This window comes from Ruegeria sp. HKCCA6837, from assembly GCF_013034475.1.
In the GTDB taxonomy this organism is placed as follows: domain Bacteria; phylum Pseudomonadota; class Alphaproteobacteria; order Rhodobacterales; family Rhodobacteraceae; genus Ruegeria.
In genome coordinates this window covers 1-112806 of the sequence record NZ_WQGD01000001.1, presented here as the reverse complement: position 1 = coordinate 112806, position 112806 = coordinate 1, and the positions used below count along the sequence as shown (strand labels likewise).

Sequence of the window (112806 nt, the reverse complement as noted above, 5' to 3'; positions counted from 1 at the left end):
CAGTTGAGCGTCAAAACGCCGGAGATTACCCCGGCGTTTCGCGTAAGTTTCAGGCTGCAGAGATCTCGCCACTTTCGATCTGCTCGCGTTCGATGGATTCGAACAGAGCCTGGAAATTGCCTTCACCAAAACCGTCATCCCCTTTGCGCTGGATGAACTCAAAGAAGATCGGGCCGATCACGGTCTTTGAGAAGATCTGAAGCAGAATGCGGGTCTCACCGCCGTCCACAACCCCTTCACCGTCGATCAGGATGCCGTGCTTCATCATGCGATCAAGCGGTTCGTCATGATCCGTCACACGATCTTTCGACATCTCGTAATAGCCCCGGTTGGGTCCGGGCATGAATTTCAAACCATTCTCGGCAATCGCGTCGGTTGAGGCATAGATGTCCTCGCTGCCCACAGCGATGTGTTGAATCCCTTCGCCCTTGTACTTCTTGAGGTACGACACGATCTGCCCGGTCTCACCCCGGTCTTCGTTGATCGGAATTCGGATGCGACCGCAGGGTGATGTCAATGCGCGGCTGAACAGCCCCGTGAACTTGCCCTGAATGTCGAAGAAACGAATTTCACGGAAGTTGAACAAGTCACCATAGAACTTGAACCACTTGTCCATGTTACCCTTGTAGACATTGTGGGTCAGGTGATCGAGATAATAGAACCCTTCGCCACGCGGCTTGGATTCCTTGATCCACTCGAATTCCTGATTGTAGGGCGAAGTGTCGTAATACTGGTCGATGAAATAGATCAGCGATCCACCAATGCCCTTGATAGCAGGAACATCCATCGTTTTGTCATCTGCGTCATAGGGCTCGGCCCCTTTTGAAACAGCGTGTTCATATGCTTTTTGCGCGTCGACCACGCGCCACCCCATCGCCGGGGCGCAAGGGCCGTGTTCGGCCACGAACTTGTCCGCAAAACTCTCTGGATCAGCATTCAGGATATAGGTGACATCCCCCTGCTGCCAGAGTTCGACCAGCGGCTTGTCCTTGTGCCGGGCCACCAGATCGAACCCCATCTTGGCGAACAGATCGCGCAGTTCTTGCGGTTCGGGATGGGCAAATTCAACGAATTCAAACCCGTCGGTTCCGGCGGGGTTTTCTTCACTGATCACTGATTTCGGGGCGTTGTGCGGGAAAGGACCCATGGCGCGTCTCCTTTGAAGACAGGAAGTTTTTTTGCTGATTCAAAAATATGACTTTCCAGACGCTGTTTCTGCGCATTGTTTTCGTGTAAACTCAAAGTAGACGCGTAAAACGCGCATGAATCGCAAAAAATTCGGGATTCCTCCGCACGTGCTGGATGCTACTGACAAACGTCTTCTATCTGCCTTGCAAAAGGACGCACATCTGACCGCGCACCAACTGGGTGAAATGCTGAATCTCTCACCCAGCCAGGCAGGTCGACGCCGACAACGGCTTGAGGCCGAGGGCTATATAACAGGTTATGCCGCCCGGCTCGATCCGCTGAAACTTGGCTTGCAGGTTCAAGGCTTTGTTCAGGTTCATCTGGGTACACATGGCCCCGAACAATCCCAGAGCTTTGCCCGCATGGTCGATACCCGCCCCGAAATTACCAGCGCCTGGACGATGACAGGAGAGGCAGATTACCTGCTGCACGTCTATTGCGACGATCTTTCCGCCCTCAACAGCTTGCTCCATCAGGTCATCCTGCCGCATCCTGCTGTTGCCCGTGTCCAAAGCCAGATAGTGATGGACCAACTAAAACGCGACGCCCCCCTGCCCACCTGAACGGGCTCACGAGGAGACTCATGGACGATTTTCTATACCAGGCTTCGATCTATCTGGCTGCGGCTGTGATTGCGGTGCCTCTGTCCGCAAGGCTGGGGCTTGGGTCGGTGCTGGGCTATTTGGCCGCCGGGATTATCATTGGACCGATGCTGGGGCTGGTCGGGGCCGAAACGGAAAACCTTCAACATGTCGCCGAGTTTGGTGTTGTGATGATGCTGTTCCTCATCGGGCTGGAGCTTGAACCTCGTGCCCTTTGGGACATGCGCGACCGATTGTTGGGTCTTGGGGGGCTACAGGTCTTTCTTTCAACCGCGGTGATTGCTGCGGTGGCGATGTATGCAAACCACCCGTGGTCCGTTGCGTTGGCCGTTGGGTTGACCCTGTCGCTGTCGTCGACCGCTATCGTCCTTCAGACCTTGTCTGAAAAAGGTCTGATGCAGACAAATGGTGGTCGCGCGACGTTTTCGGTGCTTTTGACGCAAGACATCGCAGTCATTCCAATATTGGCCATGCTTCCGTTGCTCGCCCTACCTGCGATGCCTCACATCGAAGCAGACGGTTCGATTGATCGGGGGGCGGGTGATCTGCATGACGCGGGTCATCACAGTCTGTCCTTGGTTGAAGGATTGCCGGGCTGGGCTGTCACACTGGTCACGATTGGCGCAATTGCTTTTGTCATTTTGGCAGGCGTCTATCTTACCCGACCTCTCTTTCGATTTATACACGCGACGCGCCTGCGCGAAATGTACACCGCTCTGGCGCTTATGATTGTGGTCGGTATTTCTTTCCTGATGACGCTTGTTGGGCTGTCGCCCGCTTTAGGCGCGTTTCTGGCGGGTGTCGTGCTGGCCAGCTCAGAGTTTCGCCATGAAATGGAAAGCGACCTTGAACCGTTCAAAGGGCTGTTTCTTGGGCTGTTCTTTATCACGGTTGGGGCCGGGATCGACGTTGCCTATTTCTTCGATGACCCGCTTGACCTGATCGGCTTGGCACTGCTTGTGATCCTTGCAAAAGGCATCATCCTGTTTCTGGTCGGTAGAGCCTTTAAGCTGCGAGGCCGAGATCATTGGCTGTTCACATTGGGGTTGGCACAAGCCGGTGAATTTGGTTTCGTTCTGCTGGCCTTTTCGACGCAGCAGAACGTTATCCCGCCTGACCTGTCACAGAAACTGCTGATGATCATTGCCCTGACGATGCTGATCACCCCGCTTCTGTTCATCATCTATGACCTTCTGTCCCGAAAAATAAGCGATACGTCCAAAGAGCCTGAACCCGATGAGATCGACGAAAAAGGCCCAGTGATCATTGCTGGCATTGGCCGGTTTGGTCAGATCGTGAACCGGCTGGTGCGGGCCAGCGGCTTTAAAACGGTGGTTCTGGACCATGATATCGAAACCGTCCAGCTGATGCGCCGGTTTGGTGTAAAAGGCTTTTTGGGCGATCCGACGCGTCCTGAACTGTTGCGCGCTGCGGGGTTGGAAAAAGCCTCGGTCCTCGTGGCGGCGATGGATGACCACAAGCAAGTCACGCGACTAGTCAGTTATGCCAGACGACAGCGCCCTGACCTGCACATCATCGCCCGCGCCCGCGACCGGACCCACGTGTACGAGCTGTACCAAGCTGGTGCCAACGACATCGTGCGCGAACTGTTCGACAGCTCGTTGCGCGCAGGCCGTTATGTACTGGAGAATATAGGGCTGAGTGAGTATGAGGCCGCGCAAGCTGAACAGACCTTTTACCACCACGACAGGACGTCTGTTCGTGATTTGGCTGAATTGTGGGTTCCTGGCCTGCCAACAGCCGAAAACAAGAAATACATCGAGCGCGCTCAGAAACTGGAAAAGGATCTGGAAACTGCGCTGCTCGAACTGGCGGAAGAACACGCCAAGAAATCTGCCTGACCCAAAACCCCGATTGGGTCAGGCAAGTCATTACCCGTCGGATACCCCAGCCTCGGCAAAGGTGGCCATACCTGAATGGCAGGCCACGGCGCTTTTGAGGATGTTGATCGCCAATGCCCCGCCAGATCCTTCGCCCAGCCGAAGACCAAGGCTTAACAGCGGGTCTTTGCCCAGCCGAGACAATACGGCACCATGTGCCGCTTCCGCGCTTTGGTGCCCCGCGACAGCGTGATCCAGCGCGCTAGGCGACAGCTTCCAAAGGCACGCCGCAGCAGCAGAGCAGATGAACCCATCCAGAATGACCGGAATGCGCAACACGCGCGCGGCGGCAATCGCCCCGGCCATCGCGGCAATCTCACGCCCTCCAAGGCAGCGCAGAATCTCCAGGCCATCTTCTGACGCATGTTTCGCGACGCCCTCTGCTACGACACGGGTTTTATTGGCCAGCCCTGCATCGTCGACACCGGTGCCACGCCCGGTCCAATCCTCGGCATCCCCACCAAACAGTGCGCAGGCGATAGCCGCTGCTGGAGTGGTGTTGCCAATACCCATCTCGCCCACAACCAGCAGATCGGCCTTCGGATCAACGGCCTGCCAACCGGTACGCAAGGCACTCAGCAGATCTTCTTCGCTCATGGCCGGGGCCTGGGTGAAGTCCACAGTGGGTCTGTCCAGCTCAAGTGCATGCACATTCATTGTCGCGCCTGCTGCCTTGGCCAGCTGATTGATCGCCGCGCCGCCATGTTCAAAGTTCATAACCATCTGGACGGTCACTTCCGGCGGAAAGGCCGATACGCCCTGTGCCGTAACACCATGATTTCCGGCAAAGACGATGACCTGTGGTGCGGTAATTTGCGGGCGGGCATCCCCACGCCAACCCGCATACCAGATCGCCAAATCCTCAAGCCGACCCAACGCGCCGGGCGGTTTAGTCAGTTGTCCGTTACGCTCACCCGCGCCATGCACCGCAGCGGCATCCGGACCCGGAGCTGCAGCTAGTGCAGCACGGAACGCATTCAAATCATTCAGTTCAGGCAACATGAAAGCCTCATTGCATCAGAGTGGTGCAGTGTGTTTAACCGAAGCACCGAAACCGACAAGACCCCGAAAGGCACGGGCGTGCATAAAAACGACACGAAACCCTTTTCTCTGCGGGATATTCGGCTGGCGCTGGTCCTTCTCACCCGCCTGCCCCTGCCGCGTTTGCCGGATCCAGTGTTTTCTCGGCAAGCTCAGGCAACCTGGGCCTTTCCGATTGTCGGTCTGCTGGTTGCAGGACTCGCATGCCTTGTGGGCTGGGGCGCGCTGGCGCTGGGTTTACCTGTTCTGGCGGCGGCCGGCCTTTTACTGGCCACGCTGATCGCAACAACCGGGGCGATGCACGAGGATGGCTTTGCGGACACGTTCGACGGCCTGTGGGGCGGGTTCACCCGCGACCGCCGGTTGGAGATCATGAAGGACAGTCATATTGGGACTTTCGGCGTGCTTGCCCTGATCGTGTCTCAACTGGTGCGAATATCGGCTATCGCTGCTTTGCTGACGGCTGGTGCGGTGGGCGCAGTTTTAGCAGCCAGCATTATCTCGCGGGCGTTGATGCCTGCAGTGATGGCTGGATTACCTCATGCCCGCACATCGGGACTAAGCCATTCTGTCGGAAGACCGCAGACGATTTCCGTCATCGCTGCACTTGTTCTGGCCGTGATACTCGCCCTGCTTCTTATGGGTGTGGATGCAATACCTGCCATGGGTTTTGCGGCAGCCAGCGCAGCAGTTTTGGCCGTCATTGCCAAGAAAAAAATCGGCGGCCAGACCGGCGATATTCTTGGGGCCACGCAATTGGTGTCCGAGATAACCTTTCTGCTGGTCTGCGCCGCGCTGGTTTAAGACGCACCCCCGGTTTCGATGCGCAAGGTGCCGCCGCAGTGTTTGCAATGCACAGCGTCCGGGTCATGTCGGAATAAGCCGCAGCTTGGGCATTTGTGGCGAACCTTTTGAGGCATGAAAATCGCCTGCGCCAACCGGACAAAAAGCGCCACCCCCACCACCATGATAAAGACCGAGAACAGCTTACCCCCTGGCGTAGGCAAGGTGATATCGCCGAACCCGGTGGTCGTTAGGGTAGCCATGGTGAAATAGAGCGCGTCAATATAGGGCGTTTGCGAATCTGCGGGAATAAAGAACACCAGAACGGCGGTCGAAGTTGCGAAGACAAAAACCATCAGGTTGATGGCGGCGATCACCGCGTCTTCGTGAGTGCGAAAGAAATTGCTGTCGCGTCGTAAGTCCCGCAGCAGGTGGTAGGAATGGATCAAACGCAAGGCACGCAAGATCCGCAAAAACGCAAGGTTGCCCGTCAGGAACGGATCAAGCACCAGAGAGACGATAACAACGACATCGGCCAGCGTGTAAATCTGGCGCATCAACTTCCAACGGTCTTTAGCGATCCAAAGCCGCGCTGAGAAATCCAAAAAAATCACAAAGCCAATCAACAGGCTTGCGACAGTGACGCCGGACCCATGTGGCAAATGGGCTGTTGCGACAAAGAAGATGATCGACACAATGTCAAAAAGGATCAGACCATAACGAAACCAGACCGAAATCGGGTCGTGCCCGATATAAAGGTATTTCACCGTCTGCTTCATATCCACCCTGTATCATGCTGCATACAAAGTGAAATTAACGGCAGTTGCGCAAATCACCAAGCCACGAAAAAGGCCGCCCTAATTAGAGCGGCCTTAATCAGGATTCTCTTGTAATCAGGCGGCGCGTGAGGTCAGGACTTCGTCTACCTGCTTGGCGGCGGAAACCTCGCCAGCACCGGAAACAGCTGCAACCTCACGTGTCAGGCGTTCCAGAGCAGCTTCGTAAAGCTGACGCTCGGAATAGCTCTGTTCGCGTTGATCGTCGGTGCGATGCAAATCGCGGACAACTTCGGCAATCGAGATCAGATCGCCCGAGTTGATTTTCTGTTCATATTCCTGGGCGCGGCGGGACCACATGGCACGTTTTACCTTGGCTTTGCCCTTCAATGTCTTCATCGCCTGGCTGATGACATCCGGCGAGCTGAGCGACCGCAAACCGGATTCGGTTGCTTTGTTGGTCGGCACCCGCAGTGTCATTTTATCTTTCTCAAATGAGATGACGAACAGCTCGAGCGAGAAACCCGCAACTTCCTGTTCCTCAATCGAGATGATCTGACCCACGCCATGGGCGGGATAGACAACATAGTCGTTGGGGCGGAACTCAAGCTTTTTCGACTTTGTCATTCACTTTCTTCCTTGCTTGCAGACCGGGACACAGACAACAAAAGCACCACTTGCGGGGACTGTCTCAGCCCCGTCAGGCGGCGTTTCTGTCAAAAATTCAGTACTCCAAAGCGAGCATACTTACGGAGCGCATCCCAATCTCGGTCATCATATGAGATCGGAGTATATCACAAAAATACGACACCCGAAAGTTTACCCAACGGAAAATATTCGAATTACCTGCGCGCTCAACGCTTTATTTCAAGATCTTCACGTTGTGCCGTGCACTGTTTTAGCGAATCGCTTAGCCGCCTTCGCCGGGTGCTTCAGAGAAATACTTCTCCATTTTACCCTCTTCACCGTCGCGCTCTTCAGCGTCGGGAAGCGGGTCTTTCTTTGTAACAATCACCGGCCACTGTTCCGAGAACTTGCGATTGAACTCAACCCATTGTTCCATCCCCGGCTCGGTATCCGGGCGAATTGCGTCAGCCGGACATTCCGGTTCACATACGCCGCAGTCGATGCATTCGTCAGGGTGAATGACCAAAGTGTTTTCACCTTCATAAAAACAGTCCACCGGACAGACTTCGACGCAGTCTGTGTATTTGCAGGCGATACAGTTTTCGGTGACAACATAGGTCATGAGCGGATTCCCGTTTGCGGTTCGTTCGATTAGCTAATTCAGTCTGGCCCGCTCTTCAAGATGGGATCAGCGATCTTCTGTGCGAGAAAGATCAAGAGCGCGCCGATCCTTCTTGGTTGGACGACCTTTTCCTTCGAACCCCGGATTTTTAGGAGGCACGTCCTGTTTTTCCGTCATATCGAAGTACAGCGTTTGCGCCTCGGGGGCCGGACCGCGGCGTTCGCCCAGTTTTTCCACACGCACAACCCGCACGATACGGCCCTGGGGAAAGGTCAGAACGTCTCCGGGTGCCACGGCTTGCGCCGGTTTGAGCACCCGGTTTCCGTTCAATCGGACATGGCCGCCACTGACCTGCTTGGCTGCCAGGCTACGGGTCTTGAAAAACCTCGCCTGCCACAACCATTTGTCGATCCGCAGCTTGGCCTCGGCCATCTTGTGTCAGTTGCCGTCCTTCAAACCCATAAGCGCCGCAGCGAATGGGTTGTCGGGATCAATGGCCTTTTCCTTTTTCGGAGGCCGTGACGAGAAGGTCTTGGCACCCTGAGGTTTACCGCCCTTCTTGCCGTGCGGCTTGCCGCGACCGTCCTGAGGTTTGCCACGGGGCTTGCCTTTGCCCTGCCCCTGCTCGCGGCGCGGGCCACGGTTTTGCTGGCGTTGACGGCCCCAGGTGAAGGTATAGAAAACCTCAACCTCGGGCTCATCCGGTGCGGCGTCAGGCGCTGGTGCCTCGGCTGCCGCCTCGGTGCTTGTCGTGGCCTCGTCTGATGCCTCGGCGGGTGCTGCAACCTCGTCGGTTGCAACTTCTGCAGTTGGCGTTTCTTCCGCGCTGGCTTGATCAGAAGACTCAGTCGCAGATGTTTCCACCGGCGCCTGTTTGAGTTTTTCGCGCTCGCCACGCTCGGCCTTGTAGCCCAGGCCCTGCATCAGGTCTGCGAATTGTTCCAACGTCATGCCGGTGATCGACAGCATGTCCGGCTTGGCTTCGAACCCTCCCCGGCTGTCTTCGGCACGCAGCATGTCAGCCAGACGTTCCAACATGTCGATCCGGATCGAACGTTCGCCCGCATCGCGGTAGCCGCACATAGTGTCATAGCCCTGCGGCGCGTCCTTGGCGACGGGCACAGTGACCAGACCCGGAGGCGGCGCTTCAGGGAATTCCTGCAAACCGCTGGACAAGCCCCACAGCACCAGACGCAGGCGCGTAGGCGCGGGTTTCAGCAGCAGCGGCATGAAGATCGTGAATTGGCCAAACCGGATGCCATGCTTGCGCAGCGCGCCACGGGCATCCTGATCCAGATCCTTGACCTCTTGCGCGACTTGCGCGCGCGGCAGCACGCCCAGCGCTTCGACCATGCGGAACGCAAAGCCTTTCGCCAGTCCCGTCAGTTCTTCGTCACGAGACAGGTTCAAAAGCGGCTCGAACAGCGCAGCGACCTTGCGGTCGATGAAATGCTGCAACCGGCGCTGCACTTTCTGTTCGACATCCGGCCCTGCGGCCTCATCCACAAAAACTTCGACCATCGGCTTGAGAGGCTCTGCCCCGGCAACCAGCTTGCCGACGGCGTATTCGCCCCACATCAGGCCACCCTGATCCGTGAAATCAATTTCGGTATCGGGCGCATTGTAGAAGCGATCGGCGCGCAGATGGAATTGCGGCGCGAGTGCTTGCAAAGAAGCCGATTTCAAAGCTTTTGCCTCGGTCCCTTGCGCGCTTTTGTCCGGTGTAAACCGGAACCCTTCCAGACGACCGACGAATTCGCCTTCGACGGTCACTTCACCCTTGTCATTTACTTCGGCCAAAAGGGCCTCCTTCTGTTTGAGCCGGCGCAGCAAAACAGATGTACGCCGGTCCACAAATCTTTGAGTCAAACGATCATGCAACGCGTCTGACAGTCTGTCTTCTACAGTGCGTGTTTCGTCACGCCAATGCGATTCGTCACGGACCCAGCCGTTTCGTTGCGCAACATATGTCCAAGTGCGAATATATGCCAACCTTTTGGACAACGTATCAATGTCACCCTGGGTCTGGTCGATACGGCGAATCTGCCGCGCCATAAAATCATCCGGGATCGATCCGCGCTCGTGCAGGTGACCATAGATCACTTCAAGCAAGCTGGCGTGTTCTGCGTGGCTGATGCCGCGAAAATCGGGGATTCGGCACACGTCCCACAACAAACGGATGGATTGCGGAACGCTGGCGCGGGCTACGACCTCGGTCACTTGCGACAGAGATTTGAGCGCGTTCAGATCATCCGCAGGGCGCGCTTTGATCAGATGCTCGTCATTTGGGCTGACCTCAAGCGAAGTGATCAATGCGTCGATGGAGCCGAACCGCAAGGCGGCATTCCGCCAGTTCAGCTTTTTCATCGGCGTAAAGCGGCTGTCCATGATGGCCTGCGCCACACCTTCGTCCAGCGGCGGGGCCTCGCCCGTCACACCAAAGGTGCCATCAGACATCCCGCGACCGGCCCGGCCCGCAATCTGCGCCAGTTCATTCGGGGCCAGTGGGCGCATCCGGCGGCCATCAAATTTGGTCAGAGACGAAAACGCGACATGATTCACATCCAGGTTCAGCCCCATCCCAATGGCGTCGGTGGCAACCAGATAATCGACTTCGCCGTTTTGATAGAGGTCAACCTGAGCATTCCGCGTTCGTGGGCTGAGCGCCCCCATTACAACGGCCGCCCCCCCTTTCTGACGGCGCAGCAATTCCGCGATGGCATAAACATTGTCGACCGAAAATCCGACGATGGCGCTGCGTGCAGGCATCCGGCTGATCTTCTTGGACCCAGAATAGACCAGTTGAGACATCCGTTCGCGCCTTACGAATTGCACTTCGGGAACAAGCGCCGCGATGGGGCCGCGCATGGTGTCAGAGCCTAGGAAAAGCGTCTCGTTCGTGCCACGGGACCGCAGCAGACGATCTGTAAAGACGTGGCCGCGTTCGGGATCGGCACAAAGTTGGATTTCGTCGATCGCAACGAAATCTGCCCCCATGCCTTCCGGCATGGCCTCGACCGTGCAGACCCAATACTGGGTGCGCGGCGGCACGATGCGCTCTTCACCCGTTACCAAGGCCACAACCGACGGGCCACGAATGGCAACGATCTTATCATAGACTTCGCGCGCCAGCAGACGCAGCGGCAAACCAATCACGCCGGTGCGGTATCCCAGCATCCGTTCGATTGCGTAGTGGGTTTTGCCTGTATTTGTAGGGCCCAATACGGCCACTATTCGGGATGACCCGCTCACCATTGCCCCCTGCCCCGGACCTTACAGCGCTGCGCCTTCAACCTGAGGCTTTAGTCGATTCACCGCATTGGTTACTTCTTCGTGATGGGGATGTATAGCCAAGGCCCGCGAATACGCGTCATAGGCTTTCTGAGGCTCTCCGATAACCTCAAAGATCAAACCCAGCCCGTATATTGCCTCATAATGGTTGGGGTTGAGGGTCAATGCGTGCTCCAAATCAGCAGCCGCCATTCCGAACCGTTCAATTCCGAAAAAAGCCGAGGCACGTACATGCCAGCCTTCCGCAAATTCGGGTGCATGATCTGTCAACGCAGTCAGATGATCCAATGCGGCGTCTACATCTCCGTTTTCAAGCGCTTCGCGCCCTCGTTCCAACAATAGATCCGCCGAAGCTGAACCGGACTGTGCCCAAAGCGCCTGCAACTGCCGATCCAGAGCCATAGCCTGTTCGGGCGTGGATTGGGCCAGTTGCTGCAGCAGCGCGTCTTCATCCCGCAAATCCGCCTGTTGCGCGAAGCAACTGGTGGAAAACGTGACTAGGACAACAAATGCCGCAACGGTACCTTTGAGATTGTGGATTGCAATGCTCATAACAATCGTCAGTGTAGCGTTGCGACCGGGGATGTCCATTCACGGCGCACTAACAAAATGAGGAAAAGCATGAGCGAGATTCTTGAAAAGGCGGCAGCCGCGCTGAATGAAAAACTGGAAGGCGGCGCATTCGACGCCTCGGCCAAGTTTGCTATCGCCGATCTGGGCGCAATCGTGTTGGACGCAGACGGCGCGCGCGTCAGTGACGATGATGCGGACGTTACAATGAGCGCTGACGCCGAAACGTTCGAGCAAATCCTCAGCGGTGAGCTGAACCCTACGGGTGCGTTCATGTCGGGCAAGCTGACCATTGATGGCGACATGGGCGTTGCTATGAAACTCGCATCGGTGTTGGCCTGATGGAATTGACGCCGGCCCCTTTTTTTGAAGACATGGCCGGCGGTCCCGCCGGTGGGAGCGCCCACTGGCTGATGACTTCTGACCAGATTCGAATCCGTGTGGGTCATTGGCGACCCGAAGGCGATGCGCATGGCACGGTGCTGATGTTTCCCGGTCGAACCGAATATATCGAGAAATACGGAAGCACCGCAGCCGAGTTCATCCAACGCGGCTTTGCCATGCTGGCGGTTGATTGGCGCGGTCAGGGCCTGGCGGACCGTTTGCTGGACAACCCTCGTATTGGCCATGTCGATCAGTTTACAGACTACCAGCATGACGTTCAGGCGACGCTAGATCTTGCCCGTGCGCTGGATCTGCCGAAACCCTGGCATGTGATCGGACACTCAATGGGCGGTGCTATTGGGTTACGCGCCGTGATAGAGCAGAAGTGCTTTGCCGCCTGTGCATTCACCGGACCGATGTGGGGTATTTTCTTCACCCCGGTTATGAAACCCCTCAGTCGTGTGACAGCCTATTGGGGTACGGCGCTTGGTCTTGGTGAAAAGACACCTCCGACCACAACCCTGGAAAGCTATGTCCTGTCGCAACCGTTTGAAGGCAACATGCTGACCCGCGATGCGGCGATGTTTAAGATGATGCAGGATCAACTAAAGGCCCATCCCGAACTGGCGCTTGGTGCGCCTTCAAACCTTTGGCTGCGCGAGTCGCTGGACGAATGCACCTGGCTGATGGAACACCCCGCCCCAGACACGCCTTGCCTGACCTTTCTGGGCAGCCACGAACAGATAGTCGACCGCAACGCGATACGCACACGTATGGAAAACTGGCCAAACGGCACGCTTGTCGAAATCCCGGATGGCGAGCATGAAGTGTTGATGGAGGCACCGGATGTGCGCGGTCCGGTTCTGGATCAGCTGGCCGCGCATTTTCAGTCCAACCCAACCGGCTAGGCCGTGGGCTGAAAAGATCGGCCCCTTTGCCCACTCAAAGGACTGTCCGCTTGTGATCCGGTCGCGCCGGCCCTAGATGTTTGCAAAAGATATCTACAAAAGGTGATCCATGCGCGACCTTCCCTTTCCCGTCCGTGACGCAAACGCAATGGGCGGTGCCGACAACCTTGGTAACCTACCGGAATGGGATCTGAGCGATCTCTACACCTCGGAAGAAGCGCCCGAGCTTGAGCGTGACCTGGGCTGGCTGGAAGGCGAATGCGCCGCCTTTGCCGCGGATTACGAAGGCAAACTGGCCGAGCTGGACGCAGCCGGCTTGCTGAATTGTGTACAGCGCAATGAAAAGATCAATTCCATTGCCGGACGCATCATGTCCTTTGCTGGTCTGCGCTATTATCAACTGACCACGGATGCCGAGCGCGCCAAGTTCCTGTCAGACATGCAGGAAAAAATCACGATTTTCACCACGCCGCTGGTTTTTTTCACTCTGGAACTCAACCGTATCGACGACGATGTGCTAAAGGCTCATTTCGACGCCAATGCCGATTTGGCACGCTACGAGCCCGTTTTCCGCCGCATCAGAGCGATGAAGCCTTACCAGCTGTCCGATGAGCTGGAAAAATTCCTGCACGATCTGGGCGTTGTAGGTGATGCGTGGGAACGTCTGTTTGATGAAACCATAGCTGGACTGACCTTTGACGTTGACGGCGAAGAGCTGAATATCGAAGGCACCCTGAACCTGTTGACCGAGCAGGATCGCTCTAAGCGCGAAGCGGCTGCGCGGGAACTGGCATCGGTGTTTCAGGACAACGTCAAAACCTTTGCCCGTGTTCACAACACACAGGCCAAGGAAAAGGAAATTGTCGACCGCTGGCGCAACATGCCCACCGCGCAGACCGGGCGTCACCTTTCGAACGATGTAGAGCCCGAAGTGGTCGAAGCGCTGCGCGAGGCGGTTGTGGCCGCCTACCCCAAGCTGAGCCACCGTTATTATGAGCTGAAGCGCAAATGGCTGGGTCTGGATGTGATGCAGGTCTGGGACCGCAACGCGCCCTTGCCCATGGAAGACACGCGCGTCGTCAATTGGGACGAAGCCGAAAAGACCGTCATGGACGCTTACAATGCCTTCGACCCACGCATGGGCGAGATCGCATCGCCGTTCTTCTCAAAGGGCTGGATCGACGCGGCGGTGAAGCCTGGCAAAGCGCCAGGTGCTTTTGCGCACCCGACAGTCACTGATGTCCACCCCTATGTGATGCTCAACTATCTGGGCAAACCACGTGATGTGATGACCCTGGCGCATGAGCTGGGCCATGGCGTGCATCAGGTGCTGGCCGCCGATCAGGGTGAGATGCTGTCCTCTACCCCGCTGACGCTGGCTGAAACAGCCTCGGTCTTTGGCGAAATGCTGACCTTCCGCAAGATGCTGGATCAAGCCGAAACCCCGGAACAGCGCAAGGTTCTGCTGGCCGGTAAAGTTGAGGACATGATCAACACCGTGGTCCGCCAGATTGCATTCTACGATTTTGAATGCAAGCTACATGCGGCCCGTCGCGAAGGCGAACTCACCCCGGATGACATCAACGCATTGTGGATGAGCGTTCAGGCCGAAAGCCTTGGCCCGGCATTTGAATTCATGGACGGGTACGAGACCTTCTGGGCCTACATCCCGCATTTTGTCCACTCACCCTTCTATGTCTACGCCTACGCCTTCGGTGATGGCCTCGTGAACGCGCTTTATTCGGTTTACGAAAGCGGAGCGGACGGGTTCGAAGACAAGTATTTCGAAATGTTGCGCGCGGGCGGATCGAAACATCACAAGGAACTGCTGGCCCCATTCGGATTGGACGCGAGCGACCCGAAGTTCTGGGACAAGGGCCTGTCGATGATTTCTGGCTTTATTGACGAGCTGGAGGCGATGGAAGGCTGATCATTTTTGGTTCTTGGTTGTAAGGAATATGGCCAGGATAATCAAAACAGCCCCAAGGGCCGCAATTGGAGTGATTGTGGCCCCCAAAAACAAGGCTGAGTTGATGAAAGTAAATACGACGGACGCCGCGAACATCAACGTGGCTGTCAAGGTTGAAACCCGAGCGGCCGCCTCATACCAAAGGTAACAGGCCAATGCGGTAGGCAGGACGCCTAACAAGGTCAAAAACAAGACGTCGTTGGCTGTTGGCAGCTTAAACAAAAAAGCTGCCAACGGCAGCAACAGCACGCCCGCGCACAGGAAAATACCGAAAAGGAAGTTCAACCGCTCTTCTGTTGATTTTGAGCTGCGCATTGCACGGCTGCTGGAAACTAGAAACACTGCCCAGCTTAGCCCGGCTCCGATTTCCAGAAGATCGCCATAAAAAGGGTCTCCGCCGCCCTGAAAATCCCGGTAAACTGTTAGGAAAACACCCAGAATTGCCAGCGCCGTGGCAAAGACATCTGCACGTGTCACCTGCGTGTCGGAAAAGAAATACAAGAAAATCAGAACAAAGAACGGAGCAGTATTCTCCAATACCATGGCACTTGCCGCGCCTGTGTATTCAAGGCCAACATGGAATAGGATGTAGTTGATCACCGTCGACAAGACTGCGAGCCGAAAGTTCCAATCGCCCAACTTAATCGATACTGAAACCCGCATTACACGTAACATGCAATAGATCGCCAGAGCGGCGACAAACAGACGTGTTACAGCGATTTGCAGCCCGCCCAGATCGCTGGTGAGATAACGTACAATAACGCTGTGCGTGCCCCAAAGGAGCGCTGCCAGGAATCCCAGAACCAGACCATTTTGCGTCAGTTTGGTGCTGAGCATCGCTTTGTTCCGATTACTTCAACTGACTGTCTTTCGAACCTCGACGATTCACTCCACCCCTCAATTTGAACGCGCCATCGCGTTCTTGCTGGCAATCGAGGCAAAGTTTGACGCCCGGCAGTGCGATGCGTCGCTTTTCGGGAATGGGTTCTTCGCATTCCGCACAATGTGTCAGGCTTTCCCCCAAAGGCCGCTTTTGTGCCTGCATCCGCGCCAGCTCATCCGAAATCGACGCTTCGATCTGTTCGCTTACCGCGCCGTCACGCGCCCAACCTCCGGCCATGGCTCACCTCCTGAAACACAGGAGGATACGATAGCCGGTGCTTGAGCCGCTTAGCAAGTTACAGCGGCTCTGCGCCGACAAATACGCGGTCGATCATCTCTTGCGTGCTGCGCGAAAACTCCAGTGGACAGGGATAGTCCACCCCTTCGCGGACCGAACGGCAGAACGCCTCGACCTGTAGTTTGTAGTGGTCCGCACCGGGGAAACGGGTGATCTGAACCTCTAGCCCTGGACGATGCAGTTCGACTCGTGCCTCGCCGAACACTCGGGCATTGAAAGGGGTTGTCAGGCGGATCAGGCCCTGCTCGCCATGGAACACCATTTCCTGATGAGGGTGCGCGCGAATGGATACGTAGGCGGAATAGGTGAACCCCGGGAACTGGGCCCGGATTTCCGTAAAGACATCGATGTCATCCTGCCAACGGATTGCAGATTGTACGGACACGGGCTCTTCCCTGGTGGCAAAGCGTGCACCGCCGATCACATAGACGCCGATATCCCGCAAACCGCCGCCGCCGGTTTCAGCGCGGTTACGGATGTTCCCGGTATCCGCCCGATTGTCAAAACTGAACGCACCGGTCACATGCACCAAATTCCCGATGGCCCCATCCGCGATCAGATCACGGGCCAATTGCCATTGGGGGTGATGCACGATCATGTAAGCTTCGGCCACAAGCAGGCCGGTTTGATCGCGTTTGGCGATCAACGCGTCGAACTCATCTGCGCGCATAGTCATCGGCTTTTCGCATAGCACGTGCTTACCAGCGTCAAGGGCCTTCAGGCTCCATTCGACGTGCAAATGATTGGGCAGAGGGATGTAGATTGCGTCTATCCCTGGGTCCGCCAACAACGCGTCGTAACTGTTGTGAACTTGGAGGTCAGGGCAAAAAGACAGAAAAGGATCCGCCTTTGCCGCGTCAGAGGTCGCCAGGGCCGCCAACTGCGCGCCGTAGGCGGAATGGATCGCTGGCGCCATATATTCCCGCGCGAATTTCGCGGCCCCCAAAACGCCAAACTGAACAGGTTTTTGCATCGCGCCCTCCATCCGTTTCTGTATGACCTCTCTGCCGCTTTTGACGTTCACGAGTCAATTCACGGGTCGATCCGGTCACAACGATCAACGGTACACAACGATTTTTCAAAGGGGTAAAACGAAACCAGCCCGCAGAGATTGCGGGCTGGTGTGTAGGTCAGCTGACGCCCAGCATGCCTTTTTCACGGGCAAGGTCTCGCATTTTCTTTTGCAGTTTCTCAAACGCGCGCACCTCGATCTGACGGATACGTTCGCGGCTGACGTTATACTGCGTGCTCAACTCTTCCAGTGTCACCGGCTGATCCATCAACCGGCGCTGAGTCAGGATGTCCTTTTCCCGATCGTTCAGCACATCCAGAGCAGCGGTCAGCAACTCGCGGCGTGCTTCCAGTTCATCGCGCGCCTCATAGTCACCCGCCTGATCGGCATCTTCATCTTCCAGCCAATCCTGCCATTGCATCGTGCCCTCGCCTTCGGACCCAACGGTCGCGTTCAGCGACGCATCCCCACCGGACATACGGCGGTTCATGCTGATGACTTCCTCTTCGGTCACACCCAGATCATTGGCGATCTGCTTGACGTTTTCAGGACGCAGGTCGCCTTCCTCCAAAGCGCCGATACGGGCCTTGGCCTTGCGCAGGTTGAAGAACAGCTTTTTCTGAGCCGAGGTTGTACCCAGCTTCACCAATGACCACGACCGCAGGATATATTCCTGAATCGAGGCGCGAATCCACCACATGGCATAGGTCGCCAGCCGGAAGCCTTTTTCAGGATCAAACCGTTTGACCGCTTGCATCAGGCCCACATTTGCCTCGGAAATCACTTCGGCCTGCGGCAGGCCATAGCCGCGATAGCCCATGGCGATCTTGGCTGCCAGACGCAGGTGAGATGTCACCATCTTATGCGCGGATTCGGTGTCCTGCTCTTCGACCCAGCGCTTGGCCAGCATGTATTCTTCTTCCGGCTCCAGCAGGGGAAACTTGCGGATTTCCTGCATATAGCGATTCAGGCCGCCCTCGGGCGTCGGTGCGGGGAGATTTGCGTAGTTTGCCATTATGATGTCCCTCCGACAAATGTTTAAGTCTTTAACATAGGATATGGGTAAGGAACCCTGCCTATTCAAGAGGTGCTGTTATCAGTCTGAAATTAAACTTCTGTTAAGGGAAGATAAGAAACTGTTTCTCACGGGACTTTGCTTATTGTGACACTGGTTTGCGCAGCCCTGCAATCAGGGATTTCATATCTTGCGGCAGGTCAGCCTCGAACCGCAGGTTTTCGCCGGTCACCGGGTGTTCGAAGCCCAAAACCGCTGCATGAAGGGCCTGACGCGGGAAATCGCGGACAGATTCAGCAGCCGAAAGCGAAAACGCCTTGGCAGACAGCTTGCGCTTGCCGCCGTAAACTGGGTCTCCGACCAGCCCATGCCCTGCATGAGCCATATGCACACGGATCTGATGGGTGCGTCCGGTTTCCAGCCAGCATTCGATCAAGGCCAGCCCTGCGGGTGTACCAAAACTCTCAACAACCCGTGCACGCGTTACTGCGTGGCGCCCCCCGTGAAACAGAACCGCCTGCCTCTGACGGTCTGTCTTGTGCCGCGCAAGCTGCGTGGTCACGCGCATGATGTTGCCGGGTTCGAAACTGACGCCTTTGACACCGCGCAAACGTGGATCGTTTGCGTCCGGCACTCCGTAGCACACGGCGCGGTAATACCGTTCGACACTATGGGCTGCGAATTGCTCGGCCAGGCCGTGGTGTGCAGCGTCCGATTTTGCCACCACCAAAAGGCCACTGGTTTCCTTGTCGATCCGATGCACGATGCCCGGACGTTTTACCCCACCAACACCTGACAGATCATCCCCGCAATGGTGCAGCAACGCGTTCACCAGAGTGCCGCTTGGCGAACCCGGCGCGGGATGCACGACCATGCCTGCGGGCTTGTTCACAACGATTACGTCCGCATCTTCAAAGACAACCTCAAGCGGGATGTCTTCGGGGCCGATATGGCTGTCTTCGGCCTCGGCCACGACGATGGTAATATGTGCTCCTTCCGAGACTTTTGCCTTAGGGTCACGTGCTTCGCGCCCGTCGATCTGAACCGCACCCTCTTCGATCAGACGCGCCAACCTGGTGCGCGACAGGTTTTCACCGTCTGGCACATCCCTCGAAAGCGCCTTATCAAGGCGTGACGGCGGATCAGCCGCGATCTGAAACTCAATCTGGCGGGTGCCCATGACTGTCCCTTCCGAACCCCAAGAACCGCAGGAAACACCGCATCTGCGATTGCTGCGGCGGATGGTCATGTTGTTGACCGCGGTGATGATTGGCGGGGTTCTAGTGACATTCGCCCTGATTGTCATCCGCCTATCGGACCGCACCCCCACCCTTCCGGATCAGATCGAGTTGCCGGACGGCGCGAAGGCCCAGGCGCTGACCATCGGCTCTAACTGGTATGCAGTTGTCACGGATGACAACCGTGTTCTGATCTTTGACAAAACGACCGGAAAGCTGCGCCAAGAGATTGCTGTTGAATGAGCCTGAGCAACATTTGATCCGCCTACTGGATCTTTAACGCAGGCTAACTGGCGTTTGGAAACAAAGATGTTCCGACCCATGCAGCGCCCAATTGCTGATCCAGCGCATCTGAGCGTATCTTCTGCTTTCCCGCAGTTGGAGACAAAGCAACTTCGCGCAAGCAGATCTTTTCCCCGACCAAGCACAAGTTTATTCTGGCGAATTCGACATCTTTTGCCAGGGTTTCAGCGATCTGAATCATGTCATTGAATTGCGCAGGCTGCGGCTCTGTATCCGAACTGCTAGGGAAAAAAAGCTCATGGGCCAGATAATTGTATTCGCGGTCGTGTAACATCTGAATGCGTCCGCGCGCGCTGTCTCGATCTACCTGCACCAAAGTCACGCGCCCGGCAATTACCCAGAACTGCCATTCAGTGACAGACTGTTCACCAACAGTCTGATCTTGTTCGATCCAATAGGATGGCTTGCTGGTAACGCGCCACCAATCACCGGTCCAAAAACCTTCTGGCGTTTTGGTCTTGTGCCACGCCGCCATCTGAGCGTTCGCCTCATTACGCTTAGCATCGTCCATTGGAAGCGACAGAGAAATCTGGTGCGATGCGCTGGCTGAGCCTTTCAGGCTATACTGCCCAGGCTCGCATTCAAGCTTGTCCGGCAAGCCCGGAACATGTGCATGCCACACTCGCTTAGGCACGGTCAGGCGATCCGGCAGCCTTTCAAAAGCCATGTCGTTGTCGGCGATGAACGCTTGTGGGACAGCCCCCAAAAGCTTCATGACCAACAGCTTTTCCATAAATGTGCTTGGGTCACAGAGATCGGGTAGATGGCGATGGCTTTCGGCGAAATTGAACATAGCCAACGCGAGCGCATTCAGCCGCGCTGCATCGCTGCGGTAGTGATCCCAGCCTCGCAAAAACCCCTGAGGCGGTGGGTCGTTTACACCAAAGAGATTGCCAGCAGTGATCTTGTCCAACTCGGCCTGTGCTGCCTTCAGATAGTCTTCCCGGTCGGACAGCAAGGCCGTTGACATTGCCCCACCCGTAGCCTTTCGAATATCTTCGGTTGTTGCGCGAAGCCCAGGCAAATTTGCCGGAAACTCGATCGGCTTGGGTCCTTTTCTGCCATGGCGCGGCAAAGGCGCATCGCTGGCGCGGATGCCTAAGTTCCGCAGGCGCCTGTCGAGGAAGGAATGCCGTTTGATCCCATTGGCGATCCACCACCGCATTCGGCGGCCCCACAAATGCACGGCAAGAGTATTTTCCTTGATATAGGTCTCTCTGAATTCTCGAACGTGAATGTCGTTGGCTTGCCCTGCCTGACGGAACGGTAGCGGATAAAACACGGGGATTGGGCTGGCATGCTTCAACTCATCGTGTTGACGCAGATACCAGGTCATAACGCCCGGACCGTAAACACTGTGTTCCTGATCTGAAGCGTGCGGCAACTCTCCAGCACTCTTCATGCGCTCCAGCTCTTCCCGTTCTTCTCCTTCAACCCAAGGGCGGATGGGGTACGGGTCCTTGCTGTAGTCGATATACGCGTCTAGCGCCGGACTGTCGGCTGGCAGCCGCATCACAGCATTGCAAATCGTGTCTCGGTTGTAATAGCCAAAGATATGATCTATTTTTGGGATCGAAGCCAGCGCCACAACATCCGTGTCACACCACAGGAAGTCCGTCTTTTTCATCAACTGAAGTCTGAAAATGTCAGATTGCGGTACAGGTGTTTTGAATTGATTGTTCATAATGAACTGTTTCGGCTCATGCACCTCGTTGGCAGATACCAATTCGACACCAGAAGGCACGTTTTCCACCTGCCCGTAGTGAAACAGAACCACTCTGTGCCCTTGTTCGACAAAGGACAACATGCACATCTGTTCCAGAAAACTCAGACGCCCTTCCATCCAGAGCATCCCAATCGTCGGCAGAGAGCGATCCGCAGCCATTTCAATATTCTCCGAGGGGGGTCTGTTAGGATTCTGATCGATGTTCATCGGGCACAGGAATGGGCTCTGCTGAAAGTCGTTCCCGCACAGTACGGTCCTTCTTGACGAATTCCACAGCCGGTTTGGCGAGCAGTTTCTGGTACAGTTCATGATAGTCAGGTTGCTTCAGAAGATCGTTAATCAGTGCCTTATGCCAACGGAACGATTTTCTGTGTAACCGTTTGAGTCGGTCATCTGCGCGGAACTCTTCCAACACGGCGTCTACCTCATCCTTGTATCGCAAGATCGTTGCGTCCTGCGCACCACCTCGGTTCCAGCGATCCCAATAGTCCGTTCCAAGGGTCTGAGACGAGTGGTTCGCCCTGCCCCGGCTGCGCTTGGCCAGATAAGCCTGGGTGGACCGAACCGCATAATGGTTGATTTGCGCGACTTCGAAACCAAACGGAGGTGCGACGTGATTGCCGAAGGGTGCCGGTTCCTTTGCGTGGCCACCTGGGACCGACCTGAAGACGGCCGCCTGAAACTCGGCTCTGGGATGAGGGTTGTGCAATCCATAGCGTAGATACACATCGCCCTGTCGAAACATGGATTTTACAAATCGGCGCCCGGCCCCGCCCTGTTCATAGTCCAACTCACCATCAAAGAACTGCTGCGTGATGGGCATATCGCGCAACACATGTCGACCGTTGTTGGAAAAAATCTTCCACGGGATCGAGATGACGTCGACACCGGGCGTTGCTTCGATCAGATCATCAACTTTGTGATTACCAACGTGGATATTCAGAAATTCATCCGCATCGCCCACGTGAATCCATTTGGCGTTTTTCACCACTGGCAAACGGCGCGCCTGCCTAAGGGCGGAACGATGAATACCGCCTGTTCCAACGCGATTTTTGTGAAACTCGACATGGCCCAAGTCTTGTAAACGGCGCAGTATTTGGTTTGTGCCGTCCGTACAGTCATTTGTGTAGACGATTATTCTGTCGAACCCCAACACCTTGTGATGGGCGACCCATTCCAAAATATAGGGCCCTTCGTTCTTCATCGCAGTGATGAGAATTTTTTCAGGCTTGACCATCGTTGTCACTCGATCCTACCGCTTAGTCAGTTTGCCCTTTACTGTCATCCTGCGGCACAATCTTTTCGATGGCGATCTGAGCGCCGGCAATAGCCCGGATACGCAGGGCACGTGGATGTTTGCCCAGAAACTCATTCACCGCACGGATCACGCCGTCACCCCACCATCCGCGACGGTGGTAATCGTCAAAGGCCATGATCCCGCCGGGCTTGATCTTGGGAAACAGCGCCACGAGGTCGGCAGTCACGCCTTCATAGGAGTGGTCGCCATCGACATAGGCAAACGAAATGCTTTCGTCATCGAACAATTCGAGCGCAGGGACAGAAAAGTCTCGGATAATGCCAACCTTGCCTTCTTCGATCTCTTTTTCAAAAGATTTGACCACCTTCTGGAAGATGGCCTCCATCTTTTCATCTTCGGTTCGGCCGACAAACGCAGTGGTGTGCGACTCTTCCCCGATGTGTTTCCACGGATCGATAAGAAACAGCTGACTGGGCTCAAGCAGTTTCAGAATGGTCGGAGAGAACTCACCCCGCCAAACACCGATCTCAACCGCTACGCCCCCTTTGGGAAGGCGCGACAAGAACGTGCGGCGGATCGCTTCCTTGGTATTCTTGCGCTTGGTAACCTTGTCGGCTTTAGGCTTTTCCTTATGCCCCGGCACGGCACCGATGATTTGGGGTTCGTTTGCCATCTCAACCTCGTTCTGCTTATGCGGCGGGCACTACCGAACAGCGTCCATCCAGCCTTATTCTTTTTTTGATCGCTACCATGTCAGCCGCGCAAGAGCCAGAAGCTTGGCTTATTCTTTATTGAGCGGAGGTAATTTGTCGATCCCAAGCCACGGTGGTTCCAGGCTGGTGATCCTATAGCTGGCAGCGTTGCCCGCAAGAAACCTGTTAATTGCTGCGGACATGCCCGAGTACGAACCTTTGCCACGTCTATAAGACGTAAAAGCAATGCTTCCACCTGGTGCCAAAACCCTGTCTATTCGCCTCAGTAGCTGCAGCATCACACGCTCTGCCCGGACGCCGCGAATGATCACGACGCCAACGCTTTGATCCTCGAACAGTTTCAGCATCAAGGCTGGCATCGCCCGGTATACACGCAGCTTTCCCGACAGAATGGGTTCGCGGAAATACTCGAGAAATGCATAAAATGCACGGTCAAGCGCCTGCAAATCAGCGTCTTGCGTTGTGTCCACACAAGCAAACCCGTTCCATGACAAGCCCCAAGGCGCAATAATTGTCAGTTGCGCCACAGTTCCCAAATCCAGGATTTCCTGCACGATTTCTGTTTCGACCTGACCAATCAGCACCCAAGACTTCTTGCCGCTGATCGAATTGAGGAATTTCTGACGTTGCTTCGCCGTTCGCTCGACTTCTTTGGCGGGCGACGGCAACAAATCAGTATCTTTGGGATCAAACGGTAGATCGACCTGCTTTGGATCTGTGATCTTGGAATGTTCTGCTGCCGCTTGTTCAAAATCCAAAGGCGTTTCCAGGGAATCCAGGCGAACAAACCACGGATAATTCATCGACTTGGCGTTTCCGGCAATTGCCATTTGACCAATCCGGTTCCACTTGGCGACCTGAGCAAAACTAACCGCTGGGTCTTTGTAAATCTCAATGTCAAATGAAGCATTTGCTTCTTCCAGAACACCAAGATCCAGAGCTTTTAGATACTGCCCGCTGCGAAAGTTCCGATACCTCTGAACAAAGCCCTTGGCAGCTTCTGTTTCACGGATCGTGGCAATCTTGGACTTGTGAAACTTCACTGCGTTTTCATGAAGGTCTCTCAATACGTTGTCTTCATACAAAAGTGTGTGAAACTCACGTAGGCGGCTCAGCTTTGTCAGGATCGACCGCTCTTCGACCACATTGAAGCAATGCATGTGCCAGTAGGCTCGCCCAGTCGCTTCCATTTTTGGATGAAAAGCCGTTGTGTTCACATCCCCTCGAAGCCGTTTCATCAAATAGCTTTCGATAGATCTGACGGCATAGTGGTTCATTCGGAACAACGTGGTCCCAAAGGCTGCTCCTGTTGTCGTGTACGCCCAGCCTCGCCGACGCATGGCAGGCGGCAGAGGATCTCCGTCACCATCCACCCATGCAAAATTTTCGGCCTTGCCCCGAACAGGACCGCGCGGGCGGTGTGTATTGATCGCGTGATAGGACCCGTTGTTGCGGGTCAAAGACTTAAATGCGCGCACATTCTGCGGCATGACCATCCCCAGCTCGCCCGCACGCGTGAACTGCTCAACAACGAACCGGTCCTCGAATTCAACAATCCCGTTGTGCCCGAACATCTGCCACAGTGCCGCAAACCCATCAGCATGTGGCAAAGCGCGAAACAAGTCGTCCAGCGTACCGTCCCCGATACGGACATCCAGAAACTCGTCTACGTCACACACGAGAATCCACTCGGCCTCGGACGACCAGGGATGTTGCATTGCGTTGGCATAGGCCGATGCCTGAGGTCCGAATTTCCACGGAGCCGGATTATCAATATGCGCCAGGAACCCAAGCTCTTCGCACCTTTTCAGGATGGCATCCGTCCCATCCGAACAATCATTCGAGTTAACTATAAAATGCGTAAAACCGATCGAGAGATAGTAAGCGATCCACTCAAGAATAAACGGCCCTTCGTCTTTCATCGTGGATACGACAAGTCTCATTTTCATTATCCCGTGACTGTTGACCGCAAAACCTCGGTACGATTTAGCTTGCTGCGACCGAGCGCAGATCCAACTAAGCGCTTGGTTTTGTTACGTCCCCCAACAGCCCTTTTCAAGAGCGCCAGAGCAACCGCTCAAGCGTCGATCTACTTGGCCTCCACCATTCAGATCGCACGAAAAGAACTGCCCGCCCCGGCGCAGTGAAGTTTTTACACAGCTTCACACTGATTGGGTACGAAGCATTAAGCACGCTGACGGTTCAGCCGATGGTGACCGGATGAGCAAATGTGCGCGCGATGGTACGGTATTCAACGCCTTCAATCGGAACAGGGCTTTGGGCGTCACGCAACAGCAAGTTTGTGACACCGCCTGGCAAGGCATCGTCAAATGTCGAAGCGCTATAACCTTTTAGATTGCTCGCCAGCGTAGCAAACAGCGCTTCATCATTTGCAAACGGCCGCATCGGTTTTTGCCGCATTGCGTCTGCATATTTCTTGCGGAATTCGTGAGCACTTTCCACAAGTCGGCGGCTTGCCCGCAATATCCCGAAACGACAGGACATCTTTTGAGAAAACTGATCAAACATCTCATGCTGCATCGACGCCATTCGACGCGGCCCTGCTCCGACCAGTACAGATGTCAGCAAGTCCCGGTCACAGGCCTCAAGCTCGGCAAAAAAGTCCCTCAGGTCCGGCCAGTTCGGAAGCAGATCGTTGTCAGAAATCAGAAAGTAATCAATGTCAGGCGCGGCCTGCATCGCTCGATACAGCGCGTAGTCACCAAACCGCCAACCAACCTTGTTTATGTCGAGCAGCTGATTTTCTTCAATCCAGGTCTGGTCGACGCTTAAAACCTGTTCATCGGGTAAATCAGGCGGCGCAGAATTTGTGGCATCATATACAATACAGACAGGTCCCGGAGCCGCTTTCTTCCAGATAGAATAAAGCCGGGCTTCGTTCTCGGTCCACTTATGAGTGCGAAACACGAACATCGTCCGTTTTTTGTGTTCTGGCTGGATCTGTTTGCTCAAAGCTTGCGTGGCAGCACTATCTGCCCATGCACCTTCACCGTACAGAACACGTTCTTGCGGGCGCGCCAAAAGGTTAAGGTTGACACCATACCGTCGTATCGAATGCAAAACGCGGTACCCGTGCGAATGCAGAAATTCAAGCGCGTCCTCGTAAGTATCTTGAAGAACTTCAACCAGAATATCCGGGCGGCTTGTCGAGAGAGTTTCCCGCAACCCCCTGAGAACGTTTAACTCCATTCCCTCCACATCGATTTTAATAAAATCGACCTTCTCTGGCATCATGTCGTCGCCAGGACGAAGACGGATACCTGCATCGTCGCTTTGAGAAGTCACCCGGCCAGCGCCCAGGTTGTTGTCCGGGTAGTCAATTGCGTTGCCAACCGTGTCTTCATCAGACACGCCGAACTCTACACAGGACAAGTCCGACACTGACTCGAGTTCATTTAATGCGATGTTTTTTTTGAGGATGTCGCACGCAACCGGGTTCGGTTCGAATGGCACAATTTTGGAAGGATTCAGAAATTTCCCAACGAAAACGGAATGGTTTCCGACGTTTGATCCGATATCACAAAAAACGCCCCCGGCCGGGAAATACTTCTCGATGAGAAGCAGTTCTTCCAACTCGTACAGATGGCCAGAAAGATGTCGACGCTGGATATGATCACGGGGATTAGAGATGTGAAATCTTAGCGCCGTATCCCGAAATTTGACCTCGCCAACTTGATCAGTTTCCATCCAGATCACCCTTTCATCCTGTCATACTTGCATTGAACCAACAAGGACTCTTTGCGGCCCGCAATGCGCGCAGCAAGCGCCTTAGACAAAGCAGACGGCCAAGGAAAGTTCTACGCCCAATTAACACCACGCCTAATATCTGATGTTCGGATCATCACGCGAAACATCCCAAGGAAACCATCCAACAAGGATAGTTTAGCCGACGGATTAATTATCGGACTGACGTGTTTCGTGAGTTTGGTGCGGTCGAGAAGACTCGAACTTCCACGGGTGTTACCCCACAGCGACCTCAACGCTGCGCGTCTACCAATTCCGCCACGACCGCACTGCCTGTGACTTGGTAGAGCGGCGTATAGACGTTGGCGCGCACGATGTGAAGAGGCAAAAACGCTCTGGTTTAAATTACTCGGAAGCAGACCTATCTAGCTGAATGATCACCACACATCCGATCTGACAGGAACCGCAAATGACCTCAACCGAGAACCGCCCTATTGTACAGATCGACATCGTTTCAGACGTGGTTTGCCCGTGGTGCATTGTTGGCTTTAAACAATTGGACACAGCATTGCAGCAAATGGGTGTTTTGGCCCGGCTGCGCTGGCATCCGTTCGAACTGAACCCGAATATGCCACCCGAAGGTCAAAACCTGCGCGAGCATATCATGGAGAAATACGGAACCACCGCCGAACAAAGCCAGCAAGCGCGGGACAGACTCACTTCGATTGGCGCAGAGTTGGGGTTTACGTTTAACTTCGGCGACGAAAGCCGGATGGTAAATACGTTTGCCGCACATCAGTTGCTGGATTGGGCAGAAGGGCAAGGTCGGCAACACCCGCTGAAGCTTGCTCTGTTTGATGCGTATTTTACCCAGCAGAAGGACGTCTCGGACTCCGAGGTTTTGCTGGATGCCGTTCGATCAGTCGGGCTTGATGCGGAAGCTGCTCGGCAAGCGCTTGAGAGTGGCCAACACACGGGCCCCGTGCGCGAGAAACAGCAATTCTGGACCAGCCGGGGTATTTCCGGCGTGCCGTCCATGGTGTTTGGCGGAAAATACCTGCTGACTGGGGCACAAGGGAGCGAAACCTATGCCCAAGTCTTACAACGATGTCTGTCTGAGGCCGCCTGACCCCTTTCCCTGACCCCTTTGGACGGATATGAGGCCGGCATGGAATGGAAAATCACCGATGGTCTGACCAGCTATGACGACGCCGTGGCCTTCATGGAGGCCCGCGTTGCCGAAATCGCACGCGGCAACGCTGAAGAATGCGTTTGGATGCTGGAGCATCCGCCCCTGTATACTGCCGGCACCTCAGCCAAGATCGAAGACCTAACCGATCCTGATCGGTTTCCGGTCTATGAAAGCAAACGTGGCGGTGAATACACCTATCACGGACCGGGTCAGCGTGTGGCTTATGTCATGCTGGATCTCAACAAACGCGGACGGGATGTGCGCCAGTTTGTAAAGCAATTGGAAACCTGGGTGATCTCGGCCCTGGCTGAATTCAATGTACACGGCGAGATCCGCGACGGACGCGTTGGAGTTTGGGTTCGGCGGGACGACAAGCCGCTCACGGTGACGGGCAAGCCAGCGGAAGACAAGATCGCAGCCATTGGTCTGCGCCTGCGCAAATGGGTCAGCTTTCACGGCATCTCGGTCAACGTCGAACCCGATTTGGAGCATTTCTCGGGAATCGTCCCCTGCGGGATCAGCGAATACGGCGTGACCTCTCTGGTCGATCTGGGGCTTCCTGTGACCATGGCTGATCTTGATGCCGCATTAGAGAAGACATTTGTGGATGTCTTTGGTTCGAATGACGGGTGAGTCACCCAGTATCTCAGCAAAGCGAATCGGTGATATCATGCGAGCTTCAAAACAATACGCTCAAGCGGTTAGCTCTGTTTCCGACGCCTAAAGCAATTAACCGTGTTTAAGCCGGGTTTATCGTTTTTTTTAGACATTATTTAACTCAATTAGATACAAAGGGGCCGTTAACGAGTAGTATGAAACTGCCAATCAAGAGTGAGTGGTATGTTAACCGGTGATCCAGGGCTCGCCCTCGAAATCCGAGAAGTGTTTGGTTACGAGTCTGCCGTTCCGACCCCAAATCGGAACGGCAATTCTCTTTACCCTGATTGATATACGTGTAAACGCCGCGCCCTTTGATGGGGTGTAGGTCCGAAATTCGTTACGGCGGATAACTAAAACTCAGCTTTACAATGCGGCTTTGATCTTTTCGGCGTGCTGCGCGATCTGGTCGAAATCACCCATCTTTCCGGGCGGGCGCATCGACACGTCTTCATGACGCGGCAGGACATGGAAGTGCAGGTGGAAAACTTCCTGCCCGCCTGCGGCTTCGTTGAACTGTTGGATCGTCACTCCGTCTGCATCAAATGCCGCCTTCGCTGCTTGTGCCATTTTCTGCACCGTCTTCATCACGGCAACCAGTTGCTCGGGCGTGGCGTCCAGCACATTGCGGCACGGCGATTTGGGTATCACCAGCAAATGACCGTCCGAACGCGGCATGATATCCATGAAGGCCAACGTCTCATCATCCTCGAACACGCGGGTCGAGGGGATCTCATTGCGCAGGATTTTGGCAAAGATGTTGTCGGGATCGTAGTCAGCCATATCAGGTCTCCGGATTGCAGGTGTTGGCGTAGTTCTGAGACGCCTGCCCATGACGGTCAAGGCGGAACTCTGCCAAACGCCCTTGCGGGCCACCATCTGCGGCTTGAAAACCGGGCAGACATACCCAGATAGGCGCTGTTCGAGATACAAAAATGGCGCGGCAGACCCCTGCCCGCGACAATTAATCTTGATCCAGATCAAACTCGGCCATTGAAGGTGCTCTCTTCGCAATCTAAAACCAGCAGGAATCCCGCGCGTTGGAGAGGTCCGACTGCGCGGTGCAGTTGCAACAGGAGGCACCTATAATGGCAGACGCAGCCATTCATGGTCACGACCATGAAGACGAGCGCAGCTTTTTCCAGCGCTGGTTCATGTCGACCAACCACAAGGACATCGGGATTCTGTACCTGATCGTTTCGGCCCTGGCCGGTCTGATCTCGGTAGCGATGACCGTATACATGCGGCTTGAACTGATGCACCCCGGTGTTCAGTACATGTGCCTGGAAGGCTTCATGGCCGACCCATGTACCCCCAACGGCCATCTGTGGAACGTTATGATCACCTACCACGGTGTTCTGATGATGTTCTTCGTGGTCATCCCGGCGCTTTTCGGCGGATTTGGCAACTATTTCATGCCGTTGCAGATCGGCGCGCCGGATATGGCGTTCCCGCGGATGAACAACCTGTCCTTCTGGCTTTACGTCGCCGGTACTTCGCTGGGTGTGGCCTCGCTGCTCAGCCCCGGTGGTAACGACCAGCTTGGTTCAGGCGTAGGCTGGGTTCTGTACCCGCCGCTGTCCACGACCGAGGGCGGCATGTCCATGGACCTTGCGATCTTCGCCGTGCACGTATCGGGCGCCTCCTCGATCCTCGGTGCGATCAACATGATCACAACCTTCCTGAACATGCGTGCCCCGGGCATGACCCTGTTCAAGGTGCCGCTGTTCAGCTGGTCGATCTTCGTCACCTCGTGGCTGATTCTGCTTTCGCTGCCGGTTCTGGCAGGCGCGATCACCATGTTGCTGATGGACCGCAATTTTGGCTTCACCTTCTTTGATCCGGCTGGTGGCGGCGACCCGATCCTGTATCAGCACATCCTTTGGTTCTTCGGCCACCCGGAAGTGTACATCGTGATCCTGCCCGGTTTCGGCATCATTAGCCACGTGATCGCAACCTTCGCGCGCAAGCCAATCTTTGGCTACCTGCCGATGGTTTGGGCGATCATCGCGATCGGTGTTCTGGGCTTCGTCGTGTGGGCGCACCACATGTACACCGTTGGCATGTCGCTGCGTCAGCAGGCCTATTTCATGCTGGCAACGATGGTTATTGCTGTTCCGACTGGCGTTAAGGTCTTCTCGTGGATTGCGACCATGTGGGGCGGCTCTATCGAGTTCAAAACTCCGATGCTGTTTGCCTTCGGCTTCCTGTTCCTGTTCACCGTTGGTGGTGTGACCGGTGTGGTTCTGTCGCAGGCCGGTGTCGACCGTGCTTATCATGACACCTACTACGTGGTGGCACACTTCCACTATGTGATGAGCTTGGGTGCCGTCTTCGCAATCTTCGCTGGCGTGTACTTCTACTTCTCGAAGATGACAGGCCGTCAATATTCGGAGTTCTGGGGCAAGGTTCACTTCTGGATGTTCTTCATTGGCGCTAACCTGACCTTCTTCCCGCAGCACTTCCTGGGCCGTCAAGGCATGCCGCGCCGCTATATTGACTACCCCGAAGCGTTCGCTCAGTGGAACTTCGTATCGTCAATTGGCGCGTTCATCTCGTTCGCTTCGTTCCTGCTGTTCTTCGGCATCGTGTTCTACGCTTTGTTCCGTGGCGCAAAAGAGACCCGTCCGAACCCATGGAACGAATACGCCGACACACTGGAGTGGACCCTGCCATCGCCACCGCCCGAACACACGTTCGAGCAACTGCCAAAGCAGGAAGACTGGGACAAAGGCCACGCGCACTGATCCCATTCCGATCCAAAGAAACCCCGCCCAAGTGGCGGGGTTTTTCTTTGCGCGGACCCGACGTTCGCCAATCAGGACAAAATCGGGTATTATATCAGTGCAAGACAGCCGGAGGGTCGTCTATGCCTGAAATCGACTTTTGGTACTCGATCGGCAGTACTTATAGCTACCTAACCGTGATGCGTCTGGACGAGTGGTGCGCCGAACATGACGCCACAGTGAACTGGCGGCCGTTTAACGTACGTACCGTGATGTCGACCCAACAGAACGTTCCGTTTGCCGGAAAGCCGGTCAAATCGGCCTATATGTGGCGCGATATCGAACGCCGCTGCGCCAAGTACCACATTCACGCCAACCTGCCTGCGCCCTACCCTGTCTCAGACCTAGCTCTGGCCAATCAGGTCGCCGTGCTGGGAATGATTGAAGGTTGGGGTAAATCCTTTACCCAGGCGCTGTACCGTATCTGGTTCGAAGAAGGGATTGAAGCCGGAAGCGAGAACGCCTTGTCCGAAGCTCTTTTACGATGCCAGCAAGACCCCAGGTTGGCGCTGGGACGGGCGCGCAGTGATGACGTCACCGCAGCGCTTGAAGCCGAAACAGAAACAGCTATGAAGCTGGGCGTATTCGGCGCCCCAAGTTTTGTCGTCCGCCAAGAAGTGTTCTGGGGAGATGACCGTTTGGACGATGCCCTGTCCTGGGCGCGTGTCGGTCACGTCATCTAGTCAAAACCCGTCGACACAAGACAGTCCTGCGCTATGTTCGCGATATGCCGTATACATGGAATCAGACATCCGAAACGGAACAAGAGCTGCGCCTTTGGCCGCATAACTCTCTGCCTCCGCGCGGAGCTATGATCACCATACTTTCGGTGTTCCTGTTTGGCCTGATACCGTTGCTGGCCATGCTGGGGTCTGTGGTTCTGTGGGGGCTGTTACCCTTTCTTCTGATCACGGTGTTTGGCCTTTGGCTGGCCATTCAGACCAACTATCGCGCACGCAGCGTTTTCGAGGTTCTGACGCTGTCTGATACGCAAGCGCATCTGGTGCATTACACACCCGGCAAAGACCAACAGGAATGGTCCTGCAACCGCTTTTGGGCGAGGACAGAAATGCACGAGAAAGGTGGACCCGTCCCTCACTATGTCACGCTTGTCGGTGATGGGCGGGAGGTCGAGATCGGTTCGTTTTTATCGGAAGATGAGCGGATAACGCTTTATGACGAACTAAGCACAAGACTGCGCGAACGGGTCGCGCAGTAGGTCATCGTTCATTTTGTTATTTCAGCAGTTGCCGTTTGACGCTGCGCAAAGGTGATCTTTGACCATCGGGCCAACTTTGCCAAAATCCATCTGTCCGGTGTAACGAGTTTTCAACTCGCCCATGACTTTGCCCATGTCTCGGATGGATCCGGCTCCGGTTGCGGTGATCGCAGTCTGAATCGCCTTTGACACCTCGTCATCATCCAGCTGCTTGGGCAGAAATTCCTCGATGACCGCAACTTCCTGCATCTCGCGTTCGGCCAAATCCAAACGGCCGCCTTCTTCATAGGCACGGGCGCTTTCTTTGCGTTGCTTTGTCATTTTACCAAGGATTTCAAGTACCTCAGCATCGCCGCAGCCCTTGGCCTCTTCATTGTCCAAGGCGCGGGCGGCGATGTCACGGTCCTTGATGGCCGCGTTGATCAACCGCAACGTCGACAGACGCTCGGCCGCTTTGTCTTTCATTGCTTGCTTCAGGGCTGTGTTCACCCGTGATCGCATGTCCATTTGGTTTGTCCATCCCCATGACAACGGAACCCCGACCATATCTAAACAAAAAGCCTGATACAACAGGAAGCATTACATCTAAGCCTTTGAAAAACAACAATAGCCAAAAATTTGAACAGGCTTGACCCACGCGCCTAACCCCCTTAGGTATGCGCCGGTTTACCTTGAAGGAGAGTCGCGCCATGGCCCAGAACGCCCCGTCCAAGCCCACCGCATGTCTGGCATTGGCCGATGGTACATTGTTTTATGGCAATGGCTTTGGCGCCACCGGGCAGACTGTGGCCGAGCTGTGCTTTAACACAGCCATGACAGGCTATCAGGAAATCATGACAGATCCGTCATACGCCGGTCAGATCGTGACGTTCACCTTCCCGCATATCGGCAATGTCGGCGTGAACCCCGAAGATGATGAAACCGGCGACCCGGTTGCTGCAGGCATGGTTGTAAAATGGGATCCGACCGAGCCCTCGAACTGGCGTTCGGCCGAGGAGCTAAAAGGCTGGTTGGCCCGTCGCGGACGGATCGCGATCGGCGGCGTCGACACCCGCCGTTTAACACGTGCTATCCGTCAACAAGGCGCACCTCATGTTGCTTTGGCCCATGACCCCGAAGGCAATTTCGACATCGAGGCACTGGTTGCAGCCGCCCGTGGGTTTGCCGGTCTGGAGGGCATGGATCTGGCCAAGGATGTGACCTGTGCTCAAAGCTATCGCTGGGACGAAATGCGTTGGGCCTGGCCTGACGGGTATCAGCGTCAGGAAGCCCCGGTGCACAAGGTCGTGGCCGTCGATTATGGTGCAAAGCGCAACATCCTGCGTTGTCTTGCGTCAGCTGGATGTGATGTAACGGTACTGCCCGCAACAGCCACTGCCGCCGAGGTGCTTGCCCATCAGCCTGATGGAGTGTTCCTGTCGAATGGCCCCGGCGATCCCGCGGCGACCGGAGAATACGCTGTGCCCATGATCAAAGAGGTTCTGGAGACCACCGATCTGCCTGTTTTCGGCATCTGCCTCGGCCACCAAATGCTGGCACTGGCCTTGGGCGGTCAGACAGTCAAGATGAACCACGGCCACCACGGCGCCAACCATCCGGTCAAGGATCTGGATACCGGCAAGGTTGAGATTACTTCGATGAACCACGGCTTTGCGGTTGATGCTCAGTCTCTGCCCGATGGCGTTGTGGAAACCCACCAATCTTTGTTTGACGGGTCGAACTGCGGGATTCGCATGACAGATCGGCCCGTTTATTCGGTGCAGTATCACCCGGAAGCATCCCCCGGGCCTCAGGACAGTTTCTATCTGTTCGAGCGTTTCGCTGACGCCATGGAAAAGAAAAAACAGAGCGCATAACTCTCAAGCTTTGCAGTTTTAACGGCACGTTAACCTTGATCGAACAATCCTGAGCACGGGTAACTGTGCCAAGGTTCTTTTTATGGTTGAGCTTAATCTCCAAAATTTCACAGCCGCTTCTCCGATCCCCGCTCCCGGATTTCGAAAACCGCTGGGCACCTGTCTGGTAGAAGCCGAAACTCTGACGCAGTCGGAACTCGACCACGCCTTGCATTTGCAATCCCAGCAAAACGCGCCTTTGGGCGAAATTTTGGTGGGTGAAGGATTTGCCACCCGGCAAGACATCTTGCATGCCCTGTCTGTCCAGTCCGGCTGGCATATTGCGAACTTGGAACAGATCCCGCCCATGCCGGGGCTGTGCGACCTGAAACCAGTTGGCTTTTGGTTGAAACACAACGTCATTCCGTGGATGCGCGTGGGCCCGCTTCTGTTGGTTGCGACAGCGCGTCCGGATCGGTTTCCAGCTGTCACAAACAACATGCGGGATTGCGACTACACGATCATTCCAGTTCTTGCGGCTTCTGATCAGATCGACCGCGCTATTGCCCGACAGTTTTCGCGCCCTTTGGCCGAGGCTGCAGAAACACGGGTTGATGCGGATCAGAGTTGCCGAAACTGGACGATTGGGTCGCGTATCATACCGTCTGTTTCAGCGCTTGGAATTATTGCGTTGTTTTTTGCTTTCCCTTGGTTTGGGTTGGCGACCCTGCTTGCCGCGGCTGTGGGAACTTTAATTCTCTTTGCTGTTCTTCGCCTTGCCGGTACTTTTGCCTATTTGCGCCACAGCTTTCGTCAGAAGCCAGAAGCGTCTGATGCAGCTGTCACCCTGCGACAACCCTGCGTTTCGATCATGGTTCCCCTTTACAAAGAGCGCGAGATTGCGAATGCGCTTGTCCAACGGCTCAAACGCCTGACCTACCCCAAGGCGCTCTTGGACGTTATCTTGGTGCTGGAAGAAAAAGATGAGGTCACGCGCGCAACTTTGGCGAAGATTGACCTGCCCAGCTGGATGCGGATTGTCGAGGTGCCAGAATTGGACGGGCTGACCACCAAGCCGCGCGCCATGAACTATGCCTTGGACTTTTGCCGCGGCGACTATGTGGGTGTCTGGGACGCCGAAGACGCACCGCAGCCGGATCAGATCGAACGGGTCGTCGCGCATTTTTCCCAGGCTCCGCCCGAGGTCGTGTGTCTTCAAGGCAGTCTGGATTACTACAACCCACGCACCAACTGGCGTTCCCGCTGCTTTACCATCGAATACAACAGCTGGTTCCGTATCATCCTTCCGGGCATTGCGCGCTTGGGGCTTGTCGTCCCGTTGGGTGGGACAACGTTTTTCTTCCGTCGAGACAAGCTGTTGGAATTGGGCGGCTGGGATGCCCACAACGTGACCGAAGATGCTGATCTTGGTGTTAGGCTGTGCCGGGCCGGATACCGGACCGAACTGGTGGACACCACGACTTATGAAGAGGCAAATTTTCGCGCCTGGCCTTGGGTGAAACAGCGCTCACGCTGGCTCAAGGGCTTTATGGTGACGTATCTTGTGCACATGCGCTCATCAAAAAGACTATTGCGCGATCTGGGCGCCGCGCAGTTTTTGGGGCTTCAGGCGTTTTTCCTAGGCACGCTGGGTCAGTTTTTGCTGGCCCCTGTTCTGTGGGTATTCTGGCTCTCAACGTTGGGGCTTTCTAATCCGCTGGCACCCGTTTTGCCACAGAATCTGACTACGGCGCTGGTGCTGTTGTTTTTGACGACTGAGGCGTTGAATATCTGCGTTGGCTGTCTTGCCGTTTCGGCACGAGAGCGGCGTTTTTTGTTGCCCTGGGTTCCCACCATGGCTTTGTACTACCCCTTGGGCGTGGTCGCAGCCTACAAAGCTCTGTGGGAGCTGGCAACGAATCCATTCTTCTGGGACAAAACCCAACATGGGCAAGCCAGCGAAGATCAGCCGCTGGCCTGATACTTATTTGTCGCGCAGGCTTGCGTCCTGTTTCAGGCGCGTCATGAACGCGATCGATATATGATCCTTCAGCGCTCGAGCCGCTGCCTCTTCATCCCTTGCGGCAATGGCTTCGACAATGCCCTTATGCTCACTTTGGGCGATTTCACCACGCCCCTGCACCGCCAGAGAGGTGGTAGCCATCAACGCCATTGTGCGATGCACAAGATCAAGTTGCTGCACCAGATAGCGATTATGAGACGCCAGATGGATCTGTTCGTGGAAGCGCCGGTTTGCACGCGACAATGCCGATGGGTCATCAATCAGCTTGTCATCTTCGACGACCATCTCCTGCAGAACTTTGATCTCTTCTTCGGTCGCATGTTTGGCCGCAAGGCTTGCAGCCAACCCCTCCAGTTCCCGACGTACGATGTAAAGCTCGGCCATCTGGTTGTGATCCAGCGACGCCACGATCAGCGACCGACCGTCCCGTTCCAACAGTGACTGTGTCTCGAGCCGCTGCAATGCTTCGCGGATCGGCGTGCGTGACACTCCGAACCGTTCGGCCAGCTCGCTTTCCACCAGACGATCACCGGGTTTGTAGACACCCACGTCGATAGCTTCGAGTATCAGGCTATAGGCATCCTTGGTTGGGGATCGGGTCTGGCTCATGGGGTTCATTATCTCCTCGTTCGGACATGTCTATCCGTCCAAAGGGGGAACGATCAAGTAGAGCATTGAAAACACTGCGCCCGCGCCCTACACCCTGCTTATGGTCAAACCGGCTTTTTCTCATGTCACACAGTGGGTGTTCGATCTGGACAACACCCTGTACCCGCCACACATGCGTCTGTTCGATCAGATCGAGGTGCTAATGACGGATTATGTCATGCGGGCCATAGGTGTGGATCAAGCCGAGGCGGACCGTTTGCGGGCGCATTACTGGCGCGAATACGGCACCACGCTGGCCGGTTTGATGGCCGAACATGATCTGGACCCCGACCCGTATCTGCACGCAGTCCATCAGGTGGACATGAGCCATATGGACCCAGATGAAGACCTGGCCGATCACATACGCGCCCTGCCTGGGCGGCGCATTGTCTACACCAATGGCAGCGCCCCTTACGCTGAACGCGTGCTGAACGCGCGCGGCCTTTCCGGGTTGTTCGATGCAATCTATGGCGTTGAGCATGCAGGCTATCGGCCCAAGCCCGAAAAAGCAGCCTTTGAGGCCATCTTTGCCCAGGATGGTATCCAAGCTGAAAAAGCCGCCATGTTCGAGGATGATCCACGCAATCTGGCGGCTCCGCACGAGATGGGAATGCGCACAGTGCACGTGGCGCCTGACCCGCATGACGCAGATCACATCCACCATCACACGGACGATTTGACCGCTTTTCTGGCTCGCCTGCGATAGGCTGTCACACTGCGACGATCCGCACATTCTGCACCTGCATCCTCGTCCCTATATGCACGTCAGCGACGAACAGATGGAGACCTCAATGACCGCGATCGAGATGACCGGCCGCCTGCCGATTTGGCAGCGCCTTTTCTTTGCAATCCCTGTATTCGGATGGCTGGCCCGCGATGCGGTCAATGGCAAGGCAGAAGATCTGTATTACACCGCCGGTGCGATTTTCAGCATGTGGGGCTGTTCCATCATGTTGTTCGGCCTGCCCGGTCTCTTCATTCCTGCCCTGATGATGGTGCCGGTGATGTTTTTGATTCTCGTCCTGATTTCTCGGGGCTGAGGCACGGGACAGGATGTCACTTGGCGCTTGGGGTCGAACCGAACTAGGTTCTGCCCAAACCGATGAGAGGCGCCATGACTGACAGCTGTGACATCCTGATTTCCGGCGGCGGCATCGCCGGCCTGACCGCAGCAGCGGTTTTCGGAACAGCAGGCTTTAAAGTGATCTGCGTGGACCCGACCCCTCCGATCACTGAGCGGGATGTGGACGGATCGGACCTGCGCACCACTGCCTTTCTTCAGCCTGCGCACGGTTTGCTCGAACAGTGCGGGCTTTGGGCGCGTCTGGACGCCCACGCAGCGCCTTTGCAAATCATGCGCATCGTGGATGCAGGCGGCGACGTGCCCGAACCGCGCGTTGTGCGTGATTTCAATGCCGCCGACATTTCCGATCAACCCTTTGGCTGGAACTTGCCCAACTGGCTGCTGCGCCGGGAAATGGTGGCGCGACTGGCAGACCTTCCCAATGTCAATTTCCGCCCCGGCACAGCTACAACCAGCCTGTTCACACGGACCGCCGAAGCCCGCGTTGGGCTGAGCGACGGCAGCCGCGTCCGGTGTAGACTGGTTCTTGCAGCTGATGGCCGCAATTCACCGATGCGAGAGGCCGCGGGAATATCGGTTCACACAACACGGTACGGGCAAAAAGCGCTGGCTTTTGCGGTGACCCACCCCATTCCACACGACAACGTCTCGACTGAAATTCACAGATCCGGTGGGCCGTTCACGCTGGTCCCCTTACCCGATTGGCAGGGACAGCCGTCCTCAGCCATTGTCTGGATGGAGCGTGGTCCGAAGGCCATCGACCTTCTGAACCTCGAGCCTGAAGCATTTGAGGCCGCTATGACCGAACGGTCCTGCGGGTTGTTTGGCCCATTGAATCTGGCGTCGCGCCGGACGATCTGGCCCATCATCAGCCAGTCTGCCGAGCGGTTGTCAGGCGAACGCATTGCCTTGATGGCCGAGGCCGCGCATGTGGTGCCGCCGATTGGCGCTCAGGGGTTGAACATGTCTTTGGGTGATCTGCGCTGTCTGCTGGATTTGGCACAGGCCCGCCCCGAAGGGCTGGGCGACGCTCAAATGCTGGACGCTTATCACAAGGCCCGCCATACCGAGGTCGAAATGCGGGTTAAGGGCATCGACCTATTAAACCGCGCCTCGATGATCGAGGCGCGTCCGTTACGCGGTGCACGGGCCATGGGGTTGAGCGCGCTCTATTCCCTGCCGCCCGTACGCAAGACGTTGATGCAGATGGGCCTTGGCGTTCGCTAAGGCCCGGTCAGTTTACAGAACCTGATCCAGCACCCGTTTCAAACGCGCGATGGTCCCATCCACATCGTAGAGCTTGTCCAGCCCGAACAGACCCAGTCGGAAGGTGCTGAACCCTTCGGGCTCATCACATTGCAGAGGCACGCCAGCAGCAATCTGCATCCCCAGCGCTGCAAATTTCTTGCCGCTCTGAATGTCGGGGTCCGAAGTGTAGCTGACCACAACGCCGGGCGCGCCAAAACCGTCAGCAGCTACTGAAACGATGCCCTTGTCCTTCAGCATTGCCCGCACACCATCTCCCAACGCCCATTGCGCCGCGCGCAACTTTTCGAACCCATAGTCTTTGGTCTCAGCCATGGTATCGCGGAAAGCCAACAATGCGTCCGTGGGCATGGTTGCATGATAGGCATGACCACCGTTTTCATACGCCTGCATAATCTGACGCCACTTTTTCAGATCAACCGCAAAGCTGTCGGAGTTGGTCTCTTGCAACCGGGCTTCGCCACGCTCGGACAACATGACAAGGCCAGCACAAGGCGATGCGCTCCACCCTTTTTGCGGGGCAGAAATCAGAACATCGACACCTGTCGCCTTCATGTCCACCCAGGCGCAACCGGATGCGATGCAATCCAGTACCATCAATGCTCCGACCTCATGCGCCGCATTCGCCAGCGCGGCCACGTAATCATCCGGCAAAATGACTCCTGCCGATGTTTCGACATGCGGGGCAAAGACAACACCCGGCTTTTGTGACCGAATGGCTTCGACAACTTCGTCAATGGGTGCGGGCGCAAACGGCGACGGGCTGGAATTGCCTGTCTGACGCGCCTTCATAACCGTGGCACTCTGGGTCAGGGCCGCGCTTTCAATGATTTGACTCCATCGGTACGAGAACCACCCGTTCCGAACCACCAAAACATCCGTCCCCCGCGCAAACTGACGGGCGACGGCTTCCATGGCATAAGTACCACCACCGGGAATGACCGCAACGCCGTCTGCGTTGTATACCCCCTTCAACATGTCCGAGATGTCCCGCATGACCTGCTGGAACTTCTGGGACATATGGTTCAGCGAACGATCGGTGAATACCACCGAAAACTCTTCAAGTCCGTTCGGGTCAACGGTGTCCAACAACGCAGGCATTCTTGATCCTTTCCAAAACTCTTCCGAGAACCTGATCGTTTTGCCTTTGCCCGTAAAGTACTTTCGCAACAAAAAGTGACGTCACGGCATGTCACACAGATTTGTAAAAATCTGCGCCAAATCTCGCCAACACCACCACATTTGACGCCAACTAGTGTCACCTTCCCCTTTACACTTCTAATTGCTTCTGAACAGATGCACACACTTTATACTTGAAGGGATAATTCTACCCGTGACTATACAAAAGCGGATCAGCTTCCAGTCCGTTCGAGACGAAGTTAAACGACGTATTGAAAGCCGTGTCTGGCCACAAGGGTCTCTTTTGCCAACGGAAACACAGTTGGCAGACGAATTTAATTGCGCGCGTGCCACAGTGAACCGCGCCCTGAGGGAATTGGCCGATCAGGGGTTCGTCGAGCGCAAGCGTAAAAGCGGAACGCGGGTCAAGAAAGAACCCAGCAAACACGCCAAGCTTGAATTCTCACTCGCACGACAGACGATCGAAAGCCAGAACGCAACCTATCGGTATGCTCTGGTCGAGCGGAACGTGGTAGAAAGCCCTCGCTGGCTGTCTTCACAATTAGATATTTCTCCTGACAAGCGCGTGTTGCATGTCACCTGTATGCACTACGCGGACAACCGACCGTTTCAATTGGAAGAACGCTGGATCAATATCGATGCAGTTCCAGAAGTGGAAGATGCCGACCTGTGCGCACAGGGCCCACATGAATGGTTACTGAATGCCGCGCCGTTCACCGAAGCTGAAGTTGCATTCTGCGCCATTTCTGCCGATGCAAAGCTGGCAGAGTTCATGGGAACGACGACCGGCACATCGATGATCCAGATGGAGCGCACCACATGGAAAGAGGACAAGCCGCTGACCTTTGCCCGGATGACACATCATCCCGGCTACTGTATCCGCACCAAATACTGAGGCGTTTCAGCCAAGGGGCCCAGGCAAGCGTTCTTCGCTGAGCAAAACGTTTGCTTCAACATCCCCTGCACCGGGCAACGTCATGATTCGACGTCGTAATACGCGCTCAAAGTCAGACAGGTCCCGCGCAACAACGCGCAGGCGATAGTCATATGGGCCCAACACGTGCTCGACTGTTTGGACCTCGGGGATGGCACTCACCGCGCGCTCAAAGTCCTCAAGATTGATCTGCCCTTTGCGGCCAAGTTTGATACCCAGAAACACCGTCACCCCGAAACCCAACGCGTCGGCGTTCAGACGCAAGCGCCGCCCCTTGATAACTCCTGCTTCCTCCAGTCGCCGGATTCGGCGCCAGGTGGCCGGTTGCGACAATCCAAACCTGCGACCCAAGGCACCGGCACTCTGTGTCGCGTCCTGTTGCAGAACACGCAGCAAGCGTCGATCAATCTCATCCAACTCGATCATACAGGTAACACCTCATCGCTTTTGACCCGCGCGATGTGCATCAGCGCCTCGATATCGGCGATATGGGGCAAGGTCAGGATACGGTCGCGATACAGTAGTTGGTAATGGTTCATATCCTTCGCAATGACCGACAATCGCACGTCCACCCGACCCAGAAAGGTCTGGATCTCGACCACCTCCGGCACATTTCTCGCCGCTTCGGTGAAATCGTCAAAGGCACGCGCCTGTGTCTTGTCCAGAGTAACGCGAAGCGAAACTTCGACCGCATAGCCCATGGCAACCCAGTCAATCATGGCCTCTTGTCCTTGTATGATCCCGGCCGCCTGCATCTTTTCAATCCGCCGCCAACAGACCCCAGCGCTGATCCGGCACAGATCGGCCAGCTCCGCAGTGGTCAGGCTTGGGGTAGCCTGAAAATGACGCAAGATGCGACGATCAATGTCATCAAGCATGATTTTTTCACATTTTGTAGTTTTGAAGAATTATTCTTCACCTTTTTCACAAAAACTCAAGCTCAACACTATCGCCAATACGCGATCAGGCATGTAAAACCGCCGCAATCTAACCAGAAAGGACCGGCGAAATGCGCGTCTATTACGATCGCGATTGCGATATCAACCTGATCAAAGACAAAAAAGTGGCCATCCTGGGCTATGGCTCGCAGGGTCACGCCCACGCGCTGAACCTGCGTGACTCGGGTGCCAAGAATCTGGTCATCGCCCTGCGCGAAGGTTCGCCTTCGGCCAAGAAAGCCGAAGCGGAAGGTCTGGAAGTCATGGGCATCGCCGAAGCGGCGGCCTGGTGCGACGTCATCATGTTCACCATGCCCGACGAGTTGCAGGCTGAAACCTACAAGAAATACGTCCACGACAACATCAAGCCGGGTGCTGCGATCGCGTTCGCTCACGGCCTGAACGTCCACTTCGGCCTGATCGAGCCGAAAGAAGGCGTCGACGTCATCATGATGGCCCCCAAAGGCCCCGGCCACACCGTACGTGGCGAATACACCAAAGGCGGCGGCGTGCCCTGCCTGGTCGCCGTTGACAATGACGCGACAGGCAAAGCGCTGGAAATCGGCCTGTCCTACTGCTCGGCCATTGGTGGCGGTCGCTCGGGCATCATCGAAACCAACTTCCGCGAAGAATGCGAAACCGACCTGTTCGGTGAACAAGCCGTTCTGTGCGGCGGTCTGGTCGAACTGATCCGCTGCGGCTTTGAAACGCTGGTCGAGGCCGGTTACGCGCCAGAAATGGCCTATTTCGAGTGTCTGCACGAAGTGAAGCTGATCGTTGACCTGATCTACGAAGGCGGCATCGCCAACATGGATTATTCGATCTCGAACACAGCCGAATACGGTCAGTATGTGACCGGCCCGCGCATCCTGAAATACGACGAAACCAAAGCGCGTATGAAAGAGGTTCTGAACGACATCCAGCAGGGTAAATTCGTTCGCGACTTCATGCTGGAAAACGCCGTGGGCCAGCCGACCATCAAAGCGTCGCGCCGCGCGAATGACGAGCATCAAATCGAAGAAACCGGTGCCAAGCTGCGCGGCATGATGCCGTGGATTTCGGCCGGCAAAATGGTCGACAAAGAAAAGAACTAAGCCTGACCTCTGTCAGCACAAGGGCGGCCCCGGTGGTCGCCCTTTTTCGTTTGCACAAAAAAGCGGCGCAGCACATAAACACCCGGTAAGATTAACCTTTTTTCAGTTTCACGCAGCCCCGACAGGAAAACCGATGGTGCAACAGCCAACAAAACAGGATTGGAGCGGTGTCTTCACGCTGGGCCTGATCTGGGGCGCGACCTTCATGGTCGTGGCCATGGCGCTTGAAGGCTACGGCCCGATCACGGTCGCGACCTCTCGGACAACTCTGGGCGCTGTGACCCTGCTGCTTTTGATGTGGGTGACCGGTCGCAAACTGCCGGTTCTGACACCCGCTCTTAGCACTTCGATTGTGCTTATCGGTGTCCTGTCCACGGCCGTGCCTTTCATGCTGCTGAGTTGGGGGCAGCAGTTTGTACCATCCGCCTTTGCAGGGCTGTCTATGGCAGCTGTTCCGCTGATGGTGCTGCCGCTGGCCCACTTCTTCTCGGATGAACCCCTGAATCTGCGCCGTTTTCTGGGGGTGTGCCTTGGGTTTTCAGGCGCATTGGTGCTGATCGGCCCCGGCCTTGCACAATTGGGCCAAGGGGCAGAGCCCCTCGCGCAGCTGGCCTGCATCACGGCAGCCCTGTGTTACGCAAGCTCATCTGTGCTGACCCGACGCTGTCCACCTGTCGACCCTTTGGTTTTGGCTGCCCTGACGCTGGTTGTAGGAGCTATGCTTCTTCTGCCCATAATGCTGGTCACCGAAGGTCTGCCAACGTGGCAAGGGCCACGCCCGACGATCGCTTTGATTGTGTTGGGATTGGTCCCAACCGCTTTTGCCACCCTCTTGCGCGTGTCGATCACCCGCAGCGCCGGATCGGTCTTCCTAACATTGGTGAACTATCAAGTGCCGATCTGGTCGATGGTGTTCGGCGCATGGATCCTGTCCGAGGCCCTGCCCCTGCGCTTTTACATTGCCTTGGGTCTGATCCTGACCGGCATGGCGATCAGCCAATGGTTCAGCCTGCGCAAGGTTTTGCTCGGACGTTAACCCGTAGCAGCTTCGACCTCGGCCACGATGCTATCGACAACTTGTGTCAGCAGCCTGTCGTCTTCGCACTCGGCCATGACCCGGATCAGAGGCTCGGTCCCGGATTTGCGGATCAGCAACCGGCCCTGCCCGTTCAAACGCGCTTCGGCATCGGCAATAGCAGCCTGGACGCTCTGAACCTCCAGCGGGGTTTGACCGCTTGCATAGCGCACGTTTTTCAGCAACTGCGGCACCGTTTCGAACTGTTTCGACAGATCCGACGCCTTACGCCCCGATAGAACCATTTCCGCCAGAAAATGCAGACCGGCCATAAGTCCGTCACCGGTGGTGGCATAATCGCTCATCACGATATGGCCGGATTGTTCACCGCCAAGGTTGAACCCGCCTTCCCGCATCCGCTCAACCACATAGCGGTCGCCAACGGCCGTGCGCTCCAGACGCAGCCCCTGCCCTGTCAAGTGGCGTTCGAGGCCCAGATTGGACATCACCGTCGCCACCAGGGCATCGCCCTTCAGCTGGTCCGATTTCTTCCATGCCGTCGCCAGCAATGCCATTAGCTGATCGCCATCGGCCACTTGACCGGTTTCATCAACCACAACAACCCGGTCTGCATCGCCATCCAGACAGATGCCGACATCTGCCCCATGGGCCACAACCGTTTCTGCGGCCAGTTGCGGCTTTGTCGATCCGCAATTGAGGTTGATGTTCTTGCCGTTGGGCGCAACACCAACTGGAATGACATCAGCACCGAGCTCCCACAGGACCTCGGGCGCAGTGCGGTGGGCCGCACCGTTTGCGCAATCGATGACCACTTTCAGACCATCCAAACTCACGTCACGGGGCAAGGACGATTTCACACGCTCGCCATAACGAAACCGCGCATCATCGACACGACGCGCCCGGCCGATATTCTGCGCCTGCGCGGGCCGGACGCCTTCGTCGATCAGTTTTTCGATCTCGATCTCTGCCTGATCGGACAGCTTATAGCCGTCGGGTCCAAAAAACTTGATGCCATTGTCTTCAGCCGGGTTGTGACTGGCCGAGATCATAACCCCAAGATCAGCGCGCATGGACCGCGTCATGAGCCCAACAGCAGGCGTTGGTACGGGCCCCAGAAGCAGCACGTTCATACCCGTCGAGGTCAGACCCGCCGTCAGCGCGTTTTCCAGCATGTAACCGGACAGACGTGTATCTTTACCGATGACAACCCGGTGCACACCTGTCGCGTCGCGGCGAAAGTAACGCCCAACCGCAGCCCCGATGCGCAAGGCCATTTCCGCCGTCATCGGATGCGTGTTGGCGGTGCCCCGCACCCCGTCAGTTCCGAACAGCTTGCGCATACGTGTCACTCCGTGATTTGTCGTGAGACCGGATTACCGGACAGCAGCCCACAGGCGCAAGGCCTGAGAGGTCTCGGCCACGTCGTGCACGCGAATGATTTGCACGCCCTGAGACAATCCTGCCAAAGCCACCGCAATTGATCCCGGTGTACGCGCTGTCTTGCGCGGCTCCTGCCCGATCGAACCAATGAAACCTTTGCGTGACACGCCCAGCAGGATCGGGCAGCCCAAACCGTGAAACAGGCTGAGATTGCGCAGCAAGGTCAGATTGTGGTCTTCGGTCTTGCCGAAGCCAATCCCTGGATCAACAATGATCAGATCGCGGCTGAGGCCAAGGCCCTCCAGCACAGCAATCTGGTTCTCCAGAAAGTCATACACATCCAGCAATACATTGTCGTAGTGCGGATTGTCCTGCATCGTGGCCGGGTCGCCCTGCATATGCATGACACAAACAGGTGCGCCCTGCGCCGCACAAAACGGTGCCAGATCAGCGTCAAAGCTAAAGCCTGAGACATCGTTCACCAGCCCGGCCCCGGCATCGCAGGCAGCTTTGGCCACACTGGCCTTGCGCGTATCGATTGAGATCAGAGCGTCCGTTTCTGACCGTATCGCTTCGATCACAGGGCGGGTGCGGGCAATCTCTTGTTCGGCCGGAACAAAATCTGCACCTGGGCGCGTGGATTCCCCACCGATATCCAGAATGGTCGCCCCTTGCGTAACCATTCCAGCGGCGGCCATACGGGCGGCTTCCGCCGAGCTGTGGACGCCGCCATCCGAAAAACTGTCTGGCGTGGCATTCAGAATGCCCATGATATGCGGCACCTGCATGTCCAGACCTGCAATGTCTGCCCGCGCCTGGGTCAAACGGTCCAGATGGTCTGAAGGAACCTCTGATACCGCAACAATCTCACGGTCCCCCCCGCGCCGCAGAGCTTCAACATGGGTAAACCAGAGCGATTGCCCTGCCAGCGGAACGGCACCTGCAGGGCGGGCCGGGCCATTTTGAACCAGTGGCCTGTAGTAGATGCTCACAGCTGGGCCTGATCCACGGCAACGGCGCGCAAAGGCGTTTTGGGCTCTGTCGGCAATGCGCCGCCGATCACCATCATCTCGCTCGCTTCAAAGGTCGCAGCGAACCAAGCCGCAAGGGCCACTGCATCCGATGGTGCGGCAGACGGGCCATCCACAGCGTCCAAAACGATCTTGGACGGGGCCCAGACGCAAATCTGGCCGTTCTTCATCGCCCAATCCAGTTCCGTCCGAGTCGAAACCACAACACAACGGTGATCTCGTGCCGCCAGAACCCAAGCATTCTGCTCAATGGCCAGCAAATCAATACGGCGCTGCGTCATCGCGTGGCCAGTTTGGGGCGCAGCCAAATCCGACGCCCCAACGCACAGGATCAATGGACGCTGACGGTTTTCCAACTGGTCAATCCAACCGGTCAGGTTGTCCGAAGAAATGGCTTCGTTCGACAGGTACACAAGGCGCGGATGCGGGCGTTCTTCCTCGACCACGTCGTGATGAACCGAGTCCTTTCCGCGCACGATTTCGACCCCCAACGCCCCCGGACCACGATCCAGCTTTTCGATGCGAACAAAAACCCTTACGGCTTGGTGTTCGAGCAAGATGCGTTCGGCCACACGCTCGGCCAGCGTCTCAAGCAGGTTCAATCTTTCTGCGGCCAACTCAAATGCAATTGCTTCGGTGACGCGATCATAGGACAGGATGCGGTCCACGTCGTCGTCAATATCGGCGGCCAGCGGGCGCACCTCGACCACGATATTAAAACAAATCCTTTGGGTGGTTCCTCGCTCAGCCTGAAAAGCACCGATCTCAACTTCGACGATGTGGTCGCGCAGCGAAATCCGATCCAGCGGCCCCCGGGGTGAGGTTGCCTCGGATCTCTCGGACGGGTGTGCGAATGCCAGGCGGATTTCAGAACTCATAGGTCAGGCCTTTTTGGGCTCGTTGCAAAGTATGCCTACTATAGGCGTTGCGGGGGCCTATAGCACCTATACAAACGCCATTCCAACCGCCGATTGCGGCGTCAGGTTACCCGAAACCAGCTCATCATACCGGATGCGGCGTGTCCTAGCATATGGCAATGCAACAGCCAGCCCCCCGGATTGTCCGCGACCAAAGCGATCTGACGAGTCTGCCCTCGTCCAACCAAAACAGTATCCCTCCAGGGGCCAAGCGACCCATCACCCAGAATCAGCCTGAAGTGATGACCATGCAAATGCATCGCGTGCGGAAATGCCGTTTCATTTACGAATTCAACACGGTGTAGACTGCCGATTTCTGCATCCAGAAACGGATCCTCAGGGCGTTCAGCACGGCCATTTAGCGCCCAGAACCGGCCAAGCTGCGCCAACTCTTGCCCCGACAATTCAGTTTCACCAAGTCTGGCGCTTTCCAACCATCGCATCGCGCCGCCTTGCAAAACCATTCTGTGCAAAGGCGCGTCTTCAATATTTTTGATTTCCGGCAAAGGGTTAGGCGGCAATGCTGACACGCTCTGCCTTTGCGCCATTGCAGCATCGCCTGTAACGTCGAAACGCGCCAGACCAAAGGCACCGTCCCTTTCTACACTAACGAGACTTGCTGTATCACCTTCGGTGACAACGTCGACAATCAGATCCGCACGCTGTGCAGGCGCCAGTGGAAACGATCCTGACAGTTCCAACGGAGTTTCCAGCGGCATACCGTCCAAAGCAACGATCCACCCGGACAGACCATCAATATCCAGATCATAGATCCTGGCGTTAGAGGCATTGATCAAGCGCAATCGAAGCCGTTGATGTCTTTGCACAGAAAACGCTGGATCAAACGACCCGTTTACGGTGACGATATTGCCAAGCCGACCTGCGTGGCTCAGGTCATGGCCGTTGCCGAAATCGTCTGTTATCTGAGCCGTTTCCGGGTCTAACCGCCAATCATCCAGCATCAGTATCAGGTCCTGATCGACATCTGGCGTTTGTGCCTCCTCGACGATCAGCGGCCCGTAAAGGCCCCGTGCAACCTGCTCCATTGACCTGTTGTGCGCGTGATACCAATACGTACCCGCATCAGGAACGACAAAGTCGTAATCAAATGAACGGCCCGTTTCGACCACATCCTGCGTTAGGCCCGGCACACCATCCATCGAATTGTCTATGCGGATTCCGTGCCAATGGACCGAAGTCGGCTGGGGTAGCGCGTTCAACAGTTGGCGCTGAACGCGCGCGCCCTGCCCGACCCTTATGGTGGTTCCCGGAACAGTGCCATCGAAGCTCCAAACTGTGGTGTCAGGAAACCCGTCGGGCGCAACGCGCTGCTGCGCCTCGCGCGCCTCGAGCATCGGATATCCGGCCCGGGCCGCAAACGGCAACAGAGACGCTGCCGCCGCAGTTTTAAGTATGTGCCTTCGAGTAAATAGCATTACGGGCCTCCTGGCCCGTAATATAGACTGCAACTTGCATCGCGCCACCAAGCTTCCAGCGCGGGTGCGTCAATCAGTTGCTCGCTGTCCGGTAGTTGTGGCGATAGAAGATATGCACACCAATCCGCGCGGTCTGTTTGTAGACACGTGACCACGATGGACGAACTGCAGTGGTGTGGTAATGGGTTGCCCCTTCGGTCAGTTCTTTTGCGACGCCATCAATCGCCGCACGGGCCACTTTCGACACGCGCTCATAGGCTTTCTGTTCGTGGATGACCTCTTTGCGGCCATCGCACGTGTATGTGAATTGGCACTGGTATTTTTTCCCTGTGCCTTGGCGGATGACACCGCACAACGAATCCGGGAAACGACCGCTTTTGACACGGTTCAGGATCACTTCAGCCACAGCGAACTGACCGCGGACGCTTTCACCACGCGCTTCAAAATACAACGCCTCGGAAAGGCACTTCCAGTTGTCGTCACCAGCTGCTTTAGGTTGCTGATCAAGCCAATCCTTGGAATAGGTCACTTCAACAGGCTCAGCGGCTTTACGCGGCTGGAACAGCTGGAAATAATCGCGAAACCGTTGGCCAGGCAATTCGTTACGGGCCACAAGCTCTTGCTTTGCGGTTTCGGTTGCTTCCCTCTCGGCGAAGGACGCACTTGGCAGCACGGTTGCCGCCAATGTGGCAGCAGCCAGTATATAACGTAGCATCAGATAACCTCGCACAGGCACTTCACGCGCCATACCCTCCCCCGGCGGGCGCGACGAGGCATCTAACGCAACCAGACGCAAAGGTCCAGCCTTTTGAAAAAAGCAAGTGGAAAATCGCCCGTCGCGAAGAATTACTTCGCCCACGAGTGACCATGTACCCCACTAATCCTTGGGATACCTGGTCCTGTCAACCCCCAAGTCTGGACGAAATCGCCAGTTGAGCGGCAGCCAGCCGAGCCACCGGAACCCGAAACGGAGAGCACGACACATAGTCAAACCCCAAATCCCGGCAAATGGCGATTGATTCGGGGTTTCCGCCATGTTCGCCGCACACAGACAGGGTCACGTCAGGTTTTGCAGCGCGTCCTCTTTCCGCCCCCAATTTCAACAATTCCCCCACCCCATCGGGGTCAAGAACATGAAACGGGTCTTCACCAAAGACACCCTGTTGCACATAGGCCGACATGAATCGACCGGCATCGTCCCGCGACAGGCCATAGGTCATCTGCGTCAGGTCGTTTGTACCAAAACTCATAAATGCCGTTTGTGGGGCGATCTCCTCCGCGCGCAAACAGGCGCGTGGGGTTTCGACCATTACGCCCAGCCGATAGTCGAACTCCTGCCCCTGTTCCGACGCAACAGCCGCCGCGACCGAGTCGATGCGGGATTTGACCAACTCAACCTCGCGCTTTGCCGAAACCAGTGGGATCATCACCTCGGGCACGACCGCGGCACCGTTCTGGCGGGCTTCCAGCGTGGCTTCAAATATTGCGCGCGCCTGCATGTCATAGATTTCGGGAACGGTCACACCCAGTCGGACGCCACGCAGGCCCAGCATCGGGTTATACTCGCTCATGGCCGCAACCCGCCGCTCAACATCCGAGACTGGTAAGTCAAGCGCTTCGGCCAGTTCCCTTTGCCCGCTGCGGGTGGTGGGCAAAAACTCGTGCAACGGAGGGTCGAACAGTCGAATGCAGACAGGCTTACCTTCCATGATCCGGAAAAGTTGCACGAAATCTTCGCGTTGCATCGGCAGCAGGCGTTCCAGCACTGCCGCCCGACCGGACGAGGTTTGTGCAAAAATCATTTCGCGCATCACGATCAGACGACCAGGATCAAAGAACATATGCTCGGTCCTGCACAGGCCGATCCCCTGTGCCTCGAAATTCCGGGCTGTTTGCGCATCGGCGGGTGTGTCAGCATTGGCGCGAATATCAATGTCACGCTCTGCATCGGCCCAGGCCATAAGCGTCTGAAAACAATCGTCCAGCGCCGCCTCGAGCATCGCAGGCTGCCCTGCCAGAACCTGGCCCGAGCTGCCATCGATGGTCAGAACATCGCCTGTCTTGAAGACACGCCCATCCTGAGCGGTCAGCATCTTTTTCTTTGTTTGAAACCGCATGTCGGACGCGCCGACGATACAGGGCAAACCAAGGCCGCGCCCGATCACTGCCGCGTGGCTGGTCATCCCGCCTTTTTCCGTCAACACAGCCACGGCCGCGTGCATCCCGCGTACATCCTCGGGCGAGGTCTCGCGGCGCACCAGAACACAGGCTTCACCACGCGCGGCACTGGCCTGCGCCTCAGCCGAGGTGAACACGATCTTGCCGGTCGACGCACCGGGACTGGCCCCGATGGCCGTCGTCAGCACGTCGCGCTTGGCGTCAGGGTGCACCTGACGGTGCAGTAATTCGTTCAGCGCATGAGGGTCCACACGCATGACCGCCTCTTGCTGCGGGATTATGCCATCCTCGGCCAGTCGCACTGCGATCCGCATGGCCGCACGGGCGCTGCGCTGCACCCTCACGCCGTCCAGAATGTGTACGTCACCATTTTGAATGACGAACTCAACCTGCATCTCTTCGCGCAGCTTTTCGCGCATCAAAGCGGCTTGTTCCTTGAGTTCTGCAAAAGCCTTTGGCGCCACTTCCTCAAGCGATGGTCCGCGCGGGTCATTCTCCAAGAACAGCGCGGCAACGTCTTCGCCCAAAGCGTCCCGCCCCTGACTCTGGCTCAGGTAGCGTCCGGTGATCTGCGGCATCCCGGTTGTGGAATCGACTAGTTGCAAGACACCGGAACCACATTCCCCTTGCCCTACACCGGGGATCATCTCTTGAATGACCAGCCCAAGCCCGGCATCCGCCGGAGCCCCTTTGGCCTGCCGCAACAAGCGCGCCGAGGTTCCATCCCATGCGCGCGCCATCGACCGCAGAACACCGATCAATTGCTCTCCGCGATCCTGTGGAAAGGCTTCATCGGTTTCGTCTTCATAGGCCCGCAACGACTGGCTCAGACCTTCACTCCCGTCCAATTCGATGTCATCGAACAGATCGGGGTCCAGACGCGCCACGTGGATTGCATAGCTTTGCACAAATCTCAGATACAGCGCCGCTGCAGCCTCGGCCCCCATGGTTTCGGAAAGGTCCACATAGCACGCATCGTTCATTCCGATGTTCAGAACCGCACCGGGCCCGCCCCAATCCGGGTCTTCGGAACTGGGCCGAACGCATAGCAACGTCGTCGGGTCAAACTGTTCCAGGATCGCGGCCAGATCCGGAATTTCGCCTTCGGCGATTTGATGTACGGACTCAAAAGACAGGGCAACCGTGCGCGGCACCGGTAGGTCGAGGCGGACCAGCCGTTGCAAACACTTGGCCCGCCCGCCATGAGTGTTCGCCATGACAGGAGCGTCGGACGTTATGAGCGTAGTATGCGGATTATTCTGCACTGCAGCACCTTTTGGTTTGCGTGCAGCATAAGCGGTTGCGCCTTTCGCGCAAGGGTGTTGTGGGCGCGCATTTGCAGCGCGCCCAGTTATTTAGCCCTCAATCCGGGTCAGATCAGCCACGCTGGAACAGACCTGGCGGATCTGGCTAAGTAGGTTCAGACGGTTACGCCGGACAATGTCATTGTCGGTGTTGACTTGTACATCCTCAAAAAATGCATCTACCGGTCCGCGCAGCGCAGCCATGGCGGCCATTGCGGTCGGGAAATCCTCGGCCTTCAACGCCGGTTCGATCTGCGCCTGCGCCTGATCCAACGCCGCGAACAGCGCCTTTTCGCTGTCTGTCTCGGCAAATTTCACATCCGCACCATAGGAGTATTCGACCCCGTCCTTCTCTTCGGCCTGCGTCAGAATGTTGTTGGCGCGCTTAAAGCCCTGCACGAGGTTTTCGCCGTCCTCGGTCGCGATCACCGCGTTCAGAGCACGGGCGCGTTTGACCAACAGGTTGAGGTCGTCATTGCCATCCATCGCGATACAGGCGTCGATGATGTCGTGACGGATGCCCTCGTCGCGGAGGAAGACTTTGAGGCGATCGTGGAAGAAGGAGAGGAGGTCGTCTGACGTGTCAGGTATTTTCTTTTCCAGGCTCAGGAAATCGCTATTGGGCAGCTCTCCCAGTTTCTCTTTAAACGTCTGGAAAGCCGCGCCAAATACGCCATGCTCTGCAATTTCGTCCAACAGATCATTGATGCTTTCAGACCTCAATGCATTGTTTGAGGCGCTTTCCGCCCGCACCAATTGACTGTCAAAGTATCTGTCTAAGTGAAGTCGCAAATTGTTATCCAGCACCAACCGAATAATCCCCAACGCCGCACGGCGCAGCGCAAACGGGTCTTTCGAGCCGGTCGGCTTCTCATCTATCGCCCAGAACCCAGTCAACGTGTCCAGCTTGTCGGCCAGCGCCACGGTCACCGACGGCGGTGCAGTCGGTACGTCGTCCGATGGACCCAGCGGCGAGTAGTGTTCCTGCGCCACGGCGGCCACGGCGGCGTCTTCGCCTGCGGCTTCGATGTAATAGCGTCCCATAAGCCCCTGAAGCTCAGGGAATTCATAGACCATCTCAGAACTCAGATCGGCCTTGGCCAGACGCGCGGCTTTCTCGGCCTGATCGGTATCCGCACCGGTCACCGGGGCCAGTTCGCGGGCTAGCGCGGCGATACGGTCGATCCGTTCGGCCTGTGTGCCCAGCTTGTTGTGGAAGGTTACATTCTCAAGCGCACGGGTCCATTGGGCGATGTCCGATTTGGCGACACGCAGGTCGTTCTCCCAGAAGAATTTCGCATCCGCCAAACGGGCCGACAGCACCTTCTGGTTCCCTGCCAGAATGGTCGCGCCATTGTCGGCGGTTTCGCGGTTTGCAACCGTGATGAACCGTTCGATCCGACCCGTTTTAGGGTTCTTCACGGAAAAGAACTTCTGGTGTTCCTTCATCGAGGTTTGCAGCACCTCAGGCGGCAGGTCGAGGAATTCGTCGTCGATCTGCCCCATCAGCACCACCGGCCATTCAACCAGCCCGGCGACCTCTGCCAGCAGGCTCCTGTCTTCGACCACCTCCAGTCCGGCGGCAAAAGCCATGTTCTGGGCGTCGTTCCAGATATGCTCGGCCCGTTCGTCGGGCGACAGCACGACAAAGGCGCGTTTCAATTGGGCGGCGTAATCGTCAAACGACGATACCGAAAACCGGTTCGGCGCCATGAAGCGGTGGCCTGCGGTTGTGTCCCCAGATGTGATGCCCTCAACCTCAAGCGGCACGACCTGCGCGCCTGCCTCATCATTCAGGATGCACAGGATCGAATGTAACGGACGGACCCAACGCAAAGGGCCATTGCCCCACCGCATGGATTTGGGCCAGGGGAAGTTGCGGATGGTGGTTTCCAGCACCTCAGCCACAATGTCAGCCGCCGGGCGACCCGCCTTTTCGATGGTCGCAAAGTAAACTGCACCTTTGGGCGTGTCGCGCTCTTCCAACTGATCGCGGGTCAGGCCAGCGCCACGCAGGAACCCTTCGATAGCTTTGTCCGGCGCGCCAACTTTAGGGCCTTTGCGTTCCTCGCGGATCGTTGGGCTTTCCGCCAGCAGGCCTTCGACCGCCAGCGTCAGGCGACGCGGCGTGGTCAAGGCAGCGGCCCCAGCATAGGTCAAACCACCCTCAACCAAACCATCGGTGATCCGCTTTTTCAGGTCCTCACCGGCGCGGGTCTGCATGCGCGCGGGGATCTCCTCGGAAAACAGTTCGATCAGCAGGTCAGGCATTGTCGGTCCTTAGAAATTGACGATCGTCTGAATGACGATGGCATTAGCGATATCCACAAAGAAGGCGGATACAAGGGGGAGCACGATAAAGGCAATAGGAGATGGGTCATATCGCCGTGTCACACCGGTCATATTTGCAAAAGCGGCGGGTTTCAGGACCAGCCCAGCAAGGTTATTCAGCTGTCAGGACGCTCAGGACACTCTTCTCCGACGACGGTGCCGTCATAGGCCTTTTCGCCACAATTGTTCAAAACGTGCCAAACAAAGCCTTTGCCTTCTTGGGTAACAGCCACGATGCGATCCACACCGTAATGCACGTTTTTCTGACCAATGAACGCCTGCGCCTTGCCTGATTTCAAGTCATCAGCCAGGGCCACTGCATCGTAACAGTCAAACCAGCCCGGAGCCGTCAGCGGCTTTGCCTCATCCGCTGTCAGGTAGGTGGCCCGCAACTCTTCCAGCGCAGCATCGGTTTCAAAACAGGCGCGATACCGGATAGGAGAGCTGTCTGCGTCGATGGCCTGAAAGGATGTATACGAAATAGCCACCGGGGGCTGGGCCGCGTCGATCGACAGAAACACATCCTCACCCGGAATGGGCTCAACTTCATAGTAATACCCGTAGACCTGAAGGTAATACATGCCAGTGCCTGCAACAGCCGCAGACATGAGCAGGATGATTGCCAGAATTTTTCCAGTCATCTTTCGATGCTTCCCCTTATGCAGGTACTTCCAAGTGTTTCAGAAATAGGCCACGTTTCTCCGCAGAACAGAACGAACCGAGGCGAACCTTATGGAATCCACTCTTGCCGTTGGATTTTTCGGCGCACTTTTTGCCATTATGAACCCAGTGACGAACCTGCCCGTCTTTCTGAGCGTGACGCAGAATCTGTCGGCATCCGATCAGCGCAAGGTTGCGGTTAAGACGTCCCTCTATTGCCTGATCCTTGGCGGGGCGTTTGCGGCAGTCGGCAGTCAGGCGCTGGGCTTGTTCGGAATAACGGTTGACCATTTGAGAGTCGCGGGTGGTCTGGTCGTCTTGATGATCGGTTTGAACATGTTGAACGGCAACGAAAGCAGTTCGCACCATGGAACCGATGACGAGAAAGAAGATTATCCGGCGGCTGAAACCGTCGCCTTCTACCCTTTGGCCTTTCCCATTCTTGTTGGCCCCGGAACCATCACGACCTTGATCCTGTATGCACATCACGTGAAAAAACCTGTTGAAGCAGTTGTTTTTGCAGGTGTATTCCTTGGCGTCGTCGCCCTTTTGCTGGTCACGTTCTGGAATGCGGCATGGCTGTCTGAACGCCTTTCTGGCAACGCGCGCGTGATCATGAGCCGCTTCATGGGCATGATCTTGTCGGCCATCGCGATCAGTATGATCGCGGATGGCCTCAAAGCACTGCTGCCGGGGCTGGCCTGATTGGCCCATCAGGCTTGGAACCCGGCCGCCTCGGTCTGAACAAACGCATCCGCGCATTGCTTTGCCAGCGCCCGCACACGTCCAATGTAAGCCTGTCTTTCAGTCACCGAAATCACCCCGCGCGCATCCAGCAAGTTGAAGATGTGGCTGGCTTTGATGCATTGATCATAGGCAGGGTGCGCCATGATGATGCGCTTGCCGGTTTTAGGATCATCATGCTCTTGTGACAGAATGGCAGCACATTCAGCCTCGGCCTCTTCGAAATGACGCAGAAGAACCTCGGTATTGGCAACGTCAAAGTTCCAGCGTGCGTATTCCTCTTCGGTTTGCTTGAAGATGTCACCGTATGTCAGCGGGCTGGGCGATTGCGGGTCGTTGAATGGCATGTCCATCACATGGTCGACACCCAGCACATACATCGCCAGACGTTCCAGACCATAGGTCAGCTCACCCGAGACGGGTGCGCAATCATGCCCGCCCACCTGTTGGAAATAGGTAAACTGGCTGACTTCCATACCGTCGCACCAGACTTCCCAACCCAGACCCCAGGCACCCAGGGTGGGGCTTTCCCAGTCATCTTCGACAAATCGGATGTCATGCAGATCCATGTCGATGCCGATGGCCTCGAGGCTGCCCAAATAAAGCTCCTGCAGATCGGGCGGGCTGGGTTTGATCAGCACCTGGTACTGATAGTAATGCTGCAACCGATTTGGGTTCTCGCCATAGCGCCCATCCGTCGGGCGGCGCGATGGCTGAACATAAGCTGCGGCCCAGGCCTTGGACCCCAGCGCCCGCAGAGTGGTCGCGGGATGGAACGTCCCTGCCCCGACCTCCATGTCATAGGGCTGCAGAATTGCGCAGCCCTTAGAGGCCCAATAGGTCTGAAGCCGCAGGATAATCTCCTGAAATGAACGCGGTGCGCTGTTCGGTTCGGTCATAGCATTCCCTCTGGGCATCCTTGCGCCCGGTTCCGGTCGGTTTGGCCCTTCCTATGCAAGGGGCCAAGGGGCGTCAACGGGGCTTTGGTGCTTGGCTGTATCTGCGCGGCCACACCGCAAATTCCCCGTATTCGCGGCATGGCAATTGGCACCTGAAATCGCGTATTCTGCGCCAAAGCACAAACATTGCAGAACACAGGCAGACAATGACACGCGTATTTACAGCATTTCTATTATTTCTTGTGGTCGGCCTGCGCGCCGCTTCCGCGCAGCAAGACCCTGGCGTTTGGGTTCAGATCGAAGCGCAGCCGACGCTGCAAGAGGCTCAGGAACGCGCGCAGGCTTACGCCCGCGCTTTGCCGGATGTGAACGGCTTCAGACTGAACAGCGGATGGTATGCGGTCGTGATCGGCCCCTATGCGCGGCCGGATGCCCAACAGGTGCTGAGGGTCTATCGATCCGAGGGGCAAATCCCCCGTGACAGCTTCATCGCCTTTTCCAGCGGACTGGGGCAGCAATTTTGGCCCGTCGGCGCAAACGTACTGAATCGCGGCACCATAGCGGCACCCGTCGCGCCGATTGCTCAGGCCGAAGACACCCTGACAATCGCACCCGCTCAGGATGCGGATGAAACCCGCGCTCAGGCCCTGCAATCCGAACGTTTGCTGACCGCGCAAGAGCGCAAGGATCTGCAAACTGCGTTGCAGGCAGCAGGGTTTTACAACTCGACCATCGACGGGGCCTTCGGTCAGGGAACGCGCCGTTCAATGGGAGATTGGCAACGTTTTAACGGGTACGAGGCAACCGGTGTGCTGACAACTGCGCAGCGCAAAGCCTTGATAGACGACTATAATGCGCCACTGACAAGCGTTGGGATGGCCCAATACAAGGATGACGCGGCTGGGATCACGATGGACCTGCCTTTGGATGCTGTCCGCTTTGATCGCTATGAAGCCCCCTTTGCCCACTTCAACAGCGCATCTGACCTGAACGCAAAGATACTCTTGATCAGTCAGGACGGCGACAAGCGCACGCTGCGCGCCTTGTATGAGGTCATGCAATCGCTGGAAATCGTTCCGCTTAACGGCCAGCGCGAGTTGAGAGGAGACCGCTTTACCCTTGAAGGGCGCGGCAATGGTGTTGTGTCCTTTACGCAAGCGCGCCTGACAGACGGCAAGATCAAAGGCTTCACTTTGGTCTGGCCCGAAGGGGACGAGGCGCGCCGCCTGCGGGTTCTTTCGGCTATGGCCTCCAGTTTTACCACCACAGACGCGGTGCTCGACGCTGCTGCAGGTGCAGATGCCGCACAAAGCATTGATCTGATGTCCGGCCTGCAAATCCGTAAACCGCGCCTGTCCCGTTCCGGTTTCTTTGCGGATGAAAAGGGAACCGTTCTGACAGTTTCGGAAGCCGTCGAGAATTGCACGCGGATCACTCTGGACGGGGATCAGGAGGTGCAGCTTGCCAAGGCCGATAACGACATTGGCGTTGCGGTTTTGCGTCCAACCAAGGCGCTGGCGCCGATGAGCGTGGCCGCTTTCAGCGCTGCCCTGCCGCGTCTTCAATCCGACGTCGCGGTTTCGGGCTTCTCCTATCAAGGGGCTTTGGGTGCCCCGAGTCTGACATATGGGCAAGTTGCCGATGTACGTGGCCTGAATGGTGAGACGGGTGTTAAACGCCTGGCCTTGAACGCGCAGCCCGGTGATGCAGGCGGCCCGATCTTCAATGACAGCGGCAATGTGGTCGGGATGCTGCTGCCCACACCATCCGGAGGGCGCAGCCTGCCGGCTTCGGTCAGTCTGGCGGCCACGGGCGAGAGGCTGACAGAAATACTGGCTCAGGCTGGCGTGTCCGGTCAGTCCAGCGAGGAAACCACGCAGATCTCGCCCAATGAATTGAGCCGTCGCGCAACAGGCATGACGGTTCTGGTGCACTGCTGGGAATAAACCGAAGCCACCGGCCAGTTTCCAAGCGCCGCGCACCCGCGCGGCGCTTTTTTTACAGAATGTCTGGCGTCACATGGATAAGCGTCGGGACCGGTGCGTCGAAGGCGGCGCGGGTGGCGCTCTGCATTTCTGCCAATGTCGACGGTGCCGCCGACAAGGCTCCGAAAGCCTCAGCCAATTTGCAGAAATCCGGGTTTCGGGCCACGACTGCATTGGGTGCGATCTGACTGCGCACCATGCTGTCTTCAATCTCTTTCAGCTTGCCATTGTCCCACAAGATGATCGGCAGTGACAAACCCAGCTCAACCGCAACGCCCAGTTCCTGCATCGTGTAATGGAACCCATAGTCCCCCGCGATAACTGCCGTTGGCTTTCCGCGTCTGGCCACGGCCCCACCGATCCCGGCAGGCAACCCATAACCAAGGGTGCCAAACCCCGTTGGATGATGCCAATGATGAGGATAAGCCATATCCCAAACTTCTTTCGCGACATAGGCGAACTGGGTCATATCTGAATAGATCATCGAGTCGGCCGGCATAGCTTCGCGCAAAGCATCCGCGATCGGCACGATTCCGGGCCGTTCCGCGTCCACCTCGGCGCGCCAGCTTGCACGGGCCTCGGCTACTTCCTCGGCCGACCAGCCGCGCGCAGGCTTCTTGTCCTCGGTGGCCTGCCACAACGCACGGGCAAAACTCTGGCTGTCTGCTTGAAGCTTGATGGCGGCGCGGTGGTGATCAGACAAAACCTCCGGATCCAGATCCACACGGATCAGCGGTGCTTTATGCCCCAACTCATGCCGCCATAAATCGACTTCTCCAAGCTCCGCCCCAACGACAATTACCAGATCAGCCGAGGCAATGACCTCGGCGCTTCCGGGACGTGGCAGCATGGATCCGAAGTCCAACGGATAGTTCGCCCCGACCAACCCGCGCCCAGCATAGGTGGTAAAGCACGCAGCCCCCAGCTGCGTCAAAATCTGCCGCCAATCGTTGGACTTGCAGCCTCCACCCAAGATGAACAAGGGCCTGCGCGACTGATTCAGCATCGAGACAACGGACGAAACGTCTGGCGGCAAAGCCTTGGTGCGCAACGCAGGCTGGGTGGGGAACGGTGCAGGTTCGGCATCCGCCTCCAACTGCGCGATTGGCACCTGAATATGTTTGGGACGCGGCCGTGACAGCTCGAATTCCTCAAAAGCGCGTTCCACCAACCCATATGCAGCGGTCGCGGAGTCGGCCTGTACTGACCAATCAGCAACCGTTCCAGCTGCTGCGCGTTGATCTTTCATTTGATGCAACTGACCCCGCGCTGCCTGCGTTTCATCAAGGCACGATGACAGCACCAGCATCGGAACGGAATCGCTGTAGGCCTGACCGATTGGTGTCATGATGTTGCACAGCCCAGGCCCGGTGATGACATAGGCGACACCCGGCTTACCGGTTGCTCGCGCGTAGCCATCAGCCATGAACCCGGCGCCTTGCTCGTGCCGGGCCAGAACATGAATGATACCAGCTTCTTCGATGCCGCGATACATTTCCTGATTGTGGACGCCAGGAATACCGAAAATCACGTCCACGCCACGATCCTTGAGCATATGCGAGATTTGCGCGCCAAGGGGTCTTTGCATCAGTTTCTCCAGAATTGAACGGTGAAGATCGCGTAAACGGCCAAGAGTTCGAGACGCCCGACCAACATTCCGATTGTCAGCAGCCATTTGGCCGTATCGTTGAGGCCCCCGAAATTGCCTGACGGTCCGATCTGACTGCCCAGACCGGGGCCGACATTGGCCAAAGCGGTTGCTGCTCCGGATACTGAAGTGATGAAATCAAGCCCGGTCAGGGCCAAGGCCCAGGACAACACTCCCATCGACAGAACGAAAAACATGAAAAAACTCATCACCGAGGTCAAGACATCGCGCCCCACGGGCCGTCCGTCATAAAGCGGTACAAACACCCCGTGCGGGGACCTGATCCTTTTGATCTGAGTTTTGATTGATGCAATTAGCAGTTGGTAACGGAAGATCTTGATTGAACATGCCGTGGAGCCGGCGCAGCCCCCGATGAGCCCAATCAAGAAAAATAACATGACGGGAAAACTGCCCCACCCCATGTAATCGACGCTGGCATATCCGGTGCCCGAGATGATCGAGGTGATGTTGAACAGAGATTCGCGAAACGCCTGTTCCCAATGATGCGGAAAGACCGATGTCAGAAAGACGGTCATGATAATGACTAGCACCAGAACAGTCGCCAAGAAGGCGCGGATCTGGCTGTCTTCCCACAAGGAAGAGGTGTGACCATTGGCAAGCTGTACATACCGTACGAAGGGCAGCGCTGCCAAAATCATGAACACCGCTGCCGCATATTCCACCGGACCCGCAAATGTCGCGAATGAGGCGTCATAGTTAGCAAACCCACCCGTCGCAATCGTTGTCATCGAGTGGACCGTGGCGTCGAAAAAACTCATCCCAAGCGCGGCATAAACCAACCCACACACCACGGTCAGAAACACATAGATCAGGGAAATCTGGCCAGCGATCTCTTGCGCACGTGGAAGGATTTTTCCCATGGTTTCAAACCCTTCCGAACGGAAGATTTGCATACCACCAACCCGCAATTCCGGCAGGAACACCATCGCAACCACGATGATGCCGATGCCGCCTAGCCATTGCAGAATACCACGCCACAGCAAAAGCCCCTGCGGCAGCGAATCAAGCCCGCTTATGACCGTTGAGCCTGTTGTTGTTAGCCCCGACATGGCCTCAAAATAGGCATCGACAAAGCGCAGCTCGGTTTCACCAAAAAGGAACGGGATCGCACCAAATACCGGCAGCGCAACCCAGACGCCGGTCGTCAGCAAAAAAGTCTGCCGGATGGTCAGCCCCTCGCCCACGCCGTTGGAACAGCTCATCGCCAGAACTGATCCGGTCAGCGTCGTGATGATCGCGCTTTCCAAGAACACATGCCATTCGCCACGCCCTTCGATCATGTCGGCAAGCATAGGAAACAGCATGGTCGCCCCAAGAATGGCGACCAGCAAGCCAATCACATATCCGACCGGGCGAAGATCCATCATGACGCGCAGCGTTGGCGCGCCAACCCGACGGTGTCAAGCAGATGATCCGAGTTAAGTGTCGGATTTCGTCTCTGTCCCAGGCATCGCCGGAGGTTTGGACGGAGCCCGAGTTCTGCGCGTCTGCGGTTTAGGTTGCTCAGCCGCCGGTGCCGGTTTCGTTTGAGCCGCAGAAGGCGCGGGTTTCGGCGCGGCGGCTTTGCGCGTACGCGATGCAGGTTTCGCCTGTGTCGAAACGGCTTTTTCAAGCGGGGTCGTCTTTTTGGGCTCAACTGCAGGTGTCTTGCTCGCAGGTGCTGCAGATTGGACTGAGGTTTCTTTTGCCGGAGCGGTTTTGGCGACAGAAGACGTTGCAGGTGCCGCCTTTTGGGCAGCGGGTTTAACGGGCTTTGTGGCGGCGGCAACCGGCTTTGCTGCTGCTTTCGGCTGAGGTGCCGGTTTTGGCGCAGGTGCAGGCTTGGCTTTGGCGGCAGGTTCAACCTTAATTGTGGCAGCAGCACGTGGTTTCGCGGAAAACTCAACCGTTTTGGGCTTAGGTGCCACCACAACACTCTTCTTCACAGGTTTTTTTGCGCCCGTCGTCTTCTTGGACGCTGCTTTGAGCGCACGTGCTCCGGCTGGTTTTGCTTTGACCGCCGCCTTTTTGGCTGGTTTCTCAGTGACCGGTGCCGGGGCAGATGCAGCCGCGTGTATGGTTTGCACGGGTGCCATTGGCAACTCGAACGCAGACCGAGCCATGATCTGCATGATCTTCATCTGGTTGGCCATTGCATAGCCTGCCACTCGCAATGCCGCAGCCTGAAGCTCCAGTGAATGGGTAATCGGATTCATTACATGTTTCTCCTGTAAAACCGATGCAGCCCGAGTTTTTGGTGTAAGGCACCCTGCCTACGCAGACACGCCGCGCGGCGGTTGGGGTCTTGCAGTCCAAGGCGTGTCACGTCTCGGTGTCCTTTCGGGGACGCACACCTTCCCGAAGGCAGGCATGCGTCTGCTGCATTCCCTTCGAACATACAGGCAAAAAATGCGCATTTGCAGCATTTTTGCTGCATTGCGGCGAAAGAACGCTGATCGACGTAATCCCTGATTAAATTCTAACCGCTTACAGCGGGGAACTCACCCAACATGAAACAGGGTTGTGAACAATCTCGGGTCCAGACTGGGCGCCTCAAAGGTTTGGCCTTCGGTCAGAATCGACACAGCGTCATGGCTGTGCAGGCTCTCTTGGTGGCTAGCCACGATACGGAAATCGCCCACGTGGTGATCAGCTAACAATTCGGCGCAGAACAGGCGCGCAGCATCTTCGACAAAGATCGGGTTGGCGGCGTTCAGCTCGGCAAACGCCTGCTCGTCTTCGCGTTTGACCATGACCTGTGTCTCGGTAGGAACCGCTCTGCGGCACAGCGCGATGAGGTCTTCGAACCACAAACAATCCGCGTCGCAATCCACAACCACTGAAATTCGCGCGACAGAGCGCTGAGAATGCGGGGTTGCAAGCTGTCCGCGCATCGACCGCGCATGTTCGCTCAGTTCCAGAGAGCACGGACAAGTTGAGGAATAGACATAGTCCAGATGCATGATCTTTTGACGCACGCCGTTCTGTTCGACCAGTTCCAAGGCTATGTCGTAATACTGATAGCCTTCCAAACCCGAGCGCAGGCTCTTTACTTTATCCGGGTAAGAAAACCGCATCTGAATGCGGGCATCAAAGCTGTCCAGATCGGTCATGTAGTCGTCGAGCGCCGCTTCCATCACCTCGAAGCTGAATGTACGTTCTGCATGTTTGTAAAACGACCGCATGATCCGGGACATGTTGATGCCCTTTTTCTCGGCCTCCAGACTAACAGTACCTGTGATCGACGTCTCAAGCGTCAGGTCATCGCCCTGTTTCCGGTGAAACCGGATCGGAAGGCGGAAATTCGAGATGCCCACATGCTGGATTTGCTGTTTCGCCCCACGGATCAGGCTAGACGGGCCATTCTGCAAGTCCGGCAATGACGACCTGTAAGCTGCATCTACTGCAAAATCCTCTGGGTACTCGCGTGAGAGCGAAGGATAATTTACAGCGGCCACCCCCGGCACCAGACGCGCGATGGCCGGGTCCAACTGACTGATTTCAGACACAGACGCCATTTTCGCCCACTGCCGCAGCACACTCAGGGCTTCGGCGGCTTTTTCACGGTCTGGTGTTTCATCAATGTCGCGCGGGTGAACGTTCATCGGCTGCAGTTCCTCGAGTGATCGTCGGACTATATACGACTGAGGTTCGTTTTCCAGTCTATCCCGATACGTTGCCATTAGCAGTCCGGATCGAAAAAAGTGGCGCGAAACCGTCAATTTGCAACGGTTTGCGCCCTTTATTGGTTCTATCGGCAGGACAGCACCCCGTCCGAAAAGGTTTTCAAGCGGCACTCGGACGTCAGGTAATGCCCCGACGATAAAGGTGCGCGCTGGAACTGGTTATTTCTGCGAGACTTCCAAAGCCTGCTGAATATCAGCCAGCAGGTCATCTGCGTCTTCCAAACCAACGGAAAAACGAATGAGTCCTGACGAAATGCCCAACTCAACTTTCTGCGCGTCGCTCAGGCGTTGGTGTGTCGTCGTCGCCGGGTGCGTTGCGATGGATTTGGCGTCGCCCAGATTGTTGGAAATCACCGGGATCGTCATCGCATTCAGAAACGCAAAGGCAGCGTCTTTGCCGCCTTTGATGTCCAGCGACAGAACTGTGCCGCCCTTGCCGCCAAGCTGCGATTGCACCAGCGCGTTCTGCGCATGAGTTTTCAGACCGGGATAGAGGGTACGCTCCAGCGCCGGGTGCCCTTCAAGCGCTTCAGCAATCTTTTGCGCGCTGTCGGCCTGTACATTTACGCGCAGCGCCATGGTTTCCAGGCCCTTAAGCATAACCCAAGCATTAAACGGGCTCAGCGCACCGCCGGTATGCTTCAGGTATGGCTCGACCGTGCCGCGGATGAAATCCCGTGTACTGATGATCACACCGCCCAGCGCGCGGCCCTGACCGTCAATGTGCTTGGTTGCTGAATAAACGACGACATCGGCACCCTGTTCGATCGCACGCGAAAAGACCGGTGTCGAAAAAACGTTATCCACCACGACAAGGGCGCCAACGGCATGAGCCAGTTCCGCAACCGACGCGATGTCGATCACTTCCAGCGTCGGGTTCGACATGGATTCAAAAAAGACAGCCTTGGTGTCCGGGCGGATCGCCGCCTTCCACTGCTCCAGGTCAGTACCGTCAACAAAAGTCACGTCGACGCCAAAGCGGGTCAGGATGTTTTCGACGATATACAGACAGGATCCAAACAGCGCCTTGGCGGACACGATATGGTCACCAGCCTTCAGCATCGAGGTCAACGCACCGTTGACAGCCGCCATGCCCGACGCCGTCGCAAAGGCGTCCTCGGCCCCTTCCAGCGCCGCGATGCGTTGTTCGAACATCGACACGGTTGGGTTGCCATAGCGCGCATAGATGAACTCGTCGGGGCCACATTCCAGAAAACGGGCCTCGGCCTGTTCTGCGTTTTCGTAAACGAAGCCCTGCGTCAGGAAAATCGCCTCGCTCACCTCGTTGTACTGACTACGACGGATGCCGCCATGGACGGCTTGGGTGCGTTTGTTCCAGTTCTCGCTCATCTCATTCCTTTCAGCCTCTGGCAGAGGCAAACAAAAAACCCCAGACGCGGCCAAGCGAAAGGGGTCTTTCATCCTGACCTTTTAGCGGTGTTGTTTAGCGTGGCCCGCAATCCGGTAACAAATCGCCACGTGGTCTGTGATGTTGGCCTTACGCCGCACATGCAGAGTCGTCAACCCCGACAAGCCCGTCGTCACAGATCTGTAATCAAAGGTCCGACAGGCCTTCCCTGCGATGGTATCGCCCGAAGTCACAGCTTTTTGCGCTTCGCCTGCCGCAAGCCCTCTTGCCGATTGCGCAGAAACCCTCATGATCTTTTCAACCTGAGGAGAGACCATGATCGATCTGTATTTCTGGCCCACGCCAAACGGCTGGAAAGTGTCCATCGCCCTGGAAGAGATGGAGCTGCCCTACAAGACTCACCTGATCAATATCGGCAAAGGCGATCAGTTCGACCCGGAGTTTCTGAAAATCGCCCCCAACAACCGGATGCCTGCTGTCGTCGATCCCGATGGCCCTGACGGTGCGCCCGTTTCCGTGTTCGAAAGCGGTGCGATCCTGATGTACCTGGCCCGCAAGACCAAGCGCTTCTATGGCAAGACCGAGCGGGACCAGATCGCGGTCGAAGAATGGCTCATGTGGCAGATGGGCGGCGTCGGACCAATGGCCGGTCAGGCGCATCACTTTCTAAAATACGCCCCTCAACTGGACCCACCACAGGACCTGCCCTATGCAAAGGACCGTTATCGCGCCGAGGTCGCCAGGCTGTACGGTGTGCTGGATCGTCGGCTGGCGGACAATGAATATGTTGCAGGCGATTTCTATTCCATCGCGGATATGTCGATCTGGGGTTGGGCCAGTCTGTGGGAAGGGCAACAGCACAACATCGACGACACACCCCATTTCGCCCGCTGGCTTGAAACCGTAGGTGCCCGTCCCGGCGTTCAGGCCGGTCGCGCGTTGTATGCAGACCTGCGCGGCGATCACAGGGACAAGCAATCGCAAGGTGTTCTGTTCAAGCGGTGAAAAGGATCTATGGCGAGTGTTGAGCCCTTACGGGGCCTACACCGAGATTTGAGGATTTGCCACTTCTGCAAATCACGCTCTGCACCAAGCACATATTCCTAATCAAGCACCAAGCGGCGGGCGAGCGGACGCAAACCGTTTTTGCTGAATGCCAAGACCACGGAGTTGTTGCCCTGAAAGTGGTTCTAACGCACTCTTCCTCGGACGAGGGAGGTGGCGGCAAATGCGAAACATCAAAGAAGAAACACTTGATCCAGATGACTGGAACGCCGCACGGGCCCTAGCGCACGTCATAATAGATGAAGCAATTGACCACCTAGAGCAGGTGCGAGAACGCCCGGTTTGGCAACCTATGCCCGATGATGTCCGCGCGCATCTGAAACAGGCTTTGCCGGAAGACCCATGCACATTGGAACAGGTCTATGGCGACTATAGGGAATTCGTACGTGCTTATCCGATGGGTAATATTCACCCCCGCTTTTGGGGGTGGTACATGGGAGCAAGCAACTTCACCGGGGCATTGGGTGATTTCCTTGCCGCCGTAGAGGGAAGCAACCTAGGGGGCGGGAACACAGGCGCGGCACAGGTAGAACAGCAGGTTGTCGATTGGTTAAAGGAAATCGCTGGCTTTCCTGAAAGCGCCAGTGGAACCCTGACCAGCGGCGGGTCAATGGCAAACCTGATCGCGCACACGGTCATCCGTAACCTGGTCGCCGGTTTTGATGTGCGCGAAGAAGGTGTTTCTGCTTTGGAAAAGCCGCTGCGGTTTTACGCATCCGATCAGGTCCATAGCTGCCACCAAAAGGCGTTGGAAACCCTCGGCCTTGGCTCAAAAGCGCTGGTTGAGATACCAAGCGACGACCGCCAGAGGATTCAACTCGACGCGCTCGAGGCCGCAATCTCTGAAGACCGTGCGAAGGGGTTGCAGCCAGCTTGCGTGATCGGGACGGCGGGCACCACGAACACCGGAGCCATAGATGACCTGACCGCACTTGCGGATCTTTGTGATCGAGAGCGGCTTTGGTTTCACGTGGATGGATGCATAGGCGGCGTATTACGTCTTGCACCCGGCCACGCGCATCTTGTGAAAGGGATGGAGCGGGCCGGCTCGGTTGCAATCGACCCTCACAAATGGCTGCACGCACCTTTCGAGGCTGGAGCCGTTTTGATCAAAGATGCCGAGGCTCATTTCGCGACCTTCGAAATGCATGGTGCCTATCTTCAATTGCAGGAACGCGGGATGATCGCAGGAAAATTCCTTGCCGATTACGGGCTAGAGCTTAGCCGTGGTTTCCGAGCTCTAAAGATTTGGATGGCGCTGCGGGAACATGGTGCCGCAAAGTTTGGCCGCCTCATCTCACAAGACATCGCCCATGCACGCTATATGGCACACCAGATAGAAGCTCATCCAACGCTGGAACTTGTTGCTCCGGTAGACCTCAACATCGTGTGCTTCAGATATGTGGCGGCGGATGAGAGTGCGGCGAAGGCTCTCAACACAGAGATTATGCTCCGGCTTCAGGAACGCGGCCTTGCCGTAGCATCTGACACAACTGTCCAAGGCAGGCACGGGCTTCGCTGTGCCTTCAACAACCATCGAACGAGACGCGACGATATTGATGGCTTTTTGCTTGACGTAGTTCGAGTTGGTGAGGAGGTTCTGCGCGAAAACAACCCCTAGGGTCACTGCGTGCCTTGGGGCGACCCTAGGGCATATTTGTGCCTCTTGGGTTCAGAGCGCGATCACCTGCCGTGATAGCTTTGCCCGCACTACGGTCAGTCAGCGAAACTTGAACTCAGGTTCTACAAGGAATCCCAATGGTTTGCTGCCACGATTCCCACTGCGCAGCGCTGTGACATTTCTTCCGTCCACGCGCATCCGGGATGTCAGGACCAGGGCTGGCCGCCCTACTGCTTTTTCCTGGACCTGGTCGACGGGTCGTTTTGCAAAATCGGACAAGAAATCGTTCGGTACTCGAGAGCGCCTTGAGCGAAAATTCGGAATCTTTTGCTGCTGTTTTTCCGGTTCTTCCAACGACAGCGATTGCAGGTCCCTAAATTTTGATCGGTATGCCTCAGCGGCTTCAAGGTGCTTGTTCTCGAACGCATAGACGTTCTGAGCTTCTTCGATCATTCTGGCGGCGTGAATGCACCCCTTGGACCGCACAAGCTCTGAGAGTTCGGCAATACGGTCAGAAATCAGGTTGTCATTCAGAACGACGGCTTTTTCGAACGATCCATGTTGTTTTACGTTGGGCATCTCGAGTGGCTCAGACAAGACGTTGAGTGGTGCACGATCAAACCTGATCTCGGACACAGGCTGAGGCGTAACAACACACGCAATTACCTGCCCTGTGACACAGAGTCGACCAACACGCACCAGATTGGCGGAAAGACGCCTTTTGTGCGCTTTGGAATTAGACACCACGTTTGGGCAAACCCAAGCGCAGTTTTGTGCTTAGGTACCAACCTGCTGAAACCAGATCAAATTTACCTTCGGCGTTGGCACCGCGTGAACATGCTCATCCGCCGCCGAAAACCGAGGCGAGTATCATCCAGGTACTCAGAACCATCCATGTTCCCGTGATCAGCCAAAACATAAACGGTCGATTCGAACGGTCAATTGGCTCGACAAAATCAGCACGCCCTGATTTCAGCGCCAGCCAAGTCCAGATCAGAAACAGCACGCCCCAAAACACCTGCAAATCCATAATCACAGCAAGCCAGACACAAACCAACGCAAGCAGGGACTTCAAAGCCAAACCATCAGTCGTGCTTCGGGCCGCCGCACGTGGGCTTTCACTGACCGCAACAGTATCCTGACCTACATTCTGGATCATGAAATGAGCCCCTTGCCGATCTGAAACCAATGCACGACCTTCTGGCAAGTCATTATGGTGACGCCCATCCCGGACTTTGATCTGCCGAATGGAATCGTCCACCGACTTGACGCCAAAACAGGGCATCCAATAGCGAAATTTTCCGCGGATGGCCTCGGGCACCTCTTCGGCCTCAGCAACCACGGTTCCGTCAGGATGACGTATATCATAGCGCGGCCATGGGCTTGCCGAGCTCTTCTCAAAGCGCCACCCAAACAGGTCCGCATAAAACGGCGCGATCAGTTTGATATCAGGAACGTGGTGAAAACGGCTTATGACCTTACCAGCACCCGGTGCTCCGGCCTGTATGTCTGGACCCTCATACATCGTGAACCCGGCACCGGATGGATCCCGAACCAGCGCGATACGCGCGGCGTCGCCAAAGGTTTGAGGCTCCACTTCGATGATGGCACCCTGATGTGTCCGGGCTTGTTCGACCTTTTCGTCCAGATCATCGACGTGCACATAGGACATCCAAAAAGACGGCATGTTCATTTTCGCCAAACGATCCGGCATCGGGAAAACGGCCGCCACCTCCTGCCCGCCGATAGTGGCAAAGTCATAAGTGTCTTCTTCACCAAATGCCCAATTGAATATTCCGGCATAGTCCGCTCTGGCAGCACGCATGTCGTAGGTGGACAGGTCCGTCCACAGAAAATGTCCGTTTGCCATCGCGCCCTCTTTCCTGCTTCGATACTATCCGAGCTATGACCGGGAAAGCGCCCTGTCCAGAGGCCGCACTATACACAGATTGCTTTAATGCCCTTCCCCCTGCACCAGCACATCCAACATGCCCGAGATATCTTCGATCTCTTCCGCGATTACATGAGTCACCGAATGCGCCCGCTGCATCCGGCCCGTCACCTTCAGCAAACGCCCTGAAATCACCGCGCGGCGGAATTGTTCGTAGATCTTGCGCCACACCACCACATTCACGATCCCGGTCTCATCCTCAAGCGTCAGAAAGATCACCCCCTTGGCCGTCCCCGGCCTCTGCCGCAGGATCACCAGCCCGGCCACGGCCACGCGCGCGCCCTCGGGCGGTGCTGTCAACTGATTTGACGGCAAACAAGATGGCGGGCGTGGCCAGTTCCGACTGGAAACCACAGAATGAACAGGGGCAACAAGCATGAGAACAAAAATAGAACAAACGCCAAGAAAGTCCAGACACGGCCTTAGGAGTCGCAAATGAGGCTGGAAAGACCTAAATGCCTTGACTAAGGAAGAATTCGAACATCGCAAAAGGAAGACGCACGCAATGGCAAAGATCACCTATGTCGAGCACGGCGGTACCGAACACACTGTCGAGGTCGCCAACGGACTGACCGTCATGGAAGGGGCCCGTGACAACAACATTCCCGGCATCGAGGCCGATTGCGGCGGCGCCTGCGCCTGCTCGACCTGCCATGTCTATGTCCACCCCGACTGGGTCGAAAAAATACCGGGCAAGGATGACATGGAAGAAGACATGCTGGACTTTGCCTACGAGCCCGACCCGGCCCGCTCGCGCCTGACCTGCCAGATCAAGGTCACCGACGCGCTGGACGGTCTGATCGTGCAAATGCCGGAAAAACAGATCTGATGCATTCCAAAGCGCCGCGTCCCTCCAGTCGCCTTTGGTGGCGTCGGACACGCGGCGCACTGACATCTCTGTGCCTTTGGGGATCGACCTTAGGCACCGCGACATCTGCCGATCAAATCAAAGCGGCCAAATTCATAGAACCGACCACACGCTATGCGCATGGGGTCTTGGGCGACACAGTTGAATACGGCGCATTGGAACTGCGTATTCAAAATGCCCAGTCGGCCCCAAGAACCGTAACAGTTCGCCTGCCGCAAGATCGCGTCTTCGAAGATCTCACACCACGACTTATCGATATTGATGCAGACGGAACTTTCGAAGCGATTGTCGTTGAATCTCAGGATCAACAAGGTGCACAGCTCGCCATTTATAACGCAAGCGGCACTAAAATCGCCGCCACACCTCATATCGGCACCCGCTTTCGCTGGCTCGCCCCAATTGGGGCAGCCGACCTGGACGGTGACGGCCATATCGAAATCGCCTATATCGACCGCCCGCACCTTGCCAAAACACTGCGCATCTGGCGCTACAAAGACAACGCCCTGACCCAGATCGCTTCGATACCCGGTCTGACCAACCACAAGATCGGTGAGGATTTCATCTCGGGCGGCCTGCGCACCTGCGGCGAACGCCCAGAACTGATCGTGGCCAGCGCAGACTGGTTACGGATCATGAGCGTTTCCTATGACAATGACTGGACCAAAACCGATCTCGGCCCTTTCAAAGGCCCCAACAGCCTCGCACAGGCCTTGAACTGCTGATCCGCCTCTTCATCTGGCTAAAAATACCTTGGGGGTGAGGCCGCAGGCCGAGGGGGCAAAGCCCCCTGCCCGATCACTTATCCAATGCACGCCACCCTATATCGCGTCGGTAAAACCCTTCGGGCCAATTCACACCATCAACCATCTTGTACGCCCGTTCCCGCGCCTCTTGCAGCGTGTCACCGCGCGCAGTAACGTTCAACACTCGCCCACCGGCGGCCTGCACCTGACCCTCAACAGCCTTGGTACCGGCATGGAACACCATGTTGCTGCTGTCTTCGGGCAAAGCATCCAGCCCCATGATAACCGAACCCTTTTCGTACGAACCCGGATAGCCTTTGGCCGCCATCACAACCGTCATCGCGTGATCATCGGCCCAGTTCACCCGCATATCGCCCAGCCGCCCTTCGGCTGCGGCATGCATCAAATCCATCGCCTGCGCACCAAGGCGCATCATCAGCACCTGACATTCAGGATCGCCAAAACGCACATTGTATTCCACCAGACGCGGCTGACCGTCTTTGATCATCAACCCAGCGTAGAGAACCCCCTGAAACGGCGTGCCGCGACGCTTCATTTCTGCTATGGTCGGGCGCACAATCTCTTCCATTGCGCGCGCTTCGACCTCAGCACTCAGCACCGGTGCCGGAGAATACGCGCCCATGCCACCCGTGTTCAGCCCGGTATCGCCTTCGCCAACACGCTTGTGGTCCTGAGCCGTCCCGATAGAGAGAATGTTCTCGCCATCGCAAAGAACAAAAAGCGAGGCTTCTTCGCCTTCCATGAACTCTTCGATGACAACTTCCGCACCAGCACCGCCAAAAGCGCCGCCGAACATGTCGTCAATTGCGTCCAGTGCGGTTTGTTCATCCATCGCAACAATAACGCCCTTGCCTGCGGCCAGACCGTCAGCCTTCACCACAATCGGCGCGCCTTGTTCGCGGATATAGGCCTTGGCAGGTTCGGCTTCGGTGAACCGGGCATAAGCTGCGGTGGGCGCGTTGGCCGCGTCGCAGATTTCCTTCGTAAAGCTTTTCGACGCTTCCAGCTTCGCCGCCTCGGCGGAGGGACCAAAAACCAGAACTCCGGCCTCGCGCAAGCGATCAGCCACCCCGGCAGCCAAAGGTGCCTCGGGTCCGACAATCACAAAGTCAATCGCGTTTTCTTCGGCGAAGCTGACAACAGCCCCGCCGTTTTCAATATCCAGCGCTGCACAGTCCGCGATCTGAGCGATTCCGGCATTGCCCGGAGCAACGATCAGACGGTCGCATTTTGGGTTTTGCAACACCGCCCAGGCGAGACTGTGTTCGCGCCCGCCGCTGCCGAGAATGAGGATGTTCATGAATGCTCTCCGATCTGCTTGGCCTTGCCTGCGCGGCGTTCTAAGCTGGCCCGGCATTCGAAACAAGGCGCTGAAATGTCCGATCTGCTTGATGACCCGATTCCGGGCCAAAATACCCCCGAATACACCGTGTCCGAGATCTCGGGAGAGGTGAAACGGACGCTCGAAGGCTCTTTCGGGCGAATCCGAGTGCGGGGTGAGGTCGGGCGCGTATTCAAAGCGCGTTCCGGGCATTTGTACTATGACATCAAGGATGACCGGAACGTTCTGGCCTGTACCACTTGGAAAGGGCAGATTTCCGGCCTGTCTGTTGTGCCGGAAGAAGGGTTGGAGGTTGTCGTCACCGGGCGCCTGACCGCATTTGGCGCGCAATCGAAATACAATCTGAATGTCGATGAGGTATCCGTCGCCGGACAAGGCGCATTGATGGCCTTGCTGGAGAAACGCAAGAAACAGCTTGAAGCCGAGGGTTTGTTTGCGCCCGAGCGAAAGAAGCCGTTGCCCTATCTGCCGAATATCATCGGTGTGGTGACATCGCCTTCGGGTGCTGTGATCCGTGACATTCTTCATCGCCTCAGGGACCGGTTCCCGCGTAAGGTGCTAATCTGGCCCGTGGCCGTCCAAGGGGCGAATTGCGCACCAGAAGTCGCCCGAGCTATTGAAGGGTTCAACCAATTGAAGCCTGGCGGAGCTTTGCGCCGGCCCGACCTGATCATCGTCGCCCGCGGCGGCGGGTCTATCGAGGACCTCTGGGGCTTTAACGAAGAGGTCGTCGCCCGCGCCGCAGCTGCCTCGGACATACCGCTGATCTCAGCCGTCGGGCATGAAACCGATACAACGCTGATCGACTTTGTCTCGGATCGTCGCGCGCCCACGCCCACTGCCGCAGCGGAGCTTGCCGTGCCCGTCCGCATGGAGTTGCTTGCATGGACCGGCGAGCAAGGTGCGCGGTTGTCCCGTGCGGCAACGGATGCAGTTCAACGCCGAACGCAAAGGCTGCACGATCTGTCCCGCGCCTTGCCGCGTCCGGAAACCCTGTTGAACACCCCACGCCAACGCCTTGATTTGATTGCAGATCGCCTGACACCCGCCTTGACCCGCGGCGTTCAGAACCGCCGTCTGCAAGTCGTCGAACTGTCGGCCCACCTACGCCCCTCGACCCTACGCGGTTTGGTAACTACGCGTCAGGAGTCACTGCGCAACCTGTCGGCACGCCTGTCTCTGCGCCCGATTCAGCGCGAGATCGACCAGCAGCGGCAGAGCCTTGCCCGACTTAACGATCGAATGAACACCGCTCAGACCACGCGGCTGGAACGCCTTCAGCAACAACTTGAGGCCACCGACCGCCTGCGCGAAACGCTCAGTTACAAAGCCACTTTGGAACGGGGATATGCGGTCGTCCGTGCGGACGGCGACGTGATTACCACCAAAGCCCAGGCGGCCAAACATGCGGCGCTTGAGATCGAGTTCGCAGATGGCATTCTCAGCACCGGCGCCACGGCAAAACCGACGCCCAAGAAACCCAAACCGGACGCCCCGGATCAGGGATCACTGTTCTAAGCCATGCTGACCATCTGGGGCCGTAAAACGTCATCGAATGTTCAGGCCCTGATGTGGTGTGTCGGTGAGTTGGGGTTGGATTGCCGCCGCCACGATCTGGGACACAGGTTCGGAGGGCTGGACACTGATGAATTCCATCAATTGAACCCAAACAGAACCATCCCTGTCATACGCGATGGCGACCATCCGCCCCTCTGGGAAACCGGTGCAATTCTCCGCTACCTAGCCAATTCATACGGGACTCAAAGGTTTTGGCCCCGCGATCCGGTGCACCAGACCGAAGTCGATAAATGGGCGGAATGGGCCAAGATTAACGTCGCGATGGCATTCACCGTGCCCGTGTTTTGGCAGGTTACCCGAATCCCAAAGGCGGAACAGGACCAGCAGGCAATCGAACAAGCTGTGACCACTTTGGAAAACAAGCTGACACTTGCAGACGCTCAACTGTCCCAACACGCCTTCCTGTGCGGCACCGACCTGACCTTGGCCGACATTCAGCTGGGGCACGTTCTGTATCGCTATTACGATATCGACATATCCCGCGCAGCGCTCCCAAACCTGCGCCGGTATTATGAGACACTGGCGGAAAGGTGTGCCTATCAGAACCATGTGATGATCAGTTGTGAAGACCTGCGCGTGCCCTGATCACACACCAACCTCAGGCCCATAGCACACCATTTCCTCGCCAAGTTCTTCGGCCTCATATAACTCCGTCGCCTCCGGGTTGCCTTCAAACTGCGCAACCAGACCGCCGCCAGATTGCGTAAAAACCCAGCATTGAGGGTCGAGTCTGTCTTCGTAGACAAAGCAGATCTGCTCGTCCCTTTGATACCAGACGCCTTCTTTGCAATTGCCATCCAGAAAAGACCAGATCACACGCCGGTTCGGCAGATACCGTTCAACCCCGTATACCTGACCCTCGAACCCGTAGAACAGAGTTTTGCCCTGCGTGTAGCTATCGAATTCCGGTCCAGACAACGGGGTCTGGGCCGCAACGGATTGCGCAGCAAAGCCTGCGAGAATCATCCAGTATCTAAGCATAAGTACATTCTGCCAGAAGCGCTTAAGCTGTGCCATTCACCCTTTGCCTCTGGGTTCATCACAGTTCCCTTAACTCAACGTAAGCGCTTGATTTCAATATTCACCTCGGATGAAGTCGTTTGGAAACTGTCGGGGGACCCATGACCAACGTACTCTTTTGGATCGCTCTCGGCTGTGCCCTTGGCTATTTGCCGCTGACAGCGCGCCCGGCCTCAGCCTTGCGCACGGTATTGAAAACCGCTTCCGTGGCTGCCTTGACCATGATCGCCTTTTTGAATGGCGGACCCTGGTTGCTGGTTTTGGCGCTCATCTTATGCGCAACGGGCGACGCACTGTTATCGCGCGAAACGGATGCCACGTTTATGTCGGGCATTGCCGCCTTTGCCGGCGGACATCTGGCTTACATCACGCTGTTCATGACCTACCCGACCAGTAACGCTGGCCTAATCTGGAACGCGCCCGCAACGGTATGGTCTCTCGTCATTCTGGGCATCATCATGGCCACGACACTTGCACCCCGCGCCGGTGATCTGAAAGGGCCTGTTCTGGCCTATATCCCCATCATCCTTGGGATGGGTATCACTGTTCTGGCACTGCCGGACACGGGCGCTTTGCGGTGGGCTTTTCCCGCCGCCATCGCCTTCATCGCGTCCGATCTGGTCCTTGCGACTGAAAAGTTCCTGCTGCCACCAAGCCATCCGGCCCTCAAGGCAACGCCCTATTTGGTCTGGCCCCTTTATTGGGGCGCACAGCTTGGTTTTGTCCTTGCATTCGCGTGACCCTTTGCAACTGCCGCAAATCCGCATTAGGTGAAGGGAACACCTGCGGAGACACTACATGGCGTTTTTCTCAAAGCTAAAGGATAAGCTGTTCAAATCCTCCTCTCGCCTGGAAGAGGGGCTGGAAGCCATCGTCGAAGATGGCGGCGAGGAAACGACCGCGCCTGACCCGGTGATCCCCGAACCAAAGCCCGAACCGCAACCGGTCCCCGAGGTTCCGGAACCCGCGCCGGTGCCACAACCTGTTGAGCCGCCCGCCCCAATCCCTGCCGATCCCACGCCGGTCGCGCCTCCACCCGAGATACCGGAATCCAAAGGCATCCTGAACCGCCTGTTCAATCGCGGTGGCACCACAACGGAAATACGCCGCACACTCGATGACGACATGCTGGAGCAACTCGAAGAGCTGCTGATCGCCTCTGACATGGGTGTCGACACGGCCTTGCGCGTCACCTCGAACATGGCCGAGGGCCGCTTTGGCCGCAAACTTTCAACACGTGAAATCAAGCAATTGCTGGCACAAGAGGTGGCCCGCGTGATGGAGCCGGTAGCCAAGCCCCTGCCGATCTATCCCAAACGCCCGCAAGTGGTGCTGGTGGTCGGCGTCAACGGCTCGGGCAAGACCACGACCATCGGCAAACTGGCCAGCCAGTTCAAAGAAGCGGGCAAGAAAGTTGTCATCGCCGCCGGTGACACCTTCCGCGCCGCGGCCGTTGAACAACTGCAAGTCTGGGGCGATCGGGCCGGGGTTCCTGTGCTGACCGCGCCAGAAGGCTCGGACCCCGCCAGTCTGGCGTTCGATGCCCTGACCCGCGCACAGGCCGAAGGTGCCGATCTGCTGATGATCGACACAGCAGGCCGTTTGCAAAACCGTGCTGACCTGATGGAAGAGCTGGCCAAGATTGTCCGCGTCATCCGCAAGGTCGATGACACAGCGCCGCACAACACCCTGCTGGTCCTCGACGCCACAACAGGACAGAACGCCCTGAGCCAGGTGGAGACTTTCCGCAAGCTGGCTGACGTTTCGGGATTGGTCATGACCAAATTGGATGGCACCGCCAAAGGCGGCGTACTCGTCGCTTTGGCGGACAAATTCGGCCTGCCCATCCACGCCATTGGTGTGGGCGAACAGATCGACGATCTCGCCCCCTTCGACCCCGAAGAATTCGCCGCCGCCCTGACCGGTCTCGACAAAGGCTGATCCGCCCCTTCATCTGGCTAAAAATACCTTCGGGGGTCTGGGGGTGGAAAACCCCCAGCCTCACCGCCCAGCAAAAGGTTGGCATCTTTGAGTAACTGGCTGATCTCATTGGAAGGGACCGAAGCAGGCCACCAGCTTGCGCTTGGACTAGCCCTGATGGCGGCTTTCCTTCATGCCGTGTTTGGAGCTCTGCAAAAGGGGCGTCATGATCCGTGGCTGTCTCGTGGGGCCATTGATGCCAGTTACTGCCTAATGGCCGCGCCTTTTGCCTTCTTTGTGGTGCCCTGGCCCGAACCGCATATGTGGCCGATCTTCGCGCTCGTCTGGCTGATTCATATCGCCTACAAGACACTTCAGGCCATGGCGTATACCAAAGGCTCCTACACGGTTGTCTATCCGGTCGTGCGCGGAACCGGGCCATTGTTCACCGTCATCGGCGCATATCTGTTGTTCGGCGAGACGTTCACGACAGTGCAGTGGCTGGGCGTGGCAACCCTGCTTGCCGGCATATTCGGGTTGGCCGCATACAACTTCCGATTTCTGGAAACCAACCGCGACACGCTGGGTATCGCGCTGGTCTTGGCGATCATCACCGGCCTCTTTGTGGCGCTTTACACCACGTATGACGCCTACGGCATTCGCGCCACCGCCGACCCGTTCACCTTTCTGGCCTGGTTTTTCATGATTGATGGCGCAGCCATGCCCATCTATGCCTTTCTCAGATGGCGCGCCATGATTGACCGCCCAGCTGTCGGCCCCCTGATGTTGCGCGGGCTGGCCGGAGGCCTGATCGCTCCGTTGTCTTTCGGAGCAATCATGTTGGCCACCCGGTTGGATAAAGTGGGCGAGGCCGCGGTTCTCCGCGAGACCTCAACCGTCTTTGCGGCATTGATCGGCTGGCTTGTGTTAAAGGAGACCGTCGGCCCCCGGCGTATTGCCCTGATGGCATTGATTGCACTTGGTGCCGTAATAGTTGAAATGGGCGGGTAAACAGCAGGATATACAGATGACAGGCAAAAAAGACATCAACCCGTTTCTCAAACAGGTGCTCGAGCTTGGCCCCCCATTGGCCTTCTTCTTCATCTACCTGCGCCTGCGCGATGATAGTTTTCTGATTGGTGGCGTCGAGTATTCCGGCTTTATCGTTGCAACGATCATCTTTGTCCCCCTGATGCTGGGCGCCATGGCAATCCTGTGGTACCTGACCGGCAAACTCAGCCGGATGCAAATATTCACCGCATTCATGGTGCTTTTCTTCGGTGGCCTCACCGCTTGGTTCAATGACGAGCGGTTCTTCAAGATGAAGACCACGCTGGTCTACGGCCTGTTTGCCCTGATCCTGGGCGTCGGCCTGTTGCAAAAGAAATCTTATCTCGCCTATGTTTTGGAAGAACTGCTTCCAATGAAGCAGGAAGGCTGGATGATTCTGACCCGCCGACTGTGTGGCTGTTTTGCTGTTTTGGCCGCCGCAAACGAACTTGTCTGGCGCACGATGTCTACCGACATGTGGGTCAAGATCGAGACCTTTGGCTTTCCCATTGCCCTAATGGCTTTTCTGATGCTGCAATTCAGCATGTTGCAGCACTATATGGAGGACCCGGAACAGAAATAGCTCCCGTCACATCAGCCAGGTCCGCCAAAACAAACAAAATTCTTGGATAATGAGCCGAGCTATGTGAAATTGAGTGACTACCCACTCACTCACCTCGCCCAAGATCGGTGCATACATGACGGCCTTCCCCAACAGCGGCTTCCTTTCCGAAGCTTCCGACGGGCTCAGAGAAATGCTTTCGGCTCAAGCGACCGAAATTTCCCTGGCCCAAGGCGACACACTTTTTGAACAAGGCGACGAGGGCGACGCGCTCTACGCAATATTAGACGGCACGCTTGAAGTGTCTTTTCTGGCCATGAGCGGGCGCAAGCTGACCCTGACTCTTATGCGCCCCGGCGAAGTTTTTGGCGAAATAGCCCTGTTCGACAATGGCCCGCGCACAGCAACCATTGCTGCGGCCGAAGCCTCGCGCGTTCTGCGTGTGCGCCGCAATGACGTCTTGAAACAGATCCGGCGACATCCTGATCTCGCAGAGGATTTAATCCGGCTGGCCGGATTGCGGATGCGGTACATGGGGTCTCAGTTGAACGAGCAGGTCTTTTTGCCCATGCCCATTCGACTGGCGCGAAGGCTGCTGCAACTGTCTGGTTTGCAGGACAACCCGTCCGAACGCATTACGCTGTCGCAAAGCGAACTGGCTGAGTTTGTCGGGGCGACGCGAGAAGCGGTGTCCAAAACAATCTCTGGATGGAAACGTGACAATGTCGTGGAAGCGTCCCGCGGCGGATTGCTGATTCAGGACTTTGCAGCATTACGTGAGTTAGCCGAATCCGACCTGATCTGAGTCGGTGTGATCTTGTTCACAGACCCACGTTCCAACATGACCTAGGGTGAAGTTGTTACCGTAGGAGGTCAGAGAATCATCCCCGATATCTGTCCACTGACCTCTCCCTGTATCTGAGCCATACGCAACTATTGCGTATGGCTCATTTTTTTGTTGCTGGTGCTCCTGCCCACAATACCGGGCGAACAACGAAAAAGGCCGGGATTTTATCCCGGCCCCTTGCTCTTATTCCTCCAGGCTCAGCGCCACAAACCGTGGATCCCCGCCCCTGCGCACCAATAGCAGCAAAGACTTTCTGCCAGCTTCGCGCGATTCTTCCATCCGCTGCTCCAGATCTCCGATTGTTTCCACTTTTTGCTGCCCTGCCTCGGTGATCAGATCACCAGCCCGCAACCCCTTGGCATAAGCCTCGGACGCCTGATCGACGTCAGAAATCACCAGACCTTCGGCATCCGCATCCAGGCCCAGATCTTCGCGCAACGTATCCGTCAATGGTGAGATGGTAAGACCCAGAATATCCGCATTCTCATCAACCGGGGCCTCCTCAGCTTCCGGTTCGCCGGTTTCGGCACGTTCTGCGTCTTCACGACGACCCAACGTAACCAGCACAGTCTGGGTACCGCCATCACGGTGCACGATCACGCGCACGGCCTTTCCGACTTCGGTTTCGCCTACCTGACGAACCAGACCGCGTGTATCCTCGACCTCGACACCATCAAAACTGGTGATCACGTCGCCGGCCTTCAGCCCCGCCTCTTTCGCCGGGCCTTCCGGTACATCGCTGATCAAGGCACCGCCGGGCTTCTCAAGCCCCATGGCTTCGGCCATGTCCGGTGTTACGTCCTGAATCCGCACACCCAACCACCCACGGCGCGTTTCGCCAAACTCACGCAACTGATCAACAACTTTGACAACAACGTTCGAGGCCATCGAAAAACCGATTCCGATTGAGCCACCGTTTGGTGACAGGATCGCAGTGTTCACGCCTATCACTTCACCATCCATGTTGAAAAGCGGACCGCCCGAGTTGCCTCGGTTGATTGCGGCATCAGTTTGAATGTAGTCGTCATAAGACCCGCTGAGTTCCCGGTTACGGGCCGATACGATACCAGCCGAGACGGAAAAGCCCTGCCCCAGCGGGTTGCCCATGGCGATCACCCAATCGCCCACGCGCGCAACATCGCTGTCCCCGAAGGTTACATATTTCAACGGACCGGACGCCTCGACCTTGAGCAAAGCGATATCGGTTTTCTCATCAGTTCCGATGACTTTGGCTACCAGCTCTTTCCTGGGCTGACCGTCACCCGGGAAGAATTCCACAAGGATTTCATCGGCCTCGGCAATGACATGGTTGTTGGTGACAATAAACCCGTCTTCCGAGATCACGAAACCCGAACCCAAGGCGTTGCTGCGGCGCGGAGCGTCGTTGTCGTCGTCGCCGTTTCTATCCTGAAACTCGCGAAAGAAATCCTCGAACGGGGAACCTTCGGGTACGATGCCCTGCGGCCCTGTCTGGTTTTCGATCAGTGTGCTCGTGGTGATATTCACCACCGCAGGGCTGATCTTTTCGGCCAACGGCGCCAGGCTTTCGCCCCTTGCCTGTGCGGCAACCGTTTGCGCCAGCAAAAGCAGCGAACCGGCAAAGGCCAGCCACATCAGCCGCATCCAAACACTCACTTCGTCCCACCGGACGGATACACTGCGCGCTTTCGCCTGCACTTGAGCTCTCCTTGTTGACATTCTTGCCAGAACCGCCGGTACACGGTCTGTCTTGTCAACCAATGTAGTCAGTTTGGTCGGGCTAGCAACTCGGGATCGCGGGGAAATCACCGCCAAGTGAAGCTATGGCGTCAAAAACCCAGTTGATGCGCGCCCCAAAGCAGGATCAACCCGCTGATGACGCATAGCAGCCCCATCAAACGGCGCGCCTGTTCAGGAATTGACCGGAACGCTTCGAGCATACGCTCGATAAGCGAAGGGGCCAGCGCATAGGCCAGCCCCTCGACAATCAGCACCAGCCCGAAAGCCAGAAGGATCATACCCATTACTGGGTCGCCTGCCCTGTGGGCGATTTCAAGTAGTTGAAGAACTCGGAGTCCGGGCTCAGCACCATCGAGCTGTTGCTGCCACCCAGCGCACGCTCATAGGCGGACAGCGAGCGGTAGAACTCGAAGAATTCCGGGTCTTTGCCAAAGGCTTCGGCAAAGATCGCGTTACGCTCAGCGTCCGCCTCACCGCGAATGATTTCGGCTTCACGATTAGCGTCCGAGACCAGTTCAACCACGGTCCGGTCGGCTTGGGCGCGAACACGTTGCGCCGCTTCGTTACCGCGGGCGCGTTCGTCGGTTGCTTCACGTTCCCGTTCCGCCTTCATCCGGTCGAAGGTTGCCTCAAGGTTGGCTTGCGGCAGATCAGTCGCCTTCAGGCGCACGTCGATCACGTTGACGCCCAGCGCTCGCGCCTCGGCGATGGCGCTGTTACGGATGCGCAGCATAAGCGCCGCACGGTCCGAGCTAAGGATGTCGCGCGAGGATACCGAACCCAGCACTTCGCGGGTTTCAGCGCGCAAGATGCGGTCCAGACGATCTTCTGCAACCGGAATGCCACCAACACCAACGGCTTGACGGAACTGCTCCAGATCTGAAATCCGGTAGCGGGCAAAAGCGTCAACCACCAAACGCCGATCATCCAGAGGTGTGACTTCAAGCGGCTGTACATCGATAGAAAGGATGCGGTCGTCGTAACGCACCACTTCCTGGATCAACGGGATTTTGAACGCCAGACCAGGCTCTTCCTTGACCGTGACAACCCGGCCAAATTGCAGAACCAGCGCCCGCTCGCGTTCATCCACGATGAAAATCGAAGATAAAACGCCAACAATCGCGAGAAAGACGACCGGCAGGATAAATGTCGTTTTACGCATCAGTTGCTCTCCTGTCCGGAATTGCGGCGAAGCTCATTGAGCGGCAGATAGGGTACAACCCCCTGCCCCTGACCAGTAGAGTTCTCATCCAGAATGATTTTGTCCACGTCACCCAGAACCTGCTCCATCCGTTCCAGATACAGGCGCTTGCGGGTCACATCAGGCGCCTTTGAGTATTCTTCCAGAACCGCGCTGAAACGGCTGGCCTCACCCTGTGCGCTGTTGATCTGCTGGGCACGATACGCTTCGGCCTCTTCCAGAACCTGAGCAGCCTCACCGCGGGCTTCGGCGAGCACACGGTTCGCGTAGGCGTCCGCAACATTCTGCAAGCGGTCACGTTCCTGAGCAGCGGCCTGAACATCACGGAAGGCAGCAATCACGTCTTGCGGCGGGTCAGCCTTGTCAAAGTTCACACGAACGATGTTCACGCCCGAGTCGTAGCTGTCCATCGTTGCCTGAATCAGTTCCTGCAGGCGGTCGGCAATAATACCACGATCCCGGTTCAGAATCGGCGCCAGTTCGCTCTGCGCGATAATCTCACGCATCGCAGATTCCGACACAGCGCGGATGGTTTGGCGTGGATCGCGCAGATTGAACAGGAATTTGGCAGGATCATTGATGTTCCAGACCACTTGATAATCGATATCGACGACGTTTTCGTCACCGGTCAACATCAGGCCGTCATCACTGCCACGGGCACCGCCCATGTCTTCGTTCTGTTCGCGTGTCACCGGGATGACCTCAGCGGTGACAAACGGCCAGGGCGCGAAGTTCAGGCCCGGATTGCCGACGGCCGAGAATTCACCCAAGAACAACTCAACCGACTGTTCTTCCGGTTTAACGGTGTAGAAACTCGCCAGACCCCAAAGACCTGCAGCGACCAGAACGCCAATTGCAATCGTGCCCTTGGTAAAGGCCGGACCACCGCCGCCTTGACCGCCACTGCCACCTTTGCCCGAACCGCCGCGACCGCCCATCAGAACGCGCAGTTGCTCTTGGCCCTTCTTCATCAGCTCATCGATCTCGGGAATCTGCGGGCCATCGCCTTCGGGCGGGCGACGCCCGTCCCCGTTATTTCCCCGATTTCCTCCGCCACCGGAAGAGCCTCCGCCCCCCCAGGGGCCACCGCTGTTGCCCGCCATATGTACATGTTCCCTTGTGTTTGACCGTGTGATCACGGCGTCCTTTGTAACTTGTGTGCGCGCGGTTGCAAATCAAGCCGTGCGCACAGGTTGCCGCATTGTCACCAGTTCTTCGGCCATCACCGGATGCACGGCGACAGTACGGTCAAAATCTTCTTTGGTCGCCCCCATCTTTACGGCGATTCCGGCAAGCTGGATCATCTCACCAGCACCGGGGGCGACAATATGGCAGCCAAGAACCTTGCGTGTGGCCTGACTGACCAGAATCTTCATCAGAACCCGCTGCGTTCCGCCCGCGAACGATTTCTGCATCGGCTTAAACGACGTGGCATAGACTTCGATCGGTTCTTGCGCCGCGGCCTCTTCTTCGCTCAGACCAACAGTTCCGAATTCCGGCTGCGTAAAGATCGCGGTCGGGATCAGTTCGTGATCCACAGGTGTCGGGTTACCTTTGAAGACGGTCTCTACAAAAGCCATTCCCTCGCGGATCGCGACCGGTGTCAGGTTCACCCGATCCGTGACGTCACCAATAGCGTAAATCGAAGGCACTGCGGTCTGGCTGTATTCATTTACGACAATCTCACCCTTGCGACCGCGTTCAACGCCCAGGTCTTCCAGCCCAAGGTTATCGGCATTTGGCGCACGGCCCGTGGCGTACATAACGACGTCAAAACGATCCTCGGTGCCATCGGTCGCCTTGACGCGGATCTGGTCCCCGTCTTTGGTCATTTCCAGCACGTTGGTGCCCAGTCGCACGTCTATTCCGTTCTGGCGCATCTCTTCACAGATCAACCCGCGCGCTTCTTCATCAAAGCCGCGCAGGATTTGCGCGCCGCGATAGAACTGGGTGGTCTTGACGCCCAGCCCATTCATGATCCCGGCAAACTCGCTGGCGATATAGCCACCGCCGACGATCAGGATGCTTTCAGGCAACTTGTCCAAGTGGAAAATCTCGTTCGAGGTGATCGCCAGGTCTGATCCCGGGAAATCAGGCACGACCGGACGGCCACCCGTGGCGATCAGAATATGCTTAGCGGTTTTTTGGGTACCATCAGTCAATTCGACTGTGTGCGCATCCACAAGACGAGCGCGCTGATCAAAGCTTTCCACTCCGTTGTTTTTCAGGATGTTACGATAGATACCTTCCAGCCGATCCAGTTCCGTCACCAACTTGCCGTGGAAGGTATTCCAGTTGAATGCACCGGGTTGAATGTCCCAGCCATAAGCTTGTGCATCACCCACCATGCCCGAGTATTCGCTGGCAAAGACCATCAGCTTCTTGGGCACACAGCCCCGGATCACGCAGGTGCCGCCATAGCGGTCTTCTTCGGCCAGCCCGACTTTGGCACCAGTTTCACCCGCCGCCACACGCGCAGCACGGACCCCCCCCGAGCCTCCGCCGATGACAAAAAGATCATAGTCAAAGCTCATGCCGGTTTCCTTCGTTCAACTTGCAAAATCCTCTGGATATCTGGGCGCAAAAACCCTGGTGCCAACCCCTGGGCACAGAAAATTCAAACATTCACGGGCGCTTGTCGGAGATAAGAGCATCAAACTTAGTCCGAAACATCGGAAAACAGGTTATCGCGGGATCCGCTCAACAACTGGTCCAGTTGGATGGTACCTGCATTGATGTCCCGCAGTTCGACCCTGCCATCTCCGTGGCCCAGAACGACCTTGTCGCAGATATCGACGAACAGACCATTTTCCACCACACCCGGCACCTGATTCAGGATCAGCGCCATCTGGCGCGGATTGCCGATGCGTTGCAGGTGCAGATCCAGAATGTGGTTTCCTTCATCGGTTACAAAAGGGGCCTGACCGTTCATGCGCAGCGCAGAGGTGGTCCCCAGAACATCCATTGTGTCCAGCGCTTCTTCGATCAGCGTCCGCGTGGTTTGCCAGCCAAAGGGAACCACCTCGACCGGCAGCGGGAAAGCGCCCAGTGTTTCAACTTCTTTTCCGGCGTCTGCGATGACGACCATCTGATCGCTGGCCGTGGCGACAATCTTTTCCTGAAGATGTGCACCACCGCCGCCTTTGATCAAGTTCAGGTCCGCGTCTAACTCATCTGCGCCGTCAATGGTCAAGTCCAACCATCCGGCCTGATCCAGGGAAATGACCTCGATTCCAACCTCACGTGCAAGCTGGGCCGTTCGGGTCGACGTGGGCACGCCCTTGATCTGCAAGCCTTCGCCTCGTACGCGCTCACCCAAGCGGCGTACCAACCAAGCGGCTGTAGATCCCGTTCCCAGGCCCACACGCATTCCGTCTTCGACCATCTCGGCCGCACGGCACGCGGCCACGTATTTTGCAGTGTCGATGGGCGATAGATCTCCGGTCATGGCAGCTTTCCAAAGTTGGCCTGCCGAAGTTATAGGGAAAGCCTCGGGTGACTGCGACCCCAATTTGTGACCCAGCGAACTCAAAGATACCAAAGTACTACGCGTTTCCTATCGGAAACGTCGCAATCATGTCTTACAAGACCATCTTTGAGCTATAAGTTGCCGCCATGTCGAAGCCCTACCGCCTGCACTATATCCCTGATAACGCCTCGCTGGTAATCCGCCTGGTGCTAGAAGAGATAGGTGCGCCTTTTGACACGGTCCTGGTGGATCGGCGCCAGAATGCGCAGGACAGTACAGCCTTTCGGGCACTCAATCCCAACGGTCAAATCCCAGTGTTGGAAACGCTGCAAGGGCCAATCTTTGAAACAGCGGCCATCCTGCTTTGGCTATCCGAACAACATGGCCAGCTGGCCCCTGCAAAAGATGACCCGGAACGCGCAGGCTTTCTGAAGTGGTTGTTCTTTGCGTCCAACACGCTTCACGCCGATCTGCGTATCGTGTTTTATGCCGAGAAATACATCGACCCACGGCAGGCCGACAAATTGCGGGCCGCTACACATCCTCGCCTGAGACGTCACCTTCAATTGCTGGACGCAATGGCCAAAAGCGCGCCGGGTTGGTTCTGTGCAGATCACCCTTCCGTTCTGACCTACTATGTCGCGTGCATGATGCGCTGGAAGGCGCTCTACCCTGCTATGACAGACCGAAGCTGGTATCAACTGACAGACACGCCTTGCCTACAAACGCTGTTAATGAAGCTTGAAACACGCCCGGCGACCCGCTCGGCCATTTTGGCCGAAGGTCTTGGGGCCAACCCGTTCACCTCCCCTGTTCACCCAACCCCTCCAGAAGGCTCAGCTATCTGATATGTTTCTCTCTGTCTTCGATATGTTCAAAGTGGGCATCGGCCCGTCCTCCTCCCACACCATGGGACCCATGGTGGCTGCTGCGCGCTTCCTTGATATGATGCGTGCCTCGCCGTTTGAATTTTCCGGTCTTAAAGGGTCGCTGCACGGCTCGTTGGCCTTTACCGGTGTCGGCCACGCGACCGACCGGGCGACAATCCTGGGTTTGGCCGGTTTTGTACCGGACACCTATGACAACAACAAAGCCGAGGCTGCTTTGGCAGATATTGCCAGCACGCATACGGTCACCCCTGAAGGGTTGCCAACCCTACAGTTTGACCCCAAAGCCGATCTGGTTTTCGACTATGACAACACCCTGCCCGGGCACGCCAATGGCATGATTCTGATGGCAACGGACGCACAGGGTGACGTGATCCTGCGACAGGTGTTCTATTCCATCGGCGGCGGATTTGTCCTGACCGAAGAAGAACTGGCAGAGGGCAAAGCAACCGACGAAGGCGCTCCGGTGCCGTTCCCCTTCAAATCCGCGGCCGAGATGCTGGAGATGGCAAAATCCAGCGGCAAGAGTATTGCTGACATGAAGCGTGAAAATGAAATCGCGCGGGGTTGCGCCGACAGCTTTGCCAGAGGCTCCGCCCGTCTTTGGGAGGTCATGAACGCCTGCATCGAACGTGGATTAGCCACAGACGGCATCCTTCCGGGTGGGTTGAAAGTACGTCGTCGCGCCAAGGGCATTTATGATGCTCTAATGGCTGAACGTGGTATGAACCTGACCGCCCCACACACAATCAACGACTGGATGAGCGTCTACGCGATGGCGGTCAACGAAGAGAACGCTGCCGGTGGGCAGGTTGTAACGGCCCCTACCAACGGTGCGGCCGGCGTTCTGCCTGCGGTGCTGCGCTATTATCTGGATCACGTGCCTGGCGCTTCGCAAAGCCATATCGAAGATTTCCTGCTGACCGCTGCTGCGATAGGCGGGCTGGTCAAATTCAATGCCTCGATCTCAGGCGCTGAAGCAGGATGTCAGGCCGAGGTCGGCAGCGCGTCTGCCATGGCCGCTGCAGGGCTCTGTGCCGTGATGGGCGGAACACCTGAACAGGTAGAGAACGCCGCCGAGATTGCTCTGGAACATCACCTGGGCATGACATGCGATCCCGTTGCGGGTCTGGTTCAGGTGCCTTGTATCGAACGCAACGGATTGGGAGCCATCAAGGCAGTATCGGCCGCGTCATTATCCCTGCGTGGGGATGGCGAACATTTCGTGCCATTGGATTCGGTAATCGAGACCATGCGCCAGACGGGTCATGACATGCACGAGAAGTATAAGGAAACCTCGCTTGGTGGATTGGCGGTGAACGTGCCAAACTGCTGATCGCAAAATAATGTGGGGGTCGTCATGCGTGGACATTGCCTGTGCGGCACAATCAAATACGAAGTCGACTCTTCGCCATTGTCTTGCGTGACATGTCACTGCGACAGTTGCCGTCGCCAATGCGCCGCCCCGATGACCACCTACTTCGCCGTCCGCGACGGCCAATGGCGCTGGACCGGGGAAGAACCCAAGCGCTTTAACTCCTCACCCGGAGTTGAGCGCAGCTTTTGCCCGCATTGCGGTACACCGATCTCGTTCCGTTCGGCCAAGATGTCGGATGTGCTGCATCTGTACGTCGCAACACTAGAGGTGCCTGATGACCTGCAGCCCACGCTGCATGTTTCCCACGAAGAAAAGCTGAGCTGGCTGCACCTTGATGACGGTTTACCCACGTGCATTGGGCCAGATTACACAAAGGTTCAGCCCTTGCCGAAAGACTAACATCCAGCCTTTCCACTGTACCGTGAAACGGCTAGCGTCGCGGACATGACTCAGGATCGTCCCGTTTTTGGCATTGTCTTAATGCTTGGCTTTTGCCTGCTTGCCCCATTGGGCGACTCGATGGCCAAACTGTTGGGCGAGACCACCCCACTGGGGTTGCTGGTAACGGTCCGCTTTGCAGTTCAGGCCCTGATCCTGATCCCTCTGGTTGCACTGACCGGCAAACCTTGGCGGATGCGTGGCCGCATCCTGCGACTGACGATAATCCGCACGTTTCTGCACATCATTGGCATCACCGCAATGTTCAGCGCGTTGCAGTTCCTGCCTCTGGCGGATGCCATCGCAATCGCCTTTGTTATGCCGTTTATCATGTTGTTGTTGGGCAAGTTTGTTCTGGGTGAAGAGGTTGGCGCACGCCGTCTGATCGCCTGCATCGTAGGTTTCATCGGCACGCTTCTAGTCATCCAACCCAGCTTTGCCGAGGTTGGCGCGCCTGCACTGCTGCCCCTTATCGTCGCTGTTGTGTTTGCTCTGTTCATGCTAGTCACACGGCAAATCGCCAAAGAGACAGACCCTGTGTCGTTACAGGCGGTATCAGGTGTTCTTGCGACTCTGGTACTGGCCCCGGTTCTGGTGATCGGAACGCATCTGGATGTGTGGGAGATTTCTGTGACCCTGCCTGCCCCGGACATGTACTGGCTGTTGATTGCGATCGGGGTCTTGGGAACCGTTGCACACCTGCTGATGACCTGGTCGTTGCGTTATGCGCCCTCAGCCACGCTGGCACCGATGCAGTACCTGGAAATCCCTGTTGCAACCCTAATCGGCTGGGTCATCTTCAGCGACCTGCCTGACGGGCTTGCCGCGCTTGGCATTACGATAACAATCACTGCCGGGCTCTATGTCATTCTTCGCGAGCGGGCCACTGCCCGGTCTGCTCCGACAGAAACACCTGCATAAGTGGATCCAACGCAGAACGCGGGATCATGATCAATAGTCCCGGCCCGTCCATATGCAACTCGACCTCTGCCAGCGCGCGGTTCGATGTGCCCACCTGCCCTGCTGGATCGAATTTCAACCCGTCGATTGGCCATTCCAACCCGGTGCTGCGCCCTGTAACCGGGCGCAAAGGAAACAGCGAAACCACGTCGCCGGGATCAACTGGCAGACGGATGTGTGGCGGTGCGTGAAAAACCACTTCATGTTCGCCCAACAGAATACACGCCTGATCTTGTCGCCTGACCAGGGTATTCAATACGGCCAATTGATGATCCAGCCGCCCCCCCAGAAACCCCGCACCCAAAATCAGCGGACATTGCGTGCTGCGCAACGCTTTATCGAAGTCCGTACTATCCTGCTCGCGGATCGGGAATAGACGCTCGGTCGGTATTTTTGCCTGTGTCGACGCGCTCAGCGAATCGAAATCGCCGATAACGGCATCCGGGACATGACCTGATTCTGTCAAAACCTTTGCACCACCATCAGCGGCCACAACCGATTTGACGCGATTCAGCACCAGATTCAGGTCCTCGGCACCGACAAATCCCCCTCCGAACAGACCAATTGGATCAATCGAGCGTACAATGATCTCGTTTTTATTAAGATTGGCCATTTTTCCCGGATTTGGACACATTAAGACCACAAAATGATAGGTTCATGCAGAAAGTTCCGAGCCAGTGTGTGCTCCCGATTCCGGGTAAGCTGGCTCTCGTAGTTTGTAAAGGACGTGCGTCTGATGGTACAGAATAACAAGGTATTGACCGTTTCTTATGGAACCTTCTCCTGCACTTTGGAAGGATTTGACGATTCCTTTGAGACGATGAAAGCCATCGCCGAGTATTTTCGCGATCTTGCAGCAGATGACCGCTATTTCGGCTCTGAACCCCCTCAACCTGATGCCGAGATGCTGACACGCATTGCCAGACGCGATGCGTCCCAACGGGTGGAAGCCAGCCAGAACGAATCCGGACTTCTTTTGCGCGCCACACAGACACCTGAGACCCCCCGTCAGGAGCTAGCCCCGCAAGCCGGCGCGATGACCATGGCACACACCCCCACTCACGAGCCACCCAACCCGGCCCCAGCCGGACTTGCCGATGCGGAACCAGTCGGAGAACCCCCTGCTCCAGCGGCTGACAGCATCTCGGCCAAGCTGCAGCGCATTCGCGCAGTTGTCTCTCATTCGGATGTTCCTCCTTCAGCATATTCCGAAGACGAAGACACGTCTCTGCTGGCAAGTTCCACCCCCCCTGTGGACGCAGTAGCCGCAGCTTTTGAAGCTGGTGCATTGAACGCAGAAGATTTTGCCGAACCTGCGGCGCCAATGCCTGAGGAGCCGCAGCAGCCTGTTATCGATGAGGCTGACGCAGAAGAGACAGATGACCTTCCAGCCGAAGCGCCAACAACGTCTGACGAGACAGAAGAAGCTGAAGCAGCAGAAGTCCCAACTGTTGAATCAGAAGAGCAAACCGCGGAAGCCGAAGAACTGCATGTGCCCATGACCCCCGAGCACGTGCAAGCCGATGACCTTGAAGACGCTCCCGAAGCGACGAAACTTCCTGCCGAACCCCTCTTTGCGGAGCTGGAAGAAGATATCGAGGAAGAGCTCGAAGAAGAGGATGTTCCAAACATCCTTAACATCGAGGATGTGACGGTCGAAACTGCTGACGAAACTGCTCAGGATGATCTGGACACTCAGACGCATGGGTTGCTGACCGCAGAAGATGAAGAGAACTTGCTGAGCGAGATTTCCGAGATCGAGTCTGAGTTTTCTGAACGCTCGAGCCAAAAACTGGCTGATGATGTTGATCCCGAACAGGATGTCCTTCGCTTAATGGCCAAAACCGGCGAGCACATGGAAGATCCTTCAAGCAGCGACGCGCGTGAAACTTATTCGCACCTGCGCACAGCGGTTGCCGCGACAGAAGCAGAGCTTGACGACGAAGCCGCTACACATTCGAAGGACGCCGAGTATCGCGGCGATCTGGAATCCGTTGTCAGCCCCCGCCGCCCTAAAGTGAAGGTTACAAGTGCGCGCCCGGAAACAGACGCTCCGGCCCCGCTGAAACTGGTTGCCGAACAGCGCGTGGACAATCAAAGCGAGCCAACCGGTCCTGTCATGCCTCGTCGCGTCACTTCGGATCTAGAAGATACCGGATCGGAAGAAAGCGGCTTTGCACAGTTTGCACAGGATCAAGGCGCACAATCACTGCCCGATCTGTTGGAAGCAGCAGCAGCTTATCTTTCCTTTATTGAAGGCCAGGAACAGTTCTCGCGCCCGCAACTTATGAACAAAGTCCGCTCTTTGAAGCAGGACGAGTTCAATCGCGAAGAAAGCCTGCGGTCGTTTGGCCAACTGCTGCGCGATGGGAAAATCGAAAAGGCTGGTGGTGGCCGGTTCGCGGCCTCCAATCTGATCGGTTTCCGCCCAGATGACGAGCGCGCAGTCGGCTAACTGCAACAACATCAAAAGACAAAGGGTCGGGTAATTCCCGGCCCTTTTTTGTTGCAGTCTTGGCAAAGCGCGGCGGAAAAAACTCCTGTTAGTGGAAATGCTTAAAAATTTATGCTGCGCCGCAGAATTATGGTGTAATCTCACGGCAGAAATCTCGTCATGACACCCGTTTCAGACAGAGGTATTGCTATGCAAGACATCATGATTCGACGACTTCGAAAATACGACCAGGCCTTGATAGAAAGCCATTTCAACAGCTTGGATGATGAGGTACTATATTCGCGCTTTGGCACACATGTTCCGACGCAGGGGCTGCAAAACTATCTCTCCGACATTCTTGCAGATGCAGCATTCATATTCGGAGCCTTCCCAGATTCGTGCCTTCGAGGCGTGGGCGAATTGCGTTTGATACCTGATCATAGGCACCACGTCGCCGAGGCCGCATTTACCGTCGAGAAAGCCTGGCAAGATCAGGGGATTGGCGATGCCTTGTTGTCACGTCTGATTACAATCGCTCAGAACCGAGGGATCAGGGAAGTTCACATGCTTTGCCTTGCGACCAACCAAAAAATGAGACGCCTGGCCGCGAAACACGACGCAGAGCTAACTCTTGTACCAGGTCAGGTCGAGGCGACGCTGACGACCCCTTGGCCTACACCGTTCAGCATGGCCAAGGAATTTACAAGTGAGTACCGCGCGTTTGCACGCGCAGTGCTCAGCTGGCCAAACCAAGCGCCGACATCTCAAGTGGCTCAGGACTGATCAGGGTCTTCTTTCCCGACACCGCGAAAGATGAACTTGAACGGCAAAGCCCAAAGAACACCCAGGACGACGTAGACCAAAAGCTCCACCCAGATCGGGGGGCGATCCAGCCAGTTCACAACTGTCACCACAGCCACAATGTAGAGTGGCAGACCAATTACAAGGATCACCAACGACCACCGGCGGCGCGCCTTATAACTCAGGCCTGGTTTGTTTTCTTCGGCCATCAGTCTGCAAACGGGTCGGTCACCAGAATGGTGTCGTCCCGCTCCGGGCTGGTGGACAAAAGCGCTACGGGGCATTCTATCAGCTCTTCGACCCGTCGTACGTACTTGATCGCATTGGCGGGCAGATCAGCCCAACTGCGCGCGCCTTCCGTCGACTCGCTCCAGCCCGGCATTTCTTCGTAAATCGGGGTGCAGCGCGCCTGCTGGTCAGCCGCAGTTGGGAGGTAATCCAAACGTTCGCCGTCCAGATCATACCCGGTACAGATTTTCAGTGTTTCAAACCCGTCCAAAACATCCAGCTTTGTCAACGAGATGCCGTTTACTCCGCTGGTCGCGCAAGTTTGTTTTACCAAGCAAGCGTCAAACCAGCCACAGCGGCGTTTGCGGCCTGTCGTCGTTCCGAACTCATGGCCGCGCTCACCAAGGCGCTGACCATCCGCATCTTCCAGCTCGGTCGGGAACGGTCCTTCGCCGACCCGTGTGGTGTACGCTTTTACAATACCCAACACGAAATCAATCGAACCCGGCCCAATCCCAACGCCCGTTGCGGCCTGACCCGCGATCACGTTGGACGAGGTCACGAAAGGATAAGTGCCGAAATCGATGTCCAGAAGGGCACCTTGCGCCCCTTCGAATAAGATGCGCTTGCCAGCTTTGCGTTTTTCGTTCAGCACTTTCCAAACCGGAGCCGCAAAAGGCAAAATCTCCTGCGCGATCTCTTTCAACTGAGTGATCAGTGCATCACGATCAACCGGCTCGATCCCCAGACCTTTGCGCAACGGGTCATGATGCTGCAAGGCACGATCCACGCGGGCTTCAAGGGTTGCTTCGTCCGCCAGATCGGCGACGCGTACGGAACGACGCCCGACCTTGTCTTCGTAGGCGGGCCCAATTCCGCGCCCAGTGGTCCCAATCTTTGTGCCCTTGCTGGCCGCTTCTTCACGCGCACGGTCCAACTCTCCGTGGATCGGCAGAATCAACGGAGTGTTCTCAGCAATCATCAGTGTCTCAGGAGTAATCTCCACACCCTGTGCGCGGATGGTCGCGACTTCCTTGACCAGATGCCAGGGGTCCAACACGACACCATTGCCGATCACGCTCAGCTTGCCGCCGCGCACAACGCCCGAGGGCAGCGCGTGCAGCTTGTAGACTTCGCCATCGATCACCAGCGTATGACCGGCATTATGCCCGCCCTGAAAACGCGCGATCACGTCCGCCCGTTCGCTGAGCCAGTCGACAATCTTGCCTTTTCCTTCGTCGCCCCATTGAGCGCCGACAACAACCACGTTGGCCATATCCGGTCCTTTTCGTGCTGAGTAATCAAACCCGGCTCATATAGCGGGGCTCAGACGGCAGGGAAACCGATATTTCGCCGCAGATGATAATCGCGCGGGCGCGCGATGCCTCCGGCGGAGGTATTTTCGGCCAGATGAAGAACGGATCCCCTGCTTCATCTGGCTCAAAATACCTCGGGGGGTGTCGCCCGGAACGGGCGGCGGGGGCAGAGCCCCCAAATTTTGTCAGCGTAGATGCACAGGTTGCCCATGCGGCGTTGTCAAGTACGCGTCCTCCCAAGCCCGGTGCAGCGCTTTTACTTCCTGTGGTGGCGCGGCGCCCTGATCGGCAAGCAAGTCCTCAAGGGTTTCCAACCACGCCTGGAAATAATCGTCGCCACCATCCAGGTCCCGGGCAATTCCATTTCGCTTTAATGTGTCCGCGAAACGGGCCGCCCAGTCGGACCACGCGAAACGGCCCGCCTCGTTCAGCGCGACTGTGACGGCAAAGACTTGCGCGTGCCAGGGTTGGTCAAAAACGGGCTCTGGGGCCGTATGGGTGACACAGTTGTTCATTTGGGCTCCAAATAGCTTTGCCAGAGATCCAGCACCACTTCGTCGTCGGGATGCTCCGGACTGGCCCAAAGTTCGGATGCCGGGAACGCCACCGCATAGATCGGTTCAGGCGCTTCGCCTAATCCATGCGCATTGGAATCGGGCAGAACATGTGTGCCGTGCAGGCGAAGGATGCGCCCCTTGGCGCCGGACGCGTAGATCGGCAGGCGTGTATGACCGCCGTCCACAAGGCGATTTGCTGCAGGCCGGGTCGTGACAACCTCTTGTCCAATTGAATAGTGCGCAGCGACATTGGAGGGTCTGTCTGCGGGACCACCTTTGGCCAATGCTGCGGACACGGCCTCTGCTTTCAGCATCTTTTCTGCCAGCGGGTGCGGTTCGTTCTCTCCACCACCCCGCAGATCTTCATGGGTCAACACTCCGCTCTCTACCAATAGATCGGCCAGGCCCGAGATCCACTTCTCATAATACGAAAACCGCGTGTAATCCTTGGGTGAGAGGCGTTCGCGCGCATGGCGGGACACATCGATGTTCCATTTCCCCAGAAACCCAGAGGCAAGCGTCACCGCCAAGGCTCGCGCGTGCCAGTCCTCGGCAAAGACAGGTGCATCCTCTGCTTCGGGATTTATCGGCCAATCCCCGAAACGGCCACCCATGTCGTGAACGCGGGTCATGAGGACACCCTGGGAAGGCCGGTACCGATCATGCTGTCGCGCGTCACCAGCGCGGCAAGTTCGTCTTCATTCATCCCGTCTGTGCCTTCGGGGCGCATGGGCAGAACGAGGTAGCGAATCTCGGCAGTCGAATCCCAGACCCGCACAGATGTGCCTTCGGGCAAAGTGACGCCGAATTCGGCCAGCACTTTGCGCGGTTCGCGCACGGCGCGGGCACGGTAGGCATCGGACTTGTACCAGCCGGGCGGGATACCCAGCAGTGGCCAAGGGTAGCAGCTGCACAAGGTACAGACGACCATGTTGTGTTGGGCTGGCGTGTTCTCAACCACGACCATGTGTTCGCCCTGCCGACCGTAATAGCCAAGATCAGCCACCACAGGCGTGGCGTCTTTTAGCAACGCGGCCTTGAACGTTGGGTCGCTCCACGCTTTGGCAACGACGCGCGCACCATTCTGAGGGCCAATCTTGTTTTGATACGTGTCGATGATTTCGTCCAACGCTGCCGGATCGATCAGCCCTTTACGGGTCAGAATCGTTTCCAGCGCCTTGACGCGCAAAGCGGGTTCCGGTGGCAACAATGCGTGCGGGTGGTCGTGGTCGTCATGTGGCATAAGGCGCAGCCTGCGTCACCTGCCGACATTCTGTCCAGTCTCTTTGCTGTGATATTGTGCATCACGCGCGGTGATGCCAACTCCTGACTTGCCCCCGCGGACAAACTTGCATAAGTACCACGCGATACACGCCACGCTGTACAGGACCACCATGGAAAACGTCGTTCTCATCATCCACCTTCTGTTGGCCTTGGGCCTGATTGCCGTTGTTCTGATGCAGCGGTCCGAAGGCGGTGGCCTTGGCATGGGTGGCGGTGGTGGTGGCGCCATGACGGGCCGCGCAGCGGCAACCGCGCTGGGCAAGCTGACCTGGATTCTGGCCGCTTGCTTTATCGTGACCTCGATCACACTGACCATTCTGGCTGCACAGAAATCCTCGGGCAGTTCGGTGATCGATCGTCTGGGCGTTCCGGCCCCGGCTTCAACCGAAGAGAACACTCCGGCGATTCCGTCGGCAGATGATCTTCTGCCACCGGCACAGGGCGACAACGCGCCACTGATCCCGCAAGCGGACTGATCCACAAAACCTAGAAACCTAAAAGAGGACTGCAACAGCATCTTGCGGTTCTCTTGCGCTTTTGGCGCGAATCCTTTATACGTGAAGTCCCGTGATGCAGCGGTTTTTCGGAACCGCCGGGCAGCTGATTTTGACGTCTCACGGGAGCAGCCGAAAAACTATGGCGCGTTTTATTTTCATCACTGGTGGTGTGGTTTCGTCCTTGGGCAAAGGACTGGCTTCGGCGGCTTTGGGATCGCTATTGCAGGCGCGAGGGTACTCCGTTCGCCTGCGCAAGCTTGACCCCTATCTGAACGTCGACCCAGGCACGATGTCGCCTTTTGAACACGGCGAGGTTTTTGTCACTGACGATGGGGCCGAAACCGATCTGGACCTTGGGCATTATGAACGTTTCACTGGCGTGGCGGCCCGTAAGACCGACTCGGTAAGCTCGGGGCGCATTTATTCGAATGTGCTCGAGAAAGAGCGCCGTGGTGATTACCTGGGCAAAACAATTCAGGTGATCCCTCACGTCACCAATGAGATCAAGGATTTCATTTCAATTGGCGAAGATGAGGTCGATTTCATGCTCTGTGAGATCGGCGGCACCGTCGGCGACATCGAGGGCCTGCCCTTTTTTGAAGCAATCCGTCAGTTCAGCCAGGACAAGCCGCGCGGCCAGTGTATCTTTATGCACCTGACACTGCTGCCCTACATCAAAGCGTCGGGTGAGTTGAAAACCAAGCCGACTCAGCACTCGGTGAAAGAGCTGCGCTCGATTGGTCTGGCACCCGATATTCTGGTCTGCCGCTCTGAAGGCCCGATCCCGACCAAGGAACGCGAGAAACTGGCGCTGTTCTGTAACGTCCGCCCTGACAGCGTGATTGCGGCGCAAGACCTGAGCACCATCTATGATGCACCGCTGGCTTATCACCGGGAAGGTCTGGATCAGGCGGTTCTGGACGCGTTCCAGATCAGCCCTGCCCCGAAACCCGATCTGGCTAAATGGGAAGACGTTAGTGACCGCATCCACAATGCCGAAGGCGAAGTCAAAGTTGCCATCGTCGGCAAATACACTCAGCTCGAGGATGCCTATAAGTCGATTGCTGAGGCTCTGACCCATGGTGGCATGGCCAACCGGGTCAAGGTGAAAATCGAGTGGGTCGATGCCGAGGTATTCGACACAGAAGACGCAGCACCGCATCTGGAAGGCTTCCACGCGATCCTCGTACCCGGCGGATTTGGCGAACGCGGCACCGAAGGCAAGATCAAGGCTGCTCAGTATGCGCGCGAACACAAGGTCCCCTATCTGGGCATTTGTTTGGGCATGCAGATGGCGGTGATCGAAGCGGCACGGAATGCTGCTGGCATCACCGAGGCGGGTTCAGAGGAGTTCGACCACGAGGCCGGAAAAAAACGTTTCGAGCCAGTTGTTTACCACCTGAAAGAATGGGTGCAGGGCAACCACAAGGTTGAACGCAAGGTCGGCGACGACAAAGGCGGCACCATGCGCTTGGGCGCTTATAACGCGGTTCTCGCCGAAGGATCCAAGGTTGCCGGTGTCTATGGCAGCACCCAGATCGAGGAACGCCACCGTCACCGCTATGAGGTCGACATCAAGTATCGCGAACAACTTGAGAAAGCCGGTTTGAACTTTTCAGGCATGTCGCCGGACGGTCGTTTGCCCGAAATCGTGGAATGGTCGGACCACCCTTGGTTCATCGGCGTTCAGTACCACCCGGAACTGAAGTCCAAGCCTTTTGACCCGCACCCGCTGTTCCGCGATTTTGTGCGCGCTGCAAAAGACACCTCGCGTCTGGTGTAATCCCCCGCTGTGTCGGTCTGTCACCCCCACGTTGTTTTGTGGGGGCTGACCTCTTAACTGTATGAGGATGCGAAGTTTCTGCTTCGTGCCTTGGATACAGTTCAGAGATTCAGGAGATTTCCGATGAGCAACGCAACAACCATCACCAACCTCCAACAAGCACTGCATATGGAACTGACAGCGGCGCATCAGTATCAGCTGCACGCCCATGTGCTAGAAGATTGGGGCCTCGACATTCTCGCCGAAAAGATGCGCGGTGAGATGCAAGAGGAGATTGGGCATTCTGACGCCTTCATCGAGCGAATTCTGTTCCTTGGTGGCGTTCCTGAACTTGAGTTTCAGAAAACTCCGGCGGCCGCGGGTTCTTTGGAAGAGATGTTCGCTGCGGATCTGAAGGATGAAACCGAGGCCGTTGATTTCTACACCAAAGCCGCGCTGCAGGCTGCCGAGGTCGGGGATGTCGGCTCGCGTACTCTGTTCGAACGTATCCTTCTGGAAGAAGAAGGTCACAAAGACTGGTTGGACACTCAATTGAACCTGCTGAAGCGTTTGGGTGAGGCGAATTTCAGCGCGAAATTCGTATCTGGCGCGTCAGAGCAAGCCTAACGGTTTTGACCAACCTATCAGACGGCACAGGTATTTGACGGATCTGCACAGCGCCTGTGTCGTCACTTCAAAGTGACGTGTGGGATGGAAAAAACTCTATTCCAGTCCTCTTCAACTGACTAACTGTTGCACAGACCACAACAGGAGAGTTCCGATGACCGATCAGATCCAGAACGCTAAAACCTTCACCAGCCTTCACAAAAAAGGCGATCCGGTCATCCTTTTCAACATCTGGGACGCAGGCAGCGCAGGCGCAGTTCGGGATGCGGGCGCACAGGCCATTGCGACCGGAAGCGCACCGGTTGCCATGGCTCAAGGGTTCAGTGACGGGCAGAACATCCCCCTTGAGGCTGCTTTGGATAATGCCCGCCGCATTGTCTCAGCCGTCGATCTGCCGGTGACGCTGGACTTTGAAGGGGCCTATGCAGAAACTTTGCAGGGGGTCGCGGAAAACGTGAAACGTGCGCTGGAATGCGGCGTGGTCGGGTTCAACTTCGAAGATCAGGTCATCGGTGGCGAGGGCCTTTATGACATGGCGGTTCAGGCCAAGCGTGTTGAAGCCATGCGCACAGCCTGTGAAAGTGCAGGCATCCCCGCGTTTGTCAACGCGCGCACCGATCTCTTCCTCAAGGCTCCGGCTGACACGCATGACCAGGCTATGCTGCAGGATGCCATAGCGCGGGCCGCGGCCTATGAAACGGCGGGCGCCAGTGGATTTTTCGCGCCGGGCCTGAAAGACGAAACAATGATTGGCCAGCTTTGCGAGGCGACCAACCTGCCCGTCAATATCATTGCCCTTCCCGGCACACCTGAAACGTCCAAACTGGCTGAATTGGGCGTGGCACGTGTCAGCTATGGGCCGGTGCCCTACCGTCAGATGATCACGTGGCTGACCGAGCAGGCGCAGGCCGCTTTGAACTATCAGGGCTAACCGCGCCCAATTCGGTAGTATTGCCTTCCGAAGTAGTTTTCTTCACCTTACGGTTGAACACTGCAAGCTGTGGATACCGGCTCCGAGGGACACGCGATCAATCGGCAATCTTGTGACCATTCTGACCTATGGCAGGTAGTCTTCGCTTGGCGGACCACAAAATATGGAATAACCTGGCTTTATGTTGAAAAAATTCTTTCAGGCGCTCAGGCCGCCTCAACATGAACACCTGCCCGACCCGGATGCCGAGCTTGCCCTGGGCGCGCTCATGGTGCGTGTGGCGCAGGCGGATCGGGATTACAAACTGGAAGAGATCAGCCTGATCGACAAGATTCTAGCCCGTCTTTACCAGCATAATGCGATCGAGGCGGCAAAAGTTCGGGCAACTTGCGAAAAGCTTCATGCCGCTGCGCCCGAAACCGACACTTTTGGTAAGCTGATCCGGGAGACGACGGACCTGAAAGAGCGTCTGGCCGCGCTCGATGCATTGTGGGAAGTTGTTTTGGCCGATGGCAGCACGGATGAAGGCGAGATGAAGATCGTCGAAGAAGCCCGCGTCGCCATGGGTTTGAGCTTTAATGACAGCAAGGCCGCACGCGAACGCGTACAAAGCCGCTTGGATGTGAGTTAGGCGCTCGCTATATCTAGCCCATGTTCAGCGACTTTCTTTCCAGGCTCACGCAGCCTCAACCCGACCCGCTTGTTGACGACGACGCCCGCCTTGCATTGACCGCCTTGCTGGTGCGTCTGGCCCGTTCCGACAACGACTATTCCGATTCCGAGATGGCGCGCATCGACCGTATTTCTGCGGAACGCTATGGCTTGTCTCCGTTCGAAAGCGCCGCACTGCGCGCGCAGGCCGAGGATTTGGAGGCCGAAGCCCCCGACACGGTCCGCTTTACCCGTGCCATCAAAGAGGCTGTCGCCTATGAGGACCGGCTGGCCGTGGTCCAGGCCCTGTGGTCCGTAGCGCTTGCTGACGGTCATCGCACTGGCGAAGAAGACTCTCTGCTGCGTCTCGTGGTCAGCCTGTTGGGTGTAAGCGACGTGGATTCGGCCTTGGCGCGCCAAAGGGCTGCAAAATCGTGATCGCAATGCTTGGCATGTATGACATGCCTGCGCTTCAAGCTGCCAATGACCGGTTCTGGACCTTGATCCGCAATCATCTGGGTTATGGCCCAGATCACCTGACCAGAGATCAGGACATGTGGGGGGTTTGGCAAGATCCGAATCTGATTCTGGCTCAGACATGCGGAATGCCGTACCGGACCCGACTGCATGGTCATGTGCAATTGGTTGGAACGCCAGATTATGGCCTGCCAGATTGCCCGGCTGGCCATTACAACTCGGTTTTTGTCAAACGTCGGGATGATACCCGCGACCTCACAGATCTGACACAAGGTACCTTTGCCTATAACGAGGCTGTGTCTCAATCCGGTTGGGCGGCCCCAATCACGCATTTGGCACAGTTGAACCTGCGCCCCGCCGCAGTTTTGGAGACGGGCGGGCACGCGCTTTCTGCGCAAGCCGTGGCCGAGGGGAAAGCAGACTTTGCCGCTTTGGATGCGCTAACATGGCATCTGCTGCAGGAATACACCGACCAGAATGACCGCCTGCAAGAGGTGACGAGGACCATGCCGACCCCAACTTTGCCTTACATTACCGCACAAGGGCAAAACGCTGCGCAAATCGCGCTTGCCGTGCGCGCAGCCATTGAAGGCCTAGAGGACACGGATCGGCAACAACTGTCCCTGAGGGGCCTAGTGGACATTCAGGCTTCGGATTACCTGGCTGTTCCCAACCCTCCGACCCCAAACGCCTTACTTTCGAACAGCTGACCAAATTGTCGAACGCATTTAGTCATTTTGGGCGTTTGAGGTCTTGATTCTGTCATTTGCGCATTGCATTGATCTATTTTTTCGGTCCTAGTACCGCACCAACACCACCAACCACTGGACTGCCCGTGACAGAAACCGCTCCCGTCATCGAAATCAAAAACCTTCACAAAAGCTTCGGTAATCTCGAGGTGTTGAAGGGGGTGGATATTACAGCTCATCGTGGCGACGTGGTTTCGCTGATCGGCTCATCAGGATCGGGAAAATCAACGCTCCTGCGCTGCTGCAACCTGTTGGAAGACAGCCAGCAGGGAGAGATTCTGTTCAAGGGCGAACCTGTCAAATGGTCCGGTGAAGGCCATGCGCGTCGCCCTGCCGACCCCAAACAAGTCATGCGCATTCGCACAAACCTGTCGATGGTTTTTCAGCAGTTTAATCTATGGGCGCATATGACCATCCTGCAAAACGTGATGGAGGCCCCCGTGACCGTTCTGGGCCGTGACCGGGCCGAAGTGGAAGACAGTGCGCGCAAATATCTGGAAAAGGTCGGCATCGGGGACAAATGCGACGTCTACCCCGCCCAGTTGTCCGGCGGTCAGCAACAGCGTGCCGCCATTGCGCGTGGGCTGTGTATGGAACCCGAAGCGCTGCTGTTTGACGAACCGACCTCGGCACTGGACCCCGAGCTTGAACAAGAGGTCATCAAGGTCATAAAGGATCTGGCTGCCGAAGGACGCACCATGATCATCGTGACCCATGACATGAAAATGGCTGCCGACATCTCAAGCCACGTGGTGTTTCTGCACCAAGGTCTGATCGAGGAAGAAGGCACGCCCGAAGATATCTTTACGTCACCCGAATCCGAACGGCTTCGGGGCTTTCTCTCCGCCACTCAGGCGGCTTAACTTCAAGAACAGAACCAAACTGGGGAGTAACCAATGAAAAACCTGATTCTGTCCACCGCAGCACTGGCGCTGACTGCCGGTATCGCCATGGCCGACACCGTCCGCATGGGCACTGAGGGCGCCTACCCTCCGTATAACTTCATCAACGACGCCGGCGAGATCGACGGTTTCGAGCGTGAGGTTGGCGACGAGCTGTGCAAGCGCGCAAATCTGGACTGCGAGTGGGTCAAGAACGACTGGGATTCGATCATTCCGAACCTGGTTTCGGGCAACTACGACACCATCATCGCGGGCATGTCGATCACCGACGAACGTGACGAGGTCATCGATTTCACCCAGAACTACTTCCCGCCTGCGGCTTCGGCCTATGTCGGTGCAGCGGAAGGCGTTGATGTTGCCGGCGGTATCGTCGCCGCGCAAACCGCAACTATTCAGGCCGGTCACGTAGCCGAATCCGGCGCGACTTTGGTTGAATTCGCAACCCCGGAAGAAACCATCGCAGCCGTGCGTAACGGTGAAGCCGACGCCGTCTTTGCTGACAAGGACTTCCTGGTGCCGATCGTCGAAGAATCGGGCGGTGAGCTGGTTTTCGTAGGCGATGACGTCCCACTGGGTGGTGGTATTGGCCTGGGCATCCGTGAATCGGATGGCGAACTGCGTGGCAAGTTCGACGAAGCAATCACGTCGATGAAAGCAGACGGTTCTCTGAACGAGCTGATCGTCAAGTGGTTCGGCGAAGGCGTTCCAACTTACAACGCTGACGGTTCGGTCGTTACAAACTAATCCGTATCAAGCGGTTCGGCGTGCCTGTCGCGCCGAACCTCGCCCGACAACAACGCGGGCACGACGTTCGAAAGACGCTACATGTTTTCCTACTGCGCTGATCCAGACACGCTCGGAACATTCCGTTGGTTTTCTTGTTACCTGACCAACGGTGTCCACTGGTCCTTCTACCTTTCTTTCCTGAAAGTATTGGGATTGCTGGCCGTGACCGCGCCTGTTGCGTTGGCGTTTGGCTTTATGGGTGCAATGGCAGCCCGGTCGCATTTCCCACCACTAAGTTGGCTGGGTAAAGGTTACATTGCCATTGTGCGTGGCGTCCCCGACATCGCATTCTTCCTGTTTTTTGTCATTGCCCTGGATCAGGCGTTCGAATGGATGCGGCATAAAATCCTGTGCCCCGAATGGACCGACCCGATCCGTCAGGGAAATGACTTCATCGTGTGTCAGGCGGCCAAATTGCCATTGGGCACTGCGCCGGAATGGGTGCATGAAACTTATGGGTTTTTTCTGGCCATCATCACTTTCTCAATCGTTTTCGGTGCCTTTGCCGCAAACGTTCTGTTCGGCGGCATGCGGGCGGTACCGCACGCACAGCTGGAAACAGCCGAAGCTTATGGCATGACCCGTCGCCAGACCTTCTGGCGCATCCTGGTACCACAAATGTGGGTCTACGCCCTGCCCGGCCTGTCGAACCTATGGATGGTTCTGATCAAGGCGACGCCGCTTCTGTTCCTGCTGGGGATCGAGGATATCGTCTATTGGGCGCGCGAGCTTGGTGGCACCAAAACCTCCAGATTCACCCAGTACCCGCACGGAGACTGGCGGATGTGGTACTTCCTGTTCCTGCTCATCTTCTATCTGGGTATGACCCGCGTATCCGAGATTGGATTGGAAAAACTGATGCGCAAGCTGTCGCACGGACAGGCCACCTCGGGCGGTGAACTGCTACGCAAGGAGACCACGGCATGAGCTGCTTGCAGACCATTCAGGACTATGGCCTCCGTTCACTCGGCATTGGCGAACGCCTGCTGCCCAAGAACGATTTCACCCTGTGCGAGCAGTTTACTCTCATCGGGTCAGGTATGATCTGGAATGTGTATTTCGGGATCATGGCACTGGCCACCGGGTTCTTTCTGGCCACCGCCCTGGCCGTCGGCAAAGCCTCGACAAACAAGTGGCTACGCAAACCTTCGGAATGGTTCATCTTCCTGTTCCGCGGCTCGCCCTTGTTTATCCAGTTCTTCTTTGCCTACTTCTTCTTCCTGTCGCTGAAGAAATCCTACCCCATGTTTGATGCGTTCACCTCGGCCTGGCTGGGGGCGCTGATCGTGCTCTTCCTGAACACCGCTGCCTATTCGGGCGAGATTTTCTATGGTGCGCTCAGATCCATTCCCAAAGGCGACATCGAGGCCGCAGACGCCTATGGCATGACCGGTTGGGCTCGCTTCCGCCGGATCGTCTGGCCCACCATGCTGCGCCTGGCATGGCCGGCTTACACGAACGAGGCGATCTTTCTGTTCCACGCAACGACCCTTGTTTTCTTCTCGGCCTTCCCAGCCTGGCAACAACGCGGAGACGCGCTGTATTACGCCAGCTACTTTGCCGACAAGACGTTCAATCCATTCGTTCCCTATCCGATCCTGGCCTTCTATTTCATCTTGCTGACACTGGTAATCGTCTGGGGGTTTGGCGTGATCAACAAGCGCTTGAACCGACATCTTCCAGCTGCCAGGCAAACCAAGATGCGTTTCAAACTGAACCTCGCGCGCTGATCTTCAGCGCGCGCATCGCATCAACTTTCAAAGCCATTCGAATGGCGCAACGCGTGCAGTCGCGTGAAAAACAAACCTGTTTTGAGAGAAGTGGTACCGCCTCCCTGGCTTGAACAGGGGACCTCTGGATCCACAATCAAGTGCACTACCTTTTCCCCTAGTACTCACACATTGCGATAAGGCTATAAAAATATAGACTATATCCTCGCTCTAAGTGCTCTGATTTCACCCCTCCCACCCCTCGTTTATCATTTTTAGAGTTGCCTCTGAGTTGCCTTGAGCGTATTTCTGAGGTCGACAGTCAAGCGTTCTGAAAACGAACCCCGCCCCGACTGCATTCGGAGCTGGGTTCTTGACCGAGACGATGAAAGGACCATCGCCTATGTCTGCAAATGTAGTACCCCTGCCCAAGTCGGAAGCCCAGCCCGAGGAGCCGCGACGCTTCCGGTTCGGCAAGCAGACCCTCACCCGCGCGACCGCGGCATTCGCCGACACCACCGGCGTAACGCTGCGTGACACCGACTTGCGCGGGTTTGTGTGCCGCAAACAAACCTCGGCCTGGATGCTGGGTGTCGAGCGGAAAGTGCGGGGCAAGCTGCACCGCATCAGTATCGCAGAGTTCACCCCGGCGACCAAACCCGGCACCATCGAAGCGGCCCGCGATAAAGCGCAGGCAATTATGGCTGAGTTGGCCGCAGGCACTTATCTCAGCCCAACCGACAGAGCGGCGATGAACGCGCGCGAACGCGACCTCGTGGACTTGACCATCTACAGTGCGCCCACATTCCACGGGCAGGAGAACCCACATGTCCGGGCCTCCACCATCGAAAGCTACGGGTACGCGGTGAAACGGATGTTTCTCGCTGATGTAGGGATGAGCGACATTACACCAGAGATGGTGCGGGACGAATACCGCCGCATGCTGGGCGTGACTTCCCCGGCCTCGGCGTCCAACGCACTACGTTCGGTGCGGGCGCTGTGGCAGTCATGGGCCGACGCCCATCCCGCAGGACAAGAGCCATCTCCCAACCCGGTGAGCAAGCTGACAGGCAAGCGCAAGGCGGTTAAGGCCACACCTCCTCGCGAGGGTGCGCTAAAACCTGTTGAGCGCCCGCTGTGGTGGGCAGAGGCCGAGCGTCTGGCGGTTCACCTCGGGCCTACTGGCACTCTGTATCGTGCCTTGCAGATGCTGTTCCTAACGGGGTGCCGCCGCGATGAAATCCTGCATCTGCGCTGGGCGGAAGTCGGGGCCGATGTTATCACCATTCCCGCCGAGCGGATGAAAGCGGGCGTGGAACTCAAACGCCCGATAACGCCCGGAATGCGCTCCATCCTTGACGCCCAACGCGGCGCGTCTGACGAATGGGTGTTCCCGGCAGTGCGGGGAAGTGGGCCAGCCCGCGACCCTCGCAAGGCCCTGAAACGCATTGGCGTCGGCGACATCACACCGCATGATCTGCGGCGGACCTACATTTCCACCGCCGAGGTGATTGGAGTGCCGAGCGTGGCGATAAAGATGCTGGTGGGTCATAGCACGGGCGACATCACCGAAGCCTACGCGAAAGCCCTGCGCCCCCAACTGCCCGAGTTTGCCGAACGTATCGAAACCGGTCTGTTGTCATGAAACCGGAGGAGCTGACATCACGCGACCTAAAAATGATAGCGATGATAATGGCAATGGAGATGGCCACCAAGCCCGACGCGAAGCAGCAAACGACGGCCGCGCTCATCAAGAACGCCGTCGCCGCTGCGGCTGCTGACAGTCGTTGGCATGTCGTTCGGCGACTCGTTGAGATAGCTCTCGAGCGATCCGACCCTGCTCGCCCGAAGGAGTCGGAACTTGATTACACTGATCTGCTCGTGAGAGTAGCCCCGGTCTTTGCCGACATGTGGCCCCTCGAACCAACTCAGCGAAACTCTTTTATCCGAGAGTTTTGCAAGCTCACCGGACGGCGACTTGAAACGGCCCGCAGGTACCTACAAATACGAAACAAAGGTCTTACACCCGATAGGGCCCGTCTCGAAGTCGAAAGCTGGTCGCGTTTCAGCCCCTGAAAGACTTTGTTTTCCAAGTGCGCGCACTTGGAAAGCAAGACTGTAGCCACACGTGAAAAAATGGGAATATTGGGTAGCACCTTAGACGAATTAAAGGTGCTGAAATGTCCAGATATCCCGTGACCCCACCCGCTGACGCGGTGCTGCTAACCGAGCATCAAAAGGCGGCGGAGCTTCAACTAAGCTTGTCCTTCTTGCGCAAGGACCGGCTGAGGGAAAATCCGAAAATTCCATTCGTGAAGATTGGTGGGTCCGTTCGCTATCACCGCGCGCAACCCATGCCGGTGACGCCCGATGGACTATGAAAACACTTTACCGCTTCGCTACACGCGGATCGAATTGAAAAACCCGGAGACGGGCGGCAAACACTATTACTGGGACGAGAACGGCAAACTGGTCAAGGACACCGTCGGCTGGATCGTATCCGCCCGCGCATTCGTGGAACTAGCGACCAACTTGGCGGACTTCGCCACGGTCCTGAACACGAAATTGAGCGCTGGGCGCGACGTCCTGGCCTACGGCATCCCAAAGGTCGAGGTCCCCGAGGACGGAGTACCGCTGGTCACGAAGGATAATCTGTCCGACGGAACCATCGCCCGCAGCGAGGATCATTTCACATGGCCCGAAGGCCCGGCCATTTTCGCCGCCGACTATGACCCCCGACCGGATCACGCTGCCCTGACCCGTGACGAGTTGTGGCAGCAGGTCGTGACAGTCGCGCCGAAATACGCCGAGTATGACGTCCTGTGGGGCTGCTCGTCCTCCTCGTTCATCTATGACGAAATGACCGACGACGTGGTAGTCGGGCTTAAAGGTCAACGCCTTTACATGGGCGTCGAGGACGGGACGGACATACCTCGTGCTGCGGAGGTAATGCTCAAGCGCATGTGGCTGCACGGGTTCGGATACATCCTCATCTCGGGCAGCGGTGCGCAACTGATCCGCACCACCCTCGACCCGTGCATGTATCAGGCGTCACGGCTGGACTACGCCGCTGGGGCCGTTTGTGGCGAGGGTCTGGAGCAGCGCCGACCCGACGCCTTTCTGATCAACGAGGGGCTTGCCATTGCAGACACGCGGCGCGTCTTCCCCAACCTGACCCATGCCGAGGAGAGAAGGTATCAGGCGCTCATCGCACAAGCGCGTCGCCAGACACTTGATGCGGCAGTGGCCCAGCGCGAGGTTTGGGCGGACGAGCGGCTTGAGGACGAGGCGCGCACAGCGCTGGGCAAAAGCACCAGCCTTGGCGACATTGCGCTGCACGTCAAAGAGGCCACGCGCAACGGACGCCGCGCCCAACTCATGCGAATGCTGGACACTGATCGACCGGTCTTGCACGCGGATCATGTGCTGCACCTGTCCAAAGGCAAACTCGTCACCGTGGGCGACGTGCTGCGGAGCCCTTCCGCATTCGAGGGCAAGACCACCTGCGACCCATTGGAGCCTGATTATCGGGGTGGAGCCACCACCGGAAAAATCTATGCCCACAATCGCCGTCTCGTTTCGCATGCGCACGGCATTACCAGGACTTACGTCCTCGGCTCTGCCAGCGAGGCCGCAAACATCCGCGCCGAGTGCGCGGCCAACCTGAGTTCGCTGATCGCGCCAAAAGCCAAGGATAACGGCAATGAATAAACTGCTGACTGACTCTATCGAAACCGTCGCCAGCCTGATCGTGGTGGACCCAAACAAAGGGTACGAACTGCTCGACGACATGCTGGTCGTCGCCGAGCGGGAGAAATGCAAAACCGAGTACGGTAGTCGCGTCATGGATCGCGTTGCCGGTATTCACGGCGAGATTTCCGTGGAAAACGCCGAGGAACAAGGCCGCGCCATCATCTTTGTTCGAGGGCCGAACGAGAGCAACGAATTGGTGCGAGAGATCGGGGCCGAAGTCGCCCAGCGCCGCCTGGCGGTAAACTTCGGCGGCATCGTGTCCGTGGTCGAGCACGGGAAGTCCGCCACCCACAGCGTGAAACTACGCGACGAACGCGGCGAGGTCATGCGTGACGCAGATGGCGAACCCCTGACCGAACCAGCAACCATCATGCGCGCTGCGCCCATGACGCCGCCGACGGCGCACAACAAGACACTGGATGCTTGCGCGCTGTTCGTCAAAACGCGAAACGGCCTCAAAGACACGGCCTTGCCGCCCGGTCTGGCTCCCCGCATGATAAACGGGTGGGCGAACACGCTGCCGCCACTGAAAGGGCTCGCGACATTCCCCGTCTGGCACAATGGCAAACTGCTTACAGGAAACGGCTATCACGAGGAGACGCGCCTGTGGCTCCAGACAAACGACTTTGACGCCAAGCCCTTTGACACCCCCGAGGATGCTGTGAACTTCCTACGCGACGATTGGCTAGTCGACTTCCCGTTCGCAGGCGACCGCGATCTGGCGGCGGCGCTCATGCTGCCGGTTTCGCTGATGATGTCGCGCACGATCCTGTCGTCGGAGGCCGGACCCCCGCTGGGACTGTTCACCGCCCCGGCGGCAGGCACCGGCAAGTCGCTGCTATGTCTGGCGCTCATCGCCGCCACCACGGGCTCAATACCCGGATCAATGGGTTACCCCGACAGCGAGGACGAACGCGAGAAACGCATCACCGCCGCAGTGATGGAAGGGAATGCCGCACTGCTGCTGGACAACCTCAAGTCAGGCTCGTTTATCGGGCGCGGCGACGTGACCCTTACGAAACTCGTCACCGACATCGAGTTCGAGGGCCGGGTGCTTGGGGCCAGCAAGACGTTTAGAGGCCCGGCAGGCATCGTCCCCGTGGCCACCGGTAATAACATCGTGGTGGACGGCGACATGGCGCGCCGGACACTGGAATGCCGCCTCGTTGCACCCGAGGACGAGAACCTCGCTCTGCGCACGTACCGCCACCCAAACCTCCTGAATTGGACACTCGATAACCGAGACCGAATTCTCGGGGCGTACCAGACGATCCTGCAAGCCGAGGTCAAGGATGAGAACCCCATCGGCGGCTTTCCGGCTTGGTCGCGCAATGTCGCGCATCCAATCCTCGCGGCGCTAAACATACCCATCAAAGATTTCTTCCAGCCATGGATCGACGCCGCCGAAGAGGACGCGAAAGGCTTCCAAATGCGGGGCGTGTATGAACTGGCCGTCGCCATCGCCGCGCTGCGCACCGACGATCGGGTGCAGCCGATCGAGGGCTCATGGTTCACCACTGCCGAAATCGTTACCGGCATCACGGAAGGCGGCGCGTCACACGTGCTGCTACCGGTTGGCTATGAAACGGCGCTGGACGCACGAAACCTCGCGTTCCTCCTCAAGCGAAACGCGGACTGCACCTATGACGGCGAGAAGGGCACGTTCCGCATCCAGACCACCCGAATGAACCTCGGCAAGCGGACAAACCGGCAAGAGAAGCCCGTGTTCCGCGTAAGGCGTGAGCGGGGAGAAGCGCCGTCGATGCCAATGGACCGTCATGCGGAGCTCCACAAATTGGTACGGGGAGAGGACTAATGCACTCAAATCCGCCCGTTTATGCGGGCCTCGAACCTCAGGACGTCTAAAAGGCGCACCAAACGCCCCAAATGCACCGGCGTAACAGTCTATGGAAAATCTCAGGAAAACCGTCTTACAGTTTTTCTGGATAATTCTAGTGGGTGGTGGCGCGGTGCGTTTGGGGCGTTCGGTGCGCCTCCGAATAGATTGACGGACGGTGGCAAGAACAGCCATGAACTCAAGCAAACCGCATCCAAGGCTCGCATGGACGGCGCCACGACGGTCGCGAGGCAGGCGACTGGGCTGGGTTTTGTCAGGCCAGAGAGAATCCCGAAAACACCCCCCCACCCCGACAAAAACACGGGGGCCAGTGGAGCTGGGCCTCCCCGCAGCCCGTCACCCCTTTCAAAAATTTTTTGATTTCCTCGGAAACGCTAAAGCATCCATCTGAACCTCGCCCCCGATTTTTTCGATTTTTCCCGAATACAAAACTTCAGACAGCGGCAGGCTGGTTGCTCATCCGTGTCCGTTTTGAGCTAGATGCTGACGTTCGCTGAAAAGTCATGAATGACCTCTTTGCGGACGAAGCCGCCATTCACTGCATTGCTTTGAAGATGCCCCGAGATCGCATCGCAGGTTTTCAAAAGATGACAATGCCCGAGCGTTGTTTTA

The 112806-nt window shown here is 56.8% G+C and carries 111 protein-coding genes, 1 tRNA gene, 1 pseudogene and 1 riboswitch (1 of these 114 only partly in view); of the genes and pseudogenes, 56 read left to right on the top strand and 57 right to left on the bottom strand.

Annotated elements, in window-relative coordinates; all coding sequences use genetic code 11:
- On the top strand, nt 1-7 hold the end of the coding sequence (locus tag GOV91_RS00555; protein ID WP_171234070.1) for a hypothetical protein. Its footprint begins 2009 nt before the window's first position; 7 of the gene's 2016 nt are visible here — the last part of the coding sequence; its start codon lies off the left edge, out of view; it ends in the stop codon at nt 5-7.
- 42 nt (nt 8-49) lie between these two features.
- Here the strand turns inward: GOV91_RS00555 and hppD are convergent, their stop codons facing one another.
- Nucleotides 50-1147, bottom strand: a complete 1098-nt coding sequence (hppD, locus tag GOV91_RS00550) for a 4-hydroxyphenylpyruvate dioxygenase (protein WP_171174612.1) — start codon at nt 1145-1147, stop codon at nt 50-52.
- A gap of 148 nt (nt 1148-1295) precedes the next feature.
- Between hppD and GOV91_RS00545 the strand changes: the two genes are divergently transcribed.
- Both GOV91_RS00545 and GOV91_RS00540 read left to right on the top strand, forming a co-directional pair.
- Complete coding sequence (locus GOV91_RS00545) at nt 1296-1751, top strand: Lrp/AsnC family transcriptional regulator (RefSeq protein ID WP_171091132.1); 456 nt, start codon at nt 1296-1298, stop codon at nt 1749-1751.
- 20 nt (nt 1752-1771) lie between these two features.
- A complete protein-coding gene (locus GOV91_RS00540; protein WP_171174614.1) occupies nt 1772-3652 on the top strand; it encodes a monovalent cation:proton antiporter-2 (CPA2) family protein in 1881 nt (626 codons plus the stop codon).
- 30 nt (nt 3653-3682) lie between these two features.
- Here GOV91_RS00540 and cobT read toward each other — a convergent pair whose 3' ends face one another.
- Complete coding sequence (cobT, locus tag GOV91_RS00535) at nt 3683-4693, bottom strand: nicotinate-nucleotide--dimethylbenzimidazole phosphoribosyltransferase (protein ID WP_171174616.1); 1011 nt, start codon at nt 4691-4693, stop codon at nt 3683-3685.
- 30 nt (nt 4694-4723) lie between these two features.
- Between cobT and cobS the strand changes: the two genes are divergently transcribed.
- Entirely contained in the window at nt 4724-5536 is an 813-nt protein-coding gene (cobS, locus tag GOV91_RS00530) for an adenosylcobinamide-GDP ribazoletransferase (protein ID WP_371732241.1), read from the top strand.
- Here the strand turns inward: cobS and GOV91_RS00525 are convergent.
- The 6 genes from GOV91_RS00525 to GOV91_RS00500 form a co-directional block, all read right to left on the bottom strand.
- Nucleotides 5533-6294 carry an ion channel gene (locus tag GOV91_RS00525; RefSeq protein ID WP_171234069.1) on the bottom strand — a complete coding sequence of 254 codons (762 nt, stop codon included), beginning with the start codon at nt 6292-6294 and terminating at the stop codon, nt 5533-5535. The two genes, cobS and GOV91_RS00525, sit on opposite strands and share 4 nt — an antisense overlap.
- 114 nt (nt 6295-6408) lie before the next feature.
- The gene (locus GOV91_RS00520; RefSeq protein WP_171089457.1) at nt 6409-6918 is read right to left on the bottom strand and encodes a CarD family transcriptional regulator; all 510 of its coding nucleotides are present in this window, start codon (nt 6916-6918) and stop codon (nt 6409-6411) included.
- 283 nt (nt 6919-7201) lie between these two features.
- Complete coding sequence (gene fdxA, locus GOV91_RS00515; protein WP_074735041.1) at nt 7202-7540, bottom strand: ferredoxin FdxA; 339 nt, start codon at nt 7538-7540, stop codon at nt 7202-7204.
- A gap of 66 nt (nt 7541-7606) precedes the next feature.
- Nucleotides 7607-7972, bottom strand: a complete 366-nt coding sequence (locus GOV91_RS00510) for an RNA-binding S4 domain-containing protein (protein ID WP_171234068.1) — start codon at nt 7970-7972, stop codon at nt 7607-7609.
- A gap of 6 nt (nt 7973-7978) precedes the next feature.
- Entirely contained in the window at nt 7979-10795 is a 2817-nt protein-coding gene (locus GOV91_RS00505; protein ID WP_174836442.1) for a DEAD/DEAH box helicase, read from the bottom strand.
- 18 nt (nt 10796-10813) lie between these two features.
- Complete coding sequence (locus GOV91_RS00500) at nt 10814-11422, bottom strand: tetratricopeptide repeat protein (RefSeq protein WP_171234066.1); 609 nt, start codon at nt 11420-11422, stop codon at nt 10814-10816.
- Between the two features lie 30 nt (nt 11423-11452).
- On the opposite strand from GOV91_RS00500, the gene GOV91_RS00495 reads away from it, so the two are divergent.
- The 3 genes from GOV91_RS00495 (at nt 11453) to GOV91_RS00485 (ending at nt 14623) form a co-directional block, all read left to right on the top strand.
- Nucleotides 11453-11743 (top strand): SCP2 sterol-binding domain-containing protein, encoded by a 291-nt coding sequence (locus GOV91_RS00495; RefSeq protein WP_171174628.1) that lies wholly within the window; start codon nt 11453-11455, stop codon nt 11741-11743.
- Nucleotides 11743-12693 (top strand): alpha/beta hydrolase, encoded by a 951-nt coding sequence (locus GOV91_RS00490; RefSeq protein ID WP_171234065.1) that lies wholly within the window; start codon nt 11743-11745, stop codon nt 12691-12693. The genes GOV91_RS00495 and GOV91_RS00490 overlap by 1 nt, the downstream gene beginning before the upstream one ends.
- Before the next feature lie 109 nt (nt 12694-12802).
- Nucleotides 12803-14623: a M3 family oligoendopeptidase gene (locus GOV91_RS00485; protein WP_171234064.1), complete on the top strand. Its 1821-nt coding sequence runs from the start codon at nt 12803-12805 to the stop codon at nt 14621-14623.
- Here GOV91_RS00485 and GOV91_RS00480 read toward each other — a convergent pair whose 3' ends face one another.
- From GOV91_RS00480 to GOV91_RS00460, 5 genes are all read right to left on the bottom strand, one after another.
- Nucleotides 14624-15499: a DMT family transporter gene (locus GOV91_RS00480; protein WP_171234063.1), complete on the bottom strand. Its 876-nt coding sequence runs from the start codon at nt 15497-15499 to the stop codon at nt 14624-14626.
- A gap of 13 nt (nt 15500-15512) precedes the next feature.
- A complete protein-coding gene (locus tag GOV91_RS00475) occupies nt 15513-15782 on the bottom strand; it encodes a DksA/TraR family C4-type zinc finger protein (protein ID WP_171174636.1) in 270 nt (89 codons plus the stop codon).
- A gap of 58 nt (nt 15783-15840) precedes the next feature.
- Entirely contained in the window at nt 15841-16815 is a 975-nt protein-coding gene (locus GOV91_RS00470; protein ID WP_171234062.1) for a Gfo/Idh/MocA family protein, read from the bottom strand.
- 157 nt (nt 16816-16972) lie between these two features.
- Nucleotides 16973-17869, bottom strand: a complete 897-nt coding sequence (gene rpoH, locus GOV91_RS00465; protein WP_171234061.1) for an RNA polymerase sigma factor RpoH — start codon at nt 17867-17869, stop codon at nt 16973-16975.
- A gap of 142 nt (nt 17870-18011) precedes the next feature.
- Nucleotides 18012-19049, bottom strand: a complete 1038-nt coding sequence (locus GOV91_RS00460; RefSeq protein ID WP_171234060.1) for an RluA family pseudouridine synthase — start codon at nt 19047-19049, stop codon at nt 18012-18014.
- Here GOV91_RS00460 and GOV91_RS00455 point away from each other — a divergent pair.
- Complete coding sequence (locus tag GOV91_RS00455; protein WP_171234059.1) at nt 19048-19350, top strand: DUF6476 family protein; 303 nt, start codon at nt 19048-19050, stop codon at nt 19348-19350. The genes GOV91_RS00460 and GOV91_RS00455 overlap by 2 nt on opposite strands.
- A 43-nt stretch (nt 19351-19393) precedes the next feature.
- On the opposite strand, the gene GOV91_RS00450 is transcribed toward GOV91_RS00455, so the two are convergent.
- The 6 genes from GOV91_RS00450 to GOV91_RS00425 all read right to left on the bottom strand — a co-directional run bounded on the left by GOV91_RS00450 (nt 19394) and on the right by GOV91_RS00425 (nt 27140).
- Nucleotides 19394-21295 (bottom strand): ATP-grasp fold amidoligase family protein, encoded by a 1902-nt coding sequence (locus GOV91_RS00450; RefSeq protein WP_171234058.1) that lies wholly within the window; start codon nt 21293-21295, stop codon nt 19394-19396.
- A gap of 25 nt (nt 21296-21320) precedes the next feature.
- Nucleotides 21321-22373 carry a glycosyltransferase family 2 protein gene (locus GOV91_RS00445; protein ID WP_245223145.1) on the bottom strand — a complete coding sequence of 351 codons (1053 nt, stop codon included), beginning with the start codon at nt 22371-22373 and terminating at the stop codon, nt 21321-21323.
- 22 nt (nt 22374-22395) lie between these two features.
- The gene (locus GOV91_RS00440; protein ID WP_171234057.1) at nt 22396-23067 is read right to left on the bottom strand and encodes a class I SAM-dependent methyltransferase; all 672 of its coding nucleotides are present in this window, start codon (nt 23065-23067) and stop codon (nt 22396-22398) included.
- 108 nt (nt 23068-23175) lie between these two features.
- Complete coding sequence (locus tag GOV91_RS00435) at nt 23176-25050, bottom strand: glycosyltransferase family 2 protein (RefSeq protein ID WP_171234056.1); 1875 nt, start codon at nt 25048-25050, stop codon at nt 23176-23178.
- 259 nt (nt 25051-25309) lie between these two features.
- Nucleotides 25310-26815 carry an FkbM family methyltransferase gene (locus GOV91_RS00430; RefSeq protein WP_171234055.1) on the bottom strand — a complete coding sequence of 502 codons (1506 nt, stop codon included), beginning with the start codon at nt 26813-26815 and terminating at the stop codon, nt 25310-25312.
- Nucleotides 26816-27053: 238 nt separating this feature from the next.
- Nucleotides 27054-27140: transfer RNA gene (locus tag GOV91_RS00425), tRNA-Leu, on the bottom strand.
- Nucleotides 27141-27281: 141 nt separating this feature from the next.
- Between GOV91_RS00425 and GOV91_RS00420 the strand changes: the two genes are divergently transcribed.
- Together GOV91_RS00420 and lipB are read left to right on the top strand one after the other, a co-directional pair.
- The gene (locus GOV91_RS00420; RefSeq protein ID WP_171234054.1) at nt 27282-27941 is read left to right on the top strand and encodes a DsbA family oxidoreductase; all 660 of its coding nucleotides are present in this window, start codon (nt 27282-27284) and stop codon (nt 27939-27941) included.
- A 39-nt stretch (nt 27942-27980) separates the two neighbouring features.
- Nucleotides 27981-28637, top strand: a complete 657-nt coding sequence (gene lipB / locus GOV91_RS00415; RefSeq protein ID WP_171234053.1) for a lipoyl(octanoyl) transferase LipB — start codon at nt 27981-27983, stop codon at nt 28635-28637.
- Nucleotides 28638-29027: 390 nt separating this feature from the next.
- Here lipB and GOV91_RS00410 read toward each other — a convergent pair whose 3' ends face one another.
- The gene (locus GOV91_RS00410; RefSeq protein WP_171174666.1) at nt 29028-29444 is read right to left on the bottom strand and encodes an HIT family protein; all 417 of its coding nucleotides are present in this window, start codon (nt 29442-29444) and stop codon (nt 29028-29030) included.
- Between the two features lie 305 nt (nt 29445-29749).
- Here GOV91_RS00410 and ctaD point away from each other — a divergent pair, with 305 nt between their 5' ends.
- The 3 genes from ctaD to GOV91_RS00395 all read left to right on the top strand — a co-directional run bounded on the left by ctaD (nt 29750) and on the right by GOV91_RS00395 (nt 32666).
- On the top strand, nt 29750-31408 hold the full coding sequence (ctaD, locus tag GOV91_RS00405) for a cytochrome c oxidase subunit I (protein WP_171089416.1): 1659 nt from the start codon (nt 29750-29752) through the stop codon (nt 31406-31408).
- A gap of 122 nt (nt 31409-31530) precedes the next feature.
- On the top strand, nt 31531-32130 hold the full coding sequence (locus tag GOV91_RS00400) for a 2-hydroxychromene-2-carboxylate isomerase (protein ID WP_171234052.1): 600 nt from the start codon (nt 31531-31533) through the stop codon (nt 32128-32130).
- Nucleotides 32131-32174: 44 nt separating this feature from the next.
- Nucleotides 32175-32666, top strand: coding sequence for a DUF2244 domain-containing protein (locus GOV91_RS00395; protein ID WP_171234051.1), 492 nt, complete (start codon nt 32175-32177; stop codon nt 32664-32666).
- 21 nt (nt 32667-32687) lie between these two features.
- On the opposite strand, the gene GOV91_RS00390 is transcribed toward GOV91_RS00395, so the two are convergent.
- Nucleotides 32688-33173, bottom strand: coding sequence for a GatB/YqeY domain-containing protein (locus GOV91_RS00390; protein ID WP_171174673.1), 486 nt, complete (start codon nt 33171-33173; stop codon nt 32688-32690).
- 182 nt (nt 33174-33355) lie between these two features.
- Here GOV91_RS00390 and carA point away from each other — a divergent pair, with 182 nt between their 5' ends.
- Together carA and GOV91_RS00380 are read left to right on the top strand one after the other, a co-directional pair.
- Nucleotides 33356-34522, top strand: coding sequence for a glutamine-hydrolyzing carbamoyl-phosphate synthase small subunit (gene carA / locus GOV91_RS00385; protein WP_171234050.1), 1167 nt, complete (start codon nt 33356-33358; stop codon nt 34520-34522).
- 82 nt (nt 34523-34604) lie between these two features.
- Nucleotides 34605-36482, top strand: coding sequence for a glycosyltransferase family 2 protein (locus GOV91_RS00380; protein ID WP_171234049.1), 1878 nt, complete (start codon nt 34605-34607; stop codon nt 36480-36482).
- Between the two features lie 3 nt (nt 36483-36485).
- Here GOV91_RS00380 and GOV91_RS00375 read toward each other — a convergent pair whose 3' ends face one another.
- Nucleotides 36486-37133, bottom strand: coding sequence for a GntR family transcriptional regulator (locus GOV91_RS00375; RefSeq protein ID WP_171174686.1), 648 nt, complete (start codon nt 37131-37133; stop codon nt 36486-36488).
- Nucleotides 37134-37233: 100 nt separating this feature from the next.
- Between GOV91_RS00375 and GOV91_RS00370 the strand changes: the two genes are divergently transcribed.
- The 3 genes from GOV91_RS00370 to GOV91_RS00360 all read left to right on the top strand — a co-directional run bounded on the left by GOV91_RS00370 (nt 37234) and on the right by GOV91_RS00360 (nt 39483).
- The gene (locus GOV91_RS00370) at nt 37234-37878 is read left to right on the top strand and encodes a pyrimidine 5'-nucleotidase (RefSeq protein ID WP_171234048.1); all 645 of its coding nucleotides are present in this window, start codon (nt 37234-37236) and stop codon (nt 37876-37878) included.
- An 85-nt stretch (nt 37879-37963) separates the two neighbouring features.
- Nucleotides 37964-38212, top strand: coding sequence for a hypothetical protein (locus GOV91_RS00365; protein WP_171091130.1), 249 nt, complete (start codon nt 37964-37966; stop codon nt 38210-38212).
- A 74-nt stretch (nt 38213-38286) separates the two neighbouring features.
- Complete coding sequence (locus GOV91_RS00360) at nt 38287-39483, top strand: UbiH/UbiF family hydroxylase (protein WP_171234047.1); 1197 nt, start codon at nt 38287-38289, stop codon at nt 39481-39483.
- A 12-nt stretch (nt 39484-39495) separates the two neighbouring features.
- Here the strand turns inward: GOV91_RS00360 and GOV91_RS00355 are convergent, their stop codons facing one another.
- Nucleotides 39496-40623 (bottom strand): aminotransferase class V-fold PLP-dependent enzyme, encoded by a 1128-nt coding sequence (locus GOV91_RS00355; RefSeq protein ID WP_171234046.1) that lies wholly within the window; start codon nt 40621-40623, stop codon nt 39496-39498.
- A gap of 232 nt (nt 40624-40855) precedes the next feature.
- Here GOV91_RS00355 and GOV91_RS00350 point away from each other — a divergent pair, with 232 nt between their 5' ends.
- A complete protein-coding gene (locus tag GOV91_RS00350; RefSeq protein ID WP_171234045.1) occupies nt 40856-41557 on the top strand; it encodes a GntR family transcriptional regulator in 702 nt (233 codons plus the stop codon).
- A gap of 6 nt (nt 41558-41563) precedes the next feature.
- Here the strand turns inward: GOV91_RS00350 and GOV91_RS00345 are convergent, their stop codons facing one another.
- Nucleotides 41564-42022, bottom strand: coding sequence for an Lrp/AsnC family transcriptional regulator (locus GOV91_RS00345; RefSeq protein ID WP_171234044.1), 459 nt, complete (start codon nt 42020-42022; stop codon nt 41564-41566).
- The gene (locus tag GOV91_RS00340; protein ID WP_171234043.1) at nt 42019-42474 is read right to left on the bottom strand and encodes an Lrp/AsnC family transcriptional regulator; all 456 of its coding nucleotides are present in this window, start codon (nt 42472-42474) and stop codon (nt 42019-42021) included. The genes GOV91_RS00345 and GOV91_RS00340 overlap by 4 nt, the downstream gene beginning before the upstream one ends.
- A 131-nt stretch (nt 42475-42605) precedes the next feature.
- On the opposite strand from GOV91_RS00340, the gene ilvC reads away from it, so the two are divergent.
- Together ilvC and GOV91_RS00330 are read left to right on the top strand one after the other, a co-directional pair.
- A complete protein-coding gene (gene ilvC / locus GOV91_RS00335) occupies nt 42606-43628 on the top strand; it encodes a ketol-acid reductoisomerase (RefSeq protein ID WP_171174700.1) in 1023 nt (340 codons plus the stop codon).
- A gap of 133 nt (nt 43629-43761) precedes the next feature.
- On the top strand, nt 43762-44664 hold the full coding sequence (locus GOV91_RS00330) for a DMT family transporter (RefSeq protein WP_171174703.1): 903 nt from the start codon (nt 43762-43764) through the stop codon (nt 44662-44664).
- On the opposite strand, the gene glmM is transcribed toward GOV91_RS00330, so the two are convergent.
- The 9 genes and pseudogenes from glmM to GOV91_RS00290 all read right to left on the bottom strand — a co-directional run bounded on the left by glmM (nt 44661) and on the right by GOV91_RS00290 (nt 55882).
- Complete coding sequence (glmM, locus tag GOV91_RS00325; protein WP_171174706.1) at nt 44661-46004, bottom strand: phosphoglucosamine mutase; 1344 nt, start codon at nt 46002-46004, stop codon at nt 44661-44663. The two genes, GOV91_RS00330 and glmM, sit on opposite strands and share 4 nt — an antisense overlap.
- 33 nt (nt 46005-46037) lie before the next feature.
- Nucleotides 46038-47036: a dihydropteroate synthase gene (gene folP, locus GOV91_RS00320; protein WP_171234042.1), complete on the bottom strand. Its 999-nt coding sequence runs from the start codon at nt 47034-47036 to the stop codon at nt 46038-46040.
- On the bottom strand, nt 47033-47953 hold the full coding sequence (locus tag GOV91_RS00315) for a dihydroneopterin aldolase (protein ID WP_171174709.1): 921 nt from the start codon (nt 47951-47953) through the stop codon (nt 47033-47035). Before GOV91_RS00315 ends, folP begins: the two co-directional genes overlap by 4 nt.
- A gap of 101 nt (nt 47954-48054) precedes the next feature.
- The gene (locus tag GOV91_RS00310) at nt 48055-49428 is read right to left on the bottom strand and encodes a multicopper oxidase family protein (protein ID WP_171234041.1); all 1374 of its coding nucleotides are present in this window, start codon (nt 49426-49428) and stop codon (nt 48055-48057) included.
- 73 nt (nt 49429-49501) lie between these two features.
- The gene (locus GOV91_RS00305) at nt 49502-50143 is read right to left on the bottom strand and encodes a cell wall hydrolase (protein WP_171174713.1); all 642 of its coding nucleotides are present in this window, start codon (nt 50141-50143) and stop codon (nt 49502-49504) included.
- A 187-nt stretch (nt 50144-50330) separates the two neighbouring features.
- The gene (locus GOV91_RS00300) at nt 50331-52823 is read right to left on the bottom strand and encodes a putative PEP-binding protein (RefSeq protein WP_171234040.1); all 2493 of its coding nucleotides are present in this window, start codon (nt 52821-52823) and stop codon (nt 50331-50333) included.
- Nucleotides 52824-52961: 138 nt separating this feature from the next.
- The gene (gene glyS, locus GOV91_RS00295; RefSeq protein WP_171234039.1) at nt 52962-55181 is read right to left on the bottom strand and encodes a glycine--tRNA ligase subunit beta; all 2220 of its coding nucleotides are present in this window, start codon (nt 55179-55181) and stop codon (nt 52962-52964) included.
- Between the two features lie 9 nt (nt 55182-55190).
- Nucleotides 55191-55331, bottom strand: a pseudogene (locus GOV91_RS22625) (sodium/glutamate symporter); the annotation flags it as partial.
- A 26-nt stretch (nt 55332-55357) separates the two neighbouring features.
- Entirely contained in the window at nt 55358-55882 is a 525-nt protein-coding gene (locus tag GOV91_RS00290; protein ID WP_171234038.1) for a DUF6446 family protein, read from the bottom strand.
- 91 nt (nt 55883-55973) lie between these two features.
- Between GOV91_RS00290 and GOV91_RS00285 the strand changes: the two genes are divergently transcribed.
- Nucleotides 55974-56606, top strand: coding sequence for a MarC family protein (locus tag GOV91_RS00285; RefSeq protein WP_171234037.1), 633 nt, complete (start codon nt 55974-55976; stop codon nt 56604-56606).
- A gap of 8 nt (nt 56607-56614) precedes the next feature.
- Here GOV91_RS00285 and GOV91_RS00280 read toward each other — a convergent pair whose 3' ends face one another.
- Nucleotides 56615-57544, bottom strand: a complete 930-nt coding sequence (locus GOV91_RS00280; protein ID WP_171234036.1) for a glycine--tRNA ligase subunit alpha — start codon at nt 57542-57544, stop codon at nt 56615-56617.
- Between the two features lie 206 nt (nt 57545-57750).
- Here GOV91_RS00280 and GOV91_RS00275 point away from each other — a divergent pair, with 206 nt between their 5' ends.
- Nucleotides 57751-59490: a serine protease gene (locus GOV91_RS00275; RefSeq protein WP_171234035.1), complete on the top strand. Its 1740-nt coding sequence runs from the start codon at nt 57751-57753 to the stop codon at nt 59488-59490.
- A gap of 52 nt (nt 59491-59542) precedes the next feature.
- Here GOV91_RS00275 and GOV91_RS00270 read toward each other — a convergent pair whose 3' ends face one another.
- From GOV91_RS00270 to metZ, 5 genes are all read right to left on the bottom strand, one after another.
- Nucleotides 59543-61117, bottom strand: a complete 1575-nt coding sequence (locus GOV91_RS00270; protein ID WP_171234034.1) for a 5-guanidino-2-oxopentanoate decarboxylase — start codon at nt 61115-61117, stop codon at nt 59543-59545.
- Nucleotides 61117-62565 carry a TrkH family potassium uptake protein gene (locus tag GOV91_RS00265; RefSeq protein WP_171234033.1) on the bottom strand — a complete coding sequence of 483 codons (1449 nt, stop codon included), beginning with the start codon at nt 62563-62565 and terminating at the stop codon, nt 61117-61119. The genes GOV91_RS00270 and GOV91_RS00265 overlap by 1 nt, the downstream gene beginning before the upstream one ends.
- Before the next feature lie 51 nt (nt 62566-62616).
- A complete protein-coding gene (locus GOV91_RS00260) occupies nt 62617-63393 on the bottom strand; it encodes a hypothetical protein (protein WP_171174732.1) in 777 nt (258 codons plus the stop codon).
- A 285-nt stretch (nt 63394-63678) separates the two neighbouring features.
- Entirely contained in the window at nt 63679-64782 is a 1104-nt protein-coding gene (folE2, locus tag GOV91_RS00255) for a GTP cyclohydrolase FolE2 (RefSeq protein ID WP_171174734.1), read from the bottom strand.
- Nucleotides 64783-65022: 240 nt separating this feature from the next.
- Nucleotides 65023-66213 (bottom strand): O-succinylhomoserine sulfhydrylase, encoded by a 1191-nt coding sequence (gene metZ, locus GOV91_RS00250; protein ID WP_171234032.1) that lies wholly within the window; start codon nt 66211-66213, stop codon nt 65023-65025.
- Nucleotides 66214-66274: 61 nt separating this feature from the next.
- Nucleotides 66275-66352: riboswitch (SAM riboswitch) on the bottom strand.
- Between the two features lie 195 nt (nt 66353-66547).
- Between metZ and GOV91_RS00245 the strand changes: the two genes are divergently transcribed.
- Entirely contained in the window at nt 66548-67237 is a 690-nt protein-coding gene (locus GOV91_RS00245; RefSeq protein WP_171234031.1) for a glutathione S-transferase N-terminal domain-containing protein, read from the top strand.
- A gap of 223 nt (nt 67238-67460) precedes the next feature.
- Entirely contained in the window at nt 67461-68918 is a 1458-nt protein-coding gene (locus tag GOV91_RS00240; protein WP_171234030.1) for a pyridoxal-dependent decarboxylase, read from the top strand.
- 99 nt (nt 68919-69017) lie between these two features.
- On the opposite strand, the gene GOV91_RS00235 is transcribed toward GOV91_RS00240, so the two are convergent.
- From GOV91_RS00235 to GOV91_RS00225, 3 genes are all read right to left on the bottom strand, one after another.
- A complete protein-coding gene (locus GOV91_RS00235) occupies nt 69018-69371 on the bottom strand; it encodes a hypothetical protein (protein ID WP_171234029.1) in 354 nt (117 codons plus the stop codon).
- A 388-nt stretch (nt 69372-69759) separates the two neighbouring features.
- On the bottom strand, nt 69760-70788 hold the full coding sequence (locus GOV91_RS00230) for a VOC family protein (RefSeq protein WP_171234028.1): 1029 nt from the start codon (nt 70786-70788) through the stop codon (nt 69760-69762).
- An 84-nt stretch (nt 70789-70872) separates the two neighbouring features.
- A complete protein-coding gene (locus tag GOV91_RS00225; protein ID WP_171234027.1) occupies nt 70873-71247 on the bottom strand; it encodes an OB-fold nucleic acid binding domain-containing protein in 375 nt (124 codons plus the stop codon).
- Nucleotides 71248-71374: 127 nt separating this feature from the next.
- Here GOV91_RS00225 and GOV91_RS00220 point away from each other — a divergent pair, with 127 nt between their 5' ends.
- The gene (locus tag GOV91_RS00220; RefSeq protein WP_171174748.1) at nt 71375-71698 is read left to right on the top strand and encodes a 2Fe-2S iron-sulfur cluster-binding protein; all 324 of its coding nucleotides are present in this window, start codon (nt 71375-71377) and stop codon (nt 71696-71698) included.
- Complete coding sequence (locus tag GOV91_RS00215; protein WP_171234026.1) at nt 71698-72459, top strand: VCBS repeat-containing protein; 762 nt, start codon at nt 71698-71700, stop codon at nt 72457-72459. The genes GOV91_RS00220 and GOV91_RS00215 overlap by 1 nt, the downstream gene beginning before the upstream one ends.
- 73 nt (nt 72460-72532) lie before the next feature.
- Here the strand turns inward: GOV91_RS00215 and purD are convergent, their stop codons facing one another.
- A complete protein-coding gene (gene purD / locus GOV91_RS00210; protein ID WP_171234025.1) occupies nt 72533-73801 on the bottom strand; it encodes a phosphoribosylamine--glycine ligase in 1269 nt (422 codons plus the stop codon).
- Nucleotides 73802-73876: 75 nt separating this feature from the next.
- Between purD and xseA the strand changes: the two genes are divergently transcribed.
- On the top strand, nt 73877-75361 hold the full coding sequence (gene xseA, locus GOV91_RS00205; RefSeq protein ID WP_171234024.1) for an exodeoxyribonuclease VII large subunit: 1485 nt from the start codon (nt 73877-73879) through the stop codon (nt 75359-75361).
- A 3-nt stretch (nt 75362-75364) separates the two neighbouring features.
- Complete coding sequence (locus GOV91_RS00200; RefSeq protein ID WP_171234023.1) at nt 75365-76006, top strand: glutathione S-transferase family protein; 642 nt, start codon at nt 75365-75367, stop codon at nt 76004-76006.
- Here GOV91_RS00200 and GOV91_RS00195 read toward each other — a convergent pair whose 3' ends face one another.
- The gene (locus GOV91_RS00195) at nt 76007-76387 is read right to left on the bottom strand and encodes a hypothetical protein (protein WP_171176199.1); all 381 of its coding nucleotides are present in this window, start codon (nt 76385-76387) and stop codon (nt 76007-76009) included.
- Nucleotides 76388-76542: 155 nt separating this feature from the next.
- On the opposite strand from GOV91_RS00195, the gene GOV91_RS00190 reads away from it, so the two are divergent.
- The 5 genes from GOV91_RS00190 (at nt 76543) to GOV91_RS00170 (ending at nt 80778) form a co-directional block, all read left to right on the top strand.
- Nucleotides 76543-77181, top strand: coding sequence for a lysoplasmalogenase (locus tag GOV91_RS00190; RefSeq protein WP_171234022.1), 639 nt, complete (start codon nt 76543-76545; stop codon nt 77179-77181).
- Between the two features lie 58 nt (nt 77182-77239).
- Nucleotides 77240-78382 (top strand): signal recognition particle-docking protein FtsY, encoded by a 1143-nt coding sequence (gene ftsY, locus GOV91_RS00185; RefSeq protein ID WP_171174758.1) that lies wholly within the window; start codon nt 77240-77242, stop codon nt 78380-78382.
- A gap of 87 nt (nt 78383-78469) precedes the next feature.
- Entirely contained in the window at nt 78470-79372 is a 903-nt protein-coding gene (locus tag GOV91_RS00180; RefSeq protein WP_171234021.1) for an EamA family transporter, read from the top strand.
- Between the two features lie 16 nt (nt 79373-79388).
- Complete coding sequence (locus tag GOV91_RS00175; protein ID WP_171174762.1) at nt 79389-79994, top strand: inner membrane-spanning protein YciB; 606 nt, start codon at nt 79389-79391, stop codon at nt 79992-79994.
- Nucleotides 79995-80109: 115 nt separating this feature from the next.
- Nucleotides 80110-80778: a Crp/Fnr family transcriptional regulator gene (locus tag GOV91_RS00170; RefSeq protein WP_171176201.1), complete on the top strand. Its 669-nt coding sequence runs from the start codon at nt 80110-80112 to the stop codon at nt 80776-80778.
- Nucleotides 80779-81003: 225 nt separating this feature from the next.
- On the opposite strand, the gene GOV91_RS00165 is transcribed toward GOV91_RS00170, so the two are convergent.
- From GOV91_RS00165 to rpiA, 6 genes are all read right to left on the bottom strand, one after another.
- Entirely contained in the window at nt 81004-82518 is a 1515-nt protein-coding gene (locus tag GOV91_RS00165; protein WP_171174764.1) for a Do family serine endopeptidase, read from the bottom strand.
- A 110-nt stretch (nt 82519-82628) separates the two neighbouring features.
- Nucleotides 82629-82823: a DUF2065 domain-containing protein gene (locus GOV91_RS00160; protein ID WP_171174766.1), complete on the bottom strand. Its 195-nt coding sequence runs from the start codon at nt 82821-82823 to the stop codon at nt 82629-82631.
- Nucleotides 82823-83701 (bottom strand): protease modulator HflC, encoded by an 879-nt coding sequence (gene hflC / locus GOV91_RS00155; RefSeq protein ID WP_171174768.1) that lies wholly within the window; start codon nt 83699-83701, stop codon nt 82823-82825. The genes GOV91_RS00160 and hflC overlap by 1 nt, the downstream gene beginning before the upstream one ends.
- Nucleotides 83701-84843: an FtsH protease activity modulator HflK gene (gene hflK, locus GOV91_RS00150; RefSeq protein ID WP_171174770.1), complete on the bottom strand. Its 1143-nt coding sequence runs from the start codon at nt 84841-84843 to the stop codon at nt 83701-83703. The genes hflC and hflK overlap by 1 nt, the downstream gene beginning before the upstream one ends.
- A gap of 72 nt (nt 84844-84915) precedes the next feature.
- Nucleotides 84916-86274 carry a glutathione-disulfide reductase gene (gene gor / locus GOV91_RS00145; protein ID WP_171234020.1) on the bottom strand — a complete coding sequence of 453 codons (1359 nt, stop codon included), beginning with the start codon at nt 86272-86274 and terminating at the stop codon, nt 84916-84918.
- A 125-nt stretch (nt 86275-86399) separates the two neighbouring features.
- Nucleotides 86400-87188, bottom strand: coding sequence for a ribose-5-phosphate isomerase RpiA (gene rpiA / locus GOV91_RS00140; protein WP_171234019.1), 789 nt, complete (start codon nt 87186-87188; stop codon nt 86400-86402).
- Nucleotides 87189-87355: 167 nt separating this feature from the next.
- Between rpiA and GOV91_RS00135 the strand changes: the two genes are divergently transcribed.
- Genes GOV91_RS00135 through GOV91_RS00120 form a run of 4 tightly spaced genes read left to right on the top strand, consistent with a single transcriptional unit; the run spans nt 87356 to nt 90833 of the window.
- Nucleotides 87356-88057, top strand: a complete 702-nt coding sequence (locus tag GOV91_RS00135; RefSeq protein WP_171234018.1) for a glutathione S-transferase family protein — start codon at nt 87356-87358, stop codon at nt 88055-88057.
- A 1-nt stretch (nt 88058) separates the two neighbouring features.
- Nucleotides 88059-89432 (top strand): L-serine ammonia-lyase, encoded by a 1374-nt coding sequence (locus GOV91_RS00130; protein ID WP_171234017.1) that lies wholly within the window; start codon nt 88059-88061, stop codon nt 89430-89432.
- Between the two features lie 24 nt (nt 89433-89456).
- A complete protein-coding gene (locus GOV91_RS00125; protein WP_171234016.1) occupies nt 89457-89873 on the top strand; it encodes a GFA family protein in 417 nt (138 codons plus the stop codon).
- Between the two features lie 45 nt (nt 89874-89918).
- A complete protein-coding gene (locus GOV91_RS00120; RefSeq protein ID WP_171234015.1) occupies nt 89919-90833 on the top strand; it encodes a DMT family transporter in 915 nt (304 codons plus the stop codon).
- Here the strand turns inward: GOV91_RS00120 and GOV91_RS00115 are convergent.
- Nucleotides 90778-91485, bottom strand: coding sequence for a thiamine diphosphokinase (locus tag GOV91_RS00115; RefSeq protein ID WP_171234014.1), 708 nt, complete (start codon nt 91483-91485; stop codon nt 90778-90780). The genes GOV91_RS00120 and GOV91_RS00115 overlap by 56 nt on opposite strands.
- Nucleotides 91486-91608: 123 nt before the next feature.
- On the opposite strand from GOV91_RS00115, the gene GOV91_RS00110 reads away from it, so the two are divergent.
- Both GOV91_RS00110 and GOV91_RS00105 read left to right on the top strand, forming a co-directional pair.
- Nucleotides 91609-93327 carry a hypothetical protein gene (locus GOV91_RS00110; protein ID WP_171234013.1) on the top strand — a complete coding sequence of 573 codons (1719 nt, stop codon included), beginning with the start codon at nt 91609-91611 and terminating at the stop codon, nt 93325-93327.
- A 189-nt stretch (nt 93328-93516) separates the two neighbouring features.
- The gene (locus tag GOV91_RS00105) at nt 93517-94089 is read left to right on the top strand and encodes a GNAT family N-acetyltransferase (protein ID WP_171234012.1); all 573 of its coding nucleotides are present in this window, start codon (nt 93517-93519) and stop codon (nt 94087-94089) included.
- On the opposite strand, the gene GOV91_RS00100 is transcribed toward GOV91_RS00105, so the two are convergent.
- The 5 genes from GOV91_RS00100 to nthA form a co-directional block, all read right to left on the bottom strand.
- Nucleotides 94080-94316 carry a DUF2842 domain-containing protein gene (locus GOV91_RS00100; protein WP_171174790.1) on the bottom strand — a complete coding sequence of 79 codons (237 nt, stop codon included), beginning with the start codon at nt 94314-94316 and terminating at the stop codon, nt 94080-94082. The genes GOV91_RS00105 and GOV91_RS00100 overlap by 10 nt on opposite strands.
- Complete coding sequence (locus GOV91_RS00095) at nt 94316-95611, bottom strand: adenylosuccinate synthase (RefSeq protein WP_171234011.1); 1296 nt, start codon at nt 95609-95611, stop codon at nt 94316-94318. Before GOV91_RS00095 ends, GOV91_RS00100 begins: the two co-directional genes overlap by 1 nt.
- Before the next feature lie 225 nt (nt 95612-95836).
- Entirely contained in the window at nt 95837-96166 is a 330-nt protein-coding gene (locus GOV91_RS00090) for a nitrile hydratase accessory protein (protein WP_171234010.1), read from the bottom strand.
- Nucleotides 96163-96840 carry a nitrile hydratase subunit beta gene (gene nthB / locus GOV91_RS00085; RefSeq protein WP_171234009.1) on the bottom strand — a complete coding sequence of 226 codons (678 nt, stop codon included), beginning with the start codon at nt 96838-96840 and terminating at the stop codon, nt 96163-96165. The genes GOV91_RS00090 and nthB overlap by 4 nt, the downstream gene beginning before the upstream one ends.
- Complete coding sequence (gene nthA / locus GOV91_RS00080) at nt 96837-97451, bottom strand: nitrile hydratase subunit alpha (protein ID WP_171234008.1); 615 nt, start codon at nt 97449-97451, stop codon at nt 96837-96839. Before nthA ends, nthB begins: the two co-directional genes overlap by 4 nt.
- A gap of 151 nt (nt 97452-97602) precedes the next feature.
- On the opposite strand from nthA, the gene secG reads away from it, so the two are divergent.
- From secG to GOV91_RS00005, 16 genes are all read left to right on the top strand, one after another.
- A complete protein-coding gene (gene secG, locus GOV91_RS00075; RefSeq protein WP_171234007.1) occupies nt 97603-97968 on the top strand; it encodes a preprotein translocase subunit SecG in 366 nt (121 codons plus the stop codon).
- A gap of 160 nt (nt 97969-98128) precedes the next feature.
- The gene (locus GOV91_RS00070) at nt 98129-99772 is read left to right on the top strand and encodes a CTP synthase (RefSeq protein ID WP_171174802.1); all 1644 of its coding nucleotides are present in this window, start codon (nt 98129-98131) and stop codon (nt 99770-99772) included.
- Nucleotides 99773-99895: 123 nt separating this feature from the next.
- Nucleotides 99896-100378 carry a bacterioferritin gene (locus tag GOV91_RS00065; protein WP_171174805.1) on the top strand — a complete coding sequence of 161 codons (483 nt, stop codon included), beginning with the start codon at nt 99896-99898 and terminating at the stop codon, nt 100376-100378.
- A gap of 154 nt (nt 100379-100532) precedes the next feature.
- Nucleotides 100533-101309 (top strand): isocitrate lyase/phosphoenolpyruvate mutase family protein, encoded by a 777-nt coding sequence (locus GOV91_RS00060; RefSeq protein WP_171234006.1) that lies wholly within the window; start codon nt 100533-100535, stop codon nt 101307-101309.
- A gap of 181 nt (nt 101310-101490) precedes the next feature.
- On the top strand, nt 101491-101940 hold the full coding sequence (locus GOV91_RS00055; protein ID WP_171174809.1) for a TerB family tellurite resistance protein: 450 nt from the start codon (nt 101491-101493) through the stop codon (nt 101938-101940).
- Between the two features lie 20 nt (nt 101941-101960).
- Nucleotides 101961-102398, top strand: coding sequence for a TerB family tellurite resistance protein (locus GOV91_RS00050; RefSeq protein ID WP_171234005.1), 438 nt, complete (start codon nt 101961-101963; stop codon nt 102396-102398).
- On the top strand, nt 102395-103147 hold the full coding sequence (locus GOV91_RS00045; RefSeq protein WP_171234004.1) for a PhnD/SsuA/transferrin family substrate-binding protein: 753 nt from the start codon (nt 102395-102397) through the stop codon (nt 103145-103147). The genes GOV91_RS00050 and GOV91_RS00045 overlap by 4 nt, the downstream gene beginning before the upstream one ends.
- A 125-nt stretch (nt 103148-103272) precedes the next feature.
- Nucleotides 103273-104049 (top strand): ATP-binding cassette domain-containing protein, encoded by a 777-nt coding sequence (locus GOV91_RS00040; protein WP_171174816.1) that lies wholly within the window; start codon nt 103273-103275, stop codon nt 104047-104049.
- A gap of 33 nt (nt 104050-104082) precedes the next feature.
- Nucleotides 104083-104832 (top strand): transporter substrate-binding domain-containing protein, encoded by a 750-nt coding sequence (locus GOV91_RS00035; protein WP_171234003.1) that lies wholly within the window; start codon nt 104083-104085, stop codon nt 104830-104832.
- Nucleotides 104833-104913: 81 nt separating this feature from the next.
- Complete coding sequence (locus GOV91_RS00030; protein ID WP_171234002.1) at nt 104914-105801, top strand: ABC transporter permease; 888 nt, start codon at nt 104914-104916, stop codon at nt 105799-105801.
- Nucleotides 105798-106604, top strand: a complete 807-nt coding sequence (locus tag GOV91_RS00025; protein WP_171174820.1) for an ABC transporter permease — start codon at nt 105798-105800, stop codon at nt 106602-106604. The genes GOV91_RS00030 and GOV91_RS00025 overlap by 4 nt, the downstream gene beginning before the upstream one ends.
- Nucleotides 106605-106986: 382 nt before the next feature.
- A complete protein-coding gene (locus GOV91_RS00020; protein WP_171234001.1) occupies nt 106987-108228 on the top strand; it encodes a tyrosine-type recombinase/integrase in 1242 nt (413 codons plus the stop codon).
- Nucleotides 108225-108659 carry a hypothetical protein gene (locus GOV91_RS22540; protein WP_217352007.1) on the top strand — a complete coding sequence of 145 codons (435 nt, stop codon included), beginning with the start codon at nt 108225-108227 and terminating at the stop codon, nt 108657-108659. The genes GOV91_RS00020 and GOV91_RS22540 overlap by 4 nt, the downstream gene beginning before the upstream one ends.
- Nucleotides 108660-108763: 104 nt before the next feature.
- Nucleotides 108764-108964: a hypothetical protein gene (locus GOV91_RS00015; RefSeq protein WP_171234000.1), complete on the top strand. Its 201-nt coding sequence runs from the start codon at nt 108764-108766 to the stop codon at nt 108962-108964.
- Nucleotides 108954-110294, top strand: coding sequence for a hypothetical protein (locus tag GOV91_RS00010; protein ID WP_171233999.1), 1341 nt, complete (start codon nt 108954-108956; stop codon nt 110292-110294). Before GOV91_RS00015 ends, GOV91_RS00010 begins: the two co-directional genes overlap by 11 nt.
- Complete coding sequence (locus tag GOV91_RS00005) at nt 110287-112152, top strand: hypothetical protein (RefSeq protein WP_171233998.1); 1866 nt, start codon at nt 110287-110289, stop codon at nt 112150-112152. Before GOV91_RS00010 ends, GOV91_RS00005 begins: the two co-directional genes overlap by 8 nt.
- Nucleotides 112153-112806: the final 654 nt, after the last annotated feature.

What these genes read in the sequence shown, in the direction of transcription:
- GOV91_RS00430 (WP_171234055.1), bottom strand. Translation starts at nt 26,815, where the DNA reads ATGGAAACTGATCAAGTTGGCGAGGTCAAATTTCGGGATACGGCGCTA.
- GOV91_RS00240 (WP_171234030.1), top strand. Translation starts at nt 67,461, where the DNA reads ATGCGAAACATCAAAGAAGAAACACTTGATCCAGATGACTGGAACGCC.
- GOV91_RS00175 (WP_171174762.1), top strand. Translation starts at nt 79,389, where the DNA reads ATGACAGGCAAAAAAGACATCAACCCGTTTCTCAAACAGGTGCTCGAG.
- glmM (WP_171174706.1), bottom strand. Translation starts at nt 46,004, where the DNA reads ATGCGCAAGCTGTTCGGAACTGACGGGGTGCGGGGCACCGCCAACACG.
- GOV91_RS00200 (WP_171234023.1), top strand. Translation starts at nt 75,365, where the DNA reads ATGCTGACCATCTGGGGCCGTAAAACGTCATCGAATGTTCAGGCCCTG.
- GOV91_RS00500 (WP_171234066.1), bottom strand. Translation starts at nt 11,422, where the DNA reads ATGGACATCCCCGGTCGCAACGCTACACTGACGATTGTTATGAGCATT.
- GOV91_RS00380 (WP_171234049.1), top strand. Translation starts at nt 34,605, where the DNA reads ATGGTTGAGCTTAATCTCCAAAATTTCACAGCCGCTTCTCCGATCCCC.
- GOV91_RS00520 (WP_171089457.1), bottom strand. Translation starts at nt 6,918, where the DNA reads ATGACAAAGTCGAAAAAGCTTGAGTTCCGCCCCAACGACTATGTTGTC.
- GOV91_RS00495 (WP_171174628.1), top strand. Translation starts at nt 11,453, where the DNA reads ATGAGCGAGATTCTTGAAAAGGCGGCAGCCGCGCTGAATGAAAAACTG.
- GOV91_RS00225 (WP_171234027.1), bottom strand. Translation starts at nt 71,247, where the DNA reads ATGCTTGTTGCCCCTGTTCATTCTGTGGTTTCCAGTCGGAACTGGCCA.
- GOV91_RS00050 (WP_171234005.1), top strand. Translation starts at nt 101,961, where the DNA reads ATGTTCAGCGACTTTCTTTCCAGGCTCACGCAGCCTCAACCCGACCCG.
- GOV91_RS00490 (WP_171234065.1), top strand. Translation starts at nt 11,743, where the DNA reads ATGGAATTGACGCCGGCCCCTTTTTTTGAAGACATGGCCGGCGGTCCC.
- GOV91_RS00365 (WP_171091130.1), top strand. Translation starts at nt 37,964, where the DNA reads ATGACCGCGATCGAGATGACCGGCCGCCTGCCGATTTGGCAGCGCCTT.
- GOV91_RS00290 (WP_171234038.1), bottom strand. Translation starts at nt 55,882, where the DNA reads ATGACTGGAAAAATTCTGGCAATCATCCTGCTCATGTCTGCGGCTGTT.
- GOV91_RS00065 (WP_171174805.1), top strand. Translation starts at nt 99,896, where the DNA reads ATGAGCAACGCAACAACCATCACCAACCTCCAACAAGCACTGCATATG.
- metZ (WP_171234032.1), bottom strand. Translation starts at nt 66,213, where the DNA reads ATGAGCGAGAACTGGAACAAACGCACCCAAGCCGTCCATGGCGGCATC.
- GOV91_RS00165 (WP_171174764.1), bottom strand. Translation starts at nt 82,518, where the DNA reads ATGTCAACAAGGAGAGCTCAAGTGCAGGCGAAAGCGCGCAGTGTATCC.
- GOV91_RS00355 (WP_171234046.1), bottom strand. Translation starts at nt 40,623, where the DNA reads ATGCCTGCGTTGTTGGACACCGTTGACCCGAACGGACTTGAAGAGTTT.
- GOV91_RS00310 (WP_171234041.1), bottom strand. Translation starts at nt 49,428, where the DNA reads ATGCTATTTACTCGAAGGCACATACTTAAAACTGCGGCGGCAGCGTCT.
- GOV91_RS00455 (WP_171234059.1), top strand. Translation starts at nt 19,048, where the DNA reads ATGACTGTCCCTTCCGAACCCCAAGAACCGCAGGAAACACCGCATCTG.
- GOV91_RS00125 (WP_171234016.1), top strand. Translation starts at nt 89,457, where the DNA reads ATGCGTGGACATTGCCTGTGCGGCACAATCAAATACGAAGTCGACTCT.
- GOV91_RS00485 (WP_171234064.1), top strand. Translation starts at nt 12,803, where the DNA reads ATGCGCGACCTTCCCTTTCCCGTCCGTGACGCAAACGCAATGGGCGGT.
- GOV91_RS00420 (WP_171234054.1), top strand. Translation starts at nt 27,282, where the DNA reads ATGACCTCAACCGAGAACCGCCCTATTGTACAGATCGACATCGTTTCA.
- GOV91_RS00100 (WP_171174790.1), bottom strand. Translation starts at nt 94,316, where the DNA reads ATGGCCGAAGAAAACAAACCAGGCCTGAGTTATAAGGCGCGCCGCCGG.
- GOV91_RS00435 (WP_171234056.1), bottom strand. Translation starts at nt 25,050, where the DNA reads ATGAGACTTGTCGTATCCACGATGAAAGACGAAGGGCCGTTTATTCTT.
- rpiA (WP_171234019.1), bottom strand. Translation starts at nt 87,188, where the DNA reads ATGACCGGAGATCTATCGCCCATCGACACTGCAAAATACGTGGCCGCG.
- GOV91_RS00245 (WP_171234031.1), top strand. Translation starts at nt 66,548, where the DNA reads ATGATCGATCTGTATTTCTGGCCCACGCCAAACGGCTGGAAAGTGTCC.
- GOV91_RS00030 (WP_171234002.1), top strand. Translation starts at nt 104,914, where the DNA reads ATGTTTTCCTACTGCGCTGATCCAGACACGCTCGGAACATTCCGTTGG.
- GOV91_RS00020 (WP_171234001.1), top strand. Translation starts at nt 106,987, where the DNA reads ATGTCTGCAAATGTAGTACCCCTGCCCAAGTCGGAAGCCCAGCCCGAG.
- GOV91_RS00115 (WP_171234014.1), bottom strand. Translation starts at nt 91,485, where the DNA reads ATGGCCAATCTTAATAAAAACGAGATCATTGTACGCTCGATTGATCCA.
- GOV91_RS00305 (WP_171174713.1), bottom strand. Translation starts at nt 50,143, where the DNA reads ATGCTACGTTATATACTGGCTGCTGCCACATTGGCGGCAACCGTGCTG.
- GOV91_RS00010 (WP_171233999.1), top strand. Translation starts at nt 108,954, where the DNA reads ATGGACTATGAAAACACTTTACCGCTTCGCTACACGCGGATCGAATTG.
- hflK (WP_171174770.1), bottom strand. Translation starts at nt 84,843, where the DNA reads ATGGCGGGCAACAGCGGTGGCCCCTGGGGGGGCGGAGGCTCTTCCGGT.
- GOV91_RS00275 (WP_171234035.1), top strand. Translation starts at nt 57,751, where the DNA reads ATGACACGCGTATTTACAGCATTTCTATTATTTCTTGTGGTCGGCCTG.
- GOV91_RS00160 (WP_171174766.1), bottom strand. Translation starts at nt 82,823, where the DNA reads ATGGGTATGATCCTTCTGGCTTTCGGGCTGGTGCTGATTGTCGAGGGG.
- purD (WP_171234025.1), bottom strand. Translation starts at nt 73,801, where the DNA reads ATGAACATCCTCATTCTCGGCAGCGGCGGGCGCGAACACAGTCTCGCC.
- nthB (WP_171234009.1), bottom strand. Translation starts at nt 96,840, where the DNA reads ATGACCCGCGTTCACGACATGGGTGGCCGTTTCGGGGATTGGCCGATA.
- GOV91_RS00345 (WP_171234044.1), bottom strand. Translation starts at nt 42,022, where the DNA reads ATGATCGAGTTGGATGAGATTGATCGACGCTTGCTGCGTGTTCTGCAA.
- GOV91_RS00510 (WP_171234068.1), bottom strand. Translation starts at nt 7,972, where the DNA reads ATGGCCGAGGCCAAGCTGCGGATCGACAAATGGTTGTGGCAGGCGAGG.
- ftsY (WP_171174758.1), top strand. Translation starts at nt 77,240, where the DNA reads ATGGCGTTTTTCTCAAAGCTAAAGGATAAGCTGTTCAAATCCTCCTCT.
- GOV91_RS00230 (WP_171234028.1), bottom strand. Translation starts at nt 70,788, where the DNA reads ATGGCAAACGGACATTTTCTGTGGACGGACCTGTCCACCTACGACATG.
- glyS (WP_171234039.1), bottom strand. Translation starts at nt 55,181, where the DNA reads ATGCCTGACCTGCTGATCGAACTGTTTTCCGAGGAGATCCCCGCGCGC.
- GOV91_RS00360 (WP_171234047.1), top strand. Translation starts at nt 38,287, where the DNA reads ATGACTGACAGCTGTGACATCCTGATTTCCGGCGGCGGCATCGCCGGC.
- GOV91_RS00440 (WP_171234057.1), bottom strand. Translation starts at nt 23,067, where the DNA reads ATGGCAAACGAACCCCAAATCATCGGTGCCGTGCCGGGGCATAAGGAA.
- GOV91_RS22540 (WP_217352007.1), top strand. Translation starts at nt 108,225, where the DNA reads ATGAAACCGGAGGAGCTGACATCACGCGACCTAAAAATGATAGCGATG.
- GOV91_RS00445 (WP_245223145.1), bottom strand. Translation starts at nt 22,373, where the DNA reads ATGGTCAAGCCTGAAAAAATTCTCATCACTGCGATGAAGAACGAAGGG.
- GOV91_RS00395 (WP_171234051.1), top strand. Translation starts at nt 32,175, where the DNA reads ATGCCGTATACATGGAATCAGACATCCGAAACGGAACAAGAGCTGCGC.
- GOV91_RS00190 (WP_171234022.1), top strand. Translation starts at nt 76,543, where the DNA reads ATGACCAACGTACTCTTTTGGATCGCTCTCGGCTGTGCCCTTGGCTAT.
- GOV91_RS00280 (WP_171234036.1), bottom strand. Translation starts at nt 57,544, where the DNA reads ATGACCGAACCGAACAGCGCACCGCGTTCATTTCAGGAGATTATCCTG.
- GOV91_RS00235 (WP_171234029.1), bottom strand. Translation starts at nt 69,371, where the DNA reads ATGATCGAAGAAGCTCAGAACGTCTATGCGTTCGAGAACAAGCACCTT.
- GOV91_RS00400 (WP_171234052.1), top strand. Translation starts at nt 31,531, where the DNA reads ATGCCTGAAATCGACTTTTGGTACTCGATCGGCAGTACTTATAGCTAC.
- lipB (WP_171234053.1), top strand. Translation starts at nt 27,981, where the DNA reads ATGGAATGGAAAATCACCGATGGTCTGACCAGCTATGACGACGCCGTG.
- GOV91_RS00270 (WP_171234034.1), bottom strand. Translation starts at nt 61,117, where the DNA reads ATGCAAAGACCCCTTGGCGCGCAAATCTCGCATATGCTCAAGGATCGT.
- GOV91_RS00315 (WP_171174709.1), bottom strand. Translation starts at nt 47,953, where the DNA reads ATGAGTTCTGAAATCCGCCTGGCATTCGCACACCCGTCCGAGAGATCC.
- GOV91_RS00005 (WP_171233998.1), top strand. Translation starts at nt 110,287, where the DNA reads ATGAATAAACTGCTGACTGACTCTATCGAAACCGTCGCCAGCCTGATC.
- GOV91_RS00195 (WP_171176199.1), bottom strand. Translation starts at nt 76,387, where the DNA reads ATGATTCTCGCAGGCTTTGCTGCGCAATCCGTTGCGGCCCAGACCCCG.
- GOV91_RS00375 (WP_171174686.1), bottom strand. Translation starts at nt 37,133, where the DNA reads ATGAGCCAGACCCGATCCCCAACCAAGGATGCCTATAGCCTGATACTC.
- GOV91_RS00220 (WP_171174748.1), top strand. Translation starts at nt 71,375, where the DNA reads ATGGCAAAGATCACCTATGTCGAGCACGGCGGTACCGAACACACTGTC.
- ilvC (WP_171174700.1), top strand. Translation starts at nt 42,606, where the DNA reads ATGCGCGTCTATTACGATCGCGATTGCGATATCAACCTGATCAAAGAC.
- cobT (WP_171174616.1), bottom strand. Translation starts at nt 4,693, where the DNA reads ATGTTGCCTGAACTGAATGATTTGAATGCGTTCCGTGCTGCACTAGCT.
- GOV91_RS00390 (WP_171174673.1), bottom strand. Translation starts at nt 33,173, where the DNA reads ATGGACATGCGATCACGGGTGAACACAGCCCTGAAGCAAGCAATGAAA.
- GOV91_RS00480 (WP_171234063.1), bottom strand. Translation starts at nt 15,499, where the DNA reads ATGCTCAGCACCAAACTGACGCAAAATGGTCTGGTTCTGGGATTCCTG.
- GOV91_RS00475 (WP_171174636.1), bottom strand. Translation starts at nt 15,782, where the DNA reads ATGGCCGGAGGTTGGGCGCGTGACGGCGCGGTAAGCGAACAGATCGAA.
- GOV91_RS00095 (WP_171234011.1), bottom strand. Translation starts at nt 95,611, where the DNA reads ATGGCCAACGTGGTTGTTGTCGGCGCTCAATGGGGCGACGAAGGAAAA.
- fdxA (WP_074735041.1), bottom strand. Translation starts at nt 7,540, where the DNA reads ATGACCTATGTTGTCACCGAAAACTGTATCGCCTGCAAATACACAGAC.
- xseA (WP_171234024.1), top strand. Translation starts at nt 73,877, where the DNA reads ATGTCCGATCTGCTTGATGACCCGATTCCGGGCCAAAATACCCCCGAA.
- GOV91_RS00025 (WP_171174820.1), top strand. Translation starts at nt 105,798, where the DNA reads ATGAGCTGCTTGCAGACCATTCAGGACTATGGCCTCCGTTCACTCGGC.
- GOV91_RS00410 (WP_171174666.1), bottom strand. Translation starts at nt 29,444, where the DNA reads ATGGCTGACTACGATCCCGACAACATCTTTGCCAAAATCCTGCGCAAT.
- GOV91_RS00540 (WP_171174614.1), top strand. Translation starts at nt 1,772, where the DNA reads ATGGACGATTTTCTATACCAGGCTTCGATCTATCTGGCTGCGGCTGTG.
- GOV91_RS00090 (WP_171234010.1), bottom strand. Translation starts at nt 96,166, where the DNA reads ATGAACAACTGTGTCACCCATACGGCCCCAGAGCCCGTTTTTGACCAA.
- GOV91_RS00105 (WP_171234012.1), top strand. Translation starts at nt 93,517, where the DNA reads ATGCAAGACATCATGATTCGACGACTTCGAAAATACGACCAGGCCTTG.
- GOV91_RS00265 (WP_171234033.1), bottom strand. Translation starts at nt 62,565, where the DNA reads ATGATGGATCTTCGCCCGGTCGGATATGTGATTGGCTTGCTGGTCGCC.
- GOV91_RS00170 (WP_171176201.1), top strand. Translation starts at nt 80,110, where the DNA reads ATGACGGCCTTCCCCAACAGCGGCTTCCTTTCCGAAGCTTCCGACGGG.
- GOV91_RS00505 (WP_174836442.1), bottom strand. Translation starts at nt 10,795, where the DNA reads ATGGTGAGCGGGTCATCCCGAATAGTGGCCGTATTGGGCCCTACAAAT.
- carA (WP_171234050.1), top strand. Translation starts at nt 33,356, where the DNA reads ATGGCCCAGAACGCCCCGTCCAAGCCCACCGCATGTCTGGCATTGGCC.
- rpoH (WP_171234061.1), bottom strand. Translation starts at nt 17,869, where the DNA reads ATGGCAAACTACGCAAATCTCCCCGCACCGACGCCCGAGGGCGGCCTG.
- GOV91_RS00330 (WP_171174703.1), top strand. Translation starts at nt 43,762, where the DNA reads ATGGTGCAACAGCCAACAAAACAGGATTGGAGCGGTGTCTTCACGCTG.
- GOV91_RS00370 (WP_171234048.1), top strand. Translation starts at nt 37,234, where the DNA reads ATGGTCAAACCGGCTTTTTCTCATGTCACACAGTGGGTGTTCGATCTG.
- gor (WP_171234020.1), bottom strand. Translation starts at nt 86,274, where the DNA reads ATGAGCTTTGACTATGATCTTTTTGTCATCGGCGGAGGCTCGGGGGGG.
- GOV91_RS00450 (WP_171234058.1), bottom strand. Translation starts at nt 21,295, where the DNA reads ATGGCTGCGGATCGCTCTCTGCCGACGATTGGGATGCTCTGGATGGAA.
- GOV91_RS00260 (WP_171174732.1), bottom strand. Translation starts at nt 63,393, where the DNA reads ATGAATCCGATTACCCATTCACTGGAGCTTCAGGCTGCGGCATTGCGA.
- folE2 (WP_171174734.1), bottom strand. Translation starts at nt 64,782, where the DNA reads ATGAACGTTCACCCGCGCGACATTGATGAAACACCAGACCGTGAAAAA.
- secG (WP_171234007.1), top strand. Translation starts at nt 97,603, where the DNA reads ATGGAAAACGTCGTTCTCATCATCCACCTTCTGTTGGCCTTGGGCCTG.
- GOV91_RS00470 (WP_171234062.1), bottom strand. Translation starts at nt 16,815, where the DNA reads ATGCAAAAACCTGTTCAGTTTGGCGTTTTGGGGGCCGCGAAATTCGCG.
- GOV91_RS00135 (WP_171234018.1), top strand. Translation starts at nt 87,356, where the DNA reads ATGTCGAAGCCCTACCGCCTGCACTATATCCCTGATAACGCCTCGCTG.
- GOV91_RS00055 (WP_171174809.1), top strand. Translation starts at nt 101,491, where the DNA reads ATGTTGAAAAAATTCTTTCAGGCGCTCAGGCCGCCTCAACATGAACAC.
- GOV91_RS00035 (WP_171234003.1), top strand. Translation starts at nt 104,083, where the DNA reads ATGAAAAACCTGATTCTGTCCACCGCAGCACTGGCGCTGACTGCCGGT.
- GOV91_RS00120 (WP_171234015.1), top strand. Translation starts at nt 89,919, where the DNA reads ATGACTCAGGATCGTCCCGTTTTTGGCATTGTCTTAATGCTTGGCTTT.
- GOV91_RS00060 (WP_171234006.1), top strand. Translation starts at nt 100,533, where the DNA reads ATGACCGATCAGATCCAGAACGCTAAAACCTTCACCAGCCTTCACAAA.
- nthA (WP_171234008.1), bottom strand. Translation starts at nt 97,451, where the DNA reads ATGCCACATGACGACCACGACCACCCGCACGCATTGTTGCCACCGGAA.
- GOV91_RS00285 (WP_171234037.1), top strand. Translation starts at nt 55,974, where the DNA reads ATGGAATCCACTCTTGCCGTTGGATTTTTCGGCGCACTTTTTGCCATT.
- GOV91_RS00110 (WP_171234013.1), top strand. Translation starts at nt 91,609, where the DNA reads ATGGTACAGAATAACAAGGTATTGACCGTTTCTTATGGAACCTTCTCC.
- hflC (WP_171174768.1), bottom strand. Translation starts at nt 83,701, where the DNA reads ATGCGTAAAACGACATTTATCCTGCCGGTCGTCTTTCTCGCGATTGTT.
- GOV91_RS00300 (WP_171234040.1), bottom strand. Translation starts at nt 52,823, where the DNA reads ATGGCGAACACTCATGGCGGGCGGGCCAAGTGTTTGCAACGGCTGGTC.
- GOV91_RS00070 (WP_171174802.1), top strand. Translation starts at nt 98,129, where the DNA reads ATGGCGCGTTTTATTTTCATCACTGGTGGTGTGGTTTCGTCCTTGGGC.
- GOV91_RS00215 (WP_171234026.1), top strand. Translation starts at nt 71,698, where the DNA reads ATGCATTCCAAAGCGCCGCGTCCCTCCAGTCGCCTTTGGTGGCGTCGG.
- hppD (WP_171174612.1), bottom strand. Translation starts at nt 1,147, where the DNA reads ATGGGTCCTTTCCCGCACAACGCCCCGAAATCAGTGATCAGTGAAGAA.
- GOV91_RS00525 (WP_171234069.1), bottom strand. Translation starts at nt 6,294, where the DNA reads ATGAAGCAGACGGTGAAATACCTTTATATCGGGCACGACCCGATTTCG.
- GOV91_RS00130 (WP_171234017.1), top strand. Translation starts at nt 88,059, where the DNA reads ATGTTTCTCTCTGTCTTCGATATGTTCAAAGTGGGCATCGGCCCGTCC.
- ctaD (WP_171089416.1), top strand. Translation starts at nt 29,750, where the DNA reads ATGGCAGACGCAGCCATTCATGGTCACGACCATGAAGACGAGCGCAGC.
- GOV91_RS00460 (WP_171234060.1), bottom strand. Translation starts at nt 19,049, where the DNA reads ATGGGCACCCGCCAGATTGAGTTTCAGATCGCGGCTGATCCGCCGTCA.
- GOV91_RS00015 (WP_171234000.1), top strand. Translation starts at nt 108,764, where the DNA reads ATGTCCAGATATCCCGTGACCCCACCCGCTGACGCGGTGCTGCTAACC.
- GOV91_RS00340 (WP_171234043.1), bottom strand. Translation starts at nt 42,474, where the DNA reads ATGCTTGATGACATTGATCGTCGCATCTTGCGTCATTTTCAGGCTACC.